General features: G+C 64.0%; 105 protein-coding genes, 3 tRNA genes and 3 pseudogenes (2 of these 111 running past the window's edge). 52 read left to right on the forward strand and 59 right to left on the reverse strand.

All coding sequences use genetic code 11. The features are described from left to right. From OB905_06630 to OB905_06640, 3 genes are all read left to right on the forward strand, one after another. On the forward strand, positions 1-503 hold the 3' portion of the coding sequence (locus tag OB905_06630; GenBank protein MCU4925661.1) for a tyrosine--tRNA ligase. 478 nt of this gene lie to the left of the window's left edge; only the last 503 of its 981 coding nucleotides appear in the window; the start codon falls outside the window, past its left edge; the stop codon is at positions 501-503. 79 nt (positions 504-582) lie between these two features. After that, positions 583-1,365 carry a ZIP family metal transporter gene (locus OB905_06635; protein ID MCU4925662.1) on the forward strand — a complete coding sequence of 261 codons (783 nt, stop codon included), beginning with the start codon at positions 583-585 and terminating at the stop codon, positions 1,363-1,365. Positions 1,366-1,802: 437 nt separating this feature from the next. Beyond that, a complete protein-coding gene (locus OB905_06640; GenBank protein ID MCU4925663.1) occupies positions 1,803-2,822 on the forward strand; it encodes a hypothetical protein in 1,020 nt (339 codons plus the stop codon). 73 nt (positions 2,823-2,895) lie between these two features. Here the strand turns inward: OB905_06640 and OB905_06645 are convergent, their stop codons facing one another. Beyond that, positions 2,896-3,447: a DoxX family protein gene (locus tag OB905_06645; GenBank protein ID MCU4925664.1), complete on the reverse strand. Its 552-nt coding sequence runs from the start codon at positions 3,445-3,447 to the stop codon at positions 2,896-2,898. Positions 3,448-3,624: 177 nt separating this feature from the next. Here OB905_06645 and OB905_06650 point away from each other — a divergent pair, with 177 nt between their 5' ends. Continuing rightward, a complete protein-coding gene (locus OB905_06650) occupies positions 3,625-4,569 on the forward strand; it encodes a biotin--[acetyl-CoA-carboxylase] ligase (GenBank protein MCU4925665.1) in 945 nt (314 codons plus the stop codon). Positions 4,570-4,599: 30 nt separating this feature from the next. On the opposite strand, the gene OB905_06655 is transcribed toward OB905_06650, so the two are convergent. From OB905_06655 to OB905_06670, 4 genes are all read right to left on the reverse strand, one after another. Then, on the reverse strand, positions 4,600-5,106 hold the full coding sequence (locus OB905_06655; GenBank protein MCU4925666.1) for a universal stress protein: 507 nt from the start codon (positions 5,104-5,106) through the stop codon (positions 4,600-4,602). A 77-nt stretch (positions 5,107-5,183) separates the two neighbouring features. Then, positions 5,184-6,206 carry an amidohydrolase family protein gene (locus tag OB905_06660; GenBank protein ID MCU4925667.1) on the reverse strand — a complete coding sequence of 341 codons (1,023 nt, stop codon included), beginning with the start codon at positions 6,204-6,206 and terminating at the stop codon, positions 5,184-5,186. A gap of 25 nt (positions 6,207-6,231) precedes the next feature. Further along, the gene (locus OB905_06665) at positions 6,232-7,470 is read right to left on the reverse strand and encodes an HD domain-containing protein (protein ID MCU4925668.1); all 1,239 of its coding nucleotides are present in this window, start codon (positions 7,468-7,470) and stop codon (positions 6,232-6,234) included. A gap of 704 nt (positions 7,471-8,174) precedes the next feature. Further along, positions 8,175-9,419 carry an iron-containing alcohol dehydrogenase family protein gene (locus OB905_06670; GenBank protein MCU4925669.1) on the reverse strand — a complete coding sequence of 415 codons (1,245 nt, stop codon included), beginning with the start codon at positions 9,417-9,419 and terminating at the stop codon, positions 8,175-8,177. Between the two features lie 86 nt (positions 9,420-9,505). On the opposite strand from OB905_06670, the gene OB905_06675 reads away from it, so the two are divergent. Beyond that, positions 9,506-10,522, forward strand: a complete 1,017-nt coding sequence (locus OB905_06675) for a phosphatase PAP2 family protein (GenBank protein ID MCU4925670.1) — start codon at positions 9,506-9,508, stop codon at positions 10,520-10,522. A 101-nt stretch (positions 10,523-10,623) separates the two neighbouring features. Here OB905_06675 and OB905_06680 read toward each other — a convergent pair whose 3' ends face one another. The 10 genes from OB905_06680 to OB905_06725 form a co-directional block, all read right to left on the reverse strand. Continuing rightward, positions 10,624-11,646: a hypothetical protein gene (locus OB905_06680; protein MCU4925671.1), complete on the reverse strand. Its 1,023-nt coding sequence runs from the start codon at positions 11,644-11,646 to the stop codon at positions 10,624-10,626. Further along, entirely contained in the window at positions 11,639-11,845 is a 207-nt protein-coding gene (locus OB905_06685; GenBank protein ID MCU4925672.1) for a DUF4177 domain-containing protein, read from the reverse strand. The genes OB905_06680 and OB905_06685 overlap by 8 nt, the downstream gene beginning before the upstream one ends. A gap of 145 nt (positions 11,846-11,990) precedes the next feature. Beyond that, the gene (locus OB905_06690) at positions 11,991-13,067 is read right to left on the reverse strand and encodes a methionine synthase (protein MCU4925673.1); all 1,077 of its coding nucleotides are present in this window, start codon (positions 13,065-13,067) and stop codon (positions 11,991-11,993) included. Beyond that, positions 13,064-14,074 carry a 5-methyltetrahydropteroyltriglutamate--homocysteine methyltransferase gene (locus tag OB905_06695; protein MCU4925674.1) on the reverse strand — a complete coding sequence of 337 codons (1,011 nt, stop codon included), beginning with the start codon at positions 14,072-14,074 and terminating at the stop codon, positions 13,064-13,066. The genes OB905_06690 and OB905_06695 overlap by 4 nt, the downstream gene beginning before the upstream one ends. 70 nt (positions 14,075-14,144) lie before the next feature. Next, positions 14,145-14,753: a class I SAM-dependent methyltransferase gene (locus tag OB905_06700; protein ID MCU4925675.1), complete on the reverse strand. Its 609-nt coding sequence runs from the start codon at positions 14,751-14,753 to the stop codon at positions 14,145-14,147. Further along, on the reverse strand, positions 14,754-15,965 hold the full coding sequence (locus OB905_06705; GenBank protein MCU4925676.1) for a mechanosensitive ion channel family protein: 1,212 nt from the start codon (positions 15,963-15,965) through the stop codon (positions 14,754-14,756). A 116-nt stretch (positions 15,966-16,081) separates the two neighbouring features. Further along, entirely contained in the window at positions 16,082-17,017 is a 936-nt protein-coding gene (gene rsmA / locus OB905_06710; protein ID MCU4925677.1) for a 16S rRNA (adenine(1518)-N(6)/adenine(1519)-N(6))-dimethyltransferase RsmA, read from the reverse strand. Between the two features lie 93 nt (positions 17,018-17,110). Next, positions 17,111-17,695 carry a DUF655 domain-containing protein gene (locus OB905_06715; GenBank protein MCU4925678.1) on the reverse strand — a complete coding sequence of 195 codons (585 nt, stop codon included), beginning with the start codon at positions 17,693-17,695 and terminating at the stop codon, positions 17,111-17,113. A 119-nt stretch (positions 17,696-17,814) separates the two neighbouring features. After that, positions 17,815-18,171 (reverse strand): RNA polymerase Rpb4 family protein, encoded by a 357-nt coding sequence (locus OB905_06720; GenBank protein ID MCU4925679.1) that lies wholly within the window; start codon positions 18,169-18,171, stop codon positions 17,815-17,817. A 1-nt stretch (position 18,172) separates the two neighbouring features. Further along, positions 18,173-18,481 (reverse strand): 50S ribosomal protein L21e, encoded by a 309-nt coding sequence (locus tag OB905_06725; protein MCU4925680.1) that lies wholly within the window; start codon positions 18,479-18,481, stop codon positions 18,173-18,175. Positions 18,482-18,797: 316 nt separating this feature from the next. On the opposite strand from OB905_06725, the gene OB905_06730 reads away from it, so the two are divergent. Then, a complete protein-coding gene (locus tag OB905_06730) occupies positions 18,798-20,078 on the forward strand; it encodes a PQQ-like beta-propeller repeat protein (GenBank protein MCU4925681.1) in 1,281 nt (426 codons plus the stop codon). A 62-nt stretch (positions 20,079-20,140) separates the two neighbouring features. On the opposite strand, the gene OB905_06735 is transcribed toward OB905_06730, so the two are convergent. Next, positions 20,141-20,788 (reverse strand): helix-turn-helix domain-containing protein, encoded by a 648-nt coding sequence (locus tag OB905_06735; protein ID MCU4925682.1) that lies wholly within the window; start codon positions 20,786-20,788, stop codon positions 20,141-20,143. 84 nt (positions 20,789-20,872) lie between these two features. On the opposite strand from OB905_06735, the gene OB905_06740 reads away from it, so the two are divergent. Together OB905_06740 and OB905_06745 are read left to right on the forward strand one after the other, a co-directional pair. Further along, a complete protein-coding gene (locus OB905_06740; protein ID MCU4925683.1) occupies positions 20,873-21,583 on the forward strand; it encodes a methyltransferase domain-containing protein in 711 nt (236 codons plus the stop codon). Between the two features lie 102 nt (positions 21,584-21,685). Beyond that, positions 21,686-22,084, forward strand: coding sequence for a hypothetical protein (locus OB905_06745; protein MCU4925684.1), 399 nt, complete (start codon positions 21,686-21,688; stop codon positions 22,082-22,084). Positions 22,085-22,179: 95 nt separating this feature from the next. Here the strand turns inward: OB905_06745 and OB905_06750 are convergent, their stop codons facing one another. The 4 genes from OB905_06750 to OB905_06765 form a co-directional block, all read right to left on the reverse strand. Further along, positions 22,180-22,446: an elongation factor 1-beta gene (locus OB905_06750; protein MCU4925685.1), complete on the reverse strand. Its 267-nt coding sequence runs from the start codon at positions 22,444-22,446 to the stop codon at positions 22,180-22,182. 2 nt (positions 22,447-22,448) lie between these two features. After that, positions 22,449-22,628, reverse strand: a complete 180-nt coding sequence (locus tag OB905_06755; protein ID MCU4925686.1) for a zinc finger domain-containing protein — start codon at positions 22,626-22,628, stop codon at positions 22,449-22,451. Positions 22,629-22,748: 120 nt separating this feature from the next. Continuing rightward, positions 22,749-23,720 (reverse strand): formyltransferase family protein, encoded by a 972-nt coding sequence (locus OB905_06760; GenBank protein ID MCU4925687.1) that lies wholly within the window; start codon positions 23,718-23,720, stop codon positions 22,749-22,751. 109 nt (positions 23,721-23,829) lie between these two features. Continuing rightward, complete coding sequence (locus OB905_06765) at positions 23,830-26,679, reverse strand: AAA domain-containing protein (protein ID MCU4925688.1); 2,850 nt, start codon at positions 26,677-26,679, stop codon at positions 23,830-23,832. 183 nt (positions 26,680-26,862) lie between these two features. Between OB905_06765 and OB905_06770 the strand changes: the two genes are divergently transcribed. From OB905_06770 to OB905_06780, 3 genes are all read left to right on the forward strand, one after another. Next, on the forward strand, positions 26,863-27,363 hold the full coding sequence (locus tag OB905_06770; GenBank protein MCU4925689.1) for a hypothetical protein: 501 nt from the start codon (positions 26,863-26,865) through the stop codon (positions 27,361-27,363). A gap of 149 nt (positions 27,364-27,512) precedes the next feature. Next, positions 27,513-28,064, forward strand: a complete 552-nt coding sequence (locus OB905_06775) for a hypothetical protein (protein ID MCU4925690.1) — start codon at positions 27,513-27,515, stop codon at positions 28,062-28,064. An 86-nt stretch (positions 28,065-28,150) separates the two neighbouring features. After that, the gene (locus OB905_06780; protein ID MCU4925691.1) at positions 28,151-28,561 is read left to right on the forward strand and encodes a nuclear transport factor 2 family protein; all 411 of its coding nucleotides are present in this window, start codon (positions 28,151-28,153) and stop codon (positions 28,559-28,561) included. 79 nt (positions 28,562-28,640) lie between these two features. Here the strand turns inward: OB905_06780 and OB905_06785 are convergent, their stop codons facing one another. The 3 genes from OB905_06785 to OB905_06795 form a co-directional block, all read right to left on the reverse strand. Next, on the reverse strand, positions 28,641-29,597 hold the full coding sequence (locus tag OB905_06785; GenBank protein ID MCU4925692.1) for a zinc-dependent metalloprotease: 957 nt from the start codon (positions 29,595-29,597) through the stop codon (positions 28,641-28,643). A gap of 70 nt (positions 29,598-29,667) precedes the next feature. Beyond that, positions 29,668-29,967 (reverse strand): hypothetical protein, encoded by a 300-nt coding sequence (locus OB905_06790; GenBank protein MCU4925693.1) that lies wholly within the window; start codon positions 29,965-29,967, stop codon positions 29,668-29,670. 80 nt (positions 29,968-30,047) lie between these two features. Beyond that, positions 30,048-32,996, reverse strand: coding sequence for an ATP-dependent helicase (locus tag OB905_06795; GenBank protein ID MCU4925694.1), 2,949 nt, complete (start codon positions 32,994-32,996; stop codon positions 30,048-30,050). Between the two features lie 121 nt (positions 32,997-33,117). On the opposite strand from OB905_06795, the gene OB905_06800 reads away from it, so the two are divergent. From OB905_06800 to OB905_06820, 5 genes are all read left to right on the forward strand, one after another. Continuing rightward, on the forward strand, positions 33,118-33,867 hold the full coding sequence (locus OB905_06800; GenBank protein ID MCU4925695.1) for a hypothetical protein: 750 nt from the start codon (positions 33,118-33,120) through the stop codon (positions 33,865-33,867). A 90-nt stretch (positions 33,868-33,957) separates the two neighbouring features. Beyond that, the gene (locus OB905_06805; protein MCU4925696.1) at positions 33,958-34,692 is read left to right on the forward strand and encodes an MBL fold metallo-hydrolase; all 735 of its coding nucleotides are present in this window, start codon (positions 33,958-33,960) and stop codon (positions 34,690-34,692) included. Between the two features lie 140 nt (positions 34,693-34,832). Next, positions 34,833-38,135 (forward strand): MMPL family transporter, encoded by a 3,303-nt coding sequence (locus OB905_06810; GenBank protein MCU4925697.1) that lies wholly within the window; start codon positions 34,833-34,835, stop codon positions 38,133-38,135. Between the two features lie 167 nt (positions 38,136-38,302). Then, positions 38,303-41,575, forward strand: a complete 3,273-nt coding sequence (locus OB905_06815) for an MMPL family transporter (GenBank protein ID MCU4925698.1) — start codon at positions 38,303-38,305, stop codon at positions 41,573-41,575. After that, positions 41,572-42,333, forward strand: a complete 762-nt coding sequence (locus tag OB905_06820) for a TrmB family transcriptional regulator (GenBank protein ID MCU4925699.1) — start codon at positions 41,572-41,574, stop codon at positions 42,331-42,333. Before OB905_06815 ends, OB905_06820 begins: the two co-directional genes overlap by 4 nt. A gap of 43 nt (positions 42,334-42,376) precedes the next feature. Here the strand turns inward: OB905_06820 and OB905_06825 are convergent, their stop codons facing one another. The 5 genes and pseudogenes from OB905_06825 to rqcH form a co-directional block, all read right to left on the reverse strand. Further along, the gene (locus tag OB905_06825; GenBank protein MCU4925700.1) at positions 42,377-43,900 is read right to left on the reverse strand and encodes an HTTM domain-containing protein; all 1,524 of its coding nucleotides are present in this window, start codon (positions 43,898-43,900) and stop codon (positions 42,377-42,379) included. Positions 43,901-43,980: 80 nt separating this feature from the next. Continuing rightward, positions 43,981-44,922, reverse strand: a complete 942-nt coding sequence (locus tag OB905_06830; protein ID MCU4925701.1) for a DUF4013 domain-containing protein — start codon at positions 44,920-44,922, stop codon at positions 43,981-43,983. Positions 44,923-44,968: 46 nt separating this feature from the next. Beyond that, positions 44,969-46,036: an mRNA surveillance protein pelota gene (locus tag OB905_06835; GenBank protein MCU4925702.1), complete on the reverse strand. Its 1,068-nt coding sequence runs from the start codon at positions 46,034-46,036 to the stop codon at positions 44,969-44,971. Positions 46,037-46,403: 367 nt separating this feature from the next. Beyond that, a pseudogene (locus OB905_06840) lies at positions 46,404-46,631 on the reverse strand (hypothetical protein). Positions 46,632-46,787: 156 nt separating this feature from the next. Then, complete coding sequence (rqcH, locus tag OB905_06845) at positions 46,788-48,956, reverse strand: ribosome rescue protein RqcH (GenBank protein MCU4925703.1); 2,169 nt, start codon at positions 48,954-48,956, stop codon at positions 46,788-46,790. Positions 48,957-49,136: 180 nt separating this feature from the next. Between rqcH and OB905_06850 the strand changes: the two genes are divergently transcribed. From OB905_06850 to OB905_06860, 3 genes are all read left to right on the forward strand, one after another. Next, positions 49,137-49,964 (forward strand): sensor domain-containing protein, encoded by an 828-nt coding sequence (locus OB905_06850; protein ID MCU4925704.1) that lies wholly within the window; start codon positions 49,137-49,139, stop codon positions 49,962-49,964. 78 nt (positions 49,965-50,042) lie between these two features. Further along, positions 50,043-50,687, forward strand: a complete 645-nt coding sequence (locus OB905_06855; GenBank protein ID MCU4925705.1) for a hypothetical protein — start codon at positions 50,043-50,045, stop codon at positions 50,685-50,687. A 97-nt stretch (positions 50,688-50,784) separates the two neighbouring features. Beyond that, a complete protein-coding gene (locus OB905_06860; protein MCU4925706.1) occupies positions 50,785-50,922 on the forward strand; it encodes a hypothetical protein in 138 nt (45 codons plus the stop codon). A gap of 61 nt (positions 50,923-50,983) precedes the next feature. Here OB905_06860 and OB905_06865 read toward each other — a convergent pair whose 3' ends face one another. Continuing rightward, positions 50,984-52,696: a tRNA uridine(34) 5-carboxymethylaminomethyl modification radical SAM/GNAT enzyme Elp3 gene (locus OB905_06865; protein MCU4925707.1), complete on the reverse strand. Its 1,713-nt coding sequence runs from the start codon at positions 52,694-52,696 to the stop codon at positions 50,984-50,986. 533 nt (positions 52,697-53,229) lie between these two features. On the opposite strand from OB905_06865, the gene ppsA (OB905_06870) reads away from it, so the two are divergent. Both ppsA (OB905_06870) and OB905_06875 read left to right on the forward strand, forming a co-directional pair. Continuing rightward, positions 53,230-55,533: a phosphoenolpyruvate synthase gene (ppsA, locus tag OB905_06870; GenBank protein ID MCU4925708.1), complete on the forward strand. Its 2,304-nt coding sequence runs from the start codon at positions 53,230-53,232 to the stop codon at positions 55,531-55,533. After that, positions 55,463-55,876 (forward strand): IclR family transcriptional regulator C-terminal domain-containing protein, encoded by a 414-nt coding sequence (locus tag OB905_06875; GenBank protein MCU4925709.1) that lies wholly within the window; start codon positions 55,463-55,465, stop codon positions 55,874-55,876. The genes ppsA (OB905_06870) and OB905_06875 overlap by 71 nt, the downstream gene beginning before the upstream one ends. Before the next feature lie 948 nt (positions 55,877-56,824). Here OB905_06875 and OB905_06880 read toward each other — a convergent pair. The 3 genes and pseudogenes from OB905_06880 to OB905_06890 form a co-directional block, all read right to left on the reverse strand. Further along, positions 56,825-57,300 (reverse strand): annotated as a pseudogene (locus OB905_06880) (SHOCT domain-containing protein). Positions 57,301-57,391: 91 nt separating this feature from the next. Continuing rightward, complete coding sequence (locus tag OB905_06885; GenBank protein ID MCU4925710.1) at positions 57,392-59,557, reverse strand: OB-fold nucleic acid binding domain-containing protein; 2,166 nt, start codon at positions 59,555-59,557, stop codon at positions 57,392-57,394. A 70-nt stretch (positions 59,558-59,627) separates the two neighbouring features. Further along, positions 59,628-59,891 carry a hypothetical protein gene (locus tag OB905_06890; protein MCU4925711.1) on the reverse strand — a complete coding sequence of 88 codons (264 nt, stop codon included), beginning with the start codon at positions 59,889-59,891 and terminating at the stop codon, positions 59,628-59,630. Positions 59,892-60,050: 159 nt separating this feature from the next. On the opposite strand from OB905_06890, the gene OB905_06895 reads away from it, so the two are divergent. Together OB905_06895 and OB905_06900 are read left to right on the forward strand one after the other, a co-directional pair. After that, positions 60,051-60,776, forward strand: a complete 726-nt coding sequence (locus OB905_06895; protein ID MCU4925712.1) for a metal-dependent hydrolase — start codon at positions 60,051-60,053, stop codon at positions 60,774-60,776. A 66-nt stretch (positions 60,777-60,842) separates the two neighbouring features. Continuing rightward, entirely contained in the window at positions 60,843-61,373 is a 531-nt protein-coding gene (locus tag OB905_06900) for a DUF5799 family protein (protein ID MCU4925713.1), read from the forward strand. Between the two features lie 2 nt (positions 61,374-61,375). Here OB905_06900 and OB905_06905 read toward each other — a convergent pair whose 3' ends face one another. Further along, on the reverse strand, positions 61,376-61,519 hold the full coding sequence (locus OB905_06905) for a hypothetical protein (protein ID MCU4925714.1): 144 nt from the start codon (positions 61,517-61,519) through the stop codon (positions 61,376-61,378). A 161-nt stretch (positions 61,520-61,680) separates the two neighbouring features. On the opposite strand from OB905_06905, the gene OB905_06910 reads away from it, so the two are divergent. Then, positions 61,681-61,968, forward strand: a complete 288-nt coding sequence (locus OB905_06910) for a hypothetical protein (GenBank protein MCU4925715.1) — start codon at positions 61,681-61,683, stop codon at positions 61,966-61,968. Positions 61,969-61,989: 21 nt separating this feature from the next. On the opposite strand, the gene OB905_06915 is transcribed toward OB905_06910, so the two are convergent. Beyond that, positions 61,990-66,426: an MSCRAMM family adhesin SdrC gene (locus OB905_06915; protein ID MCU4925716.1), complete on the reverse strand. Its 4,437-nt coding sequence runs from the start codon at positions 66,424-66,426 to the stop codon at positions 61,990-61,992. Between the two features lie 554 nt (positions 66,427-66,980). Between OB905_06915 and OB905_06920 the strand changes: the two genes are divergently transcribed. Genes OB905_06920 through OB905_06930 form a run of 3 tightly spaced genes read left to right on the forward strand, consistent with a single transcriptional unit; the run spans position 66,981 to position 68,978 of the window. Beyond that, positions 66,981-67,562, forward strand: a complete 582-nt coding sequence (locus tag OB905_06920) for a biotin transporter BioY (protein MCU4925717.1) — start codon at positions 66,981-66,983, stop codon at positions 67,560-67,562. 4 nt (positions 67,563-67,566) lie between these two features. Beyond that, entirely contained in the window at positions 67,567-68,271 is a 705-nt protein-coding gene (locus OB905_06925; GenBank protein MCU4925718.1) for an energy-coupling factor ABC transporter ATP-binding protein, read from the forward strand. Next, positions 68,271-68,978: an energy-coupling factor transporter transmembrane protein EcfT gene (locus tag OB905_06930; protein ID MCU4925719.1), complete on the forward strand. Its 708-nt coding sequence runs from the start codon at positions 68,271-68,273 to the stop codon at positions 68,976-68,978. The genes OB905_06925 and OB905_06930 overlap by 1 nt, the downstream gene beginning before the upstream one ends. Before the next feature lie 530 nt (positions 68,979-69,508). Here OB905_06930 and OB905_06935 read toward each other — a convergent pair. From OB905_06935 to OB905_06965, 7 genes are all read right to left on the reverse strand, one after another. Continuing rightward, positions 69,509-69,766: a hypothetical protein gene (locus tag OB905_06935; protein MCU4925720.1), complete on the reverse strand. Its 258-nt coding sequence runs from the start codon at positions 69,764-69,766 to the stop codon at positions 69,509-69,511. A gap of 708 nt (positions 69,767-70,474) precedes the next feature. Next, positions 70,475-70,548: transfer RNA gene (locus tag OB905_06940), tRNA-Thr, on the reverse strand. 136 nt (positions 70,549-70,684) lie between these two features. Next, positions 70,685-71,683, reverse strand: a complete 999-nt coding sequence (locus OB905_06945; GenBank protein MCU4925721.1) for a class I SAM-dependent methyltransferase family protein — start codon at positions 71,681-71,683, stop codon at positions 70,685-70,687. Positions 71,684-71,769: 86 nt separating this feature from the next. Further along, the gene (locus OB905_06950) at positions 71,770-72,735 is read right to left on the reverse strand and encodes a metal ABC transporter permease (protein MCU4925722.1); all 966 of its coding nucleotides are present in this window, start codon (positions 72,733-72,735) and stop codon (positions 71,770-71,772) included. A 2-nt stretch (positions 72,736-72,737) separates the two neighbouring features. Continuing rightward, entirely contained in the window at positions 72,738-73,490 is a 753-nt protein-coding gene (locus OB905_06955) for a metal ABC transporter ATP-binding protein (GenBank protein ID MCU4925723.1), read from the reverse strand. A gap of 63 nt (positions 73,491-73,553) precedes the next feature. After that, positions 73,554-74,531 carry a metal ABC transporter substrate-binding protein gene (locus OB905_06960; protein ID MCU4925724.1) on the reverse strand — a complete coding sequence of 326 codons (978 nt, stop codon included), beginning with the start codon at positions 74,529-74,531 and terminating at the stop codon, positions 73,554-73,556. 95 nt (positions 74,532-74,626) lie between these two features. Then, positions 74,627-75,298, reverse strand: a complete 672-nt coding sequence (locus tag OB905_06965) for a metal-dependent transcriptional regulator (GenBank protein ID MCU4925725.1) — start codon at positions 75,296-75,298, stop codon at positions 74,627-74,629. A 204-nt stretch (positions 75,299-75,502) separates the two neighbouring features. Between OB905_06965 and dph5 the strand changes: the two genes are divergently transcribed. Then, on the forward strand, positions 75,503-76,291 hold the full coding sequence (gene dph5 / locus OB905_06970; protein ID MCU4925726.1) for a diphthine synthase: 789 nt from the start codon (positions 75,503-75,505) through the stop codon (positions 76,289-76,291). 14 nt (positions 76,292-76,305) lie between these two features. Here the strand turns inward: dph5 and OB905_06975 are convergent, their stop codons facing one another. Beyond that, a complete protein-coding gene (locus tag OB905_06975; protein ID MCU4925727.1) occupies positions 76,306-77,286 on the reverse strand; it encodes an isocitrate/isopropylmalate family dehydrogenase in 981 nt (326 codons plus the stop codon). 217 nt (positions 77,287-77,503) lie between these two features. On the opposite strand from OB905_06975, the gene OB905_06980 reads away from it, so the two are divergent. From OB905_06980 to OB905_07005, 6 genes are all read left to right on the forward strand, one after another. Continuing rightward, positions 77,504-78,316, forward strand: coding sequence for a TatD family hydrolase (locus OB905_06980; protein MCU4925728.1), 813 nt, complete (start codon positions 77,504-77,506; stop codon positions 78,314-78,316). Positions 78,317-78,319: 3 nt separating this feature from the next. After that, the gene (locus tag OB905_06985; protein MCU4925729.1) at positions 78,320-79,195 is read left to right on the forward strand and encodes a sugar phosphate isomerase/epimerase; all 876 of its coding nucleotides are present in this window, start codon (positions 78,320-78,322) and stop codon (positions 79,193-79,195) included. Between the two features lie 9 nt (positions 79,196-79,204). Next, positions 79,205-80,143: a UbiA family prenyltransferase gene (locus OB905_06990; GenBank protein ID MCU4925730.1), complete on the forward strand. Its 939-nt coding sequence runs from the start codon at positions 79,205-79,207 to the stop codon at positions 80,141-80,143. Between the two features lie 94 nt (positions 80,144-80,237). After that, the gene (locus tag OB905_06995; GenBank protein ID MCU4925731.1) at positions 80,238-80,954 is read left to right on the forward strand and encodes a queuosine precursor transporter; all 717 of its coding nucleotides are present in this window, start codon (positions 80,238-80,240) and stop codon (positions 80,952-80,954) included. A gap of 71 nt (positions 80,955-81,025) precedes the next feature. Further along, positions 81,026-82,120: an aminopeptidase gene (locus OB905_07000; protein MCU4925732.1), complete on the forward strand. Its 1,095-nt coding sequence runs from the start codon at positions 81,026-81,028 to the stop codon at positions 82,118-82,120. Between the two features lie 56 nt (positions 82,121-82,176). Beyond that, positions 82,177-82,797, forward strand: a complete 621-nt coding sequence (locus OB905_07005; GenBank protein MCU4925733.1) for a DUF309 domain-containing protein — start codon at positions 82,177-82,179, stop codon at positions 82,795-82,797. Here the strand turns inward: OB905_07005 and OB905_07010 are convergent. Both OB905_07010 and OB905_07015 read right to left on the reverse strand, forming a co-directional pair. Then, positions 82,794-83,102 carry a hypothetical protein gene (locus OB905_07010; protein ID MCU4925734.1) on the reverse strand — a complete coding sequence of 103 codons (309 nt, stop codon included), beginning with the start codon at positions 83,100-83,102 and terminating at the stop codon, positions 82,794-82,796. The genes OB905_07005 and OB905_07010 overlap by 4 nt on opposite strands. Positions 83,103-83,195: 93 nt before the next feature. Further along, positions 83,196-83,939, reverse strand: coding sequence for an NAD(P)-dependent oxidoreductase (locus OB905_07015; protein MCU4925735.1), 744 nt, complete (start codon positions 83,937-83,939; stop codon positions 83,196-83,198). A 148-nt stretch (positions 83,940-84,087) separates the two neighbouring features. Here OB905_07015 and OB905_07020 point away from each other — a divergent pair, with 148 nt between their 5' ends. Together OB905_07020 and OB905_07025 are read left to right on the forward strand one after the other, a co-directional pair. Then, on the forward strand, positions 84,088-84,516 hold the full coding sequence (locus tag OB905_07020; GenBank protein ID MCU4925736.1) for a dihydroneopterin aldolase family protein: 429 nt from the start codon (positions 84,088-84,090) through the stop codon (positions 84,514-84,516). A 29-nt stretch (positions 84,517-84,545) separates the two neighbouring features. Beyond that, complete coding sequence (locus OB905_07025) at positions 84,546-85,061, forward strand: HPP family protein (GenBank protein MCU4925737.1); 516 nt, start codon at positions 84,546-84,548, stop codon at positions 85,059-85,061. A 31-nt stretch (positions 85,062-85,092) separates the two neighbouring features. Here OB905_07025 and OB905_07030 read toward each other — a convergent pair whose 3' ends face one another. Beyond that, complete coding sequence (locus OB905_07030; protein ID MCU4925738.1) at positions 85,093-85,659, reverse strand: sugar O-acetyltransferase; 567 nt, start codon at positions 85,657-85,659, stop codon at positions 85,093-85,095. Between the two features lie 183 nt (positions 85,660-85,842). Here OB905_07030 and OB905_07035 point away from each other — a divergent pair, with 183 nt between their 5' ends. After that, positions 85,843-86,310, forward strand: coding sequence for a DUF5790 family protein (locus OB905_07035; protein ID MCU4925739.1), 468 nt, complete (start codon positions 85,843-85,845; stop codon positions 86,308-86,310). Between the two features lie 20 nt (positions 86,311-86,330). Here the strand turns inward: OB905_07035 and OB905_07040 are convergent, their stop codons facing one another. Continuing rightward, positions 86,331-87,065: a creatininase family protein gene (locus OB905_07040; protein ID MCU4925740.1), complete on the reverse strand. Its 735-nt coding sequence runs from the start codon at positions 87,063-87,065 to the stop codon at positions 86,331-86,333. A gap of 108 nt (positions 87,066-87,173) precedes the next feature. On the opposite strand from OB905_07040, the gene OB905_07045 reads away from it, so the two are divergent. Then, the gene (locus tag OB905_07045; protein MCU4925741.1) at positions 87,174-87,515 is read left to right on the forward strand and encodes a hypothetical protein; all 342 of its coding nucleotides are present in this window, start codon (positions 87,174-87,176) and stop codon (positions 87,513-87,515) included. A gap of 27 nt (positions 87,516-87,542) precedes the next feature. Here the strand turns inward: OB905_07045 and OB905_07050 are convergent, their stop codons facing one another. Together OB905_07050 and OB905_07055 are read right to left on the reverse strand one after the other, a co-directional pair. Continuing rightward, on the reverse strand, positions 87,543-89,543 hold the full coding sequence (locus OB905_07050; GenBank protein MCU4925742.1) for an ABC transporter ATP-binding protein/permease: 2,001 nt from the start codon (positions 89,541-89,543) through the stop codon (positions 87,543-87,545). 77 nt (positions 89,544-89,620) lie between these two features. Then, positions 89,621-90,112 carry a DUF192 domain-containing protein gene (locus tag OB905_07055; GenBank protein MCU4925743.1) on the reverse strand — a complete coding sequence of 164 codons (492 nt, stop codon included), beginning with the start codon at positions 90,110-90,112 and terminating at the stop codon, positions 89,621-89,623. Positions 90,113-90,174: 62 nt separating this feature from the next. On the opposite strand from OB905_07055, the gene OB905_07060 reads away from it, so the two are divergent. After that, positions 90,175-90,248 (forward strand) — tRNA-Val (locus OB905_07060). Positions 90,249-90,411: 163 nt separating this feature from the next. Here the strand turns inward: OB905_07060 and OB905_07065 are convergent. Further along, a complete protein-coding gene (locus tag OB905_07065; protein MCU4925744.1) occupies positions 90,412-90,858 on the reverse strand; it encodes a hypothetical protein in 447 nt (148 codons plus the stop codon). A gap of 203 nt (positions 90,859-91,061) precedes the next feature. On the opposite strand from OB905_07065, the gene OB905_07070 reads away from it, so the two are divergent. Continuing rightward, a tRNA-Phe gene (locus tag OB905_07070) sits at positions 91,062-91,135 on the forward strand. 280 nt (positions 91,136-91,415) lie between these two features. On the opposite strand, the gene OB905_07075 is transcribed toward OB905_07070, so the two are convergent. Together OB905_07075 and OB905_07080 are read right to left on the reverse strand one after the other, a co-directional pair. Beyond that, positions 91,416-92,633: a CBS domain-containing protein gene (locus tag OB905_07075; GenBank protein MCU4925745.1), complete on the reverse strand. Its 1,218-nt coding sequence runs from the start codon at positions 92,631-92,633 to the stop codon at positions 91,416-91,418. A gap of 179 nt (positions 92,634-92,812) precedes the next feature. Continuing rightward, a complete protein-coding gene (locus OB905_07080; GenBank protein MCU4925746.1) occupies positions 92,813-93,922 on the reverse strand; it encodes a glycerol dehydrogenase in 1,110 nt (369 codons plus the stop codon). Between the two features lie 222 nt (positions 93,923-94,144). On the opposite strand from OB905_07080, the gene OB905_07085 reads away from it, so the two are divergent. The 8 genes and pseudogenes from OB905_07085 to OB905_07120 all read left to right on the forward strand — a co-directional run bounded on the left by OB905_07085 (position 94,145) and on the right by OB905_07120 (position 100,570). Continuing rightward, positions 94,145-94,669 (forward strand): hypothetical protein, encoded by a 525-nt coding sequence (locus OB905_07085; protein ID MCU4925747.1) that lies wholly within the window; start codon positions 94,145-94,147, stop codon positions 94,667-94,669. A 226-nt stretch (positions 94,670-94,895) separates the two neighbouring features. After that, entirely contained in the window at positions 94,896-95,060 is a 165-nt protein-coding gene (locus OB905_07090; GenBank protein ID MCU4925748.1) for a signal peptidase complex subunit 2, read from the forward strand. 10 nt (positions 95,061-95,070) lie between these two features. Then, positions 95,071-95,859 (forward strand): cytochrome c oxidase subunit II, encoded by a 789-nt coding sequence (locus OB905_07095; GenBank protein MCU4925749.1) that lies wholly within the window; start codon positions 95,071-95,073, stop codon positions 95,857-95,859. Continuing rightward, complete coding sequence (locus tag OB905_07100; GenBank protein MCU4925750.1) at positions 95,856-97,637, forward strand: b(o/a)3-type cytochrome-c oxidase subunit 1; 1,782 nt, start codon at positions 95,856-95,858, stop codon at positions 97,635-97,637. Before OB905_07095 ends, OB905_07100 begins: the two co-directional genes overlap by 4 nt. Further along, positions 97,637-97,825, forward strand: a complete 189-nt coding sequence (locus tag OB905_07105; protein MCU4925751.1) for a CbaC protein — start codon at positions 97,637-97,639, stop codon at positions 97,823-97,825. Before OB905_07100 ends, OB905_07105 begins: the two co-directional genes overlap by 1 nt. A 790-nt stretch (positions 97,826-98,615) precedes the next feature. Then, positions 98,616-99,419 (forward strand): annotated as a pseudogene (locus tag OB905_07110) (universal stress protein). Between the two features lie 141 nt (positions 99,420-99,560). Further along, on the forward strand, positions 99,561-99,845 hold the full coding sequence (locus OB905_07115) for a 2Fe-2S iron-sulfur cluster-binding protein (GenBank protein MCU4925752.1): 285 nt from the start codon (positions 99,561-99,563) through the stop codon (positions 99,843-99,845). 74 nt (positions 99,846-99,919) lie between these two features. Then, complete coding sequence (locus OB905_07120) at positions 99,920-100,570, forward strand: hypothetical protein (GenBank protein MCU4925753.1); 651 nt, start codon at positions 99,920-99,922, stop codon at positions 100,568-100,570. 99 nt (positions 100,571-100,669) lie between these two features. On the opposite strand, the gene OB905_07125 is transcribed toward OB905_07120, so the two are convergent. The 5 genes from OB905_07125 to OB905_07145 form a co-directional block, all read right to left on the reverse strand. Continuing rightward, positions 100,670-103,471: a cation-transporting P-type ATPase gene (locus OB905_07125; protein MCU4925754.1), complete on the reverse strand. Its 2,802-nt coding sequence runs from the start codon at positions 103,469-103,471 to the stop codon at positions 100,670-100,672. A gap of 67 nt (positions 103,472-103,538) precedes the next feature. Further along, a complete protein-coding gene (locus OB905_07130; GenBank protein ID MCU4925755.1) occupies positions 103,539-104,513 on the reverse strand; it encodes a hypothetical protein in 975 nt (324 codons plus the stop codon). A 191-nt stretch (positions 104,514-104,704) separates the two neighbouring features. Continuing rightward, positions 104,705-105,487: an ABC transporter permease gene (locus tag OB905_07135; protein ID MCU4925756.1), complete on the reverse strand. Its 783-nt coding sequence runs from the start codon at positions 105,485-105,487 to the stop codon at positions 104,705-104,707. 99 nt (positions 105,488-105,586) lie between these two features. After that, positions 105,587-106,369 (reverse strand): ABC transporter permease, encoded by a 783-nt coding sequence (locus OB905_07140; protein MCU4925757.1) that lies wholly within the window; start codon positions 106,367-106,369, stop codon positions 105,587-105,589. Beyond that, entirely contained in the window at positions 106,366-107,301 is a 936-nt protein-coding gene (locus OB905_07145) for an ABC transporter ATP-binding protein (protein ID MCU4925758.1), read from the reverse strand. The genes OB905_07140 and OB905_07145 overlap by 4 nt, the downstream gene beginning before the upstream one ends. A gap of 264 nt (positions 107,302-107,565) precedes the next feature. Between OB905_07145 and OB905_07150 the strand changes: the two genes are divergently transcribed. Next, positions 107,566-107,961 (forward strand): DUF2267 domain-containing protein, encoded by a 396-nt coding sequence (locus OB905_07150; protein MCU4925759.1) that lies wholly within the window; start codon positions 107,566-107,568, stop codon positions 107,959-107,961. Positions 107,962-107,965: 4 nt separating this feature from the next. Here OB905_07150 and OB905_07155 read toward each other — a convergent pair whose 3' ends face one another. Then, entirely contained in the window at positions 107,966-108,844 is an 879-nt protein-coding gene (locus OB905_07155) for a universal stress protein (protein ID MCU4925760.1), read from the reverse strand. Positions 108,845-109,116: 272 nt separating this feature from the next. Here OB905_07155 and OB905_07160 point away from each other — a divergent pair, with 272 nt between their 5' ends. Then, complete coding sequence (locus tag OB905_07160; GenBank protein ID MCU4925761.1) at positions 109,117-109,560, forward strand: pyridoxamine 5'-phosphate oxidase family protein; 444 nt, start codon at positions 109,117-109,119, stop codon at positions 109,558-109,560. 25 nt (positions 109,561-109,585) lie between these two features. On the opposite strand, the gene OB905_07165 is transcribed toward OB905_07160, so the two are convergent. Next, positions 109,586-110,998, reverse strand: a complete 1,413-nt coding sequence (locus OB905_07165; protein ID MCU4925762.1) for an ADP-dependent glucokinase/phosphofructokinase — start codon at positions 110,996-110,998, stop codon at positions 109,586-109,588. A 99-nt stretch (positions 110,999-111,097) separates the two neighbouring features. Further along, positions 111,098-111,886 (reverse strand): class I fructose-bisphosphate aldolase, encoded by a 789-nt coding sequence (locus OB905_07170; protein MCU4925763.1) that lies wholly within the window; start codon positions 111,884-111,886, stop codon positions 111,098-111,100. A gap of 197 nt (positions 111,887-112,083) precedes the next feature. On the opposite strand from OB905_07170, the gene ppsA (OB905_07175) reads away from it, so the two are divergent. Both ppsA (OB905_07175) and OB905_07180 read left to right on the forward strand, forming a co-directional pair. After that, complete coding sequence (ppsA, locus tag OB905_07175) at positions 112,084-114,360, forward strand: pyruvate, water dikinase (GenBank protein MCU4925764.1); 2,277 nt, start codon at positions 112,084-112,086, stop codon at positions 114,358-114,360. A 195-nt stretch (positions 114,361-114,555) separates the two neighbouring features. Further along, on the forward strand, positions 114,556-114,640 hold the 5' end (the start) of the coding sequence (locus OB905_07180) for an NDP-sugar synthase (protein ID MCU4925765.1). Its footprint extends 890 nt past the window's final position; 85 of the gene's 975 nt are visible here — the first part of the coding sequence; its start codon is at positions 114,556-114,558; its stop codon lies off the right edge, out of view.

Below are 114,640 nucleotides of genomic sequence, written 5' to 3' on the forward strand. Positions count from 1 at the left end.
TGGACATCGAGTACCTGGATGTCGACCTCGCAGTCGGCGGCTTAGATCAGCGCAAGGTCCACATGCTCGCCCGCGAAGAACTGCCCGACCTCGGCTACGACGCGCGTCCCTGCTTACATACCCCGATCGTCGCTGACCTCACCTCCGGCGAGGGGAAGATGTCCTCGAGTGAGGGCGTCACGATCTCGATGGAGGACTCGACGGAGGACCTCGAGGAGAAGGTCAACTCGGCGTTCTGTCCGCCGACGCGCGATCCCGAGGGCGACCTCGAGAACCCAGTCCTCGAGCTGTTCGAGTACCACGTCTTCCCGCGCTTCGAGGAGGTCGTCGTCGAGCGCCCCGAGAAGTACGGCGGCGATCTCACCTACGAGGTCTACGAGGACCTCGCCGCAGATCTCGAGTCTGGCGAACTCCACCCCGCAGACGCGAAGGGAACGCTCGCGACGTATTTAGACGAGTTGATCGCGCCCGGACGGGAAGCGCTCAGAGAGCTTCGCGCGTAGGGAGCGGCGCTCTCCCGGCTCCTCTCCTGGCTGCGAATCGGAGGCCGATTTTTTGCGATCGAAACCGTAGCCTCAGCCGATGAGCGACGTCTGGACGGTGCTCGCGATCACGACGGTGGCAGGGCTGGCGACGGGGCTGGGCGCGATTCCCGTCTTTGTTCGCACCCGAGTCAGCCACCGGGTTTACGACGCTGCCCTCGGGCTCGCTGCAGGTATGATGATCTCGGCGTCGGCGTTTGCGCTCATCATGCCGGGTCTGGAAATCGGCACCGTCACAGAGGTCGTGGCCGGCGTGCTCGTCGGTGGCGTGGGGCTGCTGATCGCGAACCGGCTGTTCCCGCACGTCCACGCCCACTACAACCGGTGGACCGGCCACGGCGGTGGGCCGGACACCGAGCCGGCAGCCGCCGACGCGCTCCGACGTGCGGTCCTGATCGGCGGCGCGATCACGCTACACAACGCACCCGAGGGACTGGCGATTGGGGTTGCCTTCGCCTCGGGTCTCGAGGGAGTCGGCCTCGCCGTGGCCGTCGTCATCGCCCTCCAGAACGTTCCCGACGGCTTCGCCTTCGCGGTCCCGATGGCCGAGACCGGGCTCTCTCGCCCGCGAGTACTGCTGTACACGGCACTCTCGGGAGCGGTTCCGCAGGTGGTCGCCGCGCTAGCTGGCTTCCTGCTCGTCGAGTTCATCGACGGCCTCTTTCCGCTCGCAGCCGGGTTCGCCGCCGGTGCGATGATCGCGGTCGTCTTCCGCGAGATGGTCCCACAGAGCCACGGCCACGGGTATGCCGACGCGGCGACGGCCGCATTTCTCGCGGGTTTTTCGCTGCTGGTCGTCGTCGACGTGCTGCTTGTCGTCTGAGAAGGGGACAACACACATCGGGTTCCGGGCACAATTATATCACATCCGAGTGTGTCAAATACAACGACTGAATGAGAGAGTCAGGTTCGAGGGACCAAGGGCTGGGATCCCGAGACGCCAGTTCCAGGCGTCGTGGGCGAGAAGCAAGCAAGGAGAGCCGCAGCGGAGGTTCGACATGGTCGCGACGGCGAGTCCTCCAGGCGTGTCTCACCGGGTCAGCCGTCGGGACTGCGGGATGTACGCTCCCGGGTGGTACGGACGACACCGGAGAGCGAAGAGCCGACGGCTACGAGTTCGATGACGACGTGCCCGATTCCGTTCGCGAACAGGTGTGGCGCGTCGATCGGCGACTCGGTGAACTCGTCGACCGTCGACCGGAATCGCCGGTCTCGATAGCGGTGCTATCTGATCCGCCCGGATCGAGCGGTGAGGTGTCGTTGGATCGCCACCAAACGCTGCGCTTTGCGGCACAGCACGTCTCCCCCGAGGTACCGGACTCCGGTCCGCCCGAAGAGGGACACGTCGACCGGGGCGGCACGCTCATCACGGAGGAGGACGAGCGGACAGTCCTCCTTATCGGAGCGGAGATCGACGACGCCCTCGTCGCACACGAACTGTTTCACGCGATTCAAGACGACGTCATCGGGTCACTAACGTCGCAGGATTCGACCAGTGACGGGTCGGCGGCCGCGAATTCGATCCTGGAAGGGGCAGCGACGTACGTCGAATGCTGGTACGACCAGCGCTGTCTGGACGGAGCCTACGACCCGTGCACGACGCTTCCGCATCCCGCCCTCGACGAGGTTCCGCTCGTTCAGCTAGCCGGCGTACACCAGGCGTACACTACCGGCGCACATTTCGTCCACGAGGTGTACGAACGGGACGGCTGGGAGGGCGTCTGGGAGGTCCACCGATCGGTCCCCGAGTCGACGCGTTCGATCATGGATCCAGAACAGTTCTTCGCCGGTGAGCTCTCCCCCGTGTCGATCCCGGTTCCGTTTTCCGAGACAGACGACTGGACGATCTTCGAGGAAGACCGACTCGGCGTCTATCCGCTCTACACGAAGCTACTGTCGCTCGACGTCGTCTCACTCGACGATCCGGCAGCACGGGCTGCGCCCTCGCTTACGGAACGAACGGGGTTCGAACACGTGTACCGAACCGAACTGCTCGCCGACTGGCGCAGCGATACGTTCGTCGGCTACACCAATTTTGATCTGGAGGGAGAGATCGCCGATCCGGACGGGCTGGCGTACGCGTGGACCGTCGAGTGGAAGACCGAAGCCGACGCGACCACAATCGCCAGCGCCGTCGAAGATGCATACGACGATCGCGGATCGGCCGACGGCGAGCGGTGGCAACTCGACGGGGATGTCGTCGGAGTCGGCCGCGACGAGACGCGCGTGACGTTCACGATGGCACCGCACGAGGGAGCCTACGACGCGCTATTCGGATAGGTGCAGAGAGTTAGGAGAGGTGCAGGGAGAGTATTTAGGGAGGTGCAAAAAGAGGTGGTCGGCGCTGGCAAACTCAACCGAGGACGTATCGCGCCGCGGGGAAGCGCTCGATGAGCGCCTGTCCGCCGACGTCGATGCGCTCAATGAACCGATCCAGGCCGAGGATTCGACCCGCACCCAGCGCCGCGATCGCCAGGAAGACGATCAAGTAGACCAGGTCACTGTTGACGAAGCCCAGCGGGCCCGCGACGTCCCAGCTGGCGAGGTAGAACATCGCCATCTGCATCGCGCCGCCAAGCGCCGCCAGGCGGACGAACGCGCCCGCGATCAGCGCGAGACCGATCATGAGCTGGGTTGCTGGCACGACAACGTTGATGACGTCCATCAGCGCCGGGTTCGCAGCCATCGCGGTGAAGACGCCCGCGATGGGCCCTTCCGCGCCCATGAGGTAGCCGCTGGCGTTGAACGCCTCGCCAGTCACCTTCCCCAGTCCCGCGCCGAGGAACGCAAGCCCCATCGTCAGCCGAAGCGCGACCACGAACCACGCGCTCAACGCGTGGGGTTCGCCTGCGAGCGTGACACCGCCGTACCGGCTTTCGAGCCGGTTTTGAGTTGTTGTCGACATCGTCTTTACCTTACGTTTGTCCATTGTAACCCATCATAGTTATTCAAACACCACCATTCCCAGCTATTGGGAAACCATATAGTCAATTCTGGGAGAGTATAACACGTATCACGCCGCAATCCCCGCACTCGGGTGACAGGCGGCGAGTTCAAGTGGACTCCGTACCCTCCCGGCAGTATGAACGAGACGCGGCGATCGATCGTCGAGGCGCTCGCGGATGGTCCGGTAGGGGGACCGACACTCGCCGAGGAGCTCGACATCTCGCGGGCGGCCGTCTGGAAGCACGTCGAAGCGCTCCGGGAGGCTGGCTTCGAAATCGAGAGCGGACCGGATGGCTATCGACTCGCAGACGTCACGGCTTACAACGGCCCCACCGTCGAGTACGGGCTCGAGGCACCGTTTACCGTCGAGTATCACGACGCAATCGAGAGCACCAACGACCGCGCACGGGAACTCGCGACCGCGGGCGCCACCGACACGGTCGTCCTCACGGACGTCCAGACCGGCGGTCGGGGACGGCTCGGCCGCGAGTGGACGGGGCCCTCGGGCGGCGTCTGGCTAAGCGTCGTCTGCCGACCACAGATTGCGCCGCCGAGAGCGCCGCTGTACACGCTTGCGGCCGCCGTGGCGACCGCCCAGGCAGCCCGAGAGGTAGGCGTAGACGCGCGAATCAAGTGGCCAAACGACGTCGTGGTACCGGACGAGGAAGCCGGTGACGGCTCCTATCGGAAGCTCTCGGGAATCCTCACCGAGATGGAAGGCGAGACCGACCGTATCGAGTGGCTCGTCGTCGGCCCTGGCGTCAACGTCAACATTGACGCCGACGAGCTCCCCGACGGGGCGACCAGCGTCCGAGCGGAAGTCGGCGATGTGGATCGGCGGCGGTTCGTCCAGCGGTTGCTCGAGACGTTCCACGAGCAGTGTGAGGACGTAGACGGCATCGTGGCGACCTGGCGTGAACTCGCGCTCACGCTCGGCCAGCGCGTGCGGGTCAACCGCCCCGGTGGAGCTGTCGTCGGCGAGGCCGTCGACGTCACGGACTCCGGAGCCCTCGTCGTCGAAACGAGCTCGGGGCGGGTCACGGTTGCCGCGGGCGACTGTGAGCACCTGCGACCGACGTAGTCAGAAGCGAGTAAACAGACACCGACTGATCTACTCGAGCGTCGTCGTCCGATCCGTGGGGTGGTCGCCTTCGATCTCGTGTGAGCGGATAATCCGCGTTGCCACCTCGTCGTCGAGGCGGACGGTGAGAACGGGAATTGGCGCCTTCCGGACGACTCGTTCGGTGACGCTTCCCAGCAGCAGCCGGTCGATCCCACCGCGGCCGTGCGTTCCCATCACCACTAGATCGTAGTCCCCCGAGCCGGCCTCCTCGATAATAGCGCGGCTGGGCGCGCCCTCGATAACGTCGGTCTCGACCGTGACGTCGTCCGGAGCGAGCTCCGCGACCCGGGAGACGGCTGCGCGTCCTTCCTCGTGGAGCGCATCCGTAATCCCTTCCCAGGCAGTCTCCATCGGCAGCCCGCCGTAGCTGGCGGTGTCGACGACGTAGATCGCCCGGATCGAGGCACCGTGCGTGCGCGCGAGCTCGGCGGCGTACGAGAGCGCGCGCTCGCCTTCCGCGGAGCCGTCGGTCGGGACGAGGATGCGGTCGTACATCGTCCTTCGCAGGACGTACACGGGCGAGGGATAAAATCCTGTCGAGCGTTCACACCCCACACTCTATACAACACAGATCACTCTGCGAGAAGGACCTCGCTGACGTCGGCCACGCCCGCGCGTCTGACCACGGTCCGGACGGGATCCCGATAGCCAGCCAGATTCGGCGAGTCGCCATCGAGGACGGTCAGGCGAGCCGGTCGGCCTGCCTCGAGTACGCCGTACTCCCGACCGACGAGTTCCGCGCCGTTTACCGTCGCCATGCGCAGGATCTCGGCGGCTGGAACGTCCGTGAGCTTCGCGCAGAACTCCATCTCGCGGAACATCGACGGCGCGTTGAGCATCACGTTGTCCGTCCCGAGCGCGACGGTGGTTCGCTCTAAGAGGTCTGCAAGCGGCGGGACGCCGACGCCGGTAACGAGGTTCGATCGCGGGCAGACGACGATCGGAACCTCACTGTCGGCGATCCGTTCTAGGTGAAGCGGTTCGGGGTGGACGACGTGGACGAGGAAATCCGGGTCCAGATCGAGCGCGGGGTTGATGTCGCTCGCGTCGGCCTCGCCAGCGTGGATGCCGAAGGGTTTGCCCGCCTCCCGGGTCGCCGTTCGCTCGCTATCGAAGACGCCGTCGTTGGCGCCGCTCGCACCGAATCCGTCGCCTTCCTCCATCGCTTCGACCGAACCGCGCGCGAACGCGAGCGCCTCGACGTCGAGCCCGGTGGCGGCCTCGCGGAGCGCGCGAACGCCGACGACGCCGCCCTCGCGAAAGTCGAGGCAGGCTGCGGTTCCCGAACGCTGCATGTACCGCAGTGACTGGCGCATCGCCGAGACCAGCTCCCGGCGCGAGGCGTTCCGGAGGAGGCGGTGTTTCAGTCCGTCCGGCGGCGCGACCAGCTCTTCGAGCGAGAGGCCACCGCCGGCCTCCTTGGCGATCGAGTCGCCGACGTGCGTGTGTGCGTTGACGAATGCCGGAAAGATGATGTCGTCGCTATCGACCGACTCCTCCTCGATATGCTCGATCCGGCCGTCGTCGCCGACGACGATCCGTCCTTCGACGGGATCTAACTCCCTCCCCCGGAGGATCGTGCCCGTGCGTTCCATAGGTCCCGTTCGCAGCCGGGGCCTTTCAACCGTTCGCGTCACCGCCGAACTGGTCGAGCGTCGTCGAGAGCCCGTTTCTGACCTCGCTGACGAGAGGGCCGTCGATGTCGAGTCCCAGGACGGCGAGGGCCTCCCGTCCGACGCGGTCCCGGACGTCTGCGGGGCAGTAGACGCCGAGGCGCCACTGGGAGGACTGGGCGGCGCGCAGGGCCTCGACCAGTGGCGACTGGCGACCGAGCGGTCGAATGTCGCCGTTGACGACCACGCGAGAGGTGGATTCGGTCATCGTCGGCCGATCGGGGACGTCGACGATGACCGCGTCGGGATCGACTGCAGCCTGGTCGGCAATCTCCCGTTCGAACGTGCGAATCTGCTCGTGGTCGGCCTCGATGATCCCGCCGGGAACGTCGTCGATCTCGGCCCAGACCGCGCGCTTGTAGAGATCGCGGTGATCAAGCCGCCGAGAGAGGTCGCGAGTTGCCTCGCACCGGCGGAGCGCGGCGATCAGATCGTGGTCGTCCATGCGCTGGAGAGAGTCGGCGTCCGTCTCGTCCGCTTCGAGAAGCGCCTCGGCGGCCCGTCTGAGCATCACCTTACTGATTCGGGCGACGCTGTGGCTGTAGACGGTCGGGTTCATCAGCGCCCGGGCGACCAGCAGACTCTCTGCGGTCTGGACGTTCCCCTCGCGGAGGACGAGCTCGTCGTCGACGAACGTGAGCTCGCGGACGAGCCGGCCGTGGTCGATCGTCCCGTAGGGAACGCCGGTGTGGTGGGCGTCCCGTACGAGGTAGTCCATCCGGTCGACGTCGAGTTCGCCCGAAACGAGCTGGCCGTAGCGCCCTTCGCCAGCGACCAGATCGGCGATCGCATCTGGCTCGAGATCGTGGTCGCGCAGTACCTCGCCGACCGGCCCCGACGCGAGGAGATCGTGGACGTCGTCGTGGTACCGCCCCGTCCGACGGTAGGTCAACGGCTCCAGATTGTGGCTGAACGGCCCGTGGCCGACGTCGTGTAGCAGCGCCGCGGCGCCGATTCGGGACGCCTGCTGGCCCTCGATTCCGAGGTGTGAGAGGGCCTCGCAGGCGAGGTGGTAGACGCCGAGACTGTGCTCGAAGCGGGTGTGGTTCGCCGAGGGGTAGACCAGCGAGACGGTCCCGAGCTGGCGAATCCCGCGCAGTCGCTGGACGGCGGGCGTGTCGAGCAGGTCCCGGGCGACGCTCGCGACCTCGATGTGGTCGTGGACGCTGTCCTTGACGATCTTCATGGGCTCGCATTGGGCGAGTTCGTACAAAAACTGTCGTGTGGGCAGGGTGGAAGTGAACTATCAGGTGCGTGTAGACGGCGAGCTCTCAGTAGACCGGTTCAGTTGTCGGCCGCGCCGTCGTGGCGGTTGTGGAGGTCGTTTCAGCAGACCCGCTTTCGTAGATCATGGTCAGCACGAGGAATACAGTGACTGAGTCAGTGTGAAAATTCATCTCTCGCGACAATTATGTATTATAAAATGGCACACGTCCGCCGACAGATCTCTGCACTTCTTTTTGCGATCGGGAGTGGGGCGCTTTTCGTCACTGTTACGGTTTATGTACAACTCGAGGGTCCAGTGGAATTTGTTTCAGCGTGGGTGGTAACGGGGATGTTCCTTTTCGGAACGGTGCCAGCGTATCTTCTGTCACGGTATCGTGTCATTTCTCCGCTCCTGTTGGCCAGCGTGATCTATGGCGGTTTGCTCAGCATCTCCTGGTCGAGGATGGCTAGTCGGGCACAGGCAGAGGAAAGTGGGGCTGCAATACCACCGGGGTTCAGCGTCTCACCGTTTGAAATGGTACTTGTCCTGTGGCCGCTCTTACTCATCGGCCTCCTTGTGGTGGGGATATATGAATACCGAATTCGATCGCAAGGCGTTACGCCCCAGCAGTTGTAACGAACTGGATAGACGCCTCTCTACTGGCTATTTCCCGCGCGAACAACTCACCAAGCGTCGTTAAGCACCGCCTCGATTCCCGCCGGCGTCGGCTCCAGCCCTGCCGGTGCGTTGTCCATGAAGTAATCTTCGACGATGAATTCGGCGACCGCCGGCAGCTCCTCGCGCTCGGTCTCGGGCAGGTCGCGCAGCCGGGTGGGCTGGCCGAGCGCGTCCCGGAGCTCCGCAACCGCGTCGACGACCGCCTCGCCGAGTTCCGCTTCGGAGAGTCCGCCCGGATCGACGCCGAGCCCGGCTGCCAACAGCTCGCGGCTCGCGTCGACGCGGGAGAAGAGGTATCGGAGGACGTGCGGGGCGAGGACGGCGTGGACAGCCCCCTGCTGGACGTCGTACCGGCGAGCAAAGCCGTGGCCGAAGGCGTGGATCACCGAGAGCTTTCGGTCGAGCTGGACGAGCAGCGAGCCCGCGACGGCGCGGTCCATCGGCGCCGGATCGGTACCGGGGTCGGTGGCTTCCGCGCCCGAGTCGCTGCCGACGACCCGCGGGAGCGCCTCGGAGAGCAATCTCAGTCCGTGGATCGCCGTCGCGTCGCTGACCGGTGTCGCGTTCCGGGCATAGGGCGTCTCGATTCCCTTGTCGAGGCCATTCATCGCGGATCCCGCCAGGACGCGCGTAGGCGTCGTCTCGAAGAGCGCGGGATCGGCGAAATCGGCGATCGGCATCGCAGAGCCCGAGATCGTGACGGGCTGTCCCGTGGATGATTCGTTGGCCGAGAGGACCTCGAGCGAACCGCCGCTTGAAACGTCGGCGCCGGCGAAGGTGGTGGGAATCACGACGACGTCGGGGCGATCATCGTCGGATGCGGCCGACCCGTCCGACTCAGGCGGACGGACTGTTCCCTCCTCGCGAGCCTCGCGGCGGAGATCCGCGAGCGACCGGTCGTCGGCCGCGAAGGCGGCCGCCTGGCGGGCGATATCTAAACTACTGCCGCCGCCGACGCCGACGAGGACGTCGGCGTCTGCGTGCTCGGCCGTTTCGATCGCCTCGAACGCCGACTCGGCGGTCTTGGCCGGCGTCGTCCCGTCGTATGTGCCAACGTGGCGTTCGCCGAGGCCGTCGCGGATGGGGTTCATCAGGGCGTCGTTGGCGCCCACGTTTGCGCCACAGACGATCAGCGCGCGCTCTCTGTTGTGTTCGGCGAGAACGGCGCCAAGTCCGTCGATGCAGCCGCGGCCGTAGACCAGTTCACAGCCCCGATGCTCGTACTCGAAGGCGTCCGGAACGGGGAGCATAGCTCACAATGGGCGAGAGAGGGCTATCAATGCAACCAATCAGCAGGCCATAACGTTCTAAGGGTACGAGGACACACGATGGGAGTATGACTGGCAAGGGCAGAGACCTCCCCACGCCGCTCTGGGATCCGGAGGTAAACAGGACGATCCAGGAGTCGCTTCCCACCGTCGTCGTCGACGCCTTCGGCGTCCTGACAAGACTCGGCGATGGGGCGACGCTCGTCGCTCTCGCCGTCCTCCTGTACTGGTTCGGCGCCGAACGCAACCGCGCCCAGCGGGCGATGGTCCTCGCGGTCGCCGTCGCGACGCTCGCGCTGGTGGCGGGCATGAAAGGCATTCTCGAGGTCCAGCGACCGCTGTACGCTGCCGAACCGGCGCTCCCGCTCGCGCCGGCGGAGTACGGCGGCTGGAGCACGCCGAGTGCGCACGCGATGGGTGCGGCCGCGGTGTACGGCGCGCTTGCGGTCGTCATGGACGTGGGAACACGCCGACAGCGTTATCTCGGGGCCGGCTTCCTCGTCGTCACGGTCCCCCTCTCGCGGGTCGTTCTCGGCGTCCACTACATCGGAGATGTCGTCCTTGGCGCGGCACTTGGTCTCCTGCTCGTCGCGGTCGCCCTCCGGATCACGACCGACTCGGTCACCCCCATGTTCGGCCTGTCGCTCGTGATCGCGCTCGCGGCGCTCACACTCGGTTCTCAGGAGTTCACCGAGATGGCGATCGGGGCTTCGCTTGGCGGACTCGTCGTCTGGCACGTGGTCAAAGATCGGACGGCCAATCCGATGGGGGCCTCGATGCTCCTGCTGGGCCTGCTCGTCCTGCTCGCGCTTGCCCTCGTTCGTCTCCTCGATGTGTTGATCGCCGTCGACGGCGGGATCACACTCGCCGGCACGGTGACGGTGAGTTTCGTCTCGATCGCCCAGACGGTGGGTTACGCGATCGCCTTCGGCGGGGCGATCGCCGTGCCGTTCGTCGCCGCGAGGCTGAACGATACCGAGGCGGTTCGTCAGCTGCAGACGGCGCTTCCGTTCGAGGGCCGAACCGTCGACCTTGACGCGGTTGGCGAGGAGCCGGCGGTCAGTAATGGAAACGCGGGAGAATAGCAGTAGCTGGGAGTGAAATTTCGGCGTCCAGCGTGTACTCGACAAGATCGAATCAATCAGCCGAGGCGGGGGCGTCGATGTTCACGAACTAGCGTCCGACTTCAGCGCTGGGAGTCACGCAGGATCAGCGGGCCAATCGCGAGGGTCCGCTTCGCAGCCGTCGCGATCCGCAGGATGTACGAGGTCAGCAGGAAGAACGGAACGAGCGTGATCGTGAAGGTGATCGCGACGACCCAGAGCAGCGTCTCGATTCCAAGAACCGTCCCGGTGAACGTCGTCGCATCGACGAACGTCATCATCATCCCCGCGACCAGCAGTGCCGGAACCGCGGCGTAGAGGATGTACCGCGAGAGGTTGATCAGCTCCCACTGGAAGTACAGTGTCTTGATGTGCTCACGAGCTGGTCCGAACATCGCGAAGGAGGTTCGGAGTTCCTCGAGGGCGGCGCGTTGTTCCTCGTCGATGTCGTCCTCGTAGTCGGCCAGCAGCCGCTCGATCTGGAAAATCTTCCAGGAGTAGTTATAGTCCATCGAGGCGTGGACGACGTCGAACGTACCGAACTTCGCACCCTCGAGCTTCTCGCGGACGGTCTCGGCGTTGCCAGTGGTGCTGTCGACGAACTCGTCGACCTCGTCTCTGAGATCGTCGTTGTCCGCCGACGCCATGGTCTCGTCGAGGGTCTCGGCACGTTGCTGTGTCGCATCGATAATCTCACGGAGGAACGCTGACGGGTCCGCCGGCGCCGGCTTGTCGGTAAGTTCCTTGATGTAATCCCGGAAGTCGAGCGTCTCGCTCATTCGCGTTCGTTGCTCACCGAGCGGGCCATTTTCCTGTGAGATGATCAGCTGACTGATTGTGACGACGAGGGTGACACCGGTGATCAGCGCGCCGACCATCTGTGTGTACAACGACTCGATGATGCCCCGAGTCTCGAGCAGGTCTGAGAGCGTTGGTTCGAGGAGGCTCCCCAGCATGAATAGTCCAAAAAACGACCCCGCAAGCACGCCGGTTACGATCTGGCGGTTCGCCCCGATAAGCAGCCAGAGCTTTAACCGACTCTCGTCGGCCCGCTCGCGCATCGTGTCCCTGGTGCTGACTTTCTCATCATCTTCGCTTTCACTCATTGGTATTACCATCCGCCGGTCGCTTGAACACGAGGTACTTGGTACCGCCTCCGGTGTACTCGATCGTACTGACGAGCTCCCACCCCTCCCGCCCGTACTCGTTAAGGAGTTCCTCAGGATCGCTCGCTTCCTCCATTGTCGCCTCGCGAGGTGGCCGGACCGTCTCGTACTCCCAGACGCTCCTCCGGCTTGTCGTCATACTCGTGTATCCACAACTCCCAGAAAAAGGGTTGGCGTTGCCACTCTGGATCTGCGATTCGAGAATCTATCGGCCGGTGCGGAACACGGGACCGAACCGCAAAAGAGCGATTCTCCGCTGTCACCTATGCGAGATCGAAAACCGCTCAGTCGTCGGCAGGCGTCGGCACGTCGCGCTCAACGTCGATTTCGCCGGCGTCGAGCTTGGCCTCGACGTTACGGGCGGCCTCGACCATGTTGGCCATCTTGCCGTAGGCGACTTCGCGCGGAAGGAGCTTCACGCCACAGTCCGGCGAGACGACGAGCTGTTCCGGCGGGACGACCTCTAAGCCCTTCAGGATGTTCTGCTCGATCTGCTCGACGGACTCGACCTCGGCGACGTGGACGTCCGTGACGCCCAGCGCGAGGTCGGCGGTGAAGTCGGGATCCTTGAAGACATCGAGCTGGTCGTAGTCGCCGTTGGCGAGTTCGAGGTCGAACTCGTCGACGGGGTAGTCGAGAATCTCGGGGTAGATCCGGGAGTAGTCGCCGTAACAGACGTGGAGGCCGATGCGGACCTCCTCGGGGATGTCGGCGACGATGTGCTCTAAGGCTTCGCCGACGATCGCGTGGTCGTCGGGCGTCGTCGCGAGCGCTGGCTCGTCGATCTGGATGTAGCGTGCGCCGGCGTCAACGAGTTTCTCGATCTCCTCGTTGACGAGGTCCGCAAGCGCCAGGGTGAGCTCGTCGTCGTCCTCGTAGGCCTCGTTAAACGACCAGTTCGCGAGCGTGTAGGGACCCGTGATCGGGACCTTGACGGGGCGGTTGGTCGCGCTCGCGGTGAACTCGTACTCGTCGACAAGCCAGGAGTCGGTGTACTCGACCTCGCTCACGACGGAGGGTTTGTCGAAGTAGTTGTGCCCCCAGACTTTGACCGGGCCGTTGAACTCGTAGCCCTCGATCCGGTGGGCGAAGAACTCGACCATCTCGTTTCGGCGCATCTCGCCGTCGACGACGGCGTCCAAGCCGGCGCGCTCGTGTTCGGCCGTGATAAGGCGGGCGGCGTCGTCTTTGGCCTCCTGGTAGTCGTCCTCGTCGAAGCTGTGGTCGGGGTCCTGGTAGAGCTCCTTCGCGCGGTTGAGCCACTTGGGCTTCGGGTAGGAGCCGACGACGGTCGTCAGCAGGAAGTGGTCGGTTTCGTGATTCTCGGGTCGGAACTGGTCTTTGTTTTCGTTTGCGCTCATGCGGTGGTCACCTCGGCGTTCGCGAGCTCGGCCGCCTCGGCGAGGGCGGCGAGTTTCTCCTCGAACTTGGCGTATGGCAGGTAGAAGGTCTCGGTGTTAGTCGTCAGGTAGACCGTCTCGAACTCGGAGACGGGGGCCTTCTCTGCGACCCACTCGACGCGGTCGTGGATCGCCCCGGGATCCTCGACGAGCGTGTTCTGGCCGTCGGCCAGTCCGAGCGAGACGTCGTCGGTCGTGCCGTACTCCTGAATGTTGTAGACGTTGTCGTCCTGATTCGCGACGAAGTCGAAGCCGACCGCGTCGATATCGGCGTCGAGGAGGTGGGCGTACACTTTCTCCTCTACGGCGCCCCAGTAGGGCTGGACGACGACGTCGGCGTCCGTCGCCTGTGCAACCTGGTCGATCGCCTCGCTTGCGCGCTCGTCGAGTCCATCCTCGGGTGCGGACTCGACGAGCGAGGGCTCGAGTAAGAACAGCGTCTCGACGGCGGGGAAGGCCTCGACCTCGTCCGCGAGGAAGTCGGCGATCGCGGCGAGAAAGTCGGCCTCGTCGCCGTAGTGCTCATCGGTCGCGAGGTCGGCCAGCGAGTACGGGCCGGGGAGGACGGCCTGAAGCGCGTCGTCGTCGACGAGTTCGCCCGCAGCCTCGAGTTCGGAGGCGACGTCGCCCGAGAAGTCGAGATCGCCGGAGACGACCGGCTCTCGGTAGAAGTTGTTGTTGTCGTAGTAGCGGACGATGCCACGAGTTTCGACGGCGTCGTGGACGGCCAGCGGGTGGGCGAGCATGTCGTCCCAGCGCAGCTGTCCCTCGGCGATGCGGTCGAGTCCCGCGTCCTGCTGGACGCCGATCACTTCGCTGCGAGCCTCCTCGTAGGCGGCGGTGATCTCGTCGCCCTCATCGCCGCTGACGAGGTCGTGTTTCTGGTGGCCCTTCAGATCCGAGAGGTCGTCTTTCGCCCAGTCCGGGAGCGGAAAGAGTCCCGGCGTGGTCGAGACGTATTCGGTCATCGTAGTGGCGGCTAGGCTATGCCGACGCTTAATATTTTCCATCATGATATGCACTACGGTAATCCGGCACTCACCGCCGCAGCTCGATGACCGAAAGCGTCTCGAAGGGAAACGACTCGTCGGCGACCGCAACCGCGCTGAACCCCTCTTCGCCGGCCCGTTCCACGACGGGCTCAACACCCGTGAGGCTGCTCACCAACAGGAGGACGACGCCGTCGGGAGCGAGGACGCACCCGACGGTTTCGAGGAAGGGATCGATGACGGCCCGGCCATCTTCGCCGCCCGACAGCGCCCGCTCCATCCAGTCGTCCCACTCGTGGTCGGGATCGGTCGGCAGGTACGGCGGGTTGAACAACACGGCGTCGAACGCGCCGTCGACAAATGGGGTAAGGAGGTCCGCTCGCACGGGTTCGACGCCGTCGCGCTCGCCCGCGGTGCGGACCGCGTGCGGATTCAGATCCGAGGCGACGACGCGCGCACTCGTCTCTTCGGCGACCCGTTCAGCGACGAACCCGGACCCGGTTCCGACCTCCAGGACGAGCCCGCCGTCGAGTCGGTCGCAGGCGGCCTCGGCTAACAGCGCCGAATCCTCGGCGGGCTGGTAGACGTCGGTCTCGAGCCCTCTACGTTCGGCGAGTGAGGCGTTCGTCTCGGTCCCGTCGGAGTCGCGCTCGTCCATCTACCTGTCCTCCGGAGTGGGTGCCTGTCCCGCTCGTGAGTCGGGGTCGTTCGAATCCATCGATACTTCGGTCGGTCGGCCCCGACCGTCCGCCCCGCCATCGTCGGACTCCGGTCTGGCGCCTCCCTCCGAGATCCGGAAGCCGCCGGCTTCGGCCCGACCAGAGAGTTCGCGCTGGGGGTACGGGATTTTGATCCCCTCACCCTGGAACGTCTCCTTGATGGCGCCGACGGCAGCGGTCCTGGCTGCGGCCCGGCGCTGGGCAGTCGGCTCGTCGATCCAGAAGCGCGCGCTGAGCAGGACCGCCGAGTCGCCAAAGCCCTTCGTGACGACGGCGGGCTCGGGTGCCGACTCCGCCAGTTCGAGGTCGTTCATCGTCTCTACGAGGAGGGTAGTCGCGCGGTCGACGTCGCTACCGTAGTCGACGCCGACGTCGACTTCGATCCGCAGCCGACCGAGCCGGGAGCGGTTCGTCACCATACTGGAGGCGATGAGGTCGTTGGGAACCATGATGTACTCGCCGTCGAACGACCGTACGCGCGTGTTGAAAATCGAGATGTCGGTGACGATCCCCTCGCGCTCCTCGACGGCGATCCAGTCGCCGATTTCGAACGGGCGCGAGAACATGAGGACGAAGCCAGCGATCATCGAGCCAATCGTCTGGCGGGCTGCCATCCCGAGGGCGGCACCGAGCAGGCCGGCTCCGACCAGCAGCCCACTCAAATCGTCGACCCAGACGCCGAGAACGGCAACGAACGCGATCGACCAGATCGTCACCTGGGCGAGCCGGCGGGTGACCTCTCGCTGGTGGTCGGTGACCGCGTTCGCCGAGTTGAGGACCTCGTTGATCACGCGGCGGGCGACCCGCGAGGCGATGATCGTGCTGACGAACAAGATAATGGAGAGGACGATTCGCGCGACGTCGCCGCCACCGAGGTCGATCTCGGCGTAGAGTTCCTGGAGTTCGGCGGTCTGGCCCCAGACGCCGACGACGACTGCAGCGGTGACCACGCCGGTTGTGACGAGCAGCGAAAAGACGATTATGTCGGCATACAGTGGCCGAAGCCGCCCTTCGAGCCAGTCGCGCAGCCGCCGGTAAAAGAGGAGGGCGTAGACCAGCAGCCCGACGGCGACGACTGTCACCGCGAGTCGCTGGTTGGTCGTGGGGAACTGGTCACCCAACCAGTCAAACCCCGTGAGGACCTCGAGCATCGTCCCGCGACTCCTCGCGCCAGCTACGAGTATCCGTCGGTCGGGCAGTTTGCCAACAGGGTGACCGGTTTCTGCCGTCTGGTGACGTCTCGCCTACGACGAACTCCCGGCCCGCCTCACCGCCCGACGTCGGCCGCGATATCGGCCATCCGGGCGAACTCCGCGGGTGTGACGGCACCTGCGCGCTTGCGCAGCAGGTCCTCGTCGACGGCCTCGACGACCGCCTCGGGCTCTGCCAACTCCGAGATGTGAGCGGTGTTCCGGATCGCGTTGCGGATCGTCTTCCGACGCTGGGTAAAGAGCGCCTTCACGAACCGGAGGAAAAACGCCTCGTCGCCGACCGCGTACTCGGGCTCTCGCGGGTAGGTCCGGACGACGGCGCTCTCGACGGCCGGCGGGGGCGAAAAGGCCTCCTTCGGGATCGTCTCGACGATCTCGACATCGGCGTAGTGCTGGGTCGAGACCGAGAGCCGACCGTACTCACTGGTTCCGGGCTCGGCGACCATTCGCTCGGCGAACTCCTGCTGGAACATCAACACGAGCGGGCGTTTTTTTGGCAGGAGCCGGAACGTGATCTCGCTCGAGACGCCGTAGGGGAGGTTCGAAACCGACGCCGAGAAGTCGGGCAGGTCAATTTCGAGGGCGTCACCCTCGAGTACGGTCAGGCGCTCGGCGTCGATCTCGTCGGCGAACTCGCGGCGCAAGAATGCGCCGAGTTCGGGGTCGCGCTCGACGACAGTCACCCGATCGCCGACCGCGAGCAGGCGGTCGGTGAGCGCGCCGGTACCGCCGCCGATCTCGAGCAGGTGGGACGTGTCGGTTCCCGTAGGCGATTCCGAGGGTGGAGCGTCGTCGGCTGAGTCGGCGGCGCCGACTGGATCAGCAGCAGTAGCGGGATCGGCGGCGTCGGTCGCATCAGTGTACGACGCGTCGACGCCGTCGAGATAGGTCGGCAGCCGGTCGAGCACTCGGTCGTCGATCAGAAAGTGCTGGTCGCGGTCGGGGTTGCCGCGAACGCCGGCCCTGGCGAGGAGGCCGTCTGGATCTCTCATTTTCCGTCGATAGGCGAGGGGGTGGTGTAAACGCACCGTCTCGCCGACGGTCGGGACTGGCACCGAGAGTCGAAATCGCTGCCCGAAACGCCCTCACTCCGGCGACTGGCCGACGAACGCCTTGTACTTTAAGTCCTCGTCGCGAAGCTCCTCTAAGATACGCTCGGCGAGGATTTCGTCGGGGTCGTGCAGTCCCGAAACGCGCTCTTCTAACTCCTCGAAGCTCTCGAAGGGCTTTCGCTTTCGCTCCTCTAAGATGCCGTTACGGAGCTTCTTCCCGATCCCTGGCAAGAGATTCAGCTGGTGAAGCCGGAGCGTGATCGGCTGGGCGTCGTTGTAGAAGTCGACGAACCGCGACTCGGCTTCCTCGACGACGTCGGCGACGACGTACTCGAGCTCTGACTGGGCCCCCGAGGAGAGATCGGCGTACTCGGTGGGACGGGCGTCGGTGACGACCGTCCGCTCCTCGCGGGGCTCGATAACGACGCGGCTACCGACGGTCAGTCGTTCCTCCTCGTCGAAGGCGACCTGGTAGAGTTCGAAGTCGTCGACGGCGACCGCGTAGCCCGCGGGCGATGTGGCGTACTGCTGACGCCCGGCGCCGGAGAGACCGTGTGCAAGGTAGTCCAACACGACTGCGTCTCGAACGTCCGCGTCGTCGCTGTCGTCTTCGCTCATTGCGTCCGGATACGGCGACGGCGTACTTAAAGAATCGGCTCCATGGCCGACGAGGTGCACTCACACATGGTGTCGCAGCTCCGAACAGGGTGCCGAAGTCTCGAGATCGTGGACTCGGCTCAGACGTACTTCGCGACGACGTTCAGAATCTCGTCGAGTTCGTCGCCCGAAAGGGAGTAGCGCTGCTGGGCGAAGACCGCGCGGAGCTCGTCGCGGTTTCGCGGCAGGAGGTTCGCGATCTTGTAGGCGGTCGGCTCGTCGATCTTCTCAAGATCCTGCAGTTCGCCGACCAGTTCCTGGGCTTCCGCGGGCTCGAGAAGCGCAAACCGGTTGACGTGCTCGATCGCACGGGCCAGCTCGTACTGGAGCTCGCGCTCGTCGTCTAGGGCGCGCTCGGTCTCGATGTCGGCGAGCAGCTCCTTTGCCTCCGGCACCGTCAGGAACTCCTCGTCGACGATCTCCTTGAAGATCGTCATCCTACACTCGGGTCTGCTCTTGGTCCTGTGCGCGCAAGTGCGCTGCAGTGACGATCAGCGTCTTCTCGGTGCCGCCGTCGACGATCTTGACTTTGAACGCGTCGCCCTGCTTGCCGACGACTTCGCCGGTGCGACCATCGAAGCGCGGGTGGTACCGTCCGTCGGCGACACTTGGGTCGATCTTCAGGTGGACCTTCTGGCCCTCGTCGTACTGCTGGATCGCGCGCTGTGGCGGCGAGGTGCCCCGCTCACGGGGGTTGTTGGCGAGCTTTCGGCGAGTCCCTTGGCGTGGTCCATTAGACTTCGGCATAGTCGTACGACCCTGTTAGCCGGAGACGGTTATAAAACACACGTCTTGGCGCTCCCGGGCATGCCGTCTCTGAATACCTGAAGGCAACTGTGACTGGATAATACGAACAGCTGTGAGTCGTCGGGCGGTTCCAGTCATGTCTGAGGACGAGCCTCGGTCGACACAGGGGAGCGCTTCGGGTCACAACTCCGGAGACAAGCGATTCGCGCACGGGTACCTAACGAAAAGGAAGTACGGGTGACGGGAAGTGTGAACCACCGCCCAGAAAGCTGTTAATTCCCAGAAGTATTATTGCAGCGGTGAGTAAACCCACACTATGAGAGAAAGCCCCTCCAAGCCGTTCCGGGACAGGACGAGTCGTCGACGGTTCCTCCAGGGGGCGGTAGCGAGTGGAGCCGGACTCGTCGCCGGCTGTACCAGTGGCGATGACGAGCCACATCGGTACCACCCCAACGACCGAGATGATCAGTTCGTGGAGTGGGTTGCCGAATCAACTCGCGGAGCGATACTGGGCGTCTCCGACGATCGAATATACGCCCCGTGGCATCCCCCTGACGGAGCGGAGCGGTCGATCGTTGCCCTCGACATCGAAACTGGTGAGCGGGATCAAGATTTTCGGCCGTCGGTCGAAATCATCGAATCGGTCGAAATAGATGGCGATGGACGTCTATTCGCCCGAACGGCCGACGAGACGGTCGTCGCGCTCGACGCCGAATCCGGCTCTCGAGTGTGGGAGTTCGAGGAGGTCACGGGTCCGATCTCTTCACCAGTCGTCGAAGCCGACGGGATCGTATACGTCACTTCCCAAAACCAGGTCCTCTACGCCGTCGACGGAGACGACGGAGACCTGCTGTGGACGTACGACGACGTAGTATCGTATCGCCGCCGTAGTACTCCGGACGTTGGGGATGACACCATCTTCGTTCAGTCGGACCGAGACAGGCTGGCCGCACTCGATGCCAGCTCGGGCGAACAACAGTGGGATATCTCTGACATCGGATCAATTCGTTGGCCGCCGACGAGTACGGATGGCACGCTCTATGTCGGCGCTTCCGATGCAGCGATGTACGCACTAGACGAAGCGTCCGGCGAACTTCTGTGGGAACAATCAACGTCTCTCGACCGACAGAGCCGGCCACGGGTCGTCGAGGACACCGTCCTGGTGACGACTGCAGATGACGCCGTGTCTGCAGTGAACGCCCAGACCGGTGAAACCGAGTGGAGCTACGACGACCTCTCAGATCCAACGGTGCGCGATACGCAGACTGGAACCACGTACGTGACTGATAGATCGGGAATACACGCGATAGACATCACGACTGGTGAGGTACGGTGGGAGGGGTCGACTCCCCACTCCGTCGAAGGTGTCAGGGCCGTCGACGACCTGCTCTATGTCAGTGGCACAGAGCTACCCAGCGACGTGCCGGATGTCGCCAAGATCGACGTACTCGAGGCTGATTCAGGCGACACCGCTTGGACGTTTTGGTCAAACCCTGCCGATAGCGCCGAAGGCTCGCCCAGGTTCGACGGAGATCGTGTTATCTCGGCCTTTACCGTCGATGGGATACATGCGTTCTCGACCGACATCGAGACGTGAGTAGCGAGCGCGCCCACCGAGTGGGAGCACGCAGTCGAATCCTCGCCACCGCCGTGCAGTCGTCACCGACCTGTGTCCAGAGCACGCGCGACGAGGCGGGACTCCGCGCGTCGGAGCAGCTCCGAGGCGGTCGAGACGGCACAATCGAGGCTCTCGGCGACTGACTCGATTCCCTCGCGGCGGGGAACGTCGTAGTATCCCACCTCCCACGCGGCCGCAAGCGCCTCGCGCTGGCGGTCGGTCGGGCCGCCAGCGGTCGTGCCGACGGCCGCGCCGATCTCGAGAACGTCGACGGTCATCCCGTCGGGGACGGCGTCGACCGTCGCCTGCAGATCCTGTGGGTGGCCGACCAGCGTCAGGTGGACGGTCCGATCGGCCCGGAACTCGATCGGGGGAACGAGGACGACCGTCTCGTGGCTGAGCGCCTCGGCCAGTCGAACGCCGCGATCGTCGAGGGTTCGTCGCTCGTAGAGGTAAAAGCCGTCCGCTGCGGGCGTCAGCTCGTAGGCCTCGACGTCCAGTTCTGCCTCGAGCGCGCGACGGTAGGGCTCGGGATCGCCCTCGACGTACGAGAGGACGGCCTCGACGCCATCCGTGGCGTGTCCGCCGTAGATCACCTGTCGGTGCAGCGTCGGTGACGTACAGAGGAGTTCGTGGGCCGGGTGGAGCACGTCCTCGGAGAACGTGATCGACGCGCGAAGGGATTTCATAACGGATGATGGGACGGTATCTGTGATAAATGGCCGATGTGTATCGCCACAGCGACCTTCCGACCTGCAGGCGATCGGTCGAATATGGAACCTGCAGGAACCGACGTGGCAGACGGCTGGGACGCCTTCGAGACGGACGGGGTGACGGCCGACGACGGCAGTTCAGACGGCCGTGGACAGCGACTCTACGACTGGTGGGGTCGCCGGGCGGGGTTCTACGACGCGGTCATCGCCATGACAGGATCGCTTCGCGAGGACGCGTTCGAGGCGCTCGCCTCGGCAGAGGGCGAGACGATCCTCGATCTGGGCTGTGGACCGGGAACGAACTTCGAGGTGTTGCGAGCCGGTGTGGGTGAGACTGGAGCCGTGGTCGGACTCGACTACAGCCCCGAGATGAGCGAGCGCGCTGGCGAGCAGGTCGCCGAGGAGGGCTGGTCGAACGTCCACGTCGTCCGCGGAGACGCGACACAGTCGTGTGGACCACCGGCGACGTTCGACGCCGCAGTGACGACGTTCGCGCTGCATACGATGGCCGACGTCGACGCCGTCGTCGAGAACGTCTACGAGGCGCTTTGTCCGGGCGGCCGGTTCGTCGTCTCCGACGCCCGCGAGATCCAGCGCTGGCCGGCGAGCCTGTTGAATCCAGTCTACGAGCGCGTGATCGCCCGCGCCGTAAACCACCGTCGGGACCAGGATCCAGTGGGTGCGCTCGAGTCGACGTTCGACTCCGTCGAGATCGTGAGCACCTACGACGCAGGATCGGGCTACCTCGCGGTCGCACAGAAGCAAGAGTGACGGAGAGGTCGGGACGGATCCGACCGGAGGTCAGACCTCAAGACAGGTCCGTCGGGAGATCTGAAGCGCAATTCTCATCGGGCTCGGCCCCCGAGATCGGGTATGCGAATCGAGCTCCGCGTCTGCCAGCACTGTCTGGACGGCGACCACGGAAACGACCACAAGACGGCTGTCCTGAACGATATGGTGGCCTGTGCCGAACAGATCGCCGACTACAAGGAGATTCTGGGCCTCGAAACGGTGACGATCCGCCGCGTCAAGGACGACGAAGACGGCAAGCCGGAGACGCTTCCGGTCGTCACGGCGACGATCCAGAACGACCAGATCGTGTTGAACGACGTCCAGCTCGTCGCCGAGGGCGAGGACGGCAACATGCTCGTCTACCCGAACCCGGAGGACATTCTGACGGTGCTCGCGGGCAACATCGACGAGGTCGACAAGGTGGTCGACGAGGACGTCACCGTGGAGCTCTCGCCCGAAGGCGCGCAGGTACTCTCCTGATCGGCGGACGGATCCGCGAAGACGAGCCGGTCCAGCCGATGGCAAACCCACCGGCTCGACGGCCTGAAAACGAAATGCAGGACAGACGGTCGGCGTTAGATCCGACCGACGTTCTCGACGTCGACGCTCTCGACGTCGTCGACGGTCGCGAAGCTCTCCTCGACGGTTTCGGTGCCGCCCGCACCGTCGGGAACGATGACGGTTGGGTAGAGGGCGACCAGGCCGAACGCGACCTCCTCGCGCTCGACGCCGTTGATCTTGACACCCTCTGGCAGGGAGCTCTCTAAGCGCTCCTGGAGCGCGTCGAGGTCGATTTCGGGGCTACTCGGCATGACCTTGATTTTGGCAGCGACTTTTCCCATGGTTACGGTCCGGTGAATCCGCAGTCGGGACACTCATAGAGGTTACTCTGCTTGCGGCACTTGGCACAGCGGTAGATCTGCGTTCCGCCCTCGGGACATTTGAACGCTGCGGCGTTCGTCCCCGCGATGTTGATCCCGCAGGAGACGCACGAACGCGTACCGTGCTCGTCGGTCGTGCTCATACCCAGCCCTTCCGTCCGCCCGCTTTTAACCGTTGTCTTTCCGTACTCGCTCCGGAGGCCGGTCGACCAGCCGAGAGAGCGCATACCGGCTGCCGTGGGCAGTTGTGCGGGAGGGGGCGCTTATCGCTCGAGTTCGACAGTCGCCGTTGGAGACTGTTCCTCGGCCCAATTCGCCTCGACGTCTGCATCGTCCGCCGTCGTCGCCTCAGACGAACCACCCCGGAACCGACGCCACTGCCGTCGCGCTCGACCAGCAAGATTGCGTACCAGGACGGTGCCTGCGAACTCGACGGTCCGGCGCTGGCTGCGCGGGTAGAACGTGCCTAACTCCGACTCCGGGACGACTGCGGACTCGAACGCAGGATCGACAGCGTTGCTGACCCCTGCCCCGAGAAGAGACGCTTGCACCGCCGCGAGCCGATCGAAGGCGTCCCAGAGGGTATCGCAGTCGGCGATCTGGACAGGAACAGTTGCGATAACGTCACCGCCGTCGATTGACTCCGTCAGTCGCTGGAGGGTGACACCGGTGCAGTCACGCCCCTCGTAAAACGCGGGCGGGACACCCATCCCTCGGTACTCGCGGATATCTGCGGGGTGAAAGCCGAGCACACCGTGTTCGGGTGCACTCAGGATCTCGCCGCGGACGAGGCCGAATCCGAACAGAACGGCGACGTCACAGCGCTCGGCTACTTCGTCGACGACCGAATCGGGAAACTCGTACCACGCACCGTCAGTCTGTGGCACACACTGAACGTGACGGGCACCGTCAAGCGCTGGCAGGTTCTCGACGTCGTGGCGGTGCCACAGCGGCTGTTCGTCCCCCAACCGGCGACAGAGCGCCCGCTCGGCCATGACGAACGCCCACGGTCCTTCCGTTCGGTACACCTCGAGAAACTGGCGTAGGTCCTCCCGGTCGATCGTCGTCTTCCCGTTCCAGTCCTCGGGATCGTCTGCCGCGGCCGTCGCGTTGGTCACAACCAGCGAGACGTCGACGTCGGGATCACGGCGGAGCTGGGTCAGCGCTTGCCGTTGCCACTCATAGAGAAATTGTTCACAGAGGATCCCGACTGACGTTTGGGATGATGCGGCCATAGAGGCGGTCCAACAGGTCGTCGCATAGTTACCATCCCCTTTTACAGCGGCGAGTCATCCTAGCTGGGACGTACACCCGCGTCCGGTGCGGGTCAAGCGGGGCGGACACTCAGCACTGTGCCCACCCGAGCAGCCGTTCGTAGACCGGGTCAGACTCGAGCGCCCGCGGATCCCCGACGAGGACGAGCGCTCGCTTCGGACGAGTCAAGGCGACGTTTATCCGCCGGTAGTCCTCGAATATGGGTCCCTCGAGCGTCCCCGTGGCGGTGAACGAGACGACGATCACCTCCTGACTCGACCCCTGAAACCGGTCGACAGTGTCGACGGTAACGTCGTCGGAGAGTCGGTTCGAGATCGTCGAGACCTGGGCACGGAACGGCGCGATGACACCGATCTGCGAGCGGTCGACCCCAGCAGACTCGTAGGTTGCAACTAACTCCGCGATCCGGGCTGCCTCCTCCTCGTCGGTGTGGGCCGCGCCGTCACCCTCGACGGAGACGAACGCGACTGGATCGTGGAGGGGCTCGGGAAGATCGGCTCGTGAGACGCCGTCGAGATCGTCGAGCGTCCGTCCCGCGACGTCAGGGGTGGCTGGGCGGAGCTCCCCGTCGTAGAACTCCCGTGAAGCAAAGGCCTGGATGCGTTGGTTCATCCGATACTGGCGATCGAGCATGACGCCCGCGCCGGGGTGGAGGTCGACGAGGCGCTCGAACAGCGACGCCGAGAGGTCGGCAACGTCGTCACCCTCGCTCGCGGCCGCTTCGTCGTCGGCCGTCGAATCGCCGACCGCCCCGCCGTCTTGGGGCGGGTCGGATCGGACGACCGGCGGGAGCTGCTCGTGGTCGCCGACGAGGACGAACCGCTCGGCCAGGTTGATCGCGGCGTAGGTGCCGGGTTCGGTGAGTTGGGCGGCCTCGTCGACTAACGCGACGTCGAACGTCTGCTCTTTCATCGTTCGAGAGCCACAGGAGGCCGTCGTCGCCGCGACCACGTCCGCCTCGCGGAGCTCGCTGACTCGGTCGCCGGGCTCACCGGCGCGATCGAAGCGATAGGGCTGCATGTCCTCGCGGACGCCGGTCTCGGAGCCAATACGAACGATGCGGTAGTCGGTGTCCTCGCCGAGCTGCTCGACGAGCGCAGAGAGCGCGTTGTCGACCGCACGGTTGGTAAACGCCGAGAGCAGGACGCGATCGCCGCGCTCGAGCATCGCCTCGATCGCCCGGGCGATGGTGTAGGTCTTCCCGGTTCCAGGCGGACCGTGGATGAGCGCGCAATCGCGGGCGCCGACGGCCTTGCGAACCGCCTCGTCCTGGGCCGCGTTGTTGTCGATGAACGTCTCGTCGAGAGCAGCAAATTCGGGCTCGGCGCGCCCGAACAGCACGTCCTTGCGGCGCTTGCTTCCCTTCAGGAGAGCGTCGTGTAAGGCAACGAGCAGCCGGTCGGTCGTCAGCTCGGAGGGGTAGACGTCCAGCCGGGTCACCTCGACCGGCTCGTCGGCCGTGAGGACGATCTCGTCGTCTCGCGGGCTTCGCCCGCTCGCGTCTTCCGCGGAGCCACGCTCCGCGCCGTCCAGTTGCTCGATCCGCGCGAGTTCCGAACTGCCCCTGACGGGGTGGCCGTCGCTGGCCAGCACGAGGTCACCCTCGCGAAGCTTCGAGGTCGCGGGTTCGGTCTGACGAGCTCGCAGCTCCCAGCGGCCGCTCGAGAGTTCGCGCTTGGCGACGAACTCGAGGTCGATGATCGCGCGGTCGTCGTCGGCGCGCTCGCGGGCGCTTTGTTCCCAGAGCTTGGCGTACTCGCGGTGGATCTCGCCGCGCTCGCGTTCGATCGCGCGATAGAATCGATCGAAGTGCTCGCGCTCCTCCTCGGGGAGGGGCGTTCCGATCTGGCCCGCTTTCGACTCCTGGTCGAGTCGGCCCGAGACGACCATGCAGGTGTCCTGCTCGAAGCAGTACTCACACTTCGCGGACCCCTCGTAGCCCGTCGGGACGCTATCGTCGTACTCCATCGCAGCGATCTCGTTTCGCAGCCGGACGACGTACTGTAAGAGCCCCTCGCCCATCGAGAAATCCTTCGCCGGCGTGAGGTCGCCGGTCTCCTCGTTGCGGTCGAGCGCCGAGTTCTTCGTGTAGAGCAGCGTCCCGGTGTCGACGTCGCCACCGTGTTCCTCCAACAGAAGAGCGTAGCAAGCGGCCTGGACCTTGTCCTTGAACCGGGGCTCCTTCTTCAGATTCTTCCCCGTCTTCAGCTCGACGGGCGCGCCCCGTCGGACCGCGTCGGCCCGCCCGCGGATGCCGAAGGTCTCGCTGATCAGCAGCTGTTCGGATCGCCAGTCGTCGCCGTCGGTGAGCCGCCCCTGCTCGAGCCAACCCTCGATCGCGGTCGCATTCTGGCGAACGTCCTCCGCGACCGACTCGGGGGACTCTCCGAGCAGGCCGAGTTCGAGGCCGCGTTCGTCGATTCGCTCCGCGATCGACTCCTCCAGATCCCGGCCCCGAAGCAGGTCGCCGAACACTTCGTGAACGAGCGTCCCCTTCGTGACGGGGTAGTTGAGCGGAACGCCAGAGAGCTTGTTCAGGTAGTAAAGACGCGGACACTCGACCCAGTTGCGGATCGACGTGACGTTGATCAGAAACTCCGGCTCGACGACGACGTAGGAGTCGCCGGTCGTCGCGTACTGCGTCTGGCCGCGGTACTCCTCGCGCTCGGCCTCGGTGACGAGCAGTTCCATCCCCGGCTCTAACAGCGCAGCCGACTCGGTCCACTTCCCCCAGACGGTGACGGTCGTGGCCGGTTGCTCCGAGCCGCCGGAAACGTCCGGTTCCGGGCCGGTCGAGACGGCGTCGCTATCGGGGCGCTCTGTGAGCCGAACGGGTATCTCCGCAAGCTCGCGCTCCCCGTAACTCGTCGATACCGTCTTGGCCTCGACGTCGCCGACGACCGTCCCGCGTACGTGCACGGATCAGGGAAGGGGCGACCGGTCAAAAACGGTATCGATCTCCGCGGTCGTGCCGTCGGTCGGTAGCGGCACTGAAAAACGCGACGGGGGCTGCGGTAAGAAGTGATTACTCCCAGCAGTATCGGCTCGGACACCTCGTAACGGTAGGTGGCGCTTTTTTCGAGGTGAAGCGAAGGCACCGGTATGAGCGATTCGAGCCGCGCTCCCGATGGCAGCCCCGGGCCCGGTCGCGACGGGAGGGGCCGAACGGACCGATTTCGACACGATGACCCGCTGTCGAGAGTCGACGGCGGTGGCCGTCGAACGGCCACGGTTCGCAACGTAACCATCACAGCGGCGGGGGTCTGGGTCGTCGTCTCGACGGGAGTCTACGGGGCGAGCGCGGCAGTGCTGTTGAGTGTGGTCTGTGCCGGGATCGCTGTGGCGCTGGTCGGCGCGTACAACGCCTATCGACTCACCAGCGGTGCGCCACCGAGTTCGGGCGTGACGGCACTGGCAGGGATACTCGGTCTCGGGCTACTCGGGTCGACGGCGGTGTTCTCCCTCGATGCAGGGCTGACCTGGAGCGTGCTCGGAGCGGGACTGCTCGTCGCGGTGGTGGCGGGATACGACTTCCACGAGGGGCGACGACACCGACCGGTTCGGACGAGAACAGGCAGCTACGATCGGTCTCCGCGTCGGTAACGCCAGCAGCTACGATCGGTCTCCGCGTCGGTAACGCCAACAGCTACGGTCAGTCGTTACGTCGGTAACACCAACAGGACGGAGTGAAACAGGCCGAGCGGATGGGAAGGACCGATACGTTCTTTCTGCCCGCCCCGAAAGGTAGCTACATGCGGATTCGCGAGTGGCAGGACATCGTGACGGACGTGACCGAGCGCGACGTCGATCCGGACGGGTGGCGGGCCGTCGCGGGCGACCGTGCCGGCGGCGTCGGCGAAGATATGTACCTCGCACACCCACGGGCAGGCGTCTTTTTCCTCAAAACGTACGCGAAGAACCCGTTTCAAGTTCGGGGCGTCGGCTCCCGCGTCGCCCGAAGTGTTGACGACGAGATCGGCTCGTTCCTGCCGGAGCGCGACAGCGGCGGCCGATTCGCCGTCCAGTCCCCACCCGAAGACGAAGACCACGCCGAATCGGTCGCCAAACGCCTCGAGACCGTCGTCGAGACCCACGGCGACGCTCCGACGACACCCCAGGCCTTTTTCGACGACGTGATGGACGCTCTCGAGAGTCCCGCCTTCGGGCCGATGGAGTACGATCAGTACGACCGACCCGGCGAACTGGACGAGCTGGCAGACCGGTTCGAGGAGGCCGACGAACTGCTCTCAGCCGAACTCGACGAGCTCATCGAGACCGACGAGGTCGACCGCGGGTTCATGTGAACCGGCGACGCGGCGAGATCACTGACGGCGAGGGATGACGAACGGTCGCCGGTGGCTCTTTACTGTCGGCGCCCGAGAGCGAACGTATGGACGCGAGCCGCGACGACGGCGACCGCGAGGCCGCCGAGAAGACGGTCCGCGAGTACTACGAGGCCCTCCGCGAGGGAGCACCGCTCGCGGCGTTCTTTCTCGAGGACGACGCGACGACCAAGTTCGGCGTGAGCGAGGCGCTGTACGGCTACGAGGCGGTCGCGTCGGGGCTGCGCGAGCAGTCCGAGACGACCGGTGAGTGGCGCGTCGAGAGCGATCGCCTCGCGGTCGACGTCCGCGGCGACTGCGCCGTGGTTACCGACCGGGTCACCCTCGCCTGGACCGACCAGTCGACCGGTATCCGGCGGCGCTTCGAGACGCGCTGGAGTGGGACGCTCGTCCGCGAGGAGGACAGTGATGCGTGGCTGTTCCACACGCTGCACGTGAGTGCGCCAAACGAGTTGTAGGCAGTCTCGGGGTTGGCCCGAGGATTTTTGCGGAACCGACGCACTCGACGGTTCTTCAGAACTCGATTCGAAAGAACAGCTACCGCTCGATGCGCCGAACCCACTGTCCGGGCTCGTCGAGTTCGTCCTGTGTCGGGAGATTCTCCGGCTGATCCCAGACGCGCGTCGCCGTCTCGAGATCGCGAGCGCGAACGACGCCCTCGAAGAAGGTCTTGCCACGCTCGTACTGGCGCTCTTTGAGCCCGAGTCCGAGGAGCCGGCGAAACAGCTGCTGAAGGGGACCCCGTCCCTGCCGGCGCGCGTCGAGCTTGCGCCGGAGGTCGGCATACTCGTCGTCGAAGGCGTGATCCATCAGGAGTTCGGCGTACCCCTCGACGACGGTCATGGTGGCGTCTAGCTCGCGAAACGACTCCCTGTCGAACCGGCCCGACGTGAGCCCCTCGATACCCTCCTCCATCCGTGCCTCGAGGTGGTCAGAGAGCCACGGTGCGGCGCCGAACTCGGCGGCGTGGGTCACTTCGTGGAAGGCGATCCAGCGCCGGAAGCGCGCGGGGTTGACCTCGAGCAGGTCGGCGACACGATCGATGTTCGGATGGACGAAGTACAGCGCGTGGTTCTCGTCGGGTCCTTCCGCCAAGAGCAGCGGATCGTACTGTCCCAAGACGTTGCGCCCGAGGAAGGCGAGCAACACGCTCATCGTCCCCGTGTTGATCGTCCGGGCGACGCCCGGGAAGGGACCGGTCTGGGCCTCCAGCGGCGCCATGACTCGCCGAAACGTCGCGACGTTGGCGTCGATCCAGTGGTGGCGATTCTGGATCTCGATCGTATCGGGAACGTCGAATGCGACCGTCGAAACCGTCCGGATCCGCTCTCGGGCGTCGCGGACGTCCCGGGCGTAGGCCTCGCGCTCGCCAGACCCGAGTGCGAGCGAGCCGGGATCGGTGGCCGCTTTGGCCGCCTCGGCGGCCGACGTCCAGTCGATGACGTCGTCGCCAGAGGCGCCGGCGACGGCCCGGACGCTACGATAAAGGTTCACGGGCGATCGTACGACGGGGCCGGGCAAAAGGGTTCGGCTGAAGCGCGACCTGTGGTGAGAAAGCGTTCGATCAGTTGACGATGACGTCGGGCTGTTCGGCGTCGGCCGGCTCCTCCTCGTCGCCGCCGCGGAACTTCTTGATCGCGACTGCGATTCCGACCAGGAGTACGAGCCCGACGAGCGCGCCGACGACGCCCTTCCCGGCAGAGTCGTCTTCGGCGTGCTCGCTGTCGACCTCCTCGTCGACGTCCGACTCCGCGCCGACCTCGACCTTGCGGCCGCCGGGGAGCGCGTCGCTGATCTCTTTCGGTCCGAACTGGGTATTCCCGTCCAGATGCAACTCGACGAAGGTGAACTTCTTGTCGCCCATATGAGAAGCTTCGACGGGCGAACACTTAGCCGTTTTGCTGGCTCGCGGGGAGGTGAGACGGTGATCTCGCGGAGACCGGATCAGCCAGCGTTATCGCCGATTGTCTCGAGTACGTGCTCGTGAAACGCCTGCAAGGCGGCGCTCTCGTCTTCTGCGAGGACGACGTCACTGGCCGACAGCGTCGCCAGTCCGAACGCCCGCGGCGTCGGCGAGTCGAGGCTGTGACGGCAGACGGTCAACTCGCCTGTGTCAATCTCCCGGACGATCGCCTCGATTTCGGCGATTGCGAGCTTGTCAGAGAGTAACTCGCGGTAGGTCTCCTCGATCACCGCGAACTCCTCGAGATCCTCGGCGAAGCCCAGCAACATCTCGCTCGAGACCTGCTGCTCGCTCGCGGACTTCTCGTAGCCCTTGTACCGCTTCAAGATCATCAGGGCTCGCGTGGCGTTGATCCGGAAGTACCGCTGGAGGAGATCGGTGCCCGAGAGCGCGGCCCGGAGGTCCGTGCGAACGTCGGACGGGTCCAGGTCCGCGAGAATCCCGTCGAGGTCGACCTTCCGGTTCAGTGGCATCGAGAGCACGAAGCCGTTGTCCGCGACTGCGACTTTGACGTTCGCCGTCGCCACCTGCGCACAGCGGTGGGCAAGAAGTCGGGAGAGCCCGTCGTTGACCCGGCGGCCGTAGACGCTGTGGACGTAGTAGTGGCGCTCGTAGGCGTCGCGATCGCGCTCGACTTCGATCGCGAGCCGGTCGGGGGTGCTCACGCTTTCGGGACCCGCGTACTGGAGCTGGTGGTCGAACAGCCGGGCGATCGCGCGGACGCTGTCGTCGTCGATCGGAAACTCGCGGAGCCAAGCACGCACGCGAGCCGGGCCGCCAGCCTCGTAGTGCTCGAGGAGTTCGCCCTGGAAGGCCAGGATCTCGCGGGCGAGATCAGTCGAGAGCGGCAGCCGCTCGGCGTACCAGGAGGGGACGGTCGGCCGCGCGCTCGTCCGGTCGACGTAGACCTTCGACCCTCGGCGGTAGCGGTACTCGAAGTTGTTGCCCCCGAGGACGAAGACGTCGCCTTTCTCTAAGGTGTCCAGATAGTTCTCGTCTAGCTGGCCGACCCACTCGTCTGTGGCGCGGGTGTGGACGTCACAGGTGAAGGAGTCGGGTATCGTCCCGATGTTGGTCATGTAGATCACCCGAGCCAGCCGGCCGCGCTTGCCCAGCAGGGGCTCGCCGACGGGGAACTCCTCGTAGTGGTGCTCGCCATCGGGGGGATCGTTCTCGTCGCGCCAGATCTTCGCGTAGACGTTTCGATCCTCCATGCCGGCGTAGGCGGCAGTGAGGTAGTCCATGAGTGACTCCCACTCGTCCGCCGAGTAGTCGCGGTACGGATAGGCGCGCTGGAGGATCGCCCGCACCGCCGACTCGGGGCGAATCTCGGCGATCGCCATCCCGTAGACGTGCTGGGCGGCGACGTCCTGGGCTCGCTCGGGGATCGAGACGGCGTCGACGAATCCCACTTCGGCCTTTCGGAGCATGACGGCACACTCGAGGAGTTCGTCCCGGTCTAACGCGATCACCCGCCCCGTGACCGTCTGGCCGACGCGGTGGCCGGCCCGCCCGACTCGCTGGAGCAGCGCGGCGACCGACTTCGGCGAGCCGACCTGCACGACGAGATCGACGTGGGGCATGTCAATTCCGAGTTCGAGGGAGGTCGAGGTCGTCACGACGTCGAGATCGCCCGACTTTAACCGCGACTCGACGTCCTGGCGGACCTCCGTCGAGAGGCTGCCGTGGTGGCACGCGGAGTTCTCCTCGTCGTAGGCGTCGAACCGGTCGCGCAGTTCGTGGAGGACGCGCTCGGCGCCCGACCGCGTGTTCGTGAAGACGATCGTGTTCGTGTGTTCGCTGACGTGCTCGTGGAGCAGCCGGTAGAAGCGATCCTGGACGATCGCGCGGGAGGTGTGGATCAAGTCGTCGGTCGGACACTCGAGTCGGACGTCCAGATCGCGCGAGAAGCGAGCGTCGACGATATCGCAGGGCCGCGGTTCGAATTCGAGTTCGTCGGTTTCCGAGGCCCGTTGGACCTCGCTACTCGCGACTCGTTCCTCACCGTTCGCATCGTCCGAGGCGCTACGCGCCTCGCGGCTCGCGGCTTCGCCGCTCGCACTCACCGAGGTGCGTTGCACCTCGTAACCCACCAGAAACTCCGCTACCTCCGAAAGCGGCTCGATCGTCGCCGAGCAGCCGATTCGGGTGATCTCCGTATCGGAAAGCGCCTCGAGTCGCTCGAGGGAGACCGAGAGGTGCGTGCCGCGCTTGTTCGCCGCCAGCGAGTGGATCTCGTCGACGACGACGTACTCCACAGTGCGGAGCTTCTCGCGGAACTTTGGGGAATTGAGCAAGATTGCGAGGGTCTCGGGCGTCGTGTTGAGGATGTGTGGCGTCTCCTCGAGCATCTGCTGGCGCTCGTAGGAGGTCGTATCGCCGTGACGGATCGCGTGGCGGATCTCGCCCAGTTCGTCGCCGCGAGCCGCAGCGATTTCGGCGATTCCCTCGAGCGGCACCTCGAGGTTGCGGTGGATGTCGTTCGCGAGCGATTTCAGTGGCGAAATGTAGAGGCAGTAGACCGAGTTCTCGAGGCCAGACGACTGCGTCGCCGCCGGTGCGTCTGCGTCACCAGCGCCAGCCGCGTCACCATCCGCAACTGTACCGCCGTCGCGATCGCGGCGGTAGAGTTCGTTGATGATGGCCGTAAACGAGGCGAGCGTCTTGCCGCTCCCCGTCGGCGCCGCGATCAGCGTGTTCTCCTCGGCGTGGACGTTCGGAATCGCGCCGCGCTGGGGCGGGGTAAAGAAGCCGCCGTTCTCGGGGACGAAGTCGCCGAACTCGCGAACCCACCACTCTCGGACGGCGGGTTCGAGGAGCGAGAGGACGTCGGCGTCTGCAATCTCGGCGGCGTCCGGGTCGAAGGGTAGATCGGCGTCGAGGTCGAACGGCAGCCGCTCGTTGGAAATTGGCGACTCGGCCCCATCCATTGGCGGGTCTGCGGGCCACGCGACCAAGAGAGTTTGGCCACCGGAGCGAAAGTGGAGCGTTGGTGGAAACACACCCCACTATTGGGAAAAGGTCTTTACCCGATCCAGTGACATTTCCTCTATGAACCGCCGACAGCTGCTCGCAGCAACTGGGGCAGGAGCACTCGTCGGTGTCGGCGGTTGCATCGATGGGTCGCAGGAGTCGGCTGACGGCGACGCTACCGACTCGCAGGATGTGGTAGTCGAAAACGGCGCCCCTCCTCCCCGGGACGAGTTTCCCGACCGGCCGGACGAACTCGACAACGAATCAGTCCTGGAGTACGTCGGAGAACACCAGCGAACGGTGTTGGTACAGAATCCGTACACCGGTTGTGAACCCCAGGTGGCCGCCGAGTACGAGGAGGGTTTTTACGTCGGATTGGAGGAATGCGATATCATCACGTCGGAGGGAGACGCGGCTGAAGTACCGGTTCTGTACCTCGTCACTGAGACGGACACGTATCGACTCGAACTCGACGTGCAAGAGGCTGTTGGCGCTGGATTCGAGGACGGCGGCCCGCACAATCTCGTGCTGGCGAACTTCGACGACACCGAGCACGATCTGAGCGTCGAACTGGTTCATTACGACGCCGACGGCGACTCGACGGTGGCACTCGACACCACGTACACGCTCGGCGGTGAACGCGGCGTGTATCTCGATGCCGTTCCCGTGAGTCGCTCGGAGACCGATCTCCGCGTCGAGCTCGCGGACGGGTCCGAAGTAAGCGAGCGACTCGAGACGACACCGAACCCTGCTGCCGAACCGTTCAGGGCGGTTTACATCACACCAGCGTCGGAGCTCGTTATTCGGGAACTCGAGTTCCGTCCGTGAGTGTCCGCGGGAGACTGCTCGTCCTCTCGAAGCGACCAAACTGGCGCAACGACCCGTACCCTTATCCGAGCCGACGATTCACGTCGATCCATGAAGGTGACCTTCCTCGGAACGGGCAGCGCGCTGCCGACCGCGGACCGCGTGCAGACGGGGATCCTGCTTGAGGACGACGATCGGACGCTCCTGGTCGACTGCGGGTCGGGCGTCCTCCACCGCCTCCAGCAGTCCGGCGTGGGCTACGAGGGCGTCTCGACGGTGCTGCTGACCCACCACCACCTGGATCACGTCGCCGATCTGCTCCCGCTGATGAAAGCTCGCTGGCTCGCCGGCGAGGAGCACCTCGAGATCGTCGGCCCACAGGGAACGAAGGGGCTGGTCGACGGGCTGCTCTCGGTTCACGACTACATGGCGGGACGCCTGGATCTGCAGGTTCGGGAAGTCGTCCCCGGCGAGTTCTCGGTCGCGGGCTTCGAGGTCGCGGCCTACGAAACGCGCCACTCCCTGCCGTGTCTGGCCTATCGATTTGGCGACCGGTTCGTCTACAGCGGCGACAGCGAGGCGTTCGGCGGGCTCGCGAACTTCGCTGACGGAGCGGCCGTGGTGGCTCACGACTGCTCGTTTCCCGACGACGTCGACGTGTCGAACCACCCGACGCCCGAATCACTGGGCACGGAACTCGCCGGCAAAGATATCGAGACGGTCTATCTAACCCACCTCTACCCACACACCGACGGCCGCCACGAGGAGATGCTCGCGTCGATCGAGCGCCACTACGACGGGGAGGTTCGATTCGCAACCGATGGACAGACGGTTCGGGTCGACTGATCGCGGGTCAGTCTACCGGTTCTGCGAGTACGGCGCCGAGCGTGTCGGCGAATCATCCAATAACTACTTTACTGAACGTTCGTTACTGACGATAACATCATGGGGATCGGAGCGACTGTGGGACGGAAACGGAGGGTGCTGTGAGTCGGGTTCAACGGACCGCGGAGGCGGTGACCGCTAACGCACGAGTCGTCGCCGTCGCCTTGCTGCTGCTGACCGCCCTCGTCGGCGCCGGGCTGACGATGATCGAAACCGACGCCTCGCTCGATCAGTTCCAGGACGACTCTCCCGAGACCCAGGCCCAGGAGTACGTTGACGAGCTCTTCGTCGACGACGAGTCGGAGAACACGACCGCAGCACAGGTCGTCGTGACTGGGGACAACGTCATGACGAAGGCGTCGCTGATCGAGTCCCTCGAGTTCCAACAGGAGATTCGCGCCAACGAGTCGATCAACGCGACGCTCGTCGAGGACGATCCGATCGTCGGTATCGAGAACGTACTCGCGATGTCGGCGATCACAGAGGAGGAAATCGACGAGATCGAGGATCAGGCCGACGAACTCGAGGAGCGTTCAGACGCAGTAAACGAGACGAGAGACCGGGCCGAAGAGGGACTCAACGAGAGCCGAGAACTACAGCGAGCGTTCGAAGAAGAGATGCTGGAGGCGGGACTCGAGGAGGGTGACGAGGAGTACGAGCAGCGAGCCGAGGAGCTCGAAGCGGACGTCGAGGAGGTGTTCGAGTCGGTCACCGACGACGAGGTGTTCGACGACGCCCAGCGCAACTCCTACGAGCAGTCGATGAACACCGTCCGGACGTACGAGGCCCAGCTCGTCGAGTACGAAGAAGAGTACGGAGAAAGCTACGAGGAAGAGGCCCGATACAGACAGACACTCTCCGAGATGGACGACATTTACGGCTGGGCGACGACCACGATTTTCGGGGTCGACTTCAACCGGATCGGAAGCGAGGCCCACGAGCTCGAACAGCGAATCGAGGAGTTAGAGGAGGGCGATCAGCGCCCGATAGACGAGCAAATCGCGGCGCTCGAGGCACTCGACGACGAGGAGTTCGAGGAGCTGATCGTCGATACCATCGACGGCGAGGGGCCGAGAGCCAACGAGATGCTCGGATTCCTTCCGTCGTCGTACGAACTCGGGTCGACCGACGCCGACGCGCGGATGACGGTGCTCCTCCAGGAGACCGAGGACGCCGGCGGCGTCGAGATCGGGGTGACAGACGAGCGAGTGATCCAGAGCCAACTCGAGTTGCGAGAACTCGCCGCTGCCTACGAAGGTGACACCGACGAAGAGGCGGCTGCAGGCGGTGAAACCGCTACTGGACACGAGTACATCGTCTTCGGGGGCGGGATTATCGAGTCCGAAATCGACCAGTCGATGGCGGACACCCTCTGGATCGTCGGTCCGTTCACGCTGCTGTTCGTCGTCGGCGCGCTCGCGGTCGCCTACCGGGACCCGATCGACATCGTCCTCGGTACCAGCGGGATCATCGCAGTGCTCGTCTGGACGTTCGGGCTGGTCGGCTGGATCGGCATTCCGTTTAATCTCCTGTTTGCAGCCATTCCGGTCTTACTGGTCGGGCTCTCGGTCGACTACGCACTACACGTCTTCATGCGCCACCGCGAACGCCGACTGGAGGGTGGAGCGGGGCCGGATGGCGTCCGGCGCGCGATGGCCATCGCGCTGGCGGGCGTCGGCGCCGCGCTCGTCTGGATCACCGCCACGACCGCGATGGCGTTTATCGCGAACGCGGTCAGTCCGCTGGGCGTGCTTCGGGAGTTCGGGATCGTCGGCGCTATCGGGATTGTCTCGGCACTGATCGTCTTCGGCGGGCTGATCCCGGCGCTGAAAGTCGAGATCGACTCGGCGCTGGAAGCGCGGGGCTACAGCCGCAGGAAGCGGGCCTTTGGCACCGGTGGCGGCCGATTCAGCCGCATCCTCTCGACGGGGGCGGTCGCAGCGCGACGGGCGCCGCTCGTCGTCCTGCTCGCGGTCTTGTTGCTGACCGCCGGCGGCGTCTACGGCGCCACGCAGGTCGACACTACCTTCGAGGAGGAGGACTTCATGCCCCAGAGCCAGCCCGCGTGGACAGGGTATCTGCCGGGGCCGATGGCGCCAGCCGACTACCAGGCGGCCGACGATCTCGACGTGATCAACGAGCACTTCCACCGGCTGGATTCGAACGCCGAGCTACTGATACAAGGGTCCGTCAGCGACGATGACGCCGTAGAGCGGATCGCCGACGCAAAAGCAGCGGCAGCAGAGAGCGACGTGGTCTACACCCTGCCTAACGGGGAGGCCGACATCGTGGGACCACTCTCGGTGATGGAACAGGTCGCAGAGAGCGATGACTCGTTCAACGAGACGTACCTCGACGCGGATACGACAGACGACGGCGTCCCAAATCAGGACGTCGAGGAGGTGTACGATCAGCTGTTTAGAGCGGATCAGGAAGCCGCAAGCGAGGTCATCCACCGAACCGAGGACGGCGAATACGTGGCGCTGCGCCTGACCGTCGCGATCGAGGGCGACGCCGCCTACGCCGAGACAGCCCAGGAGATGCGAGCGATCGCGGACCTGCTCGACGACGGCGGGGAGTTCGTCCCGGCCGAGGCGTATATGGTGACAGACGAGGAGGAGGACGAAACAGCGGGCGCCGGCGGCGGTGACACGACGAACGGCGGCGAGTCAGCCGCGATGAACGGGGACGATGACTCGAGCGCCGCGACCGGTGCCTGGAGCGCGACCGCGACAGGGAGCCCGATCACGAACCACATCGTCGAGGTCGATCTCTTCGAGACGGTTATCGAGACGCTGATCGTCGCGTTCGTCGGCGCGTTCGTCTTCCTGACGGTCGCCTACCGAGTGGCGGGCAAGAGCGCGGCGCTCGGTGCGATCACCCTCCTGCCGATCGCACTCTCGGTGAGCTGGATTCTGGGGACGATGTACCTCCTCGACATTCCATTTAACGTATTGACAGTAACGGTCGCGGCCCTGACGATCGGACTGGGAGTCGACTACAGCATCCACATCACCTCGCGGTACACGCTGGAACTCGACCGCCAGGGCAACGTCTGGGACGCGTTACACACCACGGTGACTGGCACTGGCGGCGCGCTGCTGGGCAGTGTGGCTACCACGATGGCCGCGTTCGCCACCCTGGGGCTCGGAATCCTGCCCGTCTTCCGGCAGTTCGGTATCGTCACCGGGCTAACCGTCGGCTACGCGTTCCTCGCAAGCGTCCTCGTCCTGCCGACGCTGCTCGTCCTCTGGACGCGCTACGTTGGGTCCGCTGACATCTCCTGGTCCGACACCGAGGGGCCGCAGGCGCTCGCGGGGGCCGACGCAGTCGACCAGGAAGTGACGAGTGAGTCGGTCCGGGGAGAGCCAGCGACCGATAGTTCGAACGGCGACACGGACTGAGCGGAGTCTGGAGCAATTCTTGGGCGTTCTTCGCGACGGATAGAGGGATTTGTCACACGCCCACACACCACGTAGGGGATGCGAACACGTTTATAGAAACAGTTTGTAGGATCGTAACAACAGATGATCGCGACCACTGACACGCCGCAAGCGGAGGGTGACGGCTGATGGGATTGCCAGACCGCCTCGCGGGGCTGGTGACCAGCTACTCGAAAGCAATCATCGTCGTGTTACTGCTGACGACGGCGCTGATCGGTGCCGGCGTGCCGATGGTCGACGACGACTCCTCGCTCGAGCAGTTCGAGAGCGAGTCGCCCGAAGCCGAAGCGCTCGAGTACATCGACGGGAACTTCTCGGTCGACGAAGACGACAATACGACGTCGGTACAGCTGATCAACCGAGGAACGGGTGATGAACCGAACGTCCTCGCCCAGCAGGCCATTATCGGCTCACTCGAGTTCCAACAGGAGATCCACGACAACGAAACGGTCAACGCGACGCTCGCAGACGAGGACCCGATCACGGGCGTCGAGAACATTCTCGCGATCACCGCGATTTCGAACGAAGAAGCCGCCGAGCTCGAGGCATGGGGTGCCGAACTGGAAGAGCAAGGCGCCGAACTCGGCGAGCGAGAGGCCGAACTCGAGACCAGAAATGCGACGCTCGCGGACGGCTTCGACGCGGTGCTCGACCTCCAGACGGAGTACGAACAAGAGCTCGAAGCCGGCGACGAGGAGGCCGCTGCGGAGACGGAAGCAGAGATCGACGCGACGATCGAGGAGACGATCGCCGCCGCCGAGCTCGACGACGAGCAGGCTGCTGAGTACGAAGGGACGGTCGAGCAGGCCCGGGGAGCCGACGATCCCGAGACGATCGAGCAGCTCAGAACGGCCGCGACGCTTGGCGTGCTAGAAGATGAGTACGAGCAGTTAGAAGAGGACTCGGCGGCGTTCGAAGAACAACAGGCCGAGTTCGAGGAGGCACAGGCCGACCTCCAAGCGGGCATCGATCCGTCCCTGGATGAGCAGATCGAGGCGATCGAGGCACTCGACGACGAGGAGTACGAGGAGCTCGTCGCCGACGTCCTCGACGAAGACGGCGACGGAAGCGGCGTGCTCGGGTTCATGCCGACCGCGTACGATCCCGGCTCGACAGAGGCCGACGCCCGGATGACGATGGTGAGCCAGGAGGCCGCCGGCGCCGGCAACGAGATGGAAGGCGCGACCGGTCCGGCACTCGACGCCCAGCTCGATCTGCGAGAGCTGGCAAACCAGCACGATCAGGACATCATCGTCTTCGGTGCGGGAATCATCTTCGACGAGATCGACCGCTCGCTGGGAGATAGCTTCGCGATCGTCGGTCCATTCGCCCTGCTGTTCGTCGTCGCCGCACTCTCGGTGGCCTACCGAGATCCGCTCGACATCGCCCTCGGTGTCGTCGGCATCTTGGCCGTCTTGATCTGGACGTTCGGCTTCATGGGCTGGGCCGACATCGCGTTCAACCAGATGATGATCGCGGTGCCCGTCTTGCTGATCGGGCTCTCGATCGACTACGCCATACACGTCTTCATGCGCCACCGGGAACAACGGGAGAACTCGGGGGTCGAAGACACGGTCCGGGGCTCGATGACGATCGCACTCGCGGGCGTCGGCGTCGCGCTTGTCTGGGTGACCGCGACGGCGGCGATCGGATTCCTGGCCAATCTGGTCAGTCCGATCGCCCCGATACAGGAGTTCGGAATTACGAGCGCCGTCGGCATCCTCGCGGCACTGATCATCTTCGGCGTGCTCATTCCGGCGCTGAAAGTCGAGATCGACTCGGCGCTCGAAGCGCGGGGCTACAGCCGCAGGAAGCGGGCCTTCGGCACCGGTGGCGGCCGGTTCACCAGCGCGCTCTCGGTCGGGTCGAAAGCGGCCCGGAAGGCGCCGATGATCGTCCTGATCGCCGCGCTGTTGCTGACCGCCGGCGGCGTCTACGGCGCGAGTGAGGTCGACACCAGTTTCAACGAGGAGGACTTCCTCGCGGAGAGTCCGCCTGCCTGGACGGAGCACCTCCCCGGCTTCATGGCTCCCGGAGAGTATCAGGCCAAAGACGACCTCGATTTCGTCAACGAGAACTTCCAGCGTGACGACGTCCAAGCCCAAATCCTCGTGGAAGGTGATGTCGCGAACGGCACGGTCTTGCAAGACCTCTCCGATGCCCAGGACGACGCAGCGGAAAGTGACGTCGTCTACACGCTGCCCAACGGCGAGGCCGAAGTGCAGGGCCCCCTCTCCGTCATGGAGGAGACGGCAGCGCAAAACGAGTCGTTCAACGAATCTTACCAGGCGGCGATAACCGACGACGGCGTGCCGACGGATGACGTCGAATCGCTCTACGACGAACTGTTCGAGGTCAACGAGGAGGGCGCGAGCAACGTGATCCACCGGACCGACGACGGCGAGTACGAGTCCGCACGCCTCATCGTCGCGACCCAGGGCGACGCCGACTTCGGCGACACGACCGACGAGATGCGTACGATTGCGGGTGCCATCGACGCGAGCGGCACCGGCGACGAGCGCAACCTCGATGCAGGGCCCGGCGAGGCGAACGCGATCGCAACCGGCGATCCGATCATCAACTACATCGTCGAGCAGGACCTGCTCGAGACGGTCTTAGAGAGTCTGCTGATCACGCTCGTGGCGGTCTTTGCGTTCCTGACGCTGGCCTACTGGCTGACCGGTAACAGCGCGGCACTCGGAACGGTCACCTTACTCCCGGTGGCGTTCTCCGTGAGCTGGATCCTGGGGACGATGTACGTAATCGACATGCCCTTCAACGTGTTAACGGGGATGATCACGAGTCTCACGGTCGGGCTCGGAGTCGCCTACAGCATCCACATCAGCGCGCGGTACACGCTGGAACTCGACCGCCAGGGTAACGTCTGGGAGGCGATGCACACGACGGTGACTGGCACCGGCGGCGCCTTACTCGGCAGTGCAGCCACCACGGTCGGCGGCTTCGGGACACTGGCGCTGGCCATCTTCCCCGTGCTCCAGCAGTTCGGCATCATCACGGGGCTGACGATCACCTACGCGTTCCTCGCGAGCGTGATCGTTCTGCCGGCACTGCTCGTCCTCTGGACGCGCTACTTCGGCCCGGACGTGGACTTCAGCCTTCCGTCCGATGAATCGGAGACGGAATCCGAGAGCGAAGGCGAGACAGAGGCGGCTGCGAAGGCAGGGACGACAGCAGCCAAAGCGCGCGTAGAGCAGACGGGAGACGAACCGACAGAGAGACACGAACCCACCGACAGCCTGGAGACGATGGGCGAGCCAGCAGACGAAACGGTTCCGTCCGGTGAGCCGGGAGACGAGACGGCGCCAAGCGATCCGGCAGACGAGTTCGACTGGGTCGATAGCGATAGCATTCAAAATGGGTCCGGAGGCGATCGACAGTGACTACCGACGAGTCCGAGGCGGTAAATGCGTTCTCGCGGCTCGGATTGACCAGCTACGAGGCGAAAGTGTTCATCGCGCTCCAGCGACTTGGCACCGGCACCGCGCGAGACGTGGCGACGACGACCGACGTCCCCCGATCGCAGGTGTACAGCGTCGCCGAGAGTCTCGAGGAACGAGGGCTGCTTGAAGTCCAGCAGTCGAGCCCGATCCGGTACCGGCCGGTGAGCGTCGAGGAAGCCCAAGAGACGCTTCGGGAGCGCTTCGAGAACGAACAGGATCGAGCGTTCGAGTACGTCGAAACGGTCAGAGAGGAAACCGAAGGCGAAGAAGAGCAAGAGGACATCTGGACGGTCCGAGGACGCCCGCGCGTCGACAGTCGCGTCGTCGAGTTGCTCTCGAACGCCGAGGATCGGATCCTCTTCGGGACGCGCTTACCGGAGCTTCTAACCCCAGAAATTGCCGATGCGCTCGCACAACGAGCCGAGGAAGGCGTGACCGTAACGGGCGTCAGCCGGTCGGAGGCAATTCGCAGTCGCATCGAAGCCATCGAGGGAGCTGTGGCGTACTCCCCTCCGGATCGACGAGACACCGACGACCGGTCGGGCCGAATCGTCCTCGTCGACGGCGACAGCATCCTGCTGAGCGTCGTCGACGACGACGGCAGCGAGACGGCGATCTGGAGCGCAGGCTCGCTGTTCGCTTCCGTCCTCATTCAGCTGATCGAAGCGAGCGAAGTCGCGCTCGAACCTCGCGAGTGAACGCGATGTCGTCCCCTGGTTGAGAGGTCGCCGATCGGAGCCGTCAACAGGTGCGCGTGATCCGCTCGTCGAGAACCGGATCGCCGCCCGGTCCGTTCGGACCGACCGACTGCTCGACGTAGTAGATTGTCACCGACTCGAGATCGTCGGCCACGTTCTCACAGACGTACGCGGCCGTGGGCTCGTAGTGAGTGTCGTCTGCGTATCGGATCTCCGAGCCGTGGCGGTGCCAGAGCGTCGTCGGGTACGTCGCTGCAACGTCCGGCGGCCGATCGAACGTGACTGCGCCGCCGTCGGCGGCGTCGATCGTCTCGCCCGATTCGAGCGTGGCCTCGACGACGTACCAGCTAGAGGTGTCGGGCGGGTTCGGGGCGAAGAACGCCCAGCTCCCGTCCGACAGTTCGCCGTCGGAACCTGCAGGCGCGTCGACGAGCCCGGCGCCCGCCGCCTGCCAGGCGACGAGGGCGGTGAATCCACAGATGAGAAGCACGGCGCTCCCGATCCGGATCGTGCGTCGCATCGAGACAGCGGTCCTCGTCCAGAGAACGTCGGGACCAGCCCGCTGGCCGACGCGATCGAGGAGCGGACGGCGATCGAGCCAGGCCGCGACGCGTTCCGCGAGGGGATCCATGCGGTCCCAGATTTGGGGCGGGAGGAAAGCGAGCAAGGCCGCGACCATGACAAATGGGAAGGCTCCGAGACGCATCGTCGCCGCCATCCCGAGATGGCTGGCGATGAACGCGGCGACGAGCGCGATCCGTAGCCGGCCAGTGTATACGATCAGGAACGGCGCGAGCGTGAGGAGGACAGTCCAGAGCCAGTTCGTTGCGGCAAGCAGTACCGCGTTATCGGCGAGAGATGGTCCGAAGAGGACGACGAACTCGTCGACGTGGAAGATCCGCTGAACCGCCGTCCCCGCCATCCACGGATCGCTCCGGTACTTGAGGAGCGCGTTGATCGTGTAGATGACCACGAGGTGCGAGAGGAGGACGGCGGTTGCAAGGGAGAACACATGGTCGTTGCCTCGCGCGGAATCGGGACGGGACGGTCCGTGAATCGAATAGCGACGAGCGTCGAGCGACCAGCGTGCGCCAAGTGGCAAGAATAGGCCGATGGCTAGCAGCGAGAGCAAGATTGTGTCGCCGCCGTTTAGTACGAGGGGATTTCGTGCGAACAGCGAAGCAAGCAAGAGCGCAGAGAGCCCCGTGGCGAGTCGGGTCCGGTAGCCGACCAGCAGGGAGAGGGCAGCAAAACCGGTGACGGCGAACAGGACCCCCTGCACCCACGCAGCGCCAGAAAGGGCGTGAATCGAGAAGGTCGCAAATGTCGGGTACGTCTCCGCGAGAGTCGACCGTGGAAAGATCCCAGCATCCGTGTAGAACGTGACCAGCCCCGGAAGCCGAAGGAACACCAGATCGGCGAGCACGATGGCACCGAGCGCGATTCGAAATGCCGCGAGCGCGCGGAGATCGACGCCGAGTCGCGGCACAAGTGCGGTGTGCAGTCGTTCGGAGACTGACGGGGAGCGGTCGGCGGCGCGGTCGAGTCCACTCCGGGTGTCCGCCATTCGTATGTCAAAACGAGTGAATTCGTCCGCAGTATAAGTGCTTTCTCGTTGCGACGACCGATGAGGTCGGATACGTCGGGCTAGAACGGATCGGTTTCGGCGTGTCCCGTCCGTGTTGTCTCGGGCTCGTCCGCGAACTGAATCTCCAGGGAAATGCGGCCCAAAAGCGTGTGCAAGACCGCCAGATAGTAGAACACCGCCGTGGGAATGATGATGATCCAGCCGACGATCGTCAGCACCGAGGCGAGACTGATGAAGATGACGGCGAACCAGCCGAGGACGGCCACGACGATGAGGACGAGGAGGCCGACGACGTACGTTCTGTGGGTTAAAAGCGCCTGCATGCGGTCCACATCGTACGTCTCAGAGAGAGACTGTGTGACCGCAAAACGCAGCAGAATCGCCGGGGCGACGTAGTACGCCAACAGCGAGACCAGCGCGGCCAATCCGTCGCTTGCGGCGCCGACCGCCGCGATCACCACGCCGCTGACGATCAAAAACGGGACGAACGCGACGATCACCAGCGCGCCGAGTCGGAGGAGGTCGACCCAGTCGTCGAAACGAGGCGGGTTCGGTCGCTGGGTCGCCGCGTGTTCGGTTACCCGAACGAAGTAGCCCGCCAGCAGGACGATCGGGATGAGCAGAAACGAGAACAATCCCAGCACGCCGCCGATCAGCACCGTGCCCCAGCCGTTTCGGCCGGGGTACCTGATTGCGTCCTCCAGAACGGTGTCGATATCCTGCTCTAACGTAGCGTCGATGGAGTCAGCGCCAGCATCGACCTTCGTTCCGGAAGCGTCTCGGCTTTCGTTTCCGGCAGCGTCTCGGCTTTCGTTTCCGGCAGCGTCTCGGCTTCCGTCCGGCTCGCTGGCTGTGGATGCGACAGGAGCTCGGCCAGCGCCTGTAGCGTCGTCTGCGTCGCCGGTACCTGGCTCGTCGACGTCATGGAGGGCAGCTCCGCACGCAGAGCAGTACCGCTGCCCGGCCTCGGTCTCTGCGCCACAGTTCGAGCAGTAGGGCATGCGGTAGCATCCCCCAGCAGCTAAATAAAGCTTGACGAATGGGGGCTCAGTCGATCCGGTACCGCAACAGCGCCGCGATTCCCCCGAGATTCGAGAGCTGCTGGCCGGGCGGGAACTCACTTGAGAAGACCGTCACCTCGCCACCTTTCTGCTCAGCCGTGCGAACGATCTCGTCGACGTCGATCGTCCACTCGCCCTCGGGGCCGCGCTCCTGTCGCAGCCGGTCGTCGACGATCAGCAGCTCCTCGATCGCCCCGAACTCGGCGGCTTTCTGGACCTCTTCGGGTCCGTAGGCGGCCTTCGCACCCTGGGCGATTCGCTGGGTAAGCTCGTCGATCGCCTCGGCTTCGCTCTCGATGCGGGTCTCCTTCTGGACGTCCGCGACGGCGCCCCGTTTTAACACCTCGTGGACGCCGCGGTCGCCGACGCCGGCTGTGTCGACGGTCGTGATCAACTCGGTGAGGTCGGGCTCGTTGCGATCGAAGTACTTCAGGGCGTCCTGCTTCGTGAAGCCGGGGCCGGCGAGGATGATCGCGTCGACGTCCATCCGAGAGAGGACGGTTCCGAGTTCCGCGAAGAGTTCGGAGCGCTCGCGGGCGAACTCGCCTTTCCCTGTGGGCCCGGTGAGCGTCGCGCGCTCTTCGGTGCCGTACTGGGCGACCGTGTGGACGTGAGCCTGGCCCTCCTCGACGGTGGCGATAGCGACGTCGGGATTTTCGGTGGCCTCCTCTGCCTCCTCGAGACGGGCCTCCTGGTCGGGTTTCCACCACTTCTCGATCGAGAGCTCCTCGCGCTCTTCGACGTTCAGCGTGTGGTGAAATCCGAGCTGGTCCTCGCGCGAACAGGCGACGATCTCGCCGCCAACCCGGAGCCGGTTGGCGAACTTGTGAAACTCGATATCGTCGACGGCGATGGCGACCCACATGTGCTCGCGTTCGCCGCCGGTGTCGCGCATCTGCTCGTCGTTGCGCTGGATCCGCCGGGTCGTATCGCCCGCGACGCGATCGCCGGGCTCTAAGACGTACTGGAGGTGCCAGAGGTCGTCGACGCTCTCGGGGACGACGGTGACGCGCTCGCGGCCGCTGTCGAGCGTCTCCCGGCTCGTGATCTGCATGGGTGGCCGTTCTCGGGGGGTCGGTAAGTGCCCTGCGATCAGTCACGGCTCGTGCCGGGTTCGGCGACGACAGCGATGCAGTCGTCCGCGGGGACACTCCACGGGACGGCTGCGGTCACTCTGAGGCGGCGTCCTCGACCTGACTCGACTCGATCGTGTGGCCCGTCTCGACGTGGTGATCGATGGCGCGACGAGAGCGCTCGGCGGTCGCGTACCCGTCGCGGGCCGAGACGCGCCAACCGCAGTCGATGCAGTAGTGGACGTCCGCCTCGGGAGCCGCCCGGGCGGTCGCAGCCGGCGCCCCCGCGACGACGTCTGTGTCAGCGACGCTGGGGTCTGTGGTCCGTGAGGAGACGTCCTCGATTCTGACTTCGGGATCGTCGTCGATCGTGACGGTGAGTCGGTAGCCGTAGTAGCTGAAGACGACGCGGCCGCCGGGTCGGTCGCCGGAGCTAGTCGGTGCGAAGAGGCGATCGAGCGCTTCCCCGTCGATCACCTCGTACAGCGGCGTCTCGAGTGCAGTCGGATCGACTCCCTCGCGGGCGGCGACCGCACGGACGAGCTGCTCGCTCAGGGGATCCGAGTCGGCGCTGATCTCGAGTTCCTGGGCAACTGGTTCGGTCACTAGTTGCGTCCAGGGAGGGAGGGAGTATAAACTCAATGCAAGAGAGAGCGGGGTGGGCGTAAGGACGGACTTACTCGCTAATCTGTCGTTAAATCGGTCCGTCTGGCGACCGACAGATCGGCGCTCTCACTCCTCGACGATCCTGCTCCCGCCCGGCGGCAGGAAGTGCTGGATACGGTCCGGGCTGGCGATCTTTCGGACGAACGATTCGTCTGCGAACCGGTCCCGGAACTGGCGGTACATTCGCTTCGCGGCGTCGCCCTGGGCGTACCGGCCGGGTTCGACTGCGATGGTCGTCTCGGCCCGGCCCTCGATAGCACTCGGCGGACCGCCGATGACGCGGGTGTAAGGCTCACACTGGATGCCGACGGCGACGCCGACCGGCGTGTCGTCGTAGTAGGTTCGGTCGCCCCGAATTGCGAAGCCACCTTTCTCCAAGTACTCCCCGCTCTCGGGGGTCTTGGTCACCTGATCGGAGTCGACGGCGTAGACGTCGCCCGCGTACCGGCCGTCTTTCCAAACTGAGGCGTAGGAGACGGCGAACTGGGCAGCCTCCTCGATGCTCGACGCCGGGAGTTCGATATCCGACGAGGAGGCCTCGCTCGGATCGGTCGCCTTCAGGACGGTGACGGGGCCGCCGTGAGCCTGCGTGTGGAGCACTTTGTCGCCCGGTTCGAGATACTTCTTGACCAGTTCCTCGTTCTGGTCTGCGTTGCGCCCGCCGATGACGAGGTAGCCGTCGCTCGTGTGGAACCAGCGGAACCGATCGAACCAGGGCTCGTTCTCACGGATCGGGATAGAGGGTGCAGCGAGCCAGTCTCGCTCGTCGGCTTCGGCAGCCTCGTCGACCTCGTCGGTCTCGTCAGCACTGTCGTCGGCCTCCCACTCGTCTCGGCGGCGCTCGATTTCGGCGAGCTGCTCGCGAGTGTCCTCGATGGCCGCGAGTGCCCCCTCTTTCTTCTCGGCGATCCGCTTTGCCTCGGTGTAGAGCCGATCTGCGTTCTTCTCGACGCCGTCGCGGGCCAGCAGCTCGATCTGTTCACCCTCGACGTCGACGGTGACCGTCCCCTCGCTGCCGTCGACGTCGACGACCGCCTCGGCGGCCTCGATACCGCGCTCTGTGCCCTCCTCGAAGCGCGCTTCGATCTCGTCCCAGGGGCGGTCCTGCTCGCGGGCCGCCTGGACGGTCGTCAGGATCTCGTCAACCAGGCCGTAGTTGGCGTACAGCAACTCGGCCTGCTCGCGCTGTGCTTGGGCCTGCTGTTCGAAGCCCTCGATGGCGCCCTCCTGCTGGTCGATGATGCGCTCGTGTTTGGCGATCTGTTCCTCGAAGTCTGGGCGCTGGTCGGTCGGGTCCGGCTCGCCGTCGTCCAGATCGAGCCGGAAGAAGTACTCGTCGAGAGCGGCGGTGAAGCTCTCGAAGGGATCGGCCGCCAGTTCGGCGTGTTCCTCGAGCGGGAAGGGAGTGACGTCGACGACGCGGTCAGGGGTCGAGTCGGTCCCCGCTTCGCCCGCATCCTCTCCGTTCGCCCCCTCTCCGTCCGCCGACTCGAAATACAACCGCGGCTCGACGGCGCCGGTCCGAATGTCGATTGCGAGGCGCTCGATCGCGCCGTAGAGGCGGTCGTAGACGTCCTCGTCGGCGTCGGCGATCTCCATCGCCTTCTCGACGCCGGCGCGGGTACATACCTCCTCGGCGTAGAGCCCGCCGAAGTTGAGTTGGGTCGCGAGCGTCCGGACCACGTCGCTGTCGGACTCGTCCATCTCGTGGTCGAACACCTCTCGGGAGATCGTAAGGGGGTTCGTCCGGCTGTCGGGGAACTCGTAGCGCGAGCCCGGAACGACGGTCCGCGATTTGAGGCGAACCGTCTCCAGACAGTCGATCACCTCGTACTCGCCGTCGGTGACGGCGACGTTCCCCTGGCCGAACAGTTCGACGATGATTCTCGTGGTACCGTCGTCGCGCTCGAAGACGAACTCGAGAATGCGGTCGAACTCGAACTGCTCGACGCCGACGAAGTCGGCGCCCGAGAGTCGATTTCTGAGCATCATCGCAAACTGAGGCGGCCGCCCCGGCGCGTCGGGGATGCGCTCGGGGGCGACCAGGTGGGCGCGCTTGACCTCGCCAACCTCACAGACGAGTTCCATCCGCCCGCGGTCAAAGTCCCGCATCTTCAGCCGCAGGAGATCGTCGCCGTAGAGATAGGCCTTGTCGACTTTCGCCCCCTCGTAGGCACCCAGTTCGCGGACGAGGGCGGCGAGGTCGACGCTGGTCAGTTCCCGCTTCGGATCCATACCCACACCTGCCCGGGCCGTCCCAAAAGGCGTGTCGTTCCGGAAGGGCGCCGTTCGGCGACGGCCGTCCAACCGCTGACGACCGAATCGAGAGCAACGGGAGCCGAGTCGAACGGGGCAGTTTCCGAGCCAGTAACGGCGACCGCCCCTTTATCACCACTCCGGACGCGTTCGAAATCGATGACGTCCGCAGAGTCTCCGAGTCGGGGGGTTCGAGGCGGGATCGGCGACGCCGTCGGGGTCGTCGCAGAGGGCCAAACGTACAAAAATCTGCTCTACCTCGCGCTCGCGTTTCCGCTGGCGATGATCTACTCGATGCTCCTCATGCTCGGGTTCATGTTCGGCGCGTTCCTCTCGATCGCCCTCGTCGGGATCGCCGTGTTGATCGCGACGGTACTTGGCTCCCGGCTGCTCGCGGGCGCAGAGCGCTGGCTCGCGAACGCCTTGTTGGGTCTCGACCTGAAACGGTCGGCGGACGTCTATTCGGCCGACCAGACCGGGCTATGGGCTACCGTTCGGGCGTACCTCGAAGCGAAGTCGACGTGGCAGGGACTGGGCTTTCTCATGCTGAAGTTCTGGGTCGCCCTCACCGCGTTTATCCTGCTCTTCCTGTTCGCCAGTGTGCTGTCGCTCGTGACCGCGCCGTTACGATACCCACACGAGGTGGAGTTTATCACGGTCAACGACCAGCCGATCGTCTGGACAATCGACACGCTGCCGGAGGCGCTGCTCGCGGTACCGATCGGACTCGGCCTCGGGCTCGCCTTTTTGCACCTGTTGAACGGGTTCGCCCACGTCTGTAAGCGGATGGCAGTCGCATTGCTCGGTGAGCCGGCGTCGTCCAAGGACGCTTCAGGACCGACCGACGGGGCGCCGCCGTCCGGGGGTGATTCAGACTACACCGAGACGAAGTCGGTGTCAGAAAGCGAGCCGACAGCGGCCGAGACGGAATCGACGGCCAAAATCGGTCCGGAGTCGGTCGGGGCGAGCCGCAGTCGCAAGGCCTAATCCACATACCCTCCTCCACCGAGACATGCAACGCGCGCCGGAAGCGCCAGCGAACCGCCGTCGTACCGGAGGGCTGCGATGAGCGCGGAGACCGCAAGCTGGGACGACGTCGCCCGCCTCCCGTCGTTTCTCGAGCGCCTGGCCGAAGCGGGCGGGATCTCGATCCGAGACCTCGCCGGAGAGCTCGACCTGGGAATCGACGTCGGCGGCGTCGTCTACCACGACCGTGGGATTAGAGTCCCGGCTCACGACGTCACGCTCTTCGACGAACCCCGCGGCTCGCGGGGCGTCCCCGCGTTCGGCGTCGAGGTCGACACCGTCGGCCCGCGCCACGCCTGGGCGGCGTTCGACGCGAGCCACAACTGGGACGTCTACCGGCTGCGCTCCGAGGACGTGGCGGCGGTCGCCTGGATGAGCGACGGCGAGTTCGACGCCGAGGAGGCCGAGTACTTCAGCTCGAAGGCCGAGGCCGTCCAGGCGGGGCAGTTCTCCTTCGGCGTCTTCGTTCCCGACCGGTCGGACTGGGAGAGCCAGGCCCGAAGCCTCAACGCGACCAAGTCGCCCGCGTTCCTCCAGCACGAAGACGGGACGACGACGTATCCGCGAACCCAGTCTGAGTTCTACGAGTACGTCGGTTCGACGCCCGAGGAGTTCCGGCTCTCGGCGGGCGGCGCGCCGACGTACCTGGGCGTGCTCGAACTCGTGGCGACAGTCGCGGACTGAGCCGCGATTGGGCGAAGCGACAGCCGACGGCGACGGGAGATCACCTTGCGAAGATAGTGCGAACGCTTATCAAGCGAGGGGTAGTTTCATCCACACTATGGAACTGGGTGAGTTTCTCGAAGGCGGTGAGCTGACCTGGCGGCAAGCCGCGATCATCGCCTTCACCTTTCTCGGGTTGGTGATCCTGGCCGGTTTTCTGCTGGTCCTGTTCAGCGATCTGTTCAGAGTAGTCTAGCAGCCGACAAAACCAAGCCGGTGTCGACCTCCAGCAGGGGGTCGTCGCCAGCGAGGGCGTCTTAGCGAAGGGACTTGCTCACGTACGGCCCGTCCTGGTGGTAGCCGAGCTTCTCGCGGTAGTACTCACGGGCACCGATCCCCGAGATGACGCTCAGCTTATCGTACCCCGCGTCGGCAGCCATCTCTTCGGCTTGTCCGATGAGTCGACGCCCGTACCCCTGGTGTTGGTGCTGCGCATCGGATCCCGAATCGCCCATCGCGACCTCCGAGCCGTAGACGTGGAGTTCGCGAACCAGCGCGGCGTTTTCGAGTTCGTCTCTGGCCGGACCTACGTCGGACCAGTCCGATGAGGATCGCCCGGCTGCGCCGGCCTCACCGCCGGGGAACCGGAGTCGGCAGAAGCCGATCAGGAGGTCCTGCTCGAAGTCCTCGAACGAGATGAAGTGTTCCGTCCCGCCACAGGCCTCGTAGGTCATGACATCAAGCTCTATCTCGTCAGGTTCGGCGTCGTTCATGCCGACCTCGCGACAGCGGATACACTCGCAGGACCAGCCGTGTTCGTCCATCCGCTTCCGGGCGAGCTGGCGGAGATTCGACTTCCAGACGCCGGCGTCGATGAAGTCCGCGGGAATGTCTCGCTGGACACGCTGGAGGCGCGTATAGCGCGGAATCATGTCCTTGATTTCGGCGATTAGCTCGGCGGCTTCCTCGTTTTCGAGGGGATCGAACTCTCCCTTGTGCCACCAGTCGTAGGTGGCGGTGTCGCGGACGATCAGCATCGGGTAGATTTTGAGGTAGTCAGGTTTCCACTGCTCTTGCTCGAAGATGCGCCGGAAGTCCTCGAGACACATTTCTGTGCTCATCCCGGGCTGGCCGGGCATCATGTGGAAGCCGACCTTGAACGCGGCGTCGCGCAGCCGCCGGTTGGCGTCGATCGAGTCCTGCGTGCCGTGGCCGCGGTGCATCTCCCGATTGATGCGCTCGTAGGTCGTCTGGACGCCGACCTCGACTTTCGTCCCGCCCAGGTCGAGCATCCGATCGATCTGCTCGGGATCACACCAGTCGGGTTTCGTCTCGAAGGTGGTCCCGATGTTGCGGATATCCGCCGTCTCGTTTTCGGCGATAACGTCCTCAACGTACGTCCAGTCGTACTCCGCGGGATCCTGTGCGAAGCTCTCGCCCTCGGCAGGTTCGGGCTCTTTGTCGACGTCGTACTCGTTCATCGCCTCCAGGGCGCGCTTGACGAACCACTCCTGGTAGTCGTGCGATCGGGCGGTCATCGTCCCGCCCATCAGGATCAGTTCGACCTTGTCGACCGGGTGGCCGATCTCTCGAAGCTGCTCCAGTCGCAACGTCACCTGGCCGTAGGGATCGTAATCGTTCTGGACGCCGCGAGCCGCGGCGGGCTCCTCGCCCGTGTAGCTCTGCGAGGACGAAAATTCGGAGTCGGGACCGCCGGGACAGTAGAGACACTTCCCGTGGGGACAGCGCTCCGGGGAGGTCATGATCGCGACCGGCGAGACGCCCGACGCGGTGCGGACCGGCTTGCGCCGAAGCACCGGCTCTAACACCTCGCGGTGCTCTTCGCCGGCGTGGTCGAGCAGCTCGGAGTTCTTGGGCACCTTCGGCGCCGAGTGCTCCGAACAGGCCTCGAGTTTCGCTTTCTCGACCTCGTCGCGTTCGATCTCGCCCGCGAGAATTCGCTCGACTATCGTCTCACAGACCGCTTCGAACGCGTCGGTTTCGGTCGGTTCGGGCGTCTCGGTACTCACTACTCCGTTTTGGACGCGCGTCGCGAATAAGCGTGTCGGACTCGCAAACCGCGGATGTGGTGGAAGGATCGTGACTCTCGACGTGATCTCAGCGGTGTTCGCTGGGGAGAGCGAAACTCCCCCACCACCCGTTGACAGGAGAGGAACGCAGTGGCCGGAAACACACCTCTGCCAACCAGCATTGGATACCGTTGCCAGAGATAGTTTAGTTAGAGAGCACATAATTAATAGTTCACCTCCATTATTTTCTACTATTCACAATACCATACAACAATTATTGAGGCCCAGATAGGAATAGTCGATGACCACGAAAAAGCCTAACCGACCATAGAACAACCAAAGACGGGTTTAGATCAAATTTTGGCACTACGATAACGCAATAAATAAGTCAGAATATGATCAGATGGTGCGCCCCAGTTATGTGCGTTTCTAACACATCTATTTCAACTATTGAAAATTAGATGGTTCCAAGACATGTCCTCATAGAGAGCAATCGGTATCATTATTATCCAATGTGTATATTTATAATAATCGTGATGGCTGTCGTCTGGCTAGAAGAGGTTAGTGGAGATGAGCTAAACCGAGTCGGGGGGAAAGGCGCGTCGCTCGGTGAACTGACATCCGCAGCGCTTCCCGTTCCGCCTGGGTTCGTCGTGACTACTGACGCCTACCGGTCGTTCATCCAGGCCGCAGAGATCAGCGAGGAGTTACACACAGCTATCGACGTCGACACCACGGACCCGTCCGAACTTGCAGCGGCTGCCGAGCGAGCACAAGAGCTGATTCGCAAGACGCCAGTTCCGGCGGAGATCCGGACAGCACTGCGCTCTGCCTACCACGAGATCGGTGGTGGGGAGGCGTTCGTGGCCGTTCGATCGTCGGCGACGGCCGAAGACCTTCCCGATGCGTCGTTTGCCGGCCAACAGGAGACGTTTCTGAACGTCACAGAAGAGAGCCTGCTCGATCGCGTTCGGGCGTGTTGGGCGTCGCTTTTCACACAGCGGGCACTCTACTACCGCAAGGAGTTCGGCTTCGATCACGAGGATGTCGCCATCGCAGTCGTCGTCCAGGAGATGGTCGCAGCGGAGAAATCCGGCGTGCTATTTACGGCCGACCCGACGACCGGAGCGAAACGGACGATTATCGAGGCGGCGTGGGGGCTCGGTGAGGCCGTGGTCTCCGGGGCCGTCTCGCCGGATAACTACTCGGTCTCACCGTCCGGTGAGATCGACGCGACCATCGCCGAAAAGCGTGTCATGCACGTCAAAGACGAGACGAGTGGTGAGACAGTTGAACGGACAGTTCCGGACGAAAAACGCAACCGCCGGGTCTTATCGGATAATGAGATCGAGACGCTGGTCGCTCTCGGTGAGCAGATCGAGAACCACTACGACAGTCCCCAGGACGTCGAGTGGGCAATCGCCGATGGGGAGACGTACCTCTTACAATCCCGACCGATCACGACGACCGACGACGAAGACGTTGGGAAAGCGAACTCGACTGACGGCGACGGCGACAGGGAAGCGAGCACCGATTCACGCTCGACCGACGACGGGACGGCCCAGGACAGTCTCGTCGACGGGTTGGGGTCGAGTCCCGGAACGGCAAGCGGCCCGGTCAGGATTATCCGGAAGCTTCACGACCTCGATCGGGTCGAAACCGGAGATATCATCGTCACGAAGATGACGATGCCCGATATGGTTCCGGCGATGAAGCGCGCGTCAGGGATCGTGACTGACGAGGGTGGGATGACCAGCCACGCGGCGATCGTGGCCCGCGAGCTCGGCGTTCCGGCGGTCGTCGGGACGAGCGATGCGACGGCAACGCTCGACGACGGCCAACCGGTGTCGATCGACGGTCGAAAGGGGACAGTACTGCCGGGGCAGACGGAGACAGAATCCGAACGGGAAGAGACGGCCGATCCGAATCGCCCGGAGGCTACGGCCAGGCCAATGACGGGGACGAAAGTGCTGGTGAATCTCTCGATCCCCGAGGCGGCCGAACGCGCAGCAGCGACGGGTGCCGACGGCGTCGGCCTCCTTCGCATGGAGCACATGGTCCTCCTGTTGAACCAGGCCCCGGAGCGGTACGTCGAGCAACACGGCGCCGACGCCTACGTTGCCGAGCTCTGTCAGGGGATCAGCCGCGTCGCCGACGCGTTCTACCCCCGACCGGTTCGGGTCCGCACCCTCGATGCACCCACGGACGAGTTTCGGCAACTCGACGGCGGCGAGGACGAACCCCACGAACACAACCCGATGCTCGGCTACCGCGGTATTCGACGGTCGCTCGACCGGCCGGACATGTTCGAACACCAGCTCGCTGCGTTCAGTCGTCTCTACGAGATGGGCTACGATAACGTCGAGATCATGTTTCCGCTGGTCAACGACGCGGACGACGTTCGTGGAGCCAAGCGCCTGCTCGAGCGGGCCGGGATCGATCCCGGGAAGCGCCGGTGGGGTGTGATGATCGAGACGCCGGCCGCGGCCGTGATGACCAAAGAGGTAGTCCAGACCGGCACCGATTTCGTCTCGTTCGGGACGAACGATCTCACCCAGTACACGCTCGCAGTCGACCGGAACAACGAACACGTCGCTGATCGCTTCGACGAACTCCACCCCGCAGTCCTGAGACTGATCGGCGACGCGATCGCGACCTGCCGCGAGCACGACGTCGAGACGAGTATCTGTGGGCAGGCCGGATCGAAACCCGAGATGATCCGGTTTCTCGTCGAAGAAGGGATTAGTTCGATATCGGCAAACGTCGATGCCGTCACCGAGGTGCAAAACGAAACGAAACGTGTCGAGCAGCGGCTCCTCTTGGAGTCAGTGCGCTAGACGGAAAAGCGATCCTCGCTCACCTACCCAAGGTCGCGTCGAGGCGATCCTCGAACACCACGGCACGCCAGAGGTGACCGAGAGCACGGTGACCAGCCGCGAGCAACTCTACGATGAACTCGAGACGATCTGGCAGCGAGGGTACGCGAAAGACAACGGTGAACGCGTAGAAGGCATGCGATGTATCGGTGCTCCGATTCTCGATTCGAGTGGCGACATTCTCGGTGCTCTGAGCGTCTCCGGGCCGATGAGCCGCCTCGAGGGCGAGAGCTTCGAACGGGAGATTCCGAAAGCCGTGCTGAGTGCGGCGAACGTCATCGAGGTCAACATGGCCCACGCGTAGCGTCCGGTACTGCCGGACGCAAATTTCTCTATGAAATTACACTCGTATGAATGGAATGTATCGAGAGACAGTACGGCGCTCGATGGCACCAACTTCACTTAGGAGATGCTGACGAGAGGGCTGTTCCCCCTGGGGCGGAGGGTCGTCACCGATACCGGGGGGCCGAGCGGTGCTCCGTGCCACGTCAGTCGCATTCGGCCAGACAAGCGATCGAAGAGTCGGGCTTCAACCTGCTCTTCGAGCACGGCGCCATCTCGAACTCCAGCGGTGAATCAGATGCGTCCAGCACTCCCGGACAGACTGAGACTGCTGTCAGCGTGGCGACGAACGGGAACCGCGTCCCGAATGCCGGTGGGGATCACGTTCCGGCGAGTGTCGGTTCGACACTTCTATTTAGCAGCCATAGAACATATCCATCAATATACCAACCGAGATATATTTCTTGGAGGCAGTTCCGCCGTTCGTGCTGAACGGTTGCGAAAAACGTTGATTCTCCGCCCAAAGAGCCGAAAAAGAGGCTACACGCGAAGGAGACAGGATGACCGTAACATCGTTCCACCACCACCATCTGGGAAGTTAGCAAATTCTTCGGATTTCCAGCTTTTTACCCCCTTTGGGAGGCGATTCGCCCATCCAGACGCAGTCCGTTATAGGAGACCTTAAAGACCAGACAACTATATTCGCTTAGTAGTATTGGTATCTGTGGGTTTTATCGAGACTGACGGCTGTATACCTCTCGAAAGGGGTCGGGAGTCACAGCGCAACCAACGGATGTCTAGTGGTGAAAATCCCCACTCGGACCCAAAATCCCCATTCGGATCGGCGACAGCCAAACCGATCTCGACAGGCACGCGTCGGAGGTACGCCACAGTCAGCGCCCACCGAGGCAGCGCTCGAACGCCCGGATGATCGCGGCGTGCGGTGCGCCGAACCGCAGGGGGAGGGCGATCAGGTCTCGAACTCGAATTCGGGGTCGCGATCGCGACTCGGATCTCGCCGTTCTTGCCGGTCGCGCCGGTTCTCAGCCTCTTGGCGCCACCGATCTGCATCCTCTACCGTCTCCGTCTCGAGCAGCCGCTCGAGTTTTTGCTCGAACTGCTCGTCTGTCAACTCGCCGGCCGCGTATCGATCGCGGAGGGTTCGAGGGCGTCCCGAGTCGTGGACTTGGATTTCTCAACCGTCCCATCCCCACCGACGTCGAGTCGCTCCCGCTCGTCTTCGTCCCACCACTCCTCGATGTCGGCCTCGTCGCCGTACAGCAACGCGACGAGCGGAACGACGACGATGTAGCCAAACAGCATGACCGCGAGCCAGAGCATGCCGGGAGTGGGCAGAAAGAGCAGTGCGAGCCAGATCCCGGTCACCACCAAAGAGGTAATCTCAGTGGCGTTATTTCGCAGTCGATCGGCTGGATCCTCACGCATACCTGTTCGTCGACGGTGCTACGCAAAAGGTATTTCTCACGCGAAATGACGGTCGCGGGCGAAATCGAGTTCTCGAACCGGGAGTCCGTGGCTACCCGAGAATCTCGCCGAGCGCGTCAAGCGCCGCCTCGCGGACGGCCTCGCGCTCGCCGGAGAGGAACTCGACGTGGCCGTCGTGGCCGCCGACGACGCGGACGCCCGCGTCGGGGACGGCCTCGGCGATCGCGTCGCCGAGATCGCGCACATCGACCGGCTCGGTCGCACGGACGCGGAGTTCATCGGTGTCGACGCCGATGGTCGCGAACGGCTCGTCGTCGCGCTGATCGCGGTGGAGCGCGTCTAACAGCAGGTCGGTCGTCGGGAAGTCATAGCGGTGGGTGAACTCTCCCGTATCGAGGACGACGGCGCTGAGATCGCCGACGGTCTCGGTGTCGGCGTTTCGTCGGGCCGTCTCGAGTTCGGCCTCGAGCTTGTCGCGGAACTGCTCTGAGACGTGGGCAGCGAGGTCGCCGTCCCGAGAGGGAGAGGACTCGTCGCCGAACAGCAGGTCGCCGACGAGTTCGCGCTTGTCCTTGTACGACTGGTAGTACGCCTCGAGCGCGACGGCTTCCCGGCGCTCTGCGAGGGCGGTCTCGTCGTAGCCGGCGTCAGCTGCGAGTTCGCGGTAGACGTCGGGGGTGTCCTCCCAGTAGCTCACCGCAGGCAGGTGGACGAGGTCGTCGCGACTGTCGGCGTCGACGAGGCCTGCGAGGGTCGCGGCCAGCGCGGTCGTCGTCAGCTCCGAGACGTCGACGTCGGCGAGCGATGGCGCGACGGTCAGCGAGACGGTGTCGGTGATCGCTGCGTCGGCGCGACTGTCGTCGACGACGATCGCGTCGGCGCCGTACAGCGAGAGGAGTTCGTAGCCGTCGACGGACTCGGCGGTCGAGCCCGAGTCGACAAGCACGACGAGGGGCAGCTGCTCGTCGTGGCGGTCGCGAGCCTCGAGCATCGAGGTGACGTCGTTCGTCGCGGCGTCCATGTCGTATACGCGTCCGTCGAGGGGACGGCGCTCGACGTAGTGGTAGGCGGCGTCCTCACGGGTGTGTTTCTCGCGAACCAGCGGGAGGACAGCGCGTTCGATCGCGGCACCCGCGACGTAGCCGTCTGCGGTCGCGCTGTGACGGATAACGATCGGACGCGTCTCGATGACTGCGCGGCGAATCGCCGTCGCGGCGTCGACGAGATCGTCCGAAACCGCTGCGACCGCGTCGTGGTCGGCCAGCAGGGAGGCGTCTTTGGGTTTGGCAGCCGACTCCAGGGACTGCTCGAGGCGATCTCGAACCGTCGCAGCGTCCTCGTCGTCGAGGATCTCGAGCGTCTCGGTCTCGACCTGGAGGTCGCCGTAGTGGCGCTCGACCTCGCCTTCGACGGCGATCTCGTTGCCGGTTTCGGCGTCGGGGTAGGCCCGGACGCCGGCTTCTTCGAAGGCGGCGACCTCGACAGTCCCGGTCTCGTCGCGAAGCTCGAAGACGGTCGGGCCGGCGGTCTGTCTCACGCTCGTGATCTCGCCTTCGAGACGCACGACGGTGCCGACCTGGGAATCGATGGCGTCGACGGTCGTTCGGTTGAGCGCCGGTTCGTCGTCGGCATCGTCAGCCGACTCAACCGTGTCGTCTGTCGTCTCGGGGACAGCCTGAACGGCTGTGTTCCCGCCGTTCGCGGCAGTCTGATCGGACTCGTCAGCGGCTGCGTCCGAATCAGTTACATCTGCCGCGACGGTCTCGGACGAGGCGTCGTCGCTCGACGCATCGGAGTCGGTCTCGTCGGCGTCGCTCGACTCGGACTCCTGGCTCCGTCTTGAGGGTGCGTTGCTGGTCGCCTCAGCTTCCTCCTCGTCCTCGGGGAGTCGGTCCTCGGAGCCGGTGTCGACGAGGTCGCCACGGAAGTCCCGCTCGCGCTGGCGGATCGACCAGCCGAGGTCGACGTTGCCGTTGTCACGAACGGAGAGTACCTGGACGAACACCGTGTCGCCGGGCTCCCAGTCGAGACTCTCGAGTCGCTGGTCTAGCTTGCTTCTGTGCAACAGGCCGGTGACGTGATCGCCGATATCGACGAAGACGCCGAAGTCGGCGTAGCCGTCGACGGTTCCCCGGTAGTACCGATCGGGGGTGAGCTGCGAGGCGGAGTTGCCGCGAAAGTCGAACGCAACGTCCTCCTCGTGGACTCCACAGACGAAACCGTCCACGGACGTGCCGCAGATGATACAGTTACCCATCTACGTGTAGCAAGCAGGTTCGGCCTAAAACGGTTGTCGGAATGCGCTGGCGAGCCAGTGTGGGTGGCAATCAGTCGAAAATCGCCGACTCGTCTTCGAGTTTCGCCACGTCATCGACGATTTTCTCGACGTGTTCGGGAAACAACGAGATCTGAATCTCGTTTCCATCGTCGTCTTCGAAGACGAGTTTGACACGCTTGTCGCCGAACGCGCGCGCTTCGGCCTCAGTGACGTCGAACAGCTTGGCAGTCGCCGACTTGTTAGTCGGCCCGACGTTCTTGATCGACCCCTCGTTCAACTCAACCATGAAGTCCTCGAGCGTGAGCGCGAGCATGGTCGAGATAGCGCGGCCGGGTAGAAAGTCGTCCCGGGTTCGACGTGGCGGAGTGGCGCACAACCAGCCGCGCCACCGGCTGAGCCGGCGGCGCGACCACCCGGTGAAATCGTCGCTGGCACCCAACTTTAAGGACACATCGCGAGAACGTCGACCCGTATGCAACTGACCTGGCACGGCCACTCGACGTGGTCAGTGACCGTCGGCGAGACCGACCTGCTGATCGATCCCTTCTTCGACAATCCGAAGACGGACCTCGATCCGAGCGACGTCGAGACGCCGGACTACGTCCTACTCACCCACGGACACGCAGACCACATCGCCCACGCCGGGGAGTTCTCCGAGGCGACGCTGGTCGCGACGCCCGAACTCGTCTCCTACTGCCAGGAGGAGTTCGGCTTCGAGGACGCAGTCGGAGGAATGGGGATGAACATCGGCGGCACCGTCGAGTGTGGCGACGCCTACGTTACGATGCACCGCGCAGATCACACGAACGGCATCATGAGCGAGTACGACGTCGACGCCGGGATGCCCGGCGGGTTCATCATCTCTGACGCCGAGCCCTCGCCCGCCTCGGACGAAGAGAGTACGACGTTCTACCACGCTGGCGACACGGGACTGATGACCGAGATGATCGACGTCATCGGATCGTTCCTGGAGCCAGACGCCGCAGCGGTCCCGATCGGCGATCACTTCACGATGGGGCCGTGGCAGGCCGCCGTCGCGGTCGACTGGCTCGACGTCGACCACGCCTTCCCGATGCACTACGACACGTTCCCGCCGATCGAACAGGACCCCGCGGAGTTCGCCGAGAAGGTTTCCGAGGCTGGCAGCGACGCCGAGGTTCACGTCCTCGAGGCCGACGAGCCGTTCGAGTTGGCCTAAAGGACCACGGAACCGACGCCCGCCGTCGGGGAAACCCTCATGCCGTGGCCAGTCGAAACACGGTACATGAGCGATAGCTGGACGGATCTGATCGTCAGCGAGCGAATGCGCGTCGATCAGGAGTTCTCCTCACAGGTCGCGTCGTCGCGGTTCTCGAGCCAGGAGTGGAGCCTGGTCATGACCGCAACGGAGTTTCAGGTCGAGCACCCGGAGGATCCAGAGCGAGCACAGATCGTCGCCGACACCGGGAAGCTAGACGGGATCCTGCCGGAGCTCGAAACCGTCCGCACCCAGATGGGTGGGATGGGTGGCCCGCCCGGGAACGCGGAGTCGGGCGCATCGTCGTCGAGTGGCGGACTCCTCGACGCGATCGGGAGCGCGCTTGGCTTCGGCGGAGACGGCAGCGATGAATCCGGCAGTGGAGACGAGTACGCGGATGAGCGAGAGGCAGCAGAGCGACTCACAGCTGAGTACGCAGAGGCGCTCCAGGCGGAGCTAGAGGCCAACGGTCGGTGGGACGACGTACGGGAGGCGGCGGCTGGGAGCGGAAGAGCGGAGGCCGGCGATGCGGAGGCTGGCGATGGCGGCGACGGCTGAGGTCAGTCGCCGGCGTGAAAGAGCGTCCGCTCGCTGGCCTCGTAGATGTTGATCAACTCGACGATCAGTTCGTCGTACGATTCGTCCTCGACGCGCAGCGCGTCGAGGCGAGCTATCGTCTCCTCGTCGAGTTCGACTTGTGGCATACGAACGGGTACGACGCCAGCGTGCAAAAACACCGGGGGCGACCGTCCCCTCTCCCTCACCGTGACCGCGGGCGACCAGCCATTCCTCGACGGCGGCAAAATGCCCCCCATCACTGACCGGAGCCGCAGGAGCTATACGGCCGGTCCGTAAGGAACACAGTATGAGCCAGGAAGTCGACGAACTCACGCTCTCGATCAGCGCCGACGACCAGGAGACCGACGTCACCATCCCGACGGGACTCATCGACCTCGTCGCCGAGGAGGGACAGTCGGAAGCCGAGACGGTCGGGGACGTGACGCTGCTCGCGTTCGCCAGCCGCGCCCACCACATGGTCCACCACGGTGAGGACGCTGACGAGACACTGGCCGCCCAGGAAGAGCGCATCATGGAGCTGTTCGAGGAGCGCTTCGGCGTCACCTACGGCGAGGCGACTGGCCACCAGCACTGAACTGCGTCCGTTTTCCTCGAACTACAGTGCGGGAACCACTGACCCGGGAAGCGACGCGGCTACGTCGCCGGTATCGTCGCTGCCGGTCAGATCGTCGTCAGCGCCGTCGGAGTTTTCGCCGTCACCGTTTTCGACAGCGTCGCCATCGCCATCGGTCGCCACATCGGTGTCACCGCCATTAGCCGCCGCATCGGTTTCTCCGCCGTTAGTCGCCGCATCGGTGTCTCCGCCGTCGGTGGCTGCACCGTCGTCAGCGGTTCCCTCACCGGCACTTTCGTCGTCGGTGGCTCCATCGTCGACAGTTCCGTCATCGGTCTCTGTGGCCCCGTTCGCGTCGACTCCGTTCTCGTCAGTTTCGGTGGGCTCGTCTTCGCCGGTAGTCTCGGCTTCGCCATCCGCCTCATCTACCCCGTTCGCCTCGTCGGGATCGTCCTCGAGTGGCTCCTCGATCAGGACCGTCGCCTGATCCTCGTCCGTGGCGCTCGTGACGGAAGCGGTGTACTCACCCGGTTCCAGTTGCGTGGTGTCGAGGGCGAGTGAGACGGTCTGCTGCTCGCCCTCGTCGAGGGTGAGGTCGGCGTCGGCGAGCTGCTCACCGACTGAAAGCGAGAGCGTCTCGGTCGCCTCCTCGCCGCCGACGTTCTCGACGTCGACGTCGAGAATCACCTCCTCACCTTGCTCGGCAGGGTCAATCGGGTCGACGATATCGATGGCGAACTCGCCGGGCTCAGTTGGTGCGATCTCGCCGGCCGGCGGCGTCTGCGCCGACGCCGTCTCGGTGTGGTTGAACGCGCTCATGTCGACGACCCACTCAAGCTGTTCGTCGTCAGACTCTGGGGTCCACTCGACGGTGATCTCGTCAGCGCCGGAATCTAACTGCTGGGGCGGCTGGTCGTCAGTCGCGCCGTCGAACTCCCCGCCGGGGACGGCGGCGTCGTTTGGATTCTCGTAACTGAACGTGACTGCGATGGCGTCCCCGGTCTCCTGGGAGTTCTCGTAGGAGAGCGTCGGCAGCTCGGGCCGAATCTCGTCGAAGCACGCCGCAGTCTCCGGGTTCGAGTGGTCGATACCGGCGGTGAGGTAGGTCTCCTCCTCGGTCGTCAGCCCCGAGAGAACGGTGCCGAACGTGCCGTAGTCGGCGATCTCGACCAGAATCTCGTCTTCACCCTCGTCGATGGTTACGGACGAGGTCTCGCCGACCTCGAAGACGACGGTTCCGGTAAACGGCGCGTCGACGTCGTCGCCGAATACGACCCCGTCCTCGATCAGAGTGTTACCGTAGCCGGCAGTGTCGTAAAAGCCCGTGCTGGCGAATACGGGATCACCGTCTTCGAACGTTCCGGAGACCGTCGCGCGATCGCAGCTCTGGAACTCGACCGACAGCTCCTCGGGCGGCGCGTCGTACGCACCGGCTGGCTCCGTCTCAACGCGAACCGGCTCGTCGTAGGCGAAGTCTTCCATTGGGATCTCCCAGGCCAACACTTCGTCGTCGGAGTCGGGAGTCCACGCGACGGTGAACTCGTCTTCGCCAGGGGCGAGTTCCGCGGGCGGTTCGTCGGCGGTCGTTCCCTCGACGAACTCGCCGCCCGTGATCGGTGCGTCGTTGGGGTTCTCGTAGCCGAACGTCACGTCGAAGGCAGTTGTACCTGGGTCGTCGCCCTCATCCCCGTCTGCGTCGGCCGCCGTGCCGTTTTCGGCGGGCTGGACGTCCTCGACGGTGAGCGTCGGCTCCTCGGGCTGGATCTCGGCGCCGCAGTCGAGGTCATCCGGCGGCGAGGCGAGCGCCGATTCGGGCTCGTCAGCGGGACTGACCCACGGAACGATAAACGAGCCGAAGTTGCCCTCATCGGGGACTTCGATGACGACCGTCTCCTCGTCGACTTGCTCGACGTCTTCCTCCTCGCCGACTTCCATCACGACCGTCCCGGTGAAGGGTGCCTCGACCTCCTCGCCGGCGGTCACGCCGGTGTAGAACGCGTCGCCGGGTCCGATGGTGTCGTACCAGATCGTTCGCGGGTAGAGGTCGTCACCCTCCTCGAGCGTCCCCGAAATTTCGACGCGCTCGCAGCTCGTGTACTCGACCGACAGCTCCTCGGGTGGCGCCTCCTCGACGGTGTACTCGATCGTCTCGTTCGCGAGGACGTCCCCCTCGTCGGCGACGTCTCCGTCTCCCGCGGCAACGACGGACACGTCGACAGTGGTGTTGTCCTCGATCGGCGGATCGAGCGCGAGTGACTCGTTCTCGACCGGCTCGCCGGCGTCGACGGCGTCGCTCTCGACCGTCTCGTCGTCGTACTCGGCTGTGAGCCGGTACTCCACGGAGGCGTTCGCCTCGTCGACGACGAGTTCGGTTCCGTCACCGTCCTGATCCGAAACGGAGAGGGTTGCCTCGGGATCGTCGATCTCCTCGTCGACCGTGTAGAACGCTCCGTCGAGGATCGGAGCGCCGCCGGGTGTGACGTACGGATCGTCCTCGGCGCCGTCGGTCTCGGCGTACTGGAACGTCTCGTCGTCGGTGGTGTCGTGGTGGACGACCGCGACGATCGGACCGCTCGCCTCGATGGGCTCGTCGAGTTCGATCTCCACGTTCTCGTGGTCGCCGGCAGAGAGGTACCCCGAGGCACCGATCACTGCCTCGGGATCGGCGTCGGCGGCGACGCCGTCGTAGATCGCGACGAAGCCGCCCTCAGAGAGGGAGACGGAATCGACAGTGACTGTCGTACCGTTGCCGGTCTGGTCGGCGAGCGAGATCGAGGCTTCGCCCTCGCGTTCGTCTATTTGTTCGACCTTCTGGACGATCTCGATCTCGATCTGCTGGACGATTACGGTCGGATCGTCGACGCCCTCTGCGATCGCGTAGTCGGCGGTGTCGGCCGCGGTGTCGAAGGTTAGCGCCTGGAGCTGGGTGACGCTTATCTGCTGGTACTGGATCGCCCGGGGGAGTTCCTTGCTCGCACCGCTGGCGATGACCTGGATCTGCTCGACCGAGACCTCCTGGTGCTGGACGAGCACGCCGCCGGCGGCGCCCTCGGCGATGTACTGCACCTGCGTGGCGCTTACGGTCTGGCGCTGGAGGACGGCCCCCTCGCCGGCGCCGAACGAGGCCGCCTGAATCTGCTCGATTTCGACGATCTGATACTGGATCGCCGAGTCGACCGCGCCCGTGGCCGCGCCGGTCGCGGCCTTCTGGATCTGGGTCACCTCAACCTCCTGATATTGGACGATGACGCCCTGTGCACCGCCGTCGGCCGCAGCCTGGATCTGCTCGACCGTCGCCTCCTGGCTCTGGACGATCGCGCCGGTTGCGGCGCCGAAGGACGCCTCCTGGATCTGCGTGATCGAGATCCGCTGGACCTGCTCGACGTCGCCAGTCTGGAGCTGTTTCAGCGGCCCCTTGCCGGCGCCGCGGGCCGCGAACTGCGTCTGTTCGGCGCTTACGTCCTGCTTCTGGACGAGCGCGCCTTTGGCCGCACCGGTCGCGGCCTTCTGGACCTGTTTGATCGTGACCTGCTGGCGCTGCTCGACCGTGATCCGCTGATCCTGCTCGATCGCCTGCTCTGTCGTCCCGGCGAGCGCGCCCGCGGCAGCGCCCGCGGCGGCGTGCTGAGCGTGCTCGATCGTGACCTGCTGGCGTTGCTCTGCCGTGATCTTCTGGTACTGCTCGAGCGTACCGTACGCCGAGCCCTGCGCCGCTTCCTGAATCTTCGGTTTCTTCTCGACGTCCTTCGCCCCTGCCTCGCTCGCGGCGCCGGCCGCCGCGCCGAGCGTGGCGATCTGGATCTGCTCGACGGTGACGTGCTGGTACTGCGCGAGGCCGCCGTGGGCCGCCCCCCAGGTCGCACTTTGCATCTGGCTCGCGTTGACCGTCTGGTGCTGGGCCAGCGCGCCGTCGGTCGCGCCGCCGACGGCTGCCTCGACGTGCTCGGTTTCGATCTCCTGAACCTGCTCGACGTCGACCTCCTGGGCCTGCAGGAGCGAGCCGTGGACCGCACCAGCCGTCGCCGCCTGCACCTGCTCGACGTCGGCATCCTGGTGCTGGCTGACGGACTGCGTTGCGGCGTCAACAGCTGCAACACGCTGTTCCTGGGTTACCTCGACACCCTGGGACTGGACCAGTTCGATCCCCTCGTCGACTCCCGATTCGACCGCGTCCGCGGCGTCGTCGGAGAGGTCGTCGGTCTCACCGGTTGCACCCATTTCGATCGGGTCGTCGTCACCGGCATCGAAGACCGGTTGCCCCGTCTCGTTGGCGGCGAGCAACGTGGCGCCGTCAGCGGCCGGGGTGGTGCCAGCAGCCTCAGGGTTCGACGCGGCACCGTTTGGCGACTCCGCTTCGGCTCCGTTGTCACCGACGCCCGAACCCATCCCGCCGATTCCGCCGAGGAAGGGAAGCGCGAAGACGCTCGTCACCATCAAGACGGCAACGATGACCGTTCCGCCCGCGAGTGTGCGATTCATCGCCACCACCGACGGCACGCGAATCGCACCGATCGGGTCTCGACCGTCGTCGGCCGTCCCTCGGTCGGTCGGTCAACCGAAGCTGTCGACTGACCGCCACCCATTGTCGATCCGTCGACCGTGTCTAGAGACCACTCGGCTCCGTGAGCCACCGAAACACCGCCGTCTGTCACCCGCTTGCTGCCGTCTGTCGCCAGTTTACCGCCGTCTGTCGCCCGTTCCCACCCGACGGGGTCCGCGCGTGTAGTATCGAGACCCATCACTGCGGAGAAGGGGAACGATGACGCCCATAAGCGTCCCGTCCGTTCCATCCGCCGGACCGATACAATCGGAAATTACGTCGAGACGACCGTCACCGGTGAGCGACTGAACCGAGTCGACGCGGTCACACGGTACACCGAGATCGAACGGCGTCCTCGAACGAACTGAAGAGGAAAAACGGGACAAACTGACACGATCGTCGACAGTAATACATGGTTGGGATAGCCGGCGCGTTCGTCCACCGCAGCCTCGTAAACCGTTGTCTTGATAAGTGTTTACGGAGGCGATAACGTATGGAGACGAAAGACGAGACGGTCGATCCGGTCGACGGCGAGGTCGTCAGCTCCCTGGCCCGAGCATCGCTGCTCGCGGCGTTGATGGGGGCGACCGCCGGTGTCGTGATACCGATTTCGGCGGTTCCTGGGACGCTACAGATGCTCGTCGTCTTCCTCGCGGGGCTCTTTCTGGGCCCCGTCTGGGGGGCGATCTCGATGGTGTTGTACCTGGCCGCCGGGGCCGTCGGCGCACCGGTATTCGCTGGCTGGAGTGCAGGGCTGGGGAGCCTCGTCGGCCCGCACGGGGGGTTCCTGTGGGCGTTTCCCGTCGGCGCGTTCGTGGTCGGTGCTATCGTCCACCGAGGGCGAACGGTGCGCGATCCCGCGACAGTGTCGCGGCTCGTGATCGTCGCGGCGCTGCTCGTCGCGACGGTCGTCGTCTACGTCGGCGGCTTCGCGTGGTACGCCTGGGTGACCGAGACGTCGGTCGTCGAGGCGTTTACCATCGTCGCGCTGCCGCTACTTCCGGGTGACGTCCTCAAGATGCTGGCCGCACTGGCGATCGTCGAGAGCGGGCGTATCGACCCAACGCGGGGGTGAGAGGATGATCGAATTCCAGGACGTGAGCTACGAGTTCGACGAGGAGCCCGCGCTCGAAGCTGTCTCGCTGTCAATCGACGACGGCGAGGTCGTCGTACTGGCCGGCGCTAACGGCAGCGGGAAGACGACGCTCCTTCGCCACTGCAACGGCCTCCTGACACCGGATAACGGAGAGGTGCGCGTCGACGGCGTCGACGTTTCGGAGAACCCCGTCGCCGCGCGCACGCAGATCGGGATGGTCTTCCAACACCCCCAGGATCAGTTCGTTGCCGCGACCGTCGGCCACGACGTCGCATTTGGGCCCGAAAATCTCGGCCTCGAGCGTGCAGAGATCGATCGTCGGGTCGAGGCGGCGCTCGCAGCCGTCAATCTATCGGGACGCGAAGACGATCGCATTGAGTCCCTCTCGGGCGGCGAGCAGTCCCGAGTCGCTATCGCCGGTGCGCTGGCGATGGAGCCCGCCCACCTGTTGCTCGACGAGCCGTTTACCGGGCTCGACGAACCAGCCCGACAGTCGGTTCACGATCGGCTGGCAGCGCTCTCGGCGGGCGGGACGGGACTGGTGATCGCGACGCACGACCTCCGTGACGTACTGGCGATGGCCGACCGGGTCGTCGGCATGGACGACGGTCGGGTAGTCGTCGACGAACCGGCCAGCCGCGCTCGCGAGGCGCTCGGGTCACTCCCAGTTCGTGTCCCGCCACCGTGATGCTTCGCTACGAGCCTGGCGAGACGCTGGCCCACCGGCTCGATCCGCGATCGAAGCTGGCGCTCCAAATTGGCTTTACCGCGACCGCACTGGCACATACGAGCCCGCCCGCCCTGGTCGCGCTGACCGCGTTCACGCTGCTCGTGGTGACCGTCGCTGGCGTCCCCCTGCTCCGCTCGCTGTACGCGTTTCGGGTCGCGATCGTGATCCTCGCGGCTGCGCCAGTGATCTCGGTGGTGACGCTGGGTTCGCCGTGGATCGAGCCCGAAGCCGCGGTCGATCCCGCCCTGGCGAGCTACCGCGTCGTGTTGATCCTGCTGTTCAGCGCGGCGTACGTCCGGACGACGCCCGTTCGAGACTCGCGGGCGGCGATTCAGCTGACAGTACCCGGAAAGCCCGGACGTGTTCTCGGAATGGGAATCGCGCTCGTCTTCCGCTTTCTGCCGGTCCTCCAGGCGGACGTGAGTCGGATCCGAGAAGCGATGGCGGTCCGTCTGGGCTCCGAACGGGGGTTCGTCGACCGAGCAAGCCACATCGGGATCCTCGCGCTCGCAAAAACGTTCGACCGCGCGGATCGGCTCTCGATGGCGCTGCAGGCGCGGTGTTTCGCGTGGAATCCAACGCTCCCGCGACTTGCGTTCTCGCGACGTGACGTGCCGGTGCTAGCGATGGCGGCAGTACTGGCAGCGACGGCGGTCGTCTGGTAGCCACTCACAGTCCGAAACCGTATTTGGGACGGAGAACGAACGGACGGTTCGATGCCAGAGAGGGGCGCTCCCGAGCAAGCCAGAGGATGGGTGGCGAGTGACCGAGTACCGGGACCGATCGCCAGCGACCAAGCGACAGCGTGGAGGCGGTGAGTATGCGCCATTGCCAGTTCTGTAATGGCGACCGGTTCGCTGTCAGGAGTTGTCTCGATCGAAAGTTAGTGTTCGGAAGCGAGATCGATGGCGAAATTCAGCGAAAGGCCACCGCAGCGGATGTCGTCGATCCGATCGCATTTGGCGAGGAATCAGATCCGCCGGAGTCGTTCGAAGGGGCCGATCGATGCCCCGAGTGTGCTGTCGACCGTGGCGAGTACCACCACGTGGGCTGTTCGGAAGAGGTGTGTCCTAACTGCGACGGCCACCTCACGTCGTGTGACTGCGACCCACACGCATTAACGCCCAGAGAAGAGCCCACAGACGCGTAGTCCGCTGTTGAACTGACAGCCAGATCGGTGACCCGGCGGTGATCGCTACTCCTTGCTGCTGAGGTCGGCGTCGACGCGGATTTCCGAGTCAGTGATCGTCTCGATATTGTCGCTGGGAATTTCGAGGTCGTCTTCCCCGGCGTCACCACGACCAAGGCTCTGTAGCCACGCGTTCGTCAGGGTAGGTTCTGGATCGACGTAGGCGATCTGTTCGATCGGATCGACCTCCGTGACGATTCCGATCTGTTCGCCGCGAACGTCCATCAGGAACTTACCTTCGTCTTCCGTCGACAGGACAGACATACCATCTGAACAAGGGTCGCTGGGGATTAAATAACTACTGGGTAACAGGTTGTTCGGTGAAAGAAACGTCTCGAAAGTAAAATTGAGCGGTGCCGTGCTACCGGCACGAACTCACGTGAACAAGCTAACGAACGAACTGAGCCTCACAGATCAGGGGTGAAGGGGAGCCACAGCCCCTTCGGTGCCATCGTATTCCGACAGGACGGTTGATTATTCGGTTCGGGTTTCAGTGTGCGATTCACCTCGCATACACAGAGGGATGGGAGAGAGAGCCATAAACGTTACTTACAACACCCTAACCTACATAAGAGAACCCAGGTGTAGCTAGTGCAGATATAATATCGACCATTCGCCCACATAGGACCAGATAAAAGCCAAGTTCGGCAAATAATTAAGAGTCAGCAAGAGACCGGACGCTCGACCGCACGTATACACCCATCTGACGGGACCGAACCAATCATCCCGTAGCCGTCGAAGCGTCCGTTGAAAGCCGGGAACGGGTTGGGAACCACGGTCGGAGCGAAGCTCTTCCCTGATTCAAATCCCTCCAGTCGCTCTTTCGTTGTTCCTCGCAGATGTTTGTCGCAGAAGGCAAGCCGGTGGAGGGGATTGTGAACTACGTCCACTTCGATCGCAACGCTCGCTCGTGGTTTAGTTCAAATCCCTCATGGCGTATTTGCTGCTCGCAACGTTGCTCGCAGCAAAATAAGCCGGTGGAGGGATTTGAACCCTCGACCTAATCCTTACGAAGGATTCGCTCTGCCAGTCTGAGCTACACCGGCACGCTCGGTTCATTCGCGTCCCAATTGCCGAAGCGAGACACGACCTACATCAGTGTAGGGTCGAAACGAGCCATAAGGATTGCGAATCGCGGACGCGACTCGGCAGACCGAATGTCGGCTCCAGAACCGGTCGCAGTCAGCCCTCAGCCCGTTCGAGACGAACGTCGAGACAGACGTTCAGTTCGTGTGGGGCGTACGACCGCACCGTGTGGCGTGTCTCGATGCAGACGTCGTACTCGGGTTCGGCGGCGGCCCGAATTGCGCGCTCGCCGGGGCCGAACGGATCGTCCTCGTGCTGGATGTCGTAGTAGTGGAGCACGCAGTCGTCGCTGGCGATACTGATGGCGGTGTCGAGAAAGTCGTCGGCGCTGTGGGGGAGGTTCATCACGATTCGGTCGGCCCACCCCTCGTAGTCGGAGGCGACCGCACGAACGTCGTCACAGATCGCCGTGATGCGATCCGCGACGCCGTTTCGGTCGGCGTTCTCACGAAGGTACGCGATCGCGCGGTCGTTGACGTCGACGCCGACACACTCCGCGCCGCGAGCGGCGAAGGGAATCACGAACGGACCGACGCCGGCGAACATGTCGAAGGCGCGCTCGCCGTCTGAGAGCTGCTCGGCGACGCGGTGGCGCTCGGTCGCGAGCCGCGGGGAGAAGTACACTTCGGCGAGGTCGAGCGCGAACTCGTGACCGTACTCGCGGTGGACGACCTCGGTGCCGTCGCCGGCGATCACCTCCCAGTCCCGGGTTCGGGTCTCGCCTTTGACCTTCGAGGCCTTGTTCAACACCGTCTGGACGGGGAGGTCGGAGTCGACGACCGCGTCGGCGATCTCGGCGGCGCGATCCGTGTCGTCCTCGTCCAAGAGGACGACCTCGCCGATACGTTCGTAGGATGGCTCGACGCCGAGCAGATCGGCAGGCGTGGTCTGGGTCTCGCGCTCGGGGGCGTCGTGGGAGACGACGGTGAGATCGTCGTCCATCGCCTCGACCGCCTCGGAGTCGGTCACCGGCACGTAGAGCCAGCCGTCTGCGACGCTGATCTCGTGGCGCTCGTCGACGAGGTCCGCGTCCGCGAGTTGCTGTCGCGTGGCCTCGCCTTCCTCGGGCGGAACGCGGACGCACGGCACGTTCATGCCGGTACTCGCCGGCCATCCGCCGTAACGGTGACGTTTTTTCGCGGCCGTCGGACGGGAACAGAGGAGACGCCCGATTCAGGAACTCAGCGGCGGCCGCTTGCGAGCGAGAAGAGATAGAGACCGATCGCGGTGAGAATAATCATCGGCCCGGTCGCGATACCCAGATCGTACGAGAGGAGAATCCCGCCGAGAACGGCGATCTGGCCGAACACGATTGAGAGGAAGATTCCACGGTTGAAGCTATCAGTAAGCTGCATCGCTGCGGCAACCGGAATAACGAGCATTCCGGCCACGAGAATCGCCCCGAGGATCTGCATCGCCGCGACGACGACCAGCGCGGTGAGGACGATCAAGAGGGTGTCGTAGAACCAGACGTTAATTCGTGCGAGCCGTGCCGCCTCGCGGTCGAACGTGATGAACTTTAGCTGTTTGTGGGTCAATCCAACGGTGAGGGCCACGAGTAGCGCGAGCCCGACCATTAGTTGGACGTTCTCGAAGGGAACGAACAGGATATCCCCGAACAGGTAGCTTTCGACGGTCGCGCTGAACACGACGCCGTAGGAGATGACCGCGATCCCGACGGCGAACCCGCCGGTCAGCATAATCGCGATGGGGATGTCGGCATACCCCTCCGTATTCACCGCGACGTACTGCATGCCGAGTGCAGCGACGGTGGCAACGACCATCGCCCACGCGAGTGGGTAGTCTAACGCCGGAACGGACGCCCCGACGAACAGACCGATCGCGACGCCGCCAAACGCCGTATGTGCGAGGGCCTCGCCGATGAGCGCCATCTGACGGTTGACGAGGTACGCACCGACGACCGGTGCAGTAAATCCGATCAGTACGCCCGCAGTGAATCCATGTTGGATGAACGAACTCGTGACCAACCAGTGCCCGTCGAATATCGTTTCCATCCCGCTCCAGAACAGCTCGAAAAGCGGTGGGAAAACCCAGACGATGAACGCGCCAAATGTGAGTAAAACGAGCGGAAGTCCGACCGTCAGGAGCGCGAGATCTTGGCGCTGTCGAACCTGTGTCAGTTCCATCGTCAGTCTCCCCCCGCAACCGGTCTCGAACTGACCGCTCTGGCCGAGCTAAACGCCTGCTCTAAGGCACCGCTCTCGAGGAACAGCTCGGTTTCACAGTGTTCGTACAGTTCGCCGTCCAGGCAGGCCATCGTGTCCGCGTACTCACTGACGGTGTTGATGTCGTGTTCGATCAGGACGATCGTGATCCCGTCGTCGTTGAGTTCGGTGAGGAGATCGTAGAACTGATCGAGGACGTCGGCGTCGACGCCGACCGTCGGTTCGTCGAGTGCGAGCAAGTCGGCCTCCGACGCCAGCGCTCGCGCAATGTACGCTCGTTGTCGCTGTCCGCCCGAGAGGTCGCTGATCCGCCGACCGGCGAACTCGTCCATCTCGACTTTCGCCATCGACTCGTCGATGATTGCGTGGTCTTGCGCCGTGAGCCGTCTGAGACCGGCGTGGGCATACCGACCCATCTCCACGACCTCGCGGACGGTGACTGGCATCATGGAGTCGGTGGCCGTCGAGTGTTGGGAGACGTATCCCAGCCGTGTGCCGTCGGCAAACTCCTCGACGGGCGTATCGAACAACTCGACTCGGCCGGAGTCCGGCGACTGTAGTCCGAGCATGATTTCCAACAGCGTCGTCTTGCCCGATCCGTTTGGACCGACCAACCCGAGAAATTCCCCGTCCTCGATCGACATCGAGACGTCTCTCAGCACCGGTTGGTTGCTGTAGGCGAAGCTAACGTTCTCGACTGAGATAGCGGGTGTCATTGTCAGTGTTTGGTACCAGTGCGCATTTGTGAGTCTTAAATACGTAACGCTACGTTCCGAATATTACTCGGCTCGAAGAGCCGTCTCGAGCGACGGGAGGTTGATTTCGTAGAAGTGATCCATGTACCCCCAGTCCGGCTCCATCTCGATGCCGGTGTCGAGTTCCGGTGCCCCGTCGATCTGCGTTTCGACGGGAGAGAGGGGTAAGATCTCTGCATCCGTCTCGTCGGCCAGCGACTCGGCGAGCCGTGCCGGTTCGCCGACGTCGTAGAGGACGTGTTCGATGTTCCGTTCGTCCATGATCTCTTCGATCTCTTCGACCTCGTCCGGACTCGCCGAGTCGTCGGGGGACGTCCCGACGGGCGACATTACCTCGATATCGTACTGTCGGTTCCACCACTGGAAGGAGTCGTGTGTCGCGACGACGATCGTATCGAGTTCCGCCCGGTCGACGATGTCCTGGAAGTCCTCGTCCAGTTCCTGGAGTTCGTCGTTAAATGCCGCCGCATTGTCCCGGTAGTGCTCTTCGTTGTCGGGATCCATGTCGGCGAGGCCGTCGGCGATATTGTCGACGCCATCCTGGCAGTAGACGGGATCCATCCACCAGTGTTCGTCGTTGTCCTCGGCGGGACTGTCGAAGAAGTCGATTCCCTCCGAGGCATCGATTACGGTCGTCTCACCATCCGCTTCGAGTTGTTCAGCAGCGTCATCCTGCCACGACGCGAAATCGCGCATATAGACGAATCCGCCAGCATGATCGATGTCTTCGACCGTCGCCGGTTCGGGATTCCAGTCGTGACCGTGTTCACCGACGGGGACGATATCGAACGATTCGAGCGTCTCGTCGTCTTCCCCCGCAATCTGGCGAGTAAAGTCCCAAAGCGCTGGCATCGATGCAATGACGGTGTTCTCGTCGACGTCGAGTTCTGGATCGTCATCGCCGAGACAGCCGGCGAGTCCTGCGAAGAGGGCCCCTCCGCCCAAAGCGGTAAACGCTCTCCGTGACAATGCGACACTGCGTCGGGTCGAATGTGCGGTCATCATCGTCCTCTTTCAGCGACCATCATAAGAAGTTTTCCTTGACAAATGTAGAAATTAGTCTAGTCTAATTCAGTACGTTCGCCACCACAAGGAGATCACTTCGTGGCAGATCGAGCACCGATACGACGCGCGACGTGAGTCGGCAACGCGACGGACGCGTCCTGTGACGGCAACGCGACGGTGACGAGATCGATGGGAGACACCTCGTCGACGACGAGTCGGGTTCCCGGACCGATTCGGTGGTGGGACAGATACTCGCGAATGTCTGGATCCCGGTGTGGTACCTGTTCGACGGTTACGGTCTCTCCGGGTTCGTACTCGGTTAGCGGGGAGTACGGCGGTTCCGCGGGCATTCGCAGCTCTGCATCCGGAATGGGATCGCCGTGTGGATCCACCGCCGGTTCACCGAGAAACGCCGCGAGTCGCTTCGTGAACTCGTCGCTGACGTGGTGCTCGAGGCGATCGGCTTCCTCGTGAACCGTCGACCACGAGTAGTCGAGACACTCCAGCAGAAACGTCTCGAGTAATCGGTGGTTCCTGATGAGTTGTAGAACTACTCGCTCACCACGGTCAGTCAACTCGACACCCTGGTAGGGCGTGTAGTCGACGAGGTCGCGCTGGTCGAGCGAGTCGAGCATACTCGAGACTGACGGTGACGTCACGTCGAGTGCCTCACTGAGATCGGTCGTTCGAACCGGGTGATCGTTCTCAGCCGCTAGGTGGTAAATCGCTTTGAGATAGTCCTCGGCGACTGGACTGAGGTCCATCACCCCGGCATTTGAGATGGCGATTCAATAAGTTTCCTAGTTACACACCCAAGTTTAGACTGGGCTAAATTCGAAGTAGTGAGACACGGTTTGCCTCGCTCCAACATCGACTGATCGTACCGACAAGCAGATAGAGACGGATCGTGGGGCGGTGGTGGACTGCTGACTCGAAAGCTTATAACATCGGCTCGAACTATCCCCCTCATGCTCACCTTCATCGGACTCGGCCTCTACGACGAGCGCTCGATTACCGTCGAGGGCCGGGACGCGCTCCGAGCCGCAGACCGCGCCTATGCCGAGTTCTACACCAGCAAGCTCCTCGGAGCGACCGTCGAGGAACTCGAAGCCGCCCACGACGTCGAGATTGAAGTTCGAGACCGCGCCGGCGTCGAGCAGGATCCCGAATCGATCCTCGCGGCCGCCGAGAGCGAGGACGTCGCCTTCCTCACCGCCGGCGACACGATGATCTCGACAACCCACGTCGACCTGCGGCTGCGCGCCGATAACCGCGGCATCGAGACGCGGGTCATCCACGGTGTCACCGCCCAGACTGCTGCGAGTGGCCTGACGGGACTGCAGAACTACCGGTTCGGAAAAGCCACCACCCTGCCGTTCCCCTACGCCCACGGCGCCGACGGCCTCCCGGCGAGCGTGACGAACGTGATCGACGGAAACCGGGAGGAGGGGCTGCACACGCTCGTCTACCTCGATATAAAAGTCGGTCACGAGCGAGCCGAGGAGGACGAGTACATGACCGCCGACGTCGGCGCAGAACTGCTCGCCGAGGAATACCCGGATCGCGTCGGGGTCGTAGTGGCTCGGGCCGGCAGTCCCGACCCGCTCGTCGCGGCCGGGACGATGTCCGAACTGGCCGACCGGGAGTTCGGCGATCCGCTGCACCTGCTCGTGGTTCCCGGCGAGTGTCACTTACTCGAAGCCGACGCGCTGGAGTCGCTAGCCGGGGCGGATCGGGAGCAGTTGGACGTCGTCTAAAAGGACGAACGAAGTTAGAGTCGGTCGACGACCGCTTCGGTCACGTCCTCAGTGGAGGCGTCGCCACCCAGATCAGCCGTTCGCGGGCCGTTCTCTAAGACGTCTTCGACGGCCGCGTGGACCGCATCGGCTTCCTCGTCGTGGCCTAAATATTCGAGCATCATCGCCGCGGAGATGATCGCGGCGGCCGGGTTCGCGACGCCCTCGCCGGCGATGTCGGGGGCGGTGCCGTGGACGGGCTCGAACAGCGCGCGGTCGGTGCCGATGTTGGCCGAGGGGAGCAGGCCGAGGCCGCCGACGAGACCGGCCGCGAGATCCGAGAGGACGTCGCCCGCGAGGTTCGGACAGACGATGACGTCGAACTGGGTCGGATCGAGACAGACGTGGGTCGCGAAGGCGTCCATCAGCACCTCGTCGGTTGCGACACCCTCGGAGTCGGCGACGTCGCGGACCGTGTCCCGGAAGAGCCCGTCGGTCTCGCGCATCACGTTGGCCTTGTGCGAGATCGTGAAGCCGTCGTGATCGCGCTCGGTGACGTACTCGCAGGCGAACTCGGCGAGCTGGCGGGAGGCCGATTCGGTGACGACGCGGGTGAGCGTCGAGACGTCGTCGGTCAGGCGGTCCTCGTGGCCGGAGTAGACGCCTTCAGTGTTCTCACGGAGGAAGACGAGATCGGTCTCGGGGCGCAGGGCGTCGACGCCGGGGTAGGCCTTCGCGGGCCGGACGTTGACGAACGAGCCGACGGCCTCCCGAAGCGGGAGGATAACGTCGGCAGCGGTCTCGCCGGCGGCACCGAACAGGGTTGCGTCCGCCGAGGCTGCGAGCTCGTAGGTCGCCTGTGGGAGCGCCTCGCCGGTCTCTTCTTGCACCGCGTCACCGGCCTCGGCCTCGACAAACTCGAACTCGACGTCGAGCGACTGGAGCACCGAAACCGCAGCGGGCGTCACTTCCTGTCCGATACCGTCACCGGGAATAACGGCGATCTGGTCGGTCATGCTTCGAGAGATGACGCATCGACCCAAAACGGTTCGGTTTCGGCGACAGCAGGATTCCATCCAGCGAACGGTGGTTCGGCTCGTAACCGGGAGAGAGTACGGCTCGATGGCAACGGTGAGGAGTAGCGATGGTGGGGGAGTGTCACATTCTAGTAATTAGTGTGGTATGGCTAGCAAAGACACAATTTTCATGTAGGTCGGCACCCTCGGTTCGAGTATGTCGATTCCAATAATCGATCCGCACGTACATATGGTCTCCCGGTCGATCAACGACTACGAGCGCGCCCGAATCGGGGGCGTGGAGGCCTGTGTCGAGCCGGCGTTCTGGAGCGGAACCGACAAACAACACGCCGAGTCCTTCTTTGACTACTTCGAGCAGATCATCGACTTCGAGACGAAACGCGCCGAGCAGGCGGCTGGAATCGACCACTTCGTCACCATCGGACTGGAGCCAAAGGAGGCGAACTACCCGGAGATGGCTGACCGCGTGATCGAGGCCGTCCCAGACTATCTCGACCGTGAGAACGTCGTCGGCGTCGGCGAAATCGGCTTCGATCAGGTCACCGACGAGGAAGTCGAGGCGTTCATCCGCCAGCTCCATATCGCTGAGGAGCGCGAACTGCCGGTCATCATCCACACGCCCCACACGAACAAGCCGGCGGGGACCGAGCGCATCGTCGAGATCATCCAGGATGAAGACGTCACCCAGGAGCGAATCGTCATCGATCACAACACCGAGAACACGATCGACATCTCGCTGCAGACCGACTGCTGGCTGGGCTTTACCCTCTACCCGGGCAAGATTACCGACGACAAGGCGATCGATCTGTTAGAGGAGTACGGCACGGACAAGATGATGCTGAACAGCGCCTGTGACTGGGACCCATCGGACCCCCTCGCCGTCCCCAAGGCTCGTGACAAGATGCTGGATCGAGGCTGGGATCGCGAGGAGGTCAAGAAGGTCGTCTACGACAACCCCTACGACTTCTTCAGCCAGTCGCCGAACTTCGATCTGGAGTACGAGGGCTAATCGATGAAGTTCGGATTCTCGATGAACGCGTTCTTAGAGGACAGTCTGCAAGACGGCCTCGAGACGCTCGGCGAGCTCGACTACGACGGCGTCGAGATCCTGCTCGACGAGCCACACCTCTACGCGGGCGACGCCACCGACGAGGACATCGAGCAGGTCCACGCGTGGCTCGAGGAGTACGACTTGGAGGTGAGCAACTGCAACGCGTTCATGCTCACCGGGATGGAGATCACCGCAGAGAGCGCGCAGGCCGAGTACAGCCGCGACACCGAGGATTTCCACCATCCCTCGTTCTTGGAGCCGGTCGCAGAGGACCGCCAGAAACGCGTCGAGCACACGAAAAACTGCCTGCGGGTGGCTGATAAACTGGGCTCCGACTACATCTCGATCACTCCCGGCGGCCCGATTCCGAAAGGAACCAGCGAAGAGGAGGCGATGGAGCTGTTCCTAGAGGGACTCCACGAGGTGACGCCGACGGCAGAGGAAGTCGGCGTCGACGTCCTCGTCGAGCCCGAACCGGAGCTCCTGATCGAGACCTCCGAGGACTTCCTCGCGTTCATGGAGAACGTCGAGTCGGACCGAGTAGCCTGTAACTTCGACGCCGGCCACTTCTACTGCGTCGACGAGGATCCGGCCGAGCTGGTCGAGGTACTCCACGACTACTCGCCCCACTACCACCTGGAGGACATTCCGGCCGATGGCACCCACGTCCACACCCAGCTCGGCGAGGGCGGCGTCGACATCGACGGCTTCCTGCAGGCCTTAGAAGACAGAGACTACGACGGCTTCGTCACCATCGAACTCTACCCCTACGCCGAGACGCCGAAGGAGGCTGCCGCCGGCGCGATGGAGTACCTAGAAGACCACGGCTGGGTCTGAGTCTCTACCATGAGCGAGTACGACGGGGAGACGCGCTCGGCCGGCGGGGCGGGCGAGACCATCGGCGCCGTCGCTGCACTCGTTCGGCTGCCGAACCTCTTTACGGCGCCACCGGACGTGATCCTCGGGGCGGCGATCGTCGCCAGCCTCGGCTACGCGGTCTCGGTTCCGGCCGTCGCCCTGTTGGCCGTCGCGTCGATGCTGCTGTACGCCGCGGGGACGACGCTCAACGACTACTTCGACGCCGAAGAAGACACCCGCGAGCGCCCCGAACGCCCGATTCCGTCTGGCGCAATCTCTCGCCGGGGGGCGCTCGCGTTCGGCCTCTCGCTGCTGTTCGCCGGCGTTCTGGTCGCGCTGGCGACGGCCGGCGCGGTCGCCGGCGCGGCGGCCGCGACCATCGCGCTCCTCGTCGTGCTCTACGACGGGGTGTTCAAGGGAACCGCGCTCGGCTTCCTCTTCATGGGCGCGAGCCGCGGGGCGAACGTCCTGCTCGGAACGACCGTCATCGTCACCGTCCCGGACCTGCCGGTCTGGGCGCTCTCGATCCCGGCAGTCGTCACGCTCTACATCGCCGCCGTCACCTACATGGCGGAAAGCGAGACCGGCGAGAGCGATCCGCGATCGGTCTCAGTTGCAATCGTGGGCGCCGCCGTCGCAGTCGCAGGCGCCGCGGCAGTTCTCGTCGTACAGTCGCCGCCACTGATCGACGCGGCTACCGGCGCGCTGTTCCTTCTGGCGTTCGTCGCCTGGGTGGGACGGGCGCTGTGGGGTGCGTACGCCGATCCAGTTCCCGAGACAATCGGGCCGACGATTGGCGTCTGTATCCTCGGTCTGACGCTCCTGAACGCCGCCTTTGCGGCCACGGCGGGTGTCGGCTGGGCGCTCGCCACGGCGGCGTTTCTCCTCCCGGCGATGGCGCTGTCGACGCTGTTCGACGTCAGCTGAGGTGTCTGCCGCGAGCACCACGATATTCTTCGGAGAATCACGACGGAGCACTTGGATAGGATTGTTTAAATACCGGGCTGGATATCCTCCGGGCATGACGACCCGACCAACGCCGACGGTGGCCCAGATCTCGCTGATCGGGCTGTTCGTGACCGCGCTGGTGACCGCCCAGCTGACCGCCTCGAAGGTGCTCGCGTTCTCCTTGCCGTTCTCGCTGCCCGTAACGGGCGCCGAGTTAGTGCTACCGGGTGCCGCACTCGCCTACGCGCTTACCTTCCTCGCGAGTGACTGCTACACCGAACTGTACGGGCGCCGATCGGCACAGGTGATGGTCAACGTGGGCTTCGCCCTCAATTTCGTCGTCCTGCTGTTAGTCTGGTCGACGATCGCAGCGCCCGACGCCGGCACCGGCGTCCCCGGCGAGGAGTTCGAAGCCGTCCTCGGCGCCTCGACAAGTGTGGTGGCTGGGAGCTTACTCGCCTACATCGTGAGCCAGAACTACGACGTGATCGTCTTCCATAAGATCCGCGAGGTCACCGGCCGCGAGAAGCTCTGGCTGCGCAACGTCCTCTCGACGGGGACGAGCCAGGCGATCGACACCGTGATCTTCGTCTCGGTCGCGTTCGCGATCGCCCCCGCACTACTGGGGACCGGCGAGGTCCTCCCACTCGACGTGATTCTCGCGCTGATCGTCGGGCAGTACCTACTGAAACTGGCGATCGCGGTACTGGACACGCCGGTCGTGTACGCGATCGTCGGACTGGTTCGCGCTCGTGAGGACGGTGACGTGGAGACGCCGTCGCACACATAGCGACGTCGACTCTCCGAGAGGGGTAGTCCAGGATCCCTACGATTTTGCCCGTCGCCCCCGACCGAGGCGGTATGGACGAACGCGTTCGCGAACACGCCGAGATTCTGGTCGACTGGAGTGCCCGCGTCGAAGCCGGCGACGACGTCGTCGTTGCCGTCGGGCCCGACGCCCACGAACTGGCGGTCGCGGTGGTCGAGACCCTCGGCGAGCGGGGGGCAAATCCGCTCGTGACCTACCGATCGGGAGAGATCGACCGAGCGTACCTCTGGGCTCGGTCAGAGGACTTTGAGGAGGGTGCCCACGAGCGCGCGCTCTACGAGGCAGCCGACGTCGTCCTCTCGCTGGGTGGCGAGCGCAACGCGAGCGCCACCGCCGACGTGCCCGGCGAGACGCGCCGAGCCTACCGGCGGGCTCGCAAGGAGGTTCGCGAGGCGCGCTTTGCGACGCGCTGGGTCTCGACGCTGCACCCGACGCGGTCGCTGGCCCAGCAGGCGGGCATGGCTTACGAGGAGTACCGGGAGTTCGCCTACGACGCCATCCTGCGCAACTGGGAATCGCTGGCCGACGAGATGGGCCAGCTGAAGGAAATTCTCGACGAGGGCAGCGAGGTGCGCATCGTCTCGGAGGGTACCGATCTCACCATGTCCATCGAGGGTCGAACTGCGGTCAACAGCGCCGCCTCGGTCGCCTACGACTCGCACAATCTCCCGAGCGGCGAGGTGTTCACCGCACCCACAGCAACCGAGGGCGAGGTCATCTTCGACGTACCGATGACGATCCGGGGCGAGCCCGTCAGAGACGTCCGGCTCGCGTTCGAGGACGGCGACGTAGTCGACTTCGGCGCAGCGCAGGGCGAGGACGTGATCGGGGCGATTCTGGACACCGACGAGGGCGCAAGTCGACTGGGCGAGCTTGGCGTCGGGATGAACCGCGGGATCGACCGCTACACGAACACGATCCTCTTCGACGAGAAGATGGCCGAGACGGTCCACCTCGCGCTGGGGCGGGCCTACGACGCCTGCTTGCCCGAGGGCGAGTCAGGCAACGACTCTGCGGTCCACGTCGATCTACTGGCGGATATGAGTGAGGAGTCACGACTCGAGGTGGACGGCAACGTCGTGCAACGAAACGGACAGTTCCGGTGGGAAGACAGATTCGACGGATAGGGGAGAAGAATGTCGCACCGGTAGGCCCATCCGACCGACGCACGTAGACCCACGCGATGGAGACGCGCGAGGCGCTCCGGGTCGGCGCCGCGATCTACAACGACGGTCACCACCACGCGGCCCACGACGCCTGGGAGGACCGCTGGCTCGACCTCGAGGACGGCACCGACGACGAGCGCCTGCTCCACGGGCTGATCCAGTTCACCGCGGCCGTCTACCACGCGCACGAGCGCAACTGGGAGGGCTGTACCGGGCTGGCCGCGAGCGCCGGAGAGTATCTCGACGGGCTGCCGGCGACCTATCAGGGCGTGGAACTCGAACCGATTCGGGCGGCACTCGCCGCGCTCGCAACAGATCCCGAAGTGGTAGAGCGGCGCCGGATGCCCCACATCTCCTTCGAGGATGAGTACCCCATGCTTCGAGACCTTGACCTCGAAGAGACGGCTGCCGCGGCGATAATTCTCGCCGAGGAGTTGGGCTACGACACCGAGCCGATCGAAACGGCCGGGGAGTACGCCCGGCAGGACCTCGCGGACGGACGGGACGGCAGCCGGTTCGTGACGCTGCTGTTCGACTTCGTCCGGGAGGACGCCCATCGGGGGATCGTTTTCCAGCGACTGAGTCAGCACGTCGAGCGACGGACGGCGAAAGAAGAAGACGTCGAGGGGCTGTTCTAGACCTCGGAGCCGTCTACCTGCCTAATGGCCTCGTCGAGAGCGTCACGGAGGGTGCGTGCCTCTGTGACCGAAAGTGGAACGTCGGCGCGACCCACCGCGTGATCGCCGGCCGCGACGTCGACCGCGAGTACTAGCCCGGTCTCTCCTTCGACACCGCCGTCACCGTCGAGAGAGACGGAGAGTTCGGCCCGGTCCGGATAGTCTCTCGGTGGGCCAATCTCCGTGTCGAACTCGCCTCGCGTGGCGCCGACGGTGACGCCTGCTGCATGTTCGAGATCGATCGAATCCGTCGGATCATCAGTCATAGTTGTCCATTCGATACCCCGAGACATCAGTGTGGGGTCAGTACGCCGAATGAAAACGCGCCGACTCAGCGGCGTGTGTGAACCGACGCCGGCTCAGTCGTGATCCGCGGAGTTGTCCTGTGGCTCGTAGCCGAGGACCGTCTTTGCGCGATCCAGGGAGTAGTACTTCCGGTCGTTGTCCGAGATTCCGTAGACGATTTCGTAATCGTAGTCGGCCTGGAGACAGCGATCGAACAGGTGTGCACAGTCGCGGTAGGAGAGCCACATCGCCTGGCCGCGCTCGTAGTCGATCGGCGGGTGTCCCTTCGTGAGGTTGCCGATGCGCACGCAGGCGACGGAGAGACCGTGTTCGTCGTGGTAGTACCGGCCCAGGGTTTCGCCGGCGGCCTTCGAGACGCCGTAGAGATTGCTCGGGCGCGGGAGTTCGGTCCCGTCTAAGAGGAAGTCGTCTTCGGGACGGTAGAGCTCCGGCACTCGGTTGTCGGTCTCGTAGGCACCGACCGCGTGGTTCGAGGAGGCGAAGACGACGCGGTCGACGCCGGCGTCGACGGCCGCCTCGTAAACGACGCGGGCGCCATCGATGTTGTTTCGCAGGACGCTCTCCCAGGGCGCGTCCGGACGCGGATCGCCGGCGAGGTGGATCACGGCGTCGACACCGGTCATCGCCTCGCCGACCGCCTCCTCGTCGGCAATGTCCGCGACGACGAACTCGCCGGGGAACTCCTCGGTTGGCGGATCGCGATCGAGGAAGCGCCACTCGTACTCCTCGGCGAGATCGTCGACGATCGCGGCCGCGACCCGTCCGGACGCCCCCGTGAGCAGGACCGACTGTACCATTCGTTTGGTCGGAGAGAGGGCGGCGATAAGAACCATACGATTCGGGCTGGACCGGAACCGATCATCTCGGCGACAGCATCCAGGTCCAGAGCCCGAACCGCCAGGTCGCACCGGAACGCCCTTCCCACCCGGAATCGATCCCGACAGCATGAGCGATCCCAGAGAGCCGACCATCGCCGAGACCGCCTGCTTCGAGGCAGGGGTGAAGTTCGGGACGCTGTACCACCAGTTCGCCGGGACGCCCGTCTCGCCGGCGAGCGCGGAGAGCCTCGCGACCGCGATGGAGGAGGCGGTCGAGAACCAGCCCCATTGCCGGGCCGTGACGGTCGACGTCCGGACCGAGGCGCTCGCGGCCGCTATCGAGGAGGGCGCCGCCGAGTACACGGAGCTGACGGGCCGGTTCCTCGATGTCGAGATCGCCGTCGAGTACGAGGGACAGACGGTGCTGACGCGGATGGAGATGGAAGAGGGCTACCCACTCATGCGCGTCGTTTCGGTCGCGGAGGCGGCTGCAGACGAAGATGCGTCTGCGGATGGGGACGCCCCAGCGGACGAAGATGCGTCTGCGGACGAGTAACAGCAGATCGGAACGGGAGAAAACACAATATGCGACGGCGTGTCGGAACCAGCCTGTACGCTGGTCTGCTGTTTACCGTCCTCGGCCTGATCGCGTGGGTCAGCGGCCAGCCGTTTATCTTTCCAAGTCTCGGCCCCTCAGCGTTCGTCCTGGCGTTCGAGCGCCGAGGCGAACGAACGCAGACCTACCGAATCGTCGGGAGCCACCTCATCGGCGGGGTCGCGGGACTGCTCGCATACAGCCTGCTCGCCTCGGGTGTCACGATCACGACGACGCCGGCCGCGTTCTCCCCGGAGGGGCTGCGACTCGCCGCGGGCGCGACGCTCTCGATCGTGCTCACGAGTTGGGCGATGATCGCGACCGACACCGTTCACCCGCCGGCCTGCGCGACGACGCTGATCGTCTCGCTGGGGCTGCTTTCGACACCGCTACAGGTCGCGATCATCGTCGCGAGCGTCGTCGTCCTCGTGGAGTTCCACGCCGGGGTCTTGCTGGCGTTCAAGCGCCTGGTCGGCGACTCCCACCCCCTCTACCGCGAGAATTGAGGGTGGACGAAGTCCGTACGTGGTGTGACTGTTACTCCTCACGATCCAGTCGCCTGATCACAGTGGCCGGATTGCCGCCGACGACGACGCCGGACGGAACGTCCTCGACGACGACGGCACCGGAGGCGATTACCGACCCGTCACCGACGGTCACGCCGGGGTTTACCACCGCTCGCCCGCCGATCCAGACGTCGTCGCCGATCGAGACCGGCTTCCCGTACTCGAGCCCCTCGGCACGCTCGTCGGGGTCGAGCGGGTGTGTCGCCGTGTAGATGTGAACGCCGGGGCCGAGGAGACACCGATCGCCGATTTCGACCGGACAGACGTCTAAGATCACGCAGTCGACGTTGGCGTAAAAGCCGTCGCCGACGCGGATGTTGGAGCCGTAATCGCAGCGAAACGGCGGCTCGACGTGGGCATCCTCGCCGATAGCGTCGAACAGCTCCGCGAGTAGTTCGGTGCGCTTCTCGGCCGACTCCGACTCCGTTCGGTTGTACTCGCGCGTGCGTTTCCTGGCTCGCTCGCGCTCCTCGACGAGTTGCGGATCCGTCGGATCGTACAGCTCCCCGGCGACCATCTTGCGTTTTTCGCCAGACACGGTCCGAAGCGCGTGCGCGACCCGAATACGCGTTGCGGTGGCGTCGGACGACGGTTCCGGAGAAATTGAAGGACGTTCGTTTCGAAATTCATCTGTCGTTTCCCCGACTACGGTTCCCTCGAGCCGGTTTTCACTTTCACTTTCGGGCGACCTTTTAACCCCTGTGCCGGTAAATGCCATGCCATGAGTCAAGCCTCACTCGACGACGACGACCTGTTCGGCGAGGCAGCAAGCGAGATGCGCGCCGACGTCGAAGACTCCCTGGCAGCGGCCTGGGCGGAGCTGCCGGAGCCGGACGACGTCTGGGAGAGCGACGCCGACAACGTCCTCGGGACGCTAAACGGCCTGAAGTCGGCGCTCGACGCCGCCGACGCGGAGGACAACCTCCGAGACGCCAAGAAGTGGTACACGATGGGCGAGCGCGCAGACGCCTTCGAGGACGCCGCAGACCTCGAGAGTGAGATCGAGGACGTCGAGTCGGCGATCGCAGACATCGAGGCGGCCGGCGAGCAGGTGAGCGAGCTGACGGCGACGATCCCGGCGCTTCGTGGCACACTCGCGGAGAGCGGCCCCGACGACGAGGACGCGGAAGCGGAGGAAGAGACGGGAGTGGAGGCAGAAGCAGAAACGGAAGCAGAGGCAGAGGAGTAAGCGAGGGCGAGTGGGCCGCGTTACCGTCGATCCGGCTCCGAGACGTCCCGCTCGGCGACGGCTTCAAGTAGCTCCGCGAGCGCCGCTGTGGCCGCCTCAAGCAGTTCGGCGCCCAGTTCCTCGTCGCTGTCGGTCGGGTCGCCAACGACGCCGTTTTCGGCGAAAGAAGCGGAATCGTGGGCGAGGTTCGTCCCGCCCACCCACTCGCCCCAGCCCTCGGCGGCGTCCTCGCTGGCGTCGTCTACGCGATCCTCGCGGACCAGTCCGGGAGCGAGGTGACGGACCAGCGCCGTCTCGAGGGGGCCACCGTGACCCATTCGATCTGCGTCGGGAACTGCCTCGAACCAGGTGAACGAGACGGCGTAGGCGTCGTCGTGTCTGGTGAGATCGGCGGCGACTTCTTCGAGAGCGTCGACGTTGCCGCCGTGGCCGTTGACGAAGACGATCCGATCGAAGCCCTGCGCGGCGAGGCTAGCTGCCGCATCGCGGACGTACGCTCGGAACGTGTCCGGCGAGACCCACATGGTCCCCGGGAAGTGGCGGTGTTCCTCGGCGATCCCGACCGGAATCGCGGGGGCGACGACGACCTCGCCGTCGTACGCCTGTGCGCCAGCCGCGGCGACGGCCTCAGCCGCGAGCGCATCGGTTCCGAGGGGGGCGTGGGGGCCGTGCTGTTCGGTGCTGCCGACGGGGACGATCGCGAGGTCCGTCTCGCAGTCGGCGACATCCGTCCAGGTGGCCGACGAGAGTTCCATGGGGAGGTCGAGGTGCGGTCGGGCCTTGTATGCACCGCTCGGGAGGCTGGGCCATCCCCCGCGACGGCAGGCCCAACACGTTTGCCGGTCGTCGGTGACGGTACCCGCATGGCGAGTGACCGCGAACTGGGCGTCGAATTCGGCGGGCTGCGAGACCGACTCGCGGACCACGACTACCCTGCGAGCCAGGATGAACTGCTCGACGAGTACGGGGACGCCGAGATCGAGATGGGCGAGGAGACGGTGACCCTCGAGGAGCTGATCGAGCCGCTGAACGAGTCGGAGTACGAGTCCGCCCACGAGGTCGAACAGGCGATGATGAACATGGTCAGCGACGACGCGATCGGGCGGAAGAACTACAGCGACCGGACCCCGCCCGCGCCCGGAGAGGACCAGCAGGGTGAGGATCCGGCCGATGGAGAGGGACAGCGCGAGCAGGAGTCCTTCTGAAGGAGCGACTCCAACCGCAGTCTGCGATCAGTCCGTTCGGCCCGCCTCGGTTCGCGCCGTCCGGCGCTGAGCACGTTCGATGAACTCCTGGGGTAAGTCCTCGATCTCTCCCGCCTGAACTCCCCACAGGTGCGCGTAGAGCCCGCCTGCCGCGAGTAACTCGTCGTGGCTGCCGCGCTCGACGATCCGTCCGCCCTCAAGCACGACGATCGTGTCCGCGTCCTTGATCGTCGAGAGGCGGTGGGCGATGGCGAACGTGGTCCGGTCCTCGGTGAGATCGTCGATCGAGCGCTGGATCAGCATCTCTGTCTCGGTGTCGACGTCGCTGGTCGCCTCGTCCAAGACGAGCACGTCGGGATCTCTGAGAATCGCCCGAGCGATCGCGACCCGCTGGCGCTGCCCACCCGAGAGTTTCACGCCGCGTTCGCCGACCATCGTCTCGTAGCCGTCGGGAAGGTTCTCGATGAAGTCGTGGGCCTCTGCGGCCATTGCGGCTTCGACGATCTCCTCGCGGCTGGCGTCGAAAGTGCCGTAGGTGATGTTCTCCTCGACGGTGCCGTAGAAGAGGTACGACTCCTGGCCGACGTACCCCATCGACTGTCGGAGACTCGGCAGCGAGACGTCCCGAACGTCCTGCCCGTCGATGCGGATCTCGCCGGAGTCGACGTCGTAGAGTCGGAGCAAGAGCTTCAACACGGTGGACTTGCCGGCGCCCGTCGGCCCGACGAGCGCCAGCGTATCGCCGCCCTCGACCTCGAAGGAGATGTCGTCGATGACGGGGTCGGAGCCGTCCGATCGGTCGTCGTCGGAGCGGTCGCCAGGGGCGGTCGATTCCACCGAATCGTAGCTGAACGAAACCGAGTCATAGACCACTCGACCCTCGCGAATCACGAGGTCGTCGGCACCCTCCTCGCGTTCGATACGGCCCGTCTCGTCCATCAGCCCGAAGATGCGCTCGCTCGAAGCGGCCGCACGCTGGTACATGTTGATGACCTGGCCGAACTGCGCCATCGGCCAGACGAGTTGCTGGGTGTAGAGAATAAAGGCGACGAACGTTCCGGTCTGGAGCGTCCCGGTGAACGGACCCGGCCCGGAGCCAGCAAAGACCCAGTAGCCGCCGACGGCGAACGTGAGGACGAAGCCGACCCCCGAGATGAGCTGCAAGGCAGGAAAGAAGCGAATGCGGAGGTCGATTGCTTCCCAGTTGGTGTCGTAGTACGACCTGGAGGCGTCCTCGACGCGCTCGGACTCGAAGCCCTCGGTGTTCGAGGACTTGATCACCTGGATACCGCCGAGGTTGTTCTCGAGTCGCGAGTTGACCGTCCCGACCGACGAGCGCACCGCGGCGTACTTCGGCTGGATCTTCTTGACGAAGACGTAGGTGAACGCGGCGATCAGCGGCACCGGTGCCAGCGAGATCAGCGCGAGTTGGGGGTTGAGCCAGAACAAGAGGAAGGTAATGCCAAGCACCATGACGACCAGCCGGAACGCCGAATTCAGCCCCTCGTTCAGAAAGCGCTCTAACTGGTTGACGTCGTTCGAGAGGACCGACATCATCTCGCCGGTCTGCTTGTCCGCGAAAAATCCCATATCGAGTCGTTGCATCTTGTCGTACGTTGCGGTGCGGACGTCGTGTTGGATGTCCTGCGAGAAGGCGTTGAACCCCCAGTTTCGCACCCAGTGAAAGAGCGCACCGAGCGCGAAAGACGCCGCGATCGCACCGGCGACGAGCCAGAACTGCGTCTCGGGATCCGTCGGAAGCCAGGCTTCGGGGAGGACGACCAGTGGCACCTGCTCGGCGAAGGTCGCGTTACCGAAGATCGCGTCGATAGCGACCGCGAGCAACAGCGCCGGCAACAGATCGAGCGCCCGCGCTAGCACGCTCGCGACGATGCCCACGGTCACCGACAGCCAGTAGGGGCGTCCGAAGTCGAAGATCAGCCGACGCATCGGGCTCTCGACGTGCTCGCGTTGCTCGCCGAAGGGATCCTCGTCCTCCCAGTCGACGCTGCCGCCGCTCCCACTCATTGCACTCGCTCACCGTCGGGCAGCAATAAGGGTTGTTCCGAATGGTGTACAGTTCGAGCGAGAGGGCAGAGGGCGCGCTACGCGTCGTCGATCTCGATCTCGTCGCCGACCGTGATGTCGTGTTCGTCAGCGTAGCCGTAAGGCACTTCGAGAACCCACTTCGCCTGCCCCTCGTAGGTCTGCTCCGAGCCGTCCTCGTCGGGAGCCGGTTCCGGCGCCTCGTGGATCGTCGTGACCGACCGGTCGGCGTCGACGAAGATGATGTCGATGCCGAAGTCCATATTCCGCATCACGTAGGTGCGCTCGCCCTCGCGCTCGTGAACGAAGAGCATTCCCTCGTCCTCAGAGAGGTTCTCGTGGTCGCTGAGACCGGTGTAGCGTTCGCTCCAGGAGTCTGCGACTTCGGCCTCCACGGTGGCACGCTCGTTACCCTCCGGACCAACGATGGTCACGGTCGCACGATCCGGTCCCCACGGCGCCGAGAGGAATCCTGCCTGGAGAAGGAATATCGCGACCGCGAGGACGCCCGCAACAGCGAGCAGCCAGCGGGACACACGGTCGGTATCCATCTGACGGAGGTCCGAGGCGAGAAGGTAAAGGTTATTCGCACGTACCGATTGCTACCGACTACGGGCTCGTGGTCTAGCTGGTTATGACGCGGCCTTTACAAGGCCGAGGTCGGTGGTTCGAACCCGCCCGAGCCCATATTTCTGCCGCGAACAATCCGTGAGCGGCAGAAATGTGTCGTGAGGGCGGTTCGAATCAGGGAGGAGCGTGCTCCGACCGTGGTCCGAACCCGCCCAAGCCCTATCAGTCGCGCGCAGCGAAGCAGCGGTCGGAGCAGCGAGATTCGCGGTTAACTGCGAGATTAGTGCGTGAGTCGGGAGACATTCTCTCTAATCTGGCGAATCAGCCCCTCGCCGGACTGGGGCTCGAGCGCCGTCGAGAGTGTCGAATCCTCGGGTTCGTCCTGGACGATCAGGCGGAGGTACGGCTCTAACTGCTCGAAGTTGTCCGCGAGGACGACAGTGTGGTTGTCCGAATCGTGGTCGACGACACCCGCGTCGTCGAGTTTGGGGACGTGACACTGTACCGAGGAGACGTAGACGCTCTTGTAATCGTTCGTCTCCACCTCGTCGGGCGGAAGATTGTGCTCCCACCCGGCGACCTCCTCGGCGAGCCGGGAGAGTTCGATGGGGCCGTCGCGCCCGCGCAGGGCGTAGAGCAGGTATCGACGTCGGCGGTTGGCAAGGAGTTCGAGGATCGTATCAGCCGAAAGTTCGACGCGCTCCTCACCTGCTGTAAACGCTGCCATAATACACGATTGCCCGTCTGAGCGGAAAAGGGTGTCTTGAATATCCGAATATCCAACACACAGGTGGTGTGTGCGGGGATATGGTTCAGACTACCGGGAACTAATGTGTAATTAGCAATGTGTGTGATTCGAAAACAGACCGCACAGAAATAGCAGTCGGCATTCGAAATCCTTTTTTGTACGATCGACGGAGGTTCGAATGCGCCGCCTTAGCTCAGACTGGGAGAGCACTCGACTGAAGATCGAGCTGTCCCCGGTTCAAATCCGGGAGGCGGCATACTTTTCCGCGAGGCAATATCGCCGAGCGGAAAGTATCCACCCAAGCAGATTTAAACGAGACTGAGGTTCTGCGAGCGAAGCGAGCAGGTTCTCAGGCGTGGTTCACAATCCGGGAGGCCGCACTTCTGCTGCGAACACCGACGGCGAGCGCAGCGAGTCGTTCGTGAGCAACACAGGAGGCAGCAGTCCGAGACGTTTCACAGCCATGCAGGGCGGAACCACGAGGCCAATCTCCTCGAAAACGGGAGTCAACAGTCACTCCGAGGGCGGCGAGACGCTCACTCCTCGAGCAGCCAGCCAAAGCGCTTCTCCCAGAACGCTTCTCCCGGCGGCTTCTTCGTGCGGCCGTCGGTCTTCTCATCCCGGATTTGACGCTCCAATACCTCTCGAGCCTCGCTGAGCGCGTGTTTGGCCCCGTATCCCTCACCGGAGGCGAGGAACAGTCCGCGATCAGTGTAGAGGCGCACTCGAGCGAGGAGGAGCGACTGACCGCGTCGCGTTTCGTCGTGCTCCTGTAAGTGGACCTTTGCGTCGAGGATGTTCATCCCGTGGTCGCGGTCGTCGAGCATCTCTATCATGTCCACGATCTCGTCGTAGGAGAGGTCGTCGATCAGACTGGCACCGTAGAGTTGGACACTACGGTTGCCGCCAGCCTCCCAGGTGAGTGAGTCGAGGATGTCGGTCTTCGTCACGATGCCGTGGGGAGAGCCGTCGTCGGTCACCACCAGCGACGAGGCGTCGATCTCGAACAGTTCCTCGACGGCCATCTCGAGCGTTTCGGCTGGCGAGATGGTGCGGACCGGTGACGCCATAACGTCACGAACTGGCAGATCGAGCATGCGATCGAGTTCGCCCTCTCGCGCGCCGAATCCGCCGCGGCGCGCACGGGCCGTACTCGAAGAGATCTCGCCGCCGAATGGGTCCACACCGCCGGCGTCGCCACCCTGACTCTGGACCTCCGCCCGGACCGTCAGATCGGTGACGTCGTAGAGACTCAGGATGCCGACTGCAGCCCCGTCTTCGACGACGGGCAGGTGCGTGATATGATGCTCTCGGAACGTGTGCAGCGCTTCACCGAGTCGCGACGCAGGTGCGAGCGTAATCAGATCGGTCGAGGCCGCCTCCGAAACGGTCGCCGCATCGAGGTGCGGTTTCACCGCCTCGAGGATGCCGTCGACGGTGACGACGCCGCGCAGTTCGTCGTCCTCGAAGACGGGCAACAGCTGAGAGCCGCTGTCGATCATCAGCTGTGCGACTTTGCGGATGTCTTCGTCGGGCGTCAACCGGGGGACGTGCCAGACCAGCGAGCCGAGCTTTTCGTTTGGCTGGCGGTGCGACGTGGCCAGTTGTCTGCGAGTGACGACACCCTCGAACTCGTCGCCGCGAACGACGACGCCGTCGACGGCTGAATCCGCAAACGTTCCGACGAGCTTCGAGACGGTGGTATCCGGGGTGAACTCGATGTAGTCTTCCGAAATGATGGGTTCGATATTCATGATAGTGCGTGTAAACGGTCGTTCGAGCGGTACGTCAGGGGTGTTCGGTTGTACTCGATAGTTCGTCGAGCGGTGTGAAATACGCGATGGGTATTCCCACACACTCGTGCTAGTGGGACGGCTGATGCGCTACTGGGACGCCTGAAGCTGGTCCGAAATTCTCAGCCACCGCCCATCGATCACTCCAGGCCGTCGGCAGCTGCTATTCGCCGTCCGATCGCATCCGCACCGACGAGCGCGTCGGCGACGTCGGCGGGCGCTACCGGGAACGGCTGGTTGTGGATGGTCTCTTCGTCGGCACAGGCCGCCGCTGCTACGATCTCGAGGTCCTCGGACGAGGGGTCCTCGAGTCCGATTTCAGCGAGTGTCGTCGGCAACCCGACCGACGCCGCGAAGCCGGCCACGTCCTCGATGAACGCGTCGTCACGTCCCTCGAGGACGAGCTGTGCGATCGTTCCGATGGTCACCTTTTCGCCGTGGGTCGCGTCGTGGGTGGCCTCGAGCTGGGTCAGACCGTTGTGGATCGCGTGAGCCGCGGCGAGCCCGCCGCTTTCGAAGCCGAGGCCGCTGAGCAGGGTGTTGGCCTCGACGACGGCCTCGACGCTCTCGGTGACGGCATCGCGCTCCACAGCGTCGACCGCCGACTGGCCGTGGTCGCGCAGCGTCGTGTACGCGAGTCTGGCGATTTGCTGAGCCGTTCGCGTCGACCGCGCCCCGAAGATCGTCGTCGCACCGGAGCGGTGGGCCGCGTCGGCCTCGAACCAGGTCGCCAGCGCGTCGCCGATTCCACCGCGAAACAGCCGCGTCGGTGCTTCGGCAACGACTTCGGTGTCGACGACGACGAGCTCTGGATGGCGCTCGTAGACGTGAAACTCGACGAACTCGCCATCTTCGGTGTAGATGACGGCGACGGAGCTCGTCGGTGCGTCCGTGGATGCGACCGTCGGCAGCGAGACGAGCGCTCCGCCGGTGTGCTCGCGGGCCGCTCGCGCGGTGTCGATCGCCTTCCCGCCGCCCGCGCCGACGATTACGTCGGCTCCGAACTCCTCGTGGACGTCGGCGATGCGCGCGATTTCGTCCTCTGTGCATTCGCCGGTGAACTCCTCGAGCGCAACGTCGAACCCGCCCGCCGTGAGCGCGTCTCGGATGCGGTCACCGAAGAGATCGAGGACTAGCTCGTCCCCGAGAACGACGGCGCTATTCCCGAGGTCTCGGGCGTGCTCGCCGAGTTCGTCGATCGCGTTTCGACCCTGTACGTATCCGGCTGGAGATCTGAATACCTGTGTCACGCGTACTCCTCGAGACTGGCGTCTCGAATCCGTTCGGACCGCTACGACGGGACAACAAAAATAAGCAGATGGTGTATCAGACAGATAGACAGACAGTAGTGTGCGAACGGAACTCTCGCAATCGCGTCGTCTCGGGAGTACGGTCGCTGTCGGTTCACGGTGACGAGGATGCGAGCACGTGCTGGCCGCGAGTTTACCTGCCCGAGTGGCGAACGCGAGAACATGGCACCGGCCGATCGACGCTCACGACGAGCCGTGATCTATGCACTCGCAAGTGGCGTCGGTTCCGCCGTCATCGCAGGGTGTACCGATGGGATGGGGGAAGGAGATGCCAATACGGACTCGGACCGCGACGACGAGGGTCCAGCGGAGGCGGCGGACGACGCCGATCCACCCGACGCCGACTGGGAGGACGGATGGGACGATGTCGACACGATCGAACTCGAGGCACACGCCGACGACGGATGGATCGGGCGTCGTCCAGAACCGATTGACGACGTCGAGAATCCGGACATCGCCCTGTACGAGGGCCGCGAGTACGAGATCGTCTGGACGAACGTTGACGGCGACGTTCACAACTTCGCCATCTGGGACGGCGGCGACGAGCCGCTGGTTTCGACTTCGTTCGTCGACGAAGAAGACCAAGAAACCACACACCAGATCGAGGCGAGCGACGAGATGGACGTATACCTCTGTGAGACCCACGAGCGGGAGATGGTTGGCTCTATAGAGATCCGGACCGAGTAGTTTGTTGGCGTGGTGAATCTGGAACCTTCAATCCGGTCACCAGAAGGACACACGGCTTGCAGCGATGATCGGTGAAGAGTCACAGAGTTGAGTGGCACAGGACGATCGGTCAACGGGGACTCATCCGCGTATCGTGCTATTTCCCGCAACGTTACAGGGTAAAACACCGATTTTCGAGTGGAAACGAGGGCGCAGATTTATTCTATGTTTGTGGTAGTAGCTCGCGATGGACGACACAAGCACCACTCGAGAGCTCGGCCACGACGAATTCGACCCGCTGGGGACACTCGCGTTGATCGTCCTGTACTTCGTGATTCTCACGTTGATGTGGGTATTCACGTACTTCGTCGAGTTTGTCGGTAACGAACCGACACCCATGATCGTCCTGTGAGGAACCATCGATGGAGATCCACAAGTACGAGCGGCTGTGGCTGGTCGGGGCGATGATCCTCATCGTCGGCTTCATCGTCACGATCACGTACGGGACGGTGGGGCTCGGAATCACCATGATCGGCGACCAGGAAGAAGCGCTCCCACCGGACGACATCGACGACGACGAGCGCTTCGCTGACCCGCGCGTCGAACAGGTCGGCGACGACGAGTACGAGGCCTACGTCGTCGCGATGACGTTCATCTTCCAGCCGGATCCGATCGAAGTACCGGCAGACAGCGAAGTGACGTTCTACGTCACGTCACGGGACGTCATCCACAGTTTCACCGTCGTCGGAACGAACACGAACACGATGGTCATCCCCGGTGAGGTGTCGGTGATGACCGTCGAGTTCGACGAACCTGGGGAGTACGGCGTCGTCTGCAACGAGTACTGCGGCTCCGGTCACCACGACATGGAGGGACTGTTAATCGTCCATCCCGAAGACGAGTTTACCCTAACCGAACTCTCGGCGGACGCGCCAGAATCGGTCGATTCCGACGAGGAGATCGAACTCGAGGCGACGATCGACAACGGATTGCTCGAGGACCACGACACCACGCTCGAGGCGGAGATTGGAGGCGAGACGTTCGAGGAAGACGTCACAGTCGCCGGTGACGGTTCGGAGACGGTGACGATCACCGTCGACGCCGAGGATGTCGGTGAGGGCGAACACGAGTGGACCGTGTCGGTGGACGACGAAACCGAGAGCGGGTCCGTGACGGTTGGTGACGAAGACGATGGAGGTGACGAGTCGTGACGGACCTGTTCGTCGACCGGTATCCCAAGCAGGCTCGAGTTGTCCGCGCGGCGTTTCTGACCGCGTACGTCGCCCTGGGAATCGGCGCGTTCTTCGGTGTGTTACAGGCCTTACACCGAACCGACATCCTCCGAGTTGTCGACTCGTCTACGTATTACACCCTGCTGACGGGTCACGGCGTCTTTCTGGTCATCACGTTCACGATTTTCTTCCTCGTGGGACTCTACCAGTGGGCGGTAACGGACAGTCTGGGTCGCGGCCCCGTCGACATGCGACTCACCTGGACGTGGTACGGGTTGATGTCCGGCGGGACGCTTCTGGCTGCGATCGCGATACTGGCCGGGTTCCTGGACGACCCGCCGACCGTCCTCGGCTCCGAGTTGAGCGCGGACGTCCTCTTTACGTTCTACGCACCATTGCAGGGGAACCCGCTGTTCTACGTCGGGCTCGTCCTGTTCGTCGTCGGAACCTGGCTTGCGGGTGCAGACTGGTTCCGGACCTGGTGGGCCTGGAAGCAGGAGAATCCGGATGCCCGTATCCCGCTGCCCACGTTCATGGTCCTCACGACGATGCTCATGTGGTACATTTCGTCGATCGGCGTGGCAGTGGCGATCCTCGCGTTCATCCTGCCGTGGTCGCTCGGCCTGGTCGACAGCCTCAATCCCACGCTGACGCGGACGCTGTTCTGGTACTTCGGCCACCCTGTCGTCTACTTCTGGCTGTTACCCGCGTACCTGCTGTGGTACATCGTGTTGCCCAAACTCTCCGGCGGGCGACTGTTCAGCGACCCACTCGCACGCGTCGTCTTCATCCTCTTCGTGTTGCTCTCGACGCCGGTCGGGATCCACCACCAGTATCTCGATCCCGGCATCTCAGAAGGGTTCAAATTCATCGCGATGACAAATACGATGTTCCTCCTGTTGCCGAGCCTCTTGACAGCGTTCACCGTCGTCGCAAGTATGGAACACGGCGCCCGCCAGCGCGGCGGCGACGGGTACTTCAACTGGCTGCGGGTGCTCCCCTGGCGTGATCCGGCCTTTACGGGGATGGCGCTGGCCGGCCTGGTGTTCGCGTTCGGCGGGTTCACGGGCATCGTCAACGCGGGCATGAACATCAACTACCTCGTCCACAACTCCCTGTGGGTGCCCGGCCACATCCATACCCAGGTCGGCACGGCCGTCGCGTTGACGTTTATGGCCGGGTCGTACTGGCTCATTCCGCAGTTGACTGGCAACCGGCTGGTCGGGCGAAACGTCGCGCTGGTCCAGGTCGTCCTCTGGTTCGTTGGGATCGTCTTTATGACGAACTCGATGTATCGTGGCGGACTGATCGGCATTCCCCGGCGGACGGCAGAACCGCAGTACAACTTCGACTTCGAGATCGCCGTCGGCTCGATACCCGAGATTCGCGCCCAACTCGCAATCGGGGGTGTGTTGCTGTTCGTCTCAGCGATGCTCTTCCTGGCGCTCATGCTCCTGACCGCCCTCAATGACGACAGCGAGCCCGTCGTCGACGGGACGATTCCACCGGCGCTGTCCGGCCCCGAGGATTCACCAAGAATCCTCGACGATCTCCGGGTGTGGGTCGGGATCGCGCTGGTCCTCGTCGTCTTCGCCTACGCCCTCCCGCTCGCCAGCATCGTGAGCCGCGGCGGCCTGTTCGGCCCCGACGTCGGCCCCTTCCCCGTCATGATAGAATTCATCGCGTCCCTTCCGCCGGTCGCCGACGCTGTTACGGCTCTCGGGAACATAGTCAACACCGGATCATCGATTACCTGATGCGTATCTCACCCGCCAAACTCCTGATCCTGCTCGCGTTCATCCTCGTGATCGTCGTCGAACTGCGAACCGTACTCGCGTTCTTCGGCGTCGAAGTGACCGTCCTCGAGTCACTCGTGCTCGGCGTCGTCGCGATACTCGCGTTGCTCGCGTGGATGTTCGCCCCGTCATCCGGTGAGTCGGAGTAGTGACGATACTTCTGGCGCCAACGACCCTCGAAAATCCGCGAAGGTAAATTGAGTATGTGCCGGGATGAAGAGTGCCATATGTAAAGATGTTGGTACCACGTCACGCTGCAGCCATCGGTCTTCTCGCGCTCTTTCCAACCGTTCCGTACGGGTTCGGCCGTCAGGGATGGTCAGGTTCGTGGCAGCGGTCAACGTCGTCATCATCTTCGGCTCCCTGTACCTCGCGCTCTCCCCGATCGGCGAATCATACGGCGTCGATGAGGGAATGCCCTCCTGACAACGCTGCCAACAGCGAGCGTTCGGCTTTCAACGGTCAAGTCAAATACGAATGTCCATACGGGGGCGCCACGCTACTTGATGGTGCAGATTGCTGGGACGAGTCACCGAGGAAGGGTGCCGACAGGTGTGGGTTCGGTGGCAGTGACGTCCAGTGTCCGTCTCAGCGGTGGTGCGCCGATTCGATCGTCGGATCGAACTCGAATGCCTGTTCGTGGACCGACGGACTGTCCTCGTCAGCGGGGTGCCAGCTGTTTCCATCCCTGTCTAGCAGCCGCGGCTCCATACAATGTAGACACCGGAGCGGGTAGACCGACTCTCCGCCCGTGACGACAACCCCGTGGTTCCATGGGTGGTGCCAGTCATGGCCGTACAGGCGACACTGCCAATTGCCGTTCAGAGACCACATACGATACCGTACACGCCCACAAACAGTAAGTCACTCGCCACCTGCCAACTGGCGACCGTGGACAGCCTGTGGGTATTTTGACTCGAGCGTGGTAGGGCCACACCGATGTACGACACGATTCTCGTTCCGACCGACGGGAGTGCAGTCGCAGACGACGCCGGAACGTACGCGATCAGACTCGCAGAGCACTTCGACGCAGCGCTCCACGTTCTCTCGGTTCTCGAGCGAGGACTCGTCGGTGGCGACGACGAAGACGAGGGCGAACGGGCCGTCAACGAACTGGCAGACCAGGCGCGAGACCGCAACCTCGAGGTGACGACCGAACTTCGCGAGCAGGACGACGACGTCCACGAAGAGATTCTCGCATCGGCCAACGAGCACGACGCGGACCTACTCGTCATGGGCACGACCGGTCGGAGCGCGATCGGCCGATTCCTGCTGGGCAGCGTTGCCCAACGGACACTTCAGGAGTCGTCGGTCCCGGTCACGACCGTCCACGAAGAGACGCGTCTCGAGGACGCGTTCGAGCGCATCCTGGTGCCGACCGACGGAAGCCACAGCGCGGTAACGGCCCTCCAACACGCTGTCGACCTCGCGGTCGAGACCGGAGCACGGCTCCACATCGTCCACGTGAGCGAGGAGTCGCCCGTCGACGGAACCGAGACGATCGATCTCGCGAGTGAAGCCGGCCTGGGCCTCGATCCCGTCGACGACGCGCTCGAGCACCTGCGTGGATCACAGCTGGACGTCGTCGACGTCTCGGTTCCGAGCGGACGGGTCGACCAGCAGATCCTCGCCACCGCCGCAGCGTCCGACGTCGACTGCATCGTGATGGGAACGCACGGCGAAACCGGACTGCGTCGCTACCTCCTGGGAAGTACGACCGAACGCGTCGTCCGTTTCGCCGGCGTTCCGGTAATCGGCAACAGTGCGCCCCGAGCCGAGACAGTCTCCGTCGAATACCTCGACTACCAGGTCGTCGACGACCGTGGCTGGTCGCTCAAGGACGACAACCTCCTCGAACGTGCAGCAGCCGCCGATCTCGACGAGATGGCACACGGCACGTTCGAGGTGTCGCGCGACGAGTACGTCCTCGACGCGGCCGAAGCGGCCGGCCACAACTGGCCGTTTCACTGCCGGGCTGGCGGCTGTGTGAACTGTACCGCCGTGTTGCTCGAGGGGGATCTCGAGATGGATGTTCAGCGAAGTCTTTCCGAGGAGGAAGTCGAAGAGAAGGGGTTCCGACTGACCTGTGTGGCCACGCCAGCGAGCGACTCGATCAAGCTGATCTACGGCGCGAAACACCTCGATGAACTGCGTGACCGGGTCGTCTAGGGTCCGCTTGCTGGGATAGTTTTATTCGAGCGATCGGTGTCCATCAAGTCACAATCGAGTGATACGACCAGACCATGACGGCAGATACCAATAACGAACTCACGCACCACCTGAGTGTAGCGATCGGAAGCATCGCCGTGGCGGTTCTGCTGTGGGTCGTCGGATACGGCGGGCAGCGAGTCGTTGCTGCCGTTCCCTTCTTCATCCTGTTCGTCGTGATGGTCATCGGTCCGCTGGTGCGCATCCGGCCGTCGATTAGACGCCGATTCTCGGGGAACTTCCCCGTGAACTGGCGGTCGGAACTGGGTATCTGGTTTGCCATCTGGTCGGTTGTCCACGTCCTGTTCGTCTTCTGGGCCCGCGACTGGGACGTGGTCGGCTATCTCGTCGACATGAGCCCGTGGGCGTTCGGTGCGATGGTCGCCGTCCTGATCGCGATCGTGCTGGCGTTGACCTCCAACAACTGGGCCTACGACTACCTCGGCCCAAAAGCGTGGAAGTGGCACCAGAGCCACGGTACGTACGTCATCTTCTGGCTCGTCGCCGTCCACGGCTACGACCGGGCGTATCTCCGACCGTACGAAGAGATGGGGTTTCCCTCGGACGATCCGCTCCATCTGCTCTATCTCTCGATGATCGTCCTGGTGGTCGTCTTCCACGTGGTCGCGTTCGCAGCGGTTGTCTCCCAGTATCGAAAGACCGGCGAGTATCCACCCGACCTGTGATCAGCGTTGGACGGAACGGAGACGACGAAACCGTTCTCACTTGCCTCGCCCCCGGATCCGAATACCGTCTGCAGGGGTTCCGGCTATCAACTGATTCGTTCAGTACCGCTCGAAGTACCGATCCTGCACCTTCACGAAGACGGCCATCAGCAGGGCAAAGACCATGGCGGCGACTCCGATCTGAACCCAGTGGATGAGTGCGAGCGGTTCGACGTCGAAGAGGAACTGGCCAGTCGAGGTATAGAGGACGAGCAACTGAAGGGTCACCGCAACCCCCACAGCCAGCACGAGCCAGCGATTCGTAACGAGGCCGAGTCCGTACCGGTAGCGGATCGCCTGGATGCGGACGATCTCGAAGACGACAAAACCGGTAAAGACCATCGTCTGGGCGAGTTCCCGGCTCGGTTCGTAGCCGGGACTCCAGCCAGCGACTGCACCCAGTACGCTGTATCCAGGGACGAGTTCGCCGTAGAAGTTCAGCGTAAAGAGCGGGAGTAGACAGATCGTCATGAAGAGAGCGATGCCGACGACCGACGTGACGATCCGGTCTGTGATGACACCTTCGCCCGGTGGCCGCGGCTCCCGGTCCATGATGTCTTTGGCGGGTGGGTCGACGCCCATCGAGAGGGCTGGAATGCCGTCGGTGACGACGTTGATGAACAGGATCTGGATCGGCGTGATGACGAGTCCGAAGCCGAGCATCGATCCGGTAAAGATCATCGTCACCTCGCCGCCGTTTCCAGACAGCAGGTAGTTGACGAACTTTCGAACGTTGTCGAAGATACGCCGGCCACCCTTGACGGCGTCCCGAATCGTCGCGAAGTTGTCGTCCAGCAGGACGATATCAGAGGCCTGTTCAGTGACGTCGGTCCCGCGGATTCCCATCGCGACGCCGACGTCGGCGTTTTTGACGGCCGGTGCGTCGTTAACCCCGTCACCAGTCATTGCGACCGTGTGGCCTTTCGCTTGCAGGGTCTGTAGGATCCGCGTCTTGTGGTCTGGCGACGTCCGCGCGAAGATGTCGACGTCCTCGACGACCGCCGCGAGTTCCTCGTCTCCCATTTCCTCGAGTTCCGGTCCCGTGATCACCGTCGTCGATCGGAGACCGATCTCCTCGCCCACCGCGCGGGCGGTGACGGCGTTATCGCCGGTGATCATTACGACGTCGATCCCGGCACTGAGACAGCCCGCGAGCGCGTCGGTCACCTCCGGTCGGGGTGGATCGAGCATCCCCTGGAGCCCCAGAAAGACCATGTCGCGTTCGAGGCTCTCGTCCGGATTCGCTGTCTGGTCGGTCGGAACGTCCGGTCGGTAGGCAAACCCCATCACGCGCAGGGCGTCCTCGGCGAAGTCTTGGTTTTGTGCCTCGATTTCGCTACGGCGTTCGTCCGTCAGTTCGACGAGTTTCCCGTCGACGAGTTCTCGGTCACAGCGCTCGAGGACGGTCTCGGGTGCGCCCTTCATGTAGGCGACCGCGTCGCCGTCGGGCGTCTCGTGGACGGTCGTCATCCGTTTGCGGGCAGACGTGAACTCGACGCCGCCGAGGCGGGGATACTCCTCGGAGAGTTCCTGATGATCGAAGCCGGCTTTCTGTGCGGCGACAAACAGCGCGATCTCGGTGGGATCGCCGAGGTACGTCCGTTCTTCCTGGCCCGATTCGGTGGGTTCAGCCTCGGCTTCGTCGCGCTCGCGAGTCCCGATGTCGACGTTGTTACAGAGCATTCCACAGCGCAACACCTCGGCGACCCGCTGCTCGTCGACTGACTCGTCGTCCTGGAAGAACTCCCCGTCGGTATCGTAGCCGGTCCCGGTCACCTCGTAGACCTCGCGATTGGTGGCGATCCGCTGAACCGTCATCTCCTCCTCGGTGAGCGTCCCGGTCTTGTCGGTGCAGATAACGTCGACCGAGCCCAGCGCTTCGACGATCGGCAGTCGACGGACGAGCGCGTTCTGCTCGGCCATCCGACGTGCCCCAAGTGCGAGCGAGAGGGTGACGACCGCGGGCAGCCCCTCAGGAACCGCAGAGACCGCGATACCGACCGCCGTCAGGAACACCTGCAGCGGTTCGGTCTCACCCACGACGAGCTCGGCAATCGCGATCACTGCAACCGCGAGGACGACGATGCCAGCGATGATCTTGCCCAGCCGGTCCATCTCGGACTGAAACGGCGTCGCGCGCTCCGCTGCCTCCCCGAGAGCCGTCGCAATCTGTCCGATCTGGGACTCCGGGCCGGTCTCGACGACGACCGCCGTCCCAGAGCCGCGCTCGACGACGGTATCTTTGAACAGCATATTCTCCCGCTCGGCGAGCGCGACGTCCACCTCGACCGTTCCGACCTCCTTGGAGACGCCGATGCTCTCGCCGGTCAGTGCCGCCTCGTCGACGCTGAGGTTCGATTCGTCAACGAGGCGTGCGTCGGCAGGGACGATGTCGCCCGATTCGACGAAGATCACGTCGCCGGGGACGAGTTTCATGGCGTCGACCTCCCGCTTTTCGCCGTCGCGCCTGACGAGGGCGTAGGTCGTCGACATCTCCTTTAGCGCCTGAATGCTCTGTTCGGCCCGGTAATCCTGAACGAACCCGAACAGTGTGATGAAGATCACGATCCCCGCGATGACCGCTGCGTCGATCGTGTGGCCGACACCGGCCATCACGATTGCAGCGACGATCAACACCCAGATCAGTGCCGACGAATACTGTTCGACGAGAATTCGAAGCGGTGACGTTCCCTCTTCGGCTTCGACCGTGTTTGGTCCCTCGCGCTCGAGTCGCGTTCGGGCCTGCGCAGCTGTCAGCCCCTCCTCGGACGTCTCCAGTTCTGCGAAGACGTTCTGGAGCGGTCGCGAGTGCCAGTCGCTGCCGGAGTCGGGTTCGGTCTGTTCGGCGTCTGCTTGTGACACGGATGTACTGTCGGGGGTCGCTTCAGATTCGTTCGATACGGCGGGGCGATTCTGTCAGGACTCTCCGTCAGTCGACCTCGAGCCACGTCCCGGCCGCCGTGACGCGATCCTCGTCCACCTCGATGTCTCGGTCGTCTGCAGAAGCGCCGAGGAACGCTTCGATCGCGTCCTCGTCTGGCTCGTCGAGGATCGACGCGAAGATCCCGGAGACCGTCTGCTCGTCTTCGATAGTGAGTGAGGAAACGAACCCCTCAGCATCTGCAAGCGGCTCAAACGCGGGGTGGGCGAGATCCGTATCGTCGAAGGGGCCGCCGTACTGACCGACGGTGACGTCACCGCGACCGGCAGTCTCGACGAGCCACTCGAGCGATGCAGATTCAGCCGTCGCCCGCTCTACGTCGTCTTCGACGGCGCCGACGATCGTCTCGAGTGTCACCTCGGGATCGACGTCCGACTCCGTGACGACCACGATCGCGTCGTCACTGACGGCGATTGCCGACTCCGCGGCCTCGATCGGCGTGTACACGTCGAATCCGCCGATCTCGTCGGCCCGCTCCATCTGTATCTGGAAGTCGAGAGCCGGCTCGTCCGTCAGCACAGTGTCGATCTCGTCGGGATCGATCGTCCCAGCTGCGACGAAGGTTCGATCGGTCCGGAGAAGTTCCTCGACGGTCGAGTCGAACGCCTCCTCGTCAAGGAGTCGGCCGAGCCCGAACTCGACGAGGTCGAGGCCCACGAAGAAGTACGTCGAGAGCAACTCCGCTGACGCAGGCGCGATCATCGGATCCATCTCGTACTCCGCCGGAAGCTCGGCGTCGGTGTCCTGTTGAGCTTCCTCGAGTTCGTCTTCGACGTAGTCGCCGACGCTCGCCCAGTCGACGTACGTGAACTCGAGTGCGTCCTCTTCGAGAACGAGCCACCGACTGTATGCTGGCAGCTCGTCGTCGTTCGTCGTCTGTACGTCGAACGGAAGCCAGCTCGCAGTGGCGATGGCAGCCGTCGTGCCTGCGAACCCAAGCACGTCCCGTCGGTTCGCGTTCATCACTGAACGCACACCGCCCGGGCCGATATAGGCCGGGCCCTCGTACATCGCCGTCGACAGGTCTATTCGAGGGAGCATCGATGGGCGCGTTGGAACGATCGGATACGTGTTAGAACCACCGGGAACGCACTGGAACCGTCGTCAAGATGGCGCGATAAAGTGAGGGCCACGACATCGTGAGACCGACGTGATCAGATATCCCGACGAGTGAAGATGACGATGGCGACGCCGAGCAAGACGAGAAACACAACGAGGAGGAGGCCGGCATCGCCGAACGCGTACTCCTCGTGGACGAGGATCTCGGTTTCCTCGTAGTACCGACTCGGCGTGAACGCGCCGACCCACTCGTAGTCGTCGTCCAGTCTGGAGACGCCGTCGACCAGCCAGAGGACGAACACCAGCGTCAGCGCCCCCGCTCGGGCGCGTCTCACTCGGTCGGCGAGTACGGACAGCACGAGTCCGATCCCCGCACAGACCAGCAGGTACGGGATACTAAGCAGATGGACCATCGCGAGGGCGACGGGATTGAACGACTCGCCGATGACGAGCGCGCCGACGTAGACGATACTCGCGACCCCGACGTTCAGCGCGACGGCAGGGACCCACAGAGCGGCGACCTTCTGGATGACGACCGACTCCCGAGAAACCGGGTTAGAGAGGGTGAGATCCATCCGACGGTCCTGGACGTCCCCGGCGATCAGGCCAGCCGCGACGTACGCGAAGTAGATGCCGACGAGAAGCACCCAAAAGAACGAGTAGATTTCGGCGGCGATGAAGCCCTCGATCGTGTGGAGGGCCTCGATCCCGAACAGATCGAAGAAGAACTCCGGAAACGCGTCCATCAGGTCGTCGATCTCGGCTTCGATTCCCGGAAACATCGAGAAGTACAGCGCTGACAGCAAGGCGAACACCACGAGCAAGGCAACCGAGCCCCGAACCCGCTTTCTGGACTCGAGTCGGAGGATCGCCGTCATCGACCCACCCCCTTCGGACTGCGGACGCACCGCCGGCCCGCGCTAACGACGTCGTCGAGTCGACCAGCGTGTTCGGAGAGCGAATCGCATCCGTTCATCTTAGATATCCCTCCGGACGAAGACGAGAGTGGCGACGCCCAGCAGAACGAGAAACGTGGCGAGAAGGATGCCGGCATCGCCGAACGCGTACTCCTCGTGGACGAGAATCGCCGCCGGATCGATGTACCGACTCGGCGTGAGATCGCCGACCCGCTCGTAGTCGGGATCCATATGAGAGAGGCCCTCGACCAACCAGAGGACGAATACCAGACCCAACGCGGTGACCTGGGCGGTTTCGGCGCGGTGGAAGACGACAGACAGCACGAGCCCCATGCCCGCACAGACCAGCAGGTACGGGATACTGAGCAGGTGGACCATCGCGAGCGAAACGGGGTCGATCGGTTCGGAAAGGACGATCGCGCTGACGGAGACGATGGCTCCCAGACCGACGTTCAACACGACAAGTGGGAGCCAGAGAGCCCCGACCTTCTGGAGGACGACGGACTCGCGAGAGACGGGGGTAGAAAGAGTGAGATCCATCCGCCGCTCCTCGATGTCAGTGACGATCATCCCGGCGCTAACGTACGCAAAGTAGATGCCGCCAAAAACGATCCAGAGGAGGGTGTAGACGTAGCCCCCGGTGAACCCTTCGATCGTGTGGATCTCTTCGATTCCTAGCAACCCGATGAGAGCCGGCGGGAACGCCTCCTCGACGACCTCCGCCTGCTCTGCGAATCCGGGAAAGGCAGCGAACAGAAAGCCACCGGTCAAGACGAAGAGGCCAGTCAGCCCGAGAGCGCTCTGGACGAGTTTGCGAGACTCGAGGCGCAGAACGGCCGTCATTTCGCCCCCGCTGTGTCCCCGTAATAGTGTTTGAAGATGTCCTCGAGTTGCGGATCGCCGATGTCGATATCGACGATCTCGAACCGACCGAGATGGTCGAGAAGCGCGTTGTAATCGCCGGTGTACGTGAACTGGACCGCGCGGTCGACGACCTCGACGTCGATCATCTCGTCCGTCACGAACCGGTCTTTGGGGACTGGTTCGCCTAGGCGGACCCGAACGTCCTTCCCGCTCTGGCTGAGCAAGGTCTTGACGTCTTCGAGGGCGACCAGTGCCCCGTCCCGGATGATGCCGACTCGATCGCAGATGCGCTGGACTTCACTCAGGACGTGCGACGAGAAGAAGATCGTCTTGCCGGCGTCGCGCTCTGCCTCGAGAAAGGCGTGCATTCGGTCTTGCTTGAGCGGGTCGAGCCCCGCGGTCGGCTCGTCCATGATGATCAGTTTCGGATCGTGCATGAACGCCTGGACGATCCCGAGCATCCGCCGGTTCCCGGCGGAATAGTTCTCGACCGGTCGATCGAGCGGCGGTCGAAACAGTTCGAGCAGTTCCTCGCGCCGTTCGTCTCCGCGCATCCGTGCAAAGTGGTCGAGGACCTCCCGGCCGGTCAGGCGCTCTTCGAACCCGAGTGTGTCCGGAAGGTAGCCGACGTTCGTCTTCGCTTCGGTCAGCGCTCGTCTGTCGCGGACGTCCGCACCAAGCACTTGCGCAGTTCCCGACGTCGGCGTGATGAGGCCGAGCAGTACGCGGATCGTCGTCGTCTTTCCGGCCCCGTTCGGACCCAGATAGCCGAATATCTCGCCGGATCGAACGTCGAACGTCACTCCGTCGTTAGCGGTGACCTCTCCGTATCGTTTGGTGAGGTCGTTCAGACTGATCGTTACGGTCTGAAGATCCGCTGCCGCCTCGGCGTCTTCGAGTTGCGCACACATCGTTCATCACTTGTTTGAGGGGCACAGGTCGGGAATCTCTCGTCGAGATACTACAGATTCGCACAAAAGTATTCGGAGTAGATCACCTGAACGGTCGGGAATGTGTGACTATCGAGGGCAATTCGCTCGGTTGCTCGTTTGAACCCACACCCAGGTTTATTTAGCTGCGTCGTGGAGACGACAGCGTCCCACACGGGAGCATAGAGTAGCCTGAATGTAGCGATACCACAGCGTCGCGTCGACGAAGAGAAAATACCACAGACTATGAATTACAAGGAGTTCATCGGCCAGGTTCAGCACAGACTCGAATTCGCACAGTTCGGACAAGCCGTTCGCGCGACTCGAGCGGTGTTGACGACACTCGGAGAGCGGCTACAGGAGGGCGAAGCAACGGACCTTGCGAGTCCGCTTCCGATGGAAATAGATCGGTACCTGATCGAAGCCGAACACGGACAGCGGTTCGACTACCAGGAGTTTCTTGATCGCGTCGCAGACCGTGCGAACGTCGATCGTCCCGACGCCAACTACCACGCCCAGCAGATCGTCGCTATCGTCGCCGACGTCGTTCCACCTGGGAATATCGAAAAGGCAGATAACCAACTTCCCGAGGACTTCGATCCACTGTTCGGACTGATCGACGAACAGACGACAGATCAGTGAGTGATTACGTCGTCGGATCACCCCGAACTAGAGTCACCGTACGGGAAGAACGGCGAGCAACACGCTCGGCAACCGACCCCAGAAGCCGCGCTTTCAGAGAGCGGCCGTGACTGCCCATGACGATCTGGTCGCAGTCGTTCGCCTCGGCGTACTCGACGATCGACTGCGCTGGCGTCTCGTCTGCGGTGTCCGTCTCTATCGACAGACCCCGTTCGTCTGCCGCCGCTGTTGCCGATTCGAACAGCTCCTCGGCTCCCTCTTCGCGGTCGGCAACGACCGCTTCGAGGTACGTTCCGTCGACCGCCGATCGGGGGCGGTCGAACGGGAGCGACAGCGCGTTGAAGACGGTGTGAGAACCGTCCGGAAACAGCTCGAGTGCGTACGCGAGGGCAGCATCGGCCTGTTCTGAGCCGTCGATCGGAATCAGTACGTCACCGGGTAAATCGCGGTCTCGAACGGTCGTCGTCGGCTCGGGTACGATCGTGGTCGACACTGGGGCTCGCCGAACGACGGCCTCGCTCACACGACCGAGAAACGGGCTCGTGATCGGTGATTCGCCGTGACTTCCCAGGACGACGTGGTCGACGTCGTCGCTCGCGAGGGAGAGAATCTCCGTGTGTGGCGTTCCAGTTTTGAGGACCGTCTCTATTTTGCGACCGCGATCGTCAGCCCGCGTTGCCGCACGCTCGAGGATCTGCTCGCCGCGTTGTTTGGCGCGTTCTACCGAGGGCTGCTGTGATCCGACGACCGCCTCGTGATCGTGTGCGGGATCGACGACGTGCACCACAGTCAGCGACGAGTCGGGAAAGGACGCGAGGCAATACTCCAGTCCGGCGAAGGCGTGATCCGATCCGTCGATCGGAACGAGGACGTGTCGTGACATAGTGGTTCGTACACACCCCAAAGCGGGTTACTCCGGGAGCTACCACGTCGGCGAAAATAAAGGCACTCCGGCCGGGCAGCGCCATCGGATCGTCAGTTGCAGAGATAGTCCGAGTCTTCGGTACAGCGGGGGCACCTGGCTTTTGCAGACAGTGACAGCGCACACCTCGCCCTCGTTCGCCGTGAGTGCATCTTCGAACCGCGTCGCCGACTGGTCAGCGAATCGCAGCCACCCCTCGTGATTTTTCCTCGTTGACACCGTAGCCAATGGGGATGCAGGGGCTTCGCTGGACAAACCTGACCGAAGACGAGCGAAACGACTTCTTGAGCAATGGCGGGACCGGCGTTCTCACGTTCACGACCGACCGAGACGAGCCACCGGCGTCACTTCCCGTCTCCTACGGCTACTTCGCCGACGACGAGACGTTCTACTTTCGTCTCTCGTTTCCTCCCGGATCGTCCAAGAGCGATGCCATCGACAGCCCGGTGTCGTTCGTCACGTTCGGCCAGACGGACGACGGCTGGCGCAGCGTCGTCGCGACCGGGACGCTCGAGGAACTGGCTGACATGCCGTACGACTCGGTCGCCGTACAGGCGATGTGGGCGATCAGCATTCCAACGATCGACATATTCGACCGGCCGCGCGAAGAGATCGAATTTCGGGACTTCCGGCTGGATCCGGAGACGCTGACGGGCCGGAAAAGCGTCCCCGAGTGAACGAAAGCGACGACACGTCGAGGGATTAGCCTCGGTCCGGAGCGCGATCTCTGCTCAGCTCACCATCGGTTGCGACGGCGAGTTCGAGGACGAAGCTGGAAGACGAAACGATGTCGCCGATACCGACCGTCCCCACCGGATCGTCGACGACGCGGTTGGGGCACGCAGCGACCGTCGGCGTCGAGAGAACGCCATCTTCGGCCGTCTCGTCGAGGTGGTCGGCGAGGAGTTCGATTGCTTGTTGCCCCTTCGGTGAGGGTGCGTGGGCCAGTCCCGTCTCGAGATCCTCGGGAGACGTGATCTCACCCAGTGCGGCCTTCGTCGCCGCGTTGATGGCCGAAAACTCGAGCCCCCGCGTGACTGCGTTCGGGCGTGGATACGAGTCCATCACGGCGAGGTGATACTCCATCGCGTGAAGCTGGACGCAGCCGACGCCCAGATCGTCCTGGATCGCATCGAGCATGCGGTAGTGGGTGAGGATTTCGTCGGGTTCGAACGGCGTCTCCTCGGTCGGCGTCGCCTCGGCGACCTCGTGGCCGGCGTCGTCGTGGAGGAGAGTAAGTTCGTGCGTGTCCGCGCCGACGACGTCCGCCTCGGGAAGAATCCACTCGTACATACTCTCTCGGAGATCCGTATCGTGGGTCACGGCGTACTCGATGTGGACCGGCAACTCACCGTCGCTGCCGGATTTGAGTCGCCGAATCACGTCGCGGGCGTGCCGGTGTGCTTGCTCGTAGTCTTCCTCGACGTGTTCGGGTGTGAGGTTGTGATAGCCGGCCAACAACGCCCCGTCGACGACGTCGCCGACCTGGTCGACGTGCGCGTCGAGATCACCGGCAACGAGGTCGAACTCCGGGGGCCGCGAGGCCGCGATGAACCGGGTGTCTTCGGTCGCCTGGACGCCGAAGAGTTCGTCGCCGACTCTGAACTCGAACACCCAGTTGATCTTCGTTCGATCCGTGTTGATGGCCTCGTGTAGCGGGATGAGGGCGACCTCGCGATCTTCGACCATCGGATACGACACTGCATCGGGGCGATCGAACATCGAGAGCTGCCGCTCCGAGATGAGATATGTGTACGTGATCGGGGACGCACCCAGCGACGAGACGAGATTGGTCATGATCCCCGTCTGCCCTCCCATCTGCTGACTGTCGGGCTCTAGCTCCGTCTCGAGGGTGGCCGCGAACGCGTCTGTCATTGCGACTTCGTCTCCTCGCCCGGCCGCCATCGTGTGCGTGATCGCCGTTGCGAGGTCCCGTTTCGACGCCAGCGGGCTCGGGGGATGGGTCTCGCCGGGCTCTGGCGGTCGTTCGAGGAACGACTCGACGTCCTCGTCGACGCGGACGATGGCGTCGACGTTCGCGTTGTACGCGACGAACACCGGTAGCCCGTCCAGTGCTCGAATATCGGACTCTAGCTGGGCGTATTCGTCTCCCATGACACGGAGTGCTCCCAGCCCCAGTGAGTTAATGCTATGCGTGCAGGGTTCGACAAAAAAGGCGACAGAGCCGGCGCTCACCCGGTGTCGGTCGCGGTGTCACGTATCAAGTGCATCGTCAGCCGAGATCCCGTCGTAGACGATCTTCTCGAGGGCATCGAGCAGTTGCATCGGATCCTCTCGTTGCCAAACGTTTCGTCCGACCGCCAGCCCCGCCACACCGGCGTCGATCGCGGCTTCGACGGTCGAGAGGAACTCCCGGTCGGTGGTCTTCGGGCCGCCGCTCAGGACGACCTTCATCGCTGCACCACACCGGACGGCGTGAGCCATCGCGTCCGTGCTTCCGGGATACTTTACCTTCGCGACGTCGGCCCCCAACTCGAGGGCGATCCGGGTGGCGTACGAGATGGTCCGTGGGTTCGTCTCGTTTGTGACGCCCTGTCCACGTGGATACGACCACATGACAACTGGGACGTCGTGTTCGCGAGCGGCCTCCTGTACGTCCCGAAACTCCTCGAACAGCTCAACCTCGTGGTTTGAGCCGCCGTAGACGGTAAATCCGACAGCATCTGCTCCAAGGTCGACGGCACGGTCGACCGACCAGGTGACCGCCGAGTCGGGTTCGCCCGACCACAGATCCGACGTTCCATTGACCTTCGCCAGGAGGGTCACATCGTCCTCGTAGCTCGGATAGTATCCCTCGGCAACGCCCTTCTGGACGGCTATCGCGGTAACGGCATCGTGAGTGGCAACGTCGAACACGGTCGCCGGATCCAGCTTCGACGGCACCGCCTCGAAATCGGCTGGGCCGTGCTCGAGGCCGTGGTCCATCGCGAGGATCAGTATCCGTCCGTCACGGACGAGAGGGGTGTCGTCGATCGGTATCATTCGCCGAGTTCTCCACCGAGGAGCGATAAACCGTTTGTGGGGTCGGCAGGGAGAGTTGCGTCGGTTGGAGTTCGAGAGCGTTCCCCGATAGAGGTAGGACTCGTCGGTGTCACCGGGGAACTCCCCCCTCGAGACGGGGACGGCGATTCTGGTCCCCCTCGACTTATTATCTCGCGAGTGGTCAACACGGCAGATCGATGAGTGTAAACACCGATATCCGCTGGTTAGAAGACGTCAGTAGCAAGGATTCGGGAGCCGTCGGTGGGAAGAGTGCGAATCTCGGCGAACTCGCCGACCTCGACGTTCCGGTATTACCGGGATTTACCACGACGGCTAATGCGTACGAGTACTACATCGAGCAGACAGGCATCTACGAGGCCATCGAATCGGAACTCGCCGGCCTGGACGTCGAAGACGTCTCGGACCTACAGCAGGGTGGAGAACGAATTCGAAGCCTGATTTCGGACGCGCAGATGCCAGCGGAGCTAGAATCTGCCATCGTCGATCGGTACGAGACGCTTGCACAGCGACTGGAGATTGCGGATCCCGAGGTAGCTGTCAGGAGTTCTGCGACCGCCGAGGACCTCCCGACGGCGTCGTTTGCGGGCCAGCAGGAGACGTTCCTGAACGTCGCCGGGACGACGGAGCTGCTCGAGTCGATCAAACACTGTTTCGCCTCGCTGTTTACCGATCGGGCGATCGTCTACCGCGAGACCAACGACTTCGATCACCTCGACGTCAAACTCGCCTGTACCGTCCAGAAGATGGGACGAGCAGATCTGGCGTCCTCGGGAGTGTTGTTCACCCTCGATCCCGACACCGGATTCGAGAACGTCGTCGTGATCGAGGCGGCCTACGGCTTCGGCGAGCCCGTCGTTCAGGGGGTCGTCGATCCCGACAGGTACGTCGTGTTCAAACCGACGAATGGCATCATCGAGAAGCAACTGGGTGGAAAGACCCAGCGCATGGTACGGCGCAACGGCGGCACCAAGCTGGAACCGGTTTCCGATGCGGATCAAGACGAGTTCGCGCTCTCGGACGATCGAATCCGGGAGCTCGCGACGTACGCGGCTCGTATCGAGAACCACTTCGACACCCCCCAGGACATCGAGTGGCTCGTCGACGGCGACCTCGACGAACTGTTCATCGTTCAGGCCCGGCCCGAGACGGTCCACGGTGCATCCGAAGGAAACGTCATCCGAACGTACGATCTGACGGAGAGCGCCGACGAAGTGTTAGATGGGATCGCGATCGGAAACGCCGTCGCGAGCGGCTCCGTCTGCGTCCTCGAGGACCACCGCGAAATGCACCGCGTCGAGGACGGCGACGTTCTCGTCACAGAGATGACCGACCCGGACTGGGTTCCCGTGATGAAGAAGGCGAGCGCGATCGTAACCGATCGGGGCGGCAAAACGTCACACGCGGCGATCGTCTCCCGAGAGCTCGGCGTCCCCGCGATCGTTCGAACCGGTAACGCGACCGGGACGCTGTCGAACGGCGACCCCGTAACGGTCGACTGTTCGACCGACGTTGGCCGAGTCTACGAGGGCGAACTCGACTACGAGGTCCGTGAGGAGGTGGTGGACGACCTCCCCGAAACCGACACCGAGGTCAAGTTGATCCTCGGCGATCCCGCACGGGCGTTTGCGCTCGCGAATCTCCCGGTCGATGGGGTCGGGCTGGCGCGCGAGGAGTTCATCGTAACCTCCCACGTCGGCTATCACCCCCTGGAACTACTCGACCGCGGGGAGGAAGAGCGATTTGTCGATGCGTTGAGAACCGGCATCGCGAAGATCGGCGCCGCTTTCTATCCGAACGACGTCCTCTTTCGGCTCAGCGACTTCAAGACCGACGAGTACCGTAACCTGGAGGGAGGCTGGAAGTACGAGCCGGACGAAGACAATCCGATGATCGGCTGGCGGGGGGCCTCACGCTACTACGACGAGGAGTTCCGCGACGCGTTCCGACTCGAGTGTGAGGCGCTGCGGCGCGTCCGTGAGGACGTCGGACTGGACAACGTCACCGTGATGGTCCCGTTCTGTCGCACACCCGAGGAGGGCGAGCGCGTCCTCGAGTTGATGACCGAGTACGGCCTGCCGCCGGAGGAGATGGACGTCTACGTGATGGCGGAGCTGCCCTCGAACATCGTCCTCGCAGATCGGTTTGCCGAGCTGTTCGACGGCTTTTCGATCGGGTCGAACGACCTCACGCAGTTGACGCTGGGTGTCGACCGGAATTCGGAGCAGCTCGCGCCGCTGTTCGACGAGGCAGACGAATCGGTCACGCGATCGATCGCGTCGTTGATCGAGACGGCACACCGTCACGACCGACCGGTCGGCATCTGCGGCGACGCACCGTCGACGATCCCGGAGTACGTCGAGTTCCTGCTCCAGGAAGATATCGATTCGATTTCGGTGTCGCCGGATGTCGCTATCGAGACGCTGCTTTCTGTAGCCGACCTCGAGGACGCGTAACTCGTGGCTCGCAGCTCGTGACTCACGGTCCGGAATCCATCCATGATCCGGGAGCCGTGATCACAGCTCGGTGAAAGGTTTACCACCCGTGTCGTGGGTAGTCGCACCGATGGCTCGTATGAGTACGACTCGAGCACCGACTCACGCGTCCCACGAGAGCAGCGCCCAACGGTGTCCGTCAGAGGAGGAAGATCGATGAAAGCCGTCGTCCTCGCCGGTGGCTACGCCACGCGGCTGTGGCCGATTACGAGACACCGGCCGAAGATGTTCCTCCCGCTCG

This window comes from Halobacteria archaeon AArc-dxtr1 (assembly GCA_025517425.1).
Classification (GTDB): Archaea; Halobacteriota; Halobacteria; order Halobacteriales; family Natrialbaceae; genus Halostagnicola.

Bases quoted from the DNA above. Each gene is read 5' to 3' on its own strand.
- OB905_06850 (MCU4925704.1), top strand. From the start codon at position 49,137: ATGACGTCCGCAGAGTCTCCGAGTCGGGGGGTTCGAGGCGGGATCGGC.
- OB905_06705 (MCU4925676.1), bottom strand. From the start codon at position 15,965: ATGCTCGAGGTCCTCACGGGGTTTGACTGGTTGGGTGACCAGTTCCCC.
- OB905_06720 (MCU4925679.1), bottom strand. From the start codon at position 18,171: ATGACGATCTTCAAGGAGATCGTCGACGAGGAGTTCCTGACGGTGCCG.
- rqcH (MCU4925703.1), bottom strand. From the start codon at position 48,956: ATGGATCCGAAGCGGGAACTGACCAGCGTCGACCTCGCCGCCCTCGTC.
- OB905_07010 (MCU4925734.1), bottom strand. From the start codon at position 83,102: ATGACTGATGATCCGACGGATTCGATCGATCTCGAACATGCAGCAGGC.
- dph5 (MCU4925726.1), top strand. From the start codon at position 75,503: ATGCTCACCTTCATCGGACTCGGCCTCTACGACGAGCGCTCGATTACC.
- OB905_07025 (MCU4925737.1), top strand. From the start codon at position 84,546: ATGCGACGGCGTGTCGGAACCAGCCTGTACGCTGGTCTGCTGTTTACC.
- OB905_07015 (MCU4925735.1), bottom strand. From the start codon at position 83,939: ATGGTACAGTCGGTCCTGCTCACGGGGGCGTCCGGACGGGTCGCGGCC.
- OB905_07005 (MCU4925733.1), top strand. From the start codon at position 82,177: ATGGAGACGCGCGAGGCGCTCCGGGTCGGCGCCGCGATCTACAACGAC.
- OB905_06830 (MCU4925701.1), bottom strand. From the start codon at position 44,922: ATGCCCTACTGCTCGAACTGTGGCGCAGAGACCGAGGCCGGGCAGCGG.
- OB905_06790 (MCU4925693.1), bottom strand. From the start codon at position 29,967: ATGGGCGACAAGAAGTTCACCTTCGTCGAGTTGCATCTGGACGGGAAT.
- OB905_07095 (MCU4925749.1), top strand. From the start codon at position 95,071: ATGGAGATCCACAAGTACGAGCGGCTGTGGCTGGTCGGGGCGATGATC.
- OB905_06665 (MCU4925668.1), bottom strand. From the start codon at position 7,470: ATGAAGATCGTCAAGGACAGCGTCCACGACCACATCGAGGTCGCGAGC.
- OB905_06930 (MCU4925719.1), top strand. From the start codon at position 68,271: ATGCTTCGCTACGAGCCTGGCGAGACGCTGGCCCACCGGCTCGATCCG.
- OB905_06985 (MCU4925729.1), top strand. From the start codon at position 78,320: ATGAAGTTCGGATTCTCGATGAACGCGTTCTTAGAGGACAGTCTGCAA.
- OB905_06795 (MCU4925694.1), bottom strand. From the start codon at position 32,996: ATGGATGGGGCCGAGTCGCCAATTTCCAACGAGCGGCTGCCGTTCGAC.
- OB905_06740 (MCU4925683.1), top strand. From the start codon at position 20,873: ATGGAACCTGCAGGAACCGACGTGGCAGACGGCTGGGACGCCTTCGAG.
- OB905_07035 (MCU4925739.1), top strand. From the start codon at position 85,843: ATGAGTCAAGCCTCACTCGACGACGACGACCTGTTCGGCGAGGCAGCA.
- OB905_06750 (MCU4925685.1), bottom strand. From the start codon at position 22,446: ATGGGAAAAGTCGCTGCCAAAATCAAGGTCATGCCGAGTAGCCCCGAA.
- OB905_07000 (MCU4925732.1), top strand. From the start codon at position 81,026: ATGGACGAACGCGTTCGCGAACACGCCGAGATTCTGGTCGACTGGAGT.
- OB905_06675 (MCU4925670.1), top strand. From the start codon at position 9,506: ATGACTGGCAAGGGCAGAGACCTCCCCACGCCGCTCTGGGATCCGGAG.
- OB905_06760 (MCU4925687.1), bottom strand. From the start codon at position 23,720: ATGGCCGCATCATCCCAAACGTCAGTCGGGATCCTCTGTGAACAATTT.
- OB905_06660 (MCU4925667.1), bottom strand. From the start codon at position 6,206: ATGGAACGCACGGGCACGATCCTCCGGGGGAGGGAGTTAGATCCCGTC.
- OB905_07090 (MCU4925748.1), top strand. From the start codon at position 94,896: ATGGACGACACAAGCACCACTCGAGAGCTCGGCCACGACGAATTCGAC.
- OB905_06680 (MCU4925671.1), bottom strand. From the start codon at position 11,646: ATGAGTGAAAGCGAAGATGATGAGAAAGTCAGCACCAGGGACACGATG.
- OB905_06885 (MCU4925710.1), bottom strand. From the start codon at position 59,557: ATGGGTAACTGTATCATCTGCGGCACGTCCGTGGACGGTTTCGTCTGT.
- OB905_06965 (MCU4925725.1), bottom strand. From the start codon at position 75,298: ATGGACCTCAGTCCAGTCGCCGAGGACTATCTCAAAGCGATTTACCAC.
- OB905_06800 (MCU4925695.1), top strand. From the start codon at position 33,118: ATGAACCGCCGACAGCTGCTCGCAGCAACTGGGGCAGGAGCACTCGTC.
- OB905_07105 (MCU4925751.1), top strand. From the start codon at position 97,637: ATGCGTATCTCACCCGCCAAACTCCTGATCCTGCTCGCGTTCATCCTC.
- OB905_06735 (MCU4925682.1), bottom strand. From the start codon at position 20,788: ATGAAATCCCTTCGCGCGTCGATCACGTTCTCCGAGGACGTGCTCCAC.
- OB905_06730 (MCU4925681.1), top strand. From the start codon at position 18,798: ATGAGAGAAAGCCCCTCCAAGCCGTTCCGGGACAGGACGAGTCGTCGA.
- OB905_07045 (MCU4925741.1), top strand. From the start codon at position 87,174: ATGGCGAGTGACCGCGAACTGGGCGTCGAATTCGGCGGGCTGCGAGAC.
- OB905_06755 (MCU4925686.1), bottom strand. From the start codon at position 22,628: ATGAGCACGACCGACGAGCACGGTACGCGTTCGTGCGTCTCCTGCGGG.
- OB905_06910 (MCU4925715.1), top strand. From the start codon at position 61,681: ATGAGCCAGGAAGTCGACGAACTCACGCTCTCGATCAGCGCCGACGAC.
- OB905_06685 (MCU4925672.1), bottom strand. From the start codon at position 11,845: ATGACGACAAGCCGGAGGAGCGTCTGGGAGTACGAGACGGTCCGGCCA.
- OB905_06900 (MCU4925713.1), top strand. From the start codon at position 60,843: ATGAGCGATAGCTGGACGGATCTGATCGTCAGCGAGCGAATGCGCGTC.
- OB905_06960 (MCU4925724.1), bottom strand. From the start codon at position 74,531: ATGACCGCACATTCGACCCGACGCAGTGTCGCATTGTCACGGAGAGCG.
- OB905_06915 (MCU4925716.1), bottom strand. From the start codon at position 66,426: ATGAATCGCACACTCGCGGGCGGAACGGTCATCGTTGCCGTCTTGATG.
- OB905_06700 (MCU4925675.1), bottom strand. From the start codon at position 14,753: ATGGACGAGCGCGACTCCGACGGGACCGAGACGAACGCCTCACTCGCC.
- OB905_06955 (MCU4925723.1), bottom strand. From the start codon at position 73,490: ATGACACCCGCTATCTCAGTCGAGAACGTTAGCTTCGCCTACAGCAAC.
- OB905_07150 (MCU4925759.1), top strand. From the start codon at position 107,566: ATGAATTACAAGGAGTTCATCGGCCAGGTTCAGCACAGACTCGAATTC.
- ppsA (MCU4925764.1), top strand. From the start codon at position 112,084: ATGAGTGTAAACACCGATATCCGCTGGTTAGAAGACGTCAGTAGCAAG.
- OB905_06725 (MCU4925680.1), bottom strand. From the start codon at position 18,481: ATGCCGAAGTCTAATGGACCACGCCAAGGGACTCGCCGAAAGCTCGCC.
- OB905_06950 (MCU4925722.1), bottom strand. From the start codon at position 72,735: ATGGAACTGACACAGGTTCGACAGCGCCAAGATCTCGCGCTCCTGACG.
- OB905_07135 (MCU4925756.1), bottom strand. From the start codon at position 105,487: ATGACGGCGATCCTCCGACTCGAGTCCAGAAAGCGGGTTCGGGGCTCG.
- OB905_06835 (MCU4925702.1), bottom strand. From the start codon at position 46,036: ATGCAGATCACGAGCCGGGAGACGCTCGACAGCGGCCGCGAGCGCGTC.
- OB905_06860 (MCU4925706.1), top strand. From the start codon at position 50,785: ATGGAACTGGGTGAGTTTCTCGAAGGCGGTGAGCTGACCTGGCGGCAA.
- OB905_06995 (MCU4925731.1), top strand. From the start codon at position 80,238: ATGACGACCCGACCAACGCCGACGGTGGCCCAGATCTCGCTGATCGGG.
- OB905_07140 (MCU4925757.1), bottom strand. From the start codon at position 106,369: ATGACGGCCGTTCTGCGCCTCGAGTCTCGCAAACTCGTCCAGAGCGCT.
- OB905_06855 (MCU4925705.1), top strand. From the start codon at position 50,043: ATGAGCGCGGAGACCGCAAGCTGGGACGACGTCGCCCGCCTCCCGTCG.
- OB905_06670 (MCU4925669.1), bottom strand. From the start codon at position 9,419: ATGCTCCCCGTTCCGGACGCCTTCGAGTACGAGCATCGGGGCTGTGAA.
- OB905_07130 (MCU4925755.1), bottom strand. From the start codon at position 104,513: ATGAACGCGAACCGACGGGACGTGCTTGGGTTCGCAGGCACGACGGCT.
- OB905_07085 (MCU4925747.1), top strand. From the start codon at position 94,145: ATGGCACCGGCCGATCGACGCTCACGACGAGCCGTGATCTATGCACTC.
- OB905_06905 (MCU4925714.1), bottom strand. From the start codon at position 61,519: ATGCCACAAGTCGAACTCGACGAGGAGACGATAGCTCGCCTCGACGCG.
- OB905_07065 (MCU4925744.1), bottom strand. From the start codon at position 90,858: ATGGCAGCGTTTACAGCAGGTGAGGAGCGCGTCGAACTTTCGGCTGAT.
- OB905_06925 (MCU4925718.1), top strand. From the start codon at position 67,567: ATGATCGAATTCCAGGACGTGAGCTACGAGTTCGACGAGGAGCCCGCG.
- OB905_06920 (MCU4925717.1), top strand. From the start codon at position 66,981: ATGGAGACGAAAGACGAGACGGTCGATCCGGTCGACGGCGAGGTCGTC.
- OB905_06815 (MCU4925698.1), top strand. From the start codon at position 38,303: ATGGGATTGCCAGACCGCCTCGCGGGGCTGGTGACCAGCTACTCGAAA.
- OB905_07120 (MCU4925753.1), top strand. From the start codon at position 99,920: ATGACGGCAGATACCAATAACGAACTCACGCACCACCTGAGTGTAGCG.
- OB905_07170 (MCU4925763.1), bottom strand. From the start codon at position 111,886: ATGATACCGATCGACGACACCCCTCTCGTCCGTGACGGACGGATACTG.
- OB905_07165 (MCU4925762.1), bottom strand. From the start codon at position 110,998: ATGGGAGACGAATACGCCCAGCTAGAGTCCGATATTCGAGCACTGGAC.
- OB905_06975 (MCU4925727.1), bottom strand. From the start codon at position 77,286: ATGACCGACCAGATCGCCGTTATTCCCGGTGACGGTATCGGACAGGAA.
- OB905_06655 (MCU4925666.1), bottom strand. From the start codon at position 5,106: ATGTACGACCGCATCCTCGTCCCGACCGACGGCTCCGCGGAAGGCGAG.
- OB905_06695 (MCU4925674.1), bottom strand. From the start codon at position 14,074: ATGACCGAATACGTCTCGACCACGCCGGGACTCTTTCCGCTCCCGGAC.
- OB905_07145 (MCU4925758.1), bottom strand. From the start codon at position 107,301: ATGTGTGCGCAACTCGAAGACGCCGAGGCGGCAGCGGATCTTCAGACC.
- OB905_06690 (MCU4925673.1), bottom strand. From the start codon at position 13,067: ATGAGCGCAAACGAAAACAAAGACCAGTTCCGACCCGAGAATCACGAA.
- OB905_06645 (MCU4925664.1), bottom strand. From the start codon at position 3,447: ATGTCGACAACAACTCAAAACCGGCTCGAAAGCCGGTACGGCGGTGTC.
- rsmA (MCU4925677.1), bottom strand. From the start codon at position 17,017: ATGAGAGATCCAGACGGCCTCCTCGCCAGGGCCGGCGTTCGCGGCAAC.
- OB905_06805 (MCU4925696.1), top strand. From the start codon at position 33,958: ATGAAGGTGACCTTCCTCGGAACGGGCAGCGCGCTGCCGACCGCGGAC.
- OB905_06990 (MCU4925730.1), top strand. From the start codon at position 79,205: ATGAGCGAGTACGACGGGGAGACGCGCTCGGCCGGCGGGGCGGGCGAG.
- OB905_07160 (MCU4925761.1), top strand. From the start codon at position 109,117: ATGCAGGGGCTTCGCTGGACAAACCTGACCGAAGACGAGCGAAACGAC.
- OB905_06875 (MCU4925709.1), top strand. From the start codon at position 55,463: ATGCCGTCACCGAGGTGCAAAACGAAACGAAACGTGTCGAGCAGCGGC.
- OB905_06775 (MCU4925690.1), top strand. From the start codon at position 27,513: ATGCGGATTCGCGAGTGGCAGGACATCGTGACGGACGTGACCGAGCGC.
- OB905_07115 (MCU4925752.1), top strand. From the start codon at position 99,561: ATGGCACACGGCACGTTCGAGGTGTCGCGCGACGAGTACGTCCTCGAC.
- OB905_07020 (MCU4925736.1), top strand. From the start codon at position 84,088: ATGAGCGATCCCAGAGAGCCGACCATCGCCGAGACCGCCTGCTTCGAG.
- OB905_07050 (MCU4925742.1), bottom strand. From the start codon at position 89,543: ATGAGTGGGAGCGGCGGCAGCGTCGACTGGGAGGACGAGGATCCCTTC.
- OB905_07155 (MCU4925760.1), bottom strand. From the start codon at position 108,844: ATGTCACGACACGTCCTCGTTCCGATCGACGGATCGGATCACGCCTTC.
- OB905_06935 (MCU4925720.1), bottom strand. From the start codon at position 69,766: ATGTCTGTCCTGTCGACGGAAGACGAAGGTAAGTTCCTGATGGACGTT.
- OB905_06650 (MCU4925665.1), top strand. From the start codon at position 3,625: ATGAACGAGACGCGGCGATCGATCGTCGAGGCGCTCGCGGATGGTCCG.
- OB905_06825 (MCU4925700.1), bottom strand. From the start codon at position 43,900: ATGGCGGACACCCGGAGTGGACTCGACCGCGCCGCCGACCGCTCCCCG.
- OB905_06770 (MCU4925689.1), top strand. From the start codon at position 26,863: ATGAGCGATTCGAGCCGCGCTCCCGATGGCAGCCCCGGGCCCGGTCGC.
- OB905_06945 (MCU4925721.1), bottom strand. From the start codon at position 71,683: ATGAACGTGCCGTGCGTCCGCGTTCCGCCCGAGGAAGGCGAGGCCACG.
- OB905_06715 (MCU4925678.1), bottom strand. From the start codon at position 17,695: ATGAGCGAAGACGACAGCGACGACGCGGACGTTCGAGACGCAGTCGTG.
- OB905_06980 (MCU4925728.1), top strand. From the start codon at position 77,504: ATGTCGATTCCAATAATCGATCCGCACGTACATATGGTCTCCCGGTCG.
- OB905_07040 (MCU4925740.1), bottom strand. From the start codon at position 87,065: ATGGAACTCTCGTCGGCCACCTGGACGGATGTCGCCGACTGCGAGACG.
- OB905_06780 (MCU4925691.1), top strand. From the start codon at position 28,151: ATGGACGCGAGCCGCGACGACGGCGACCGCGAGGCCGCCGAGAAGACG.
- OB905_06635 (MCU4925662.1), top strand. From the start codon at position 583: ATGAGCGACGTCTGGACGGTGCTCGCGATCACGACGGTGGCAGGGCTG.
- OB905_06890 (MCU4925711.1), bottom strand. From the start codon at position 59,891: ATGCTCGCGCTCACGCTCGAGGACTTCATGGTTGAGTTGAACGAGGGG.
- OB905_07075 (MCU4925745.1), bottom strand. From the start codon at position 92,633: ATGAATATCGAACCCATCATTTCGGAAGACTACATCGAGTTCACCCCG.
- OB905_06745 (MCU4925684.1), top strand. From the start codon at position 21,686: ATGCGAATCGAGCTCCGCGTCTGCCAGCACTGTCTGGACGGCGACCAC.
- OB905_07055 (MCU4925743.1), bottom strand. From the start codon at position 90,112: ATGGATACCGACCGTGTGTCCCGCTGGCTGCTCGCTGTTGCGGGCGTC.
- OB905_06895 (MCU4925712.1), top strand. From the start codon at position 60,051: ATGCAACTGACCTGGCACGGCCACTCGACGTGGTCAGTGACCGTCGGC.